The following is a 105,431-nucleotide window of genomic DNA, read 5'->3' as shown; positions in this document are numbered from 1 at the left end:
CGTTCCGATTTTTCATAACCGAGGTGGTCATCCATCTCAGCCTCCATCATCTCTTTCAGGGTACTTCCCAGAAGGTCTTTCAGGGCCTCCTGGATGTCCTCAGCAGTCTGGATGTCATACTCCTCCAACAACTGATGGACAATGTTCCTTTTGCCCTCCGTCATAACTACCTTGTGTACAGGTTGCTTTTCTCTTCTCGCCATAATAATAGGCCTGCTTATGATAATAGATTTTATCATAGAAGACCTACTGCTTGATAGCTATTTACAGAAAAACTTTCATACTCCCCATGGAAATGATCTTCTGGTCGATCTCCGAAATGTCCTTCTGGCGCTTTTTCACCACTTTCGGCTCAAAAGTAGAGTTGCGGTCCTGCGGGACATCGATGTCCATGCTGCCATAGGAGCTGTTGACGCGCTTTGTCTTGTAGCCGTTGCGGTAATCGTCGCTGTCGGAGCGTTCAGACCTCCCATATCCCAGATGATCCTCCATCTCGGCTTCCATCATTTCCTTGATTGTGCCGCCCAGCAGGTCTTTGAGGGCTTCCTGGATGTCATGGGCATCATGGATGTCGTATTCCTCCAGCAGTCCCCGGATGATGTTGCGCTTGCCCTCTGTCATTACTACTTTGTGTACTGGTTGTTTTTCCCTTCTTGCCATAATAATAGGCCTCCTTATGATAATTAGATTTTACCATAGAAGACCTACTACTTTTAGTTATTTACAGAAAAACTTTCATACTCCCTATTTTACAAACGTTACTCAGAAAGGTCGAGTATTCATGCGTTTTCGAAGATTGATGAGGCTAAATACATCCTCCATAATCTCTCTATCCCGTACCTCCAGCATCAACCACTTCTGTCCATTTCCGATTTTTGTGTTTTTGAATACCGTTTGCACATAGTCGGAGCATAGCGGCATAAGAAGCTCTGCCTCTGTAAGCTCATGACTTCCTACAACCACGAGGGCAATAAAATAGCCTTCCATCGGGTAGAGTGTACAAAGAGACTTTCCGCTCTTCTTATACTTAACGTTCCAGCCAGCCTGCATGGAACAGCGACTGTGTTCCATGCAGGGTGTAATCTGGTAGGCGGACTGGATACGCTCATTAAAGTCCGCCCATAACGGGCTACCGATATATTCTGTGACCTGCTCCCACGTTGGCGGTGTTACATTTGAATAGAGCATATTCCAATCCATCCTAATTTCCCTCCTTAGGCTCTACTATCCAACGGCAAAGGCTTGACCCAAATTTCCATGTAGGCCATGTCCTTCACATCTCGGTAATACTTCTCCGCAGAGAAAGGCTCCGTGGCCAAGTTGTGGTGCGGTAGCCATGTACCGAAAAGGTACTTGCTAGCCTGATCCAAAGCGACTGTCACCAAATCTTCAAATTTTTCTGCTTCAATTTTGCAAACGATGTATTCGCCTGCCGGAAGTTCTTTCTTTACGAAGCCGCCTTGCAACTGGCTCGGAACATTTTGGACAAGACCACCCGCAAAATAATTGAAAAGGCCCTGCGCCGAATCTTCCGTATGGGACATTCCCATTTCCACGCTGGTATTGAGATTGGCCCTAATTGAGGCTTTCTCCACATGATACCGTTTCCAAAGCTGCCCCGGCGCGTCTACGCCAGTGCCTTCACCGACCGGAATCTGCTCAGTAATACGAACTGCAGTCTCCAGACCAAGGTAGACTTCCGGGTTCGCCAGCGACTTTCTCTGGATTTCCAAAATGATATCGCCTGCCACCAGCGGGACCCCTTCATCAACCAGGACGTAATTCATGGATACCTCCGGCTTATCAAATGTATTGAGCATTGGTAAATCCCTCCTGTAGTCTTCGGGTGTAATCCCATACGTTTCCTTGAAAGCCCGTGTAAAGTTCGCATGGCTGGAAAAGCCATAGTCCAAGGCAACATCAAGAATTCTCTGTTCGGAGTCACCCCGATTCTCAATCACCTTTGCCAAACGGCGGAGCTTCACATATTCCTGAACCGGTTTATTTACCAGTCGCTTGAACAAGCGCTGGAAATAGAAAGGGGACAGGCCGACGGTATTTGCCAGTTCTTCCGTTGAAATTTCTTCTGTCAAGTGTACCTCGATAAAATCCAAGGATTGTTCAATTGCTTCCCATGCGTGCATTGTAGCACCTCCTATATTTGATGTTCATAGCCATGAGCAAAGTGTTGTTTGGCTCATCCCTATGATGCTCACATCATACCACTTTATTTTCTGCCAGGCTTTTCGCACAATGCCCTTTTAATTAGGTACGACGTTTGAAAACCTTCGACCATGAGTATATTGCGCTCGCCGCACAGGGTCAGGGTCGTTTATCCCAGTTTCAATGCGGGCGCAATGATGGATCGCATTTCTTCCACAGAGATGTTGCGGTCTTGAGCCAGCTTTTCAAAAAATGTCTTATAATCAGGCATCAGTGAACCTCCTTTGCAGTTGCTACCCATGAGTAAACACTTCTGTCTACACAACATTCTTTTTAACAATCATGTCTACACAACACACCCCATTTCTATCCTGTCAACTCAGCTCTCTGTAACTTTTCACGATTGACCAGTTCCCACTGTCTTTTAGAACGCAAGAATCCGAGAGCCGGAACAATTTTTCCAAACTGTCCAAACCCTCGGAAATCCCTTGTTTTCTACACTTTTTCAGTTTTCTATTTCTCTACCCTTGACATCAATACGACACACTCAACATGCATTGTATTTCTCTTGTGGCAGATGAGAAGCATGTAAGGGAACGGCTAATGAAAGATATTTCTGCCGGAATCCGCATGAAAGATGTGATAGGGCGAAGCATTGTGAGAATTCCATTGTATCATATGCTTGATACGGTTAAAATAGATACGAATAGCAAATCCGTTCAGGAGATTGTGAACGAGAAGAAGTTGTAGGAAGCATATGGATTCCATGATGAATCAAAATTGAATGGCAGGCTTATGGGAGTGCTGTGCATGAACATAGAAGGAAGGGATTGGAATGGGAGTTTTTCTGCAATATGCGCTGTTTCCTGGCTGCGGCGAGGCGGCGGCCCGCATGGCGGTGGACGCGCCTGCGAAAAATCCGGCATTTGAAATCCGGCCGGAACGATGCAGGTTCGCGGATACTGGAAAGGGAACACAGGTTTTTCTGGACGGAGATCATATGATTTCTGCAGCGGGGAGGAAGAGGATCATTTCAGCACACAGCCGGATTACTTTGGATACATAGAAGAGGAAGAACGGCGATACTTGGCAGGGCGGCCGGAAATGCTGAGGAAATGGTTCGGGAATCAGGAGATGGATGCGGTTTTGCGTTATCTTGTCCATTGGACTGTCCTGGGAGATAGCGAACCAGTTTGAGGATAAGATGGCTGAGCTTTTGTACCAGTTGGACAAGCCGGAGATTGCATTGCGGGCCTATAGGGCGGGCAGCCATTTTTCCGATGATGGTTTTCTCTATGCCCGGTGCGTGGCTTTGGTCAATGGGCGGGCATATTATCAAAAGATTCTGGATGGCAGGAAGAAATTAAACAAGGATATGGAATTTGAGGCCATTCTTTACGCTCCGGCCAAGGCGTGGGCCAGGAAACACAGGAAGGATTTTGCCGAATATCCCTATCTTCCCCGTGTGAGTTATGAAACGGGAAGCAATCAGGAGTTTTGGAAGAAAGAAAACCTCTGGTCAGAACAGACGCTTCCGCTTGGCTGGCAGATTGTGCTTCCTTCGGGCTGGACGGCTAAGGAAGGGGAGAATGGAGAAACAGTGTGTTTTCCGCCAGAGAGCGCCCTGGCTGTCCGTATCACGCCTTTTCATGCGGATAAAGACGGACAGCCGGCTCCAGCGAAGGTAATGGAGCGGACGTATTTACAGACCATTCCGCCGGAGGCGGTTCCAATCAAGCTGCCGGGCTGCAGCCTGCCCGGATTTCGCATGAAAGCCTTTGAGGCTGCGGAGACGGAGGCTGGTCTGCAGATTTTTCATTTTTATGTGGGCTATTATGGAAAAGGCGAGCTGTTGTCTGTCAATTTTTACGGCAGCGATCAGGAAGAGTGCCGGGAGGCATTCAGCACAGAGTGAGGATTATCAGACAGCCTTACAAGAGATCCGCGCGGGCCGGTCCATAGAACAGCTTACAAAAGCAGAGTAATGACCCAGTGTATGATGGATTTCAGAATATGAGAAGAATGCCCCGGAGCATGGCAGGAGGAAATCCGCCCGTCTCCGGGTTGTGATTAAAACAAGGAACTGATATATTGAGAAACTCAATACCTTTTTCTTTTATCATACCAGAGACACCGTCTCTTTACATTATCCAGAATATCCAGGACACGGGCACAAGAGAGTCCGTATTCCCTTCCAATATCCGCTGCAGATTTTCCGGCTAGATAAGCAGTAACAATGGCAAGATCATGTTTCCCAGTGCAAACTTCTGCAATATCTGGAACAGTTGCATAGGCTTTTAGGCGATTTTCCATCAATTCATTGGAAGGTCGGGACGGCGTGGATCGAGGAAGGCTGGACTCATTCGCATCAACTACTGTCATGATCTGAGAGAGGATGGCCTGCTCCTTATTCAAATTTTCAAGGCGGAAAGCATTAACACGGGCACTTTCCTCTGTCTGAGACAATTTCTTTTGCAATTCCGGAATTTCTTTTAAACGTTCCCTGCATTTTTCAATAATAGCCATCGCTGTCATGGTATTCCTCCCGCATCTGTTTTCTTTCAGTATAAAGCAGATGTCATGAAAAATCCATAGAACCGTTAGGGGATGCTGGATGCGGCAGTAAAAAAGAGGTTCCAGCGCTGCAGGAGGCAGGAGAAATGACAAAGGACGTGTTAGAAAAGGAATTGGCAGGTTTTAGCCGCAACAAGATTGCCGCCAGATGGGGAGAACCTGCAGAGGAATTGTCTGGTATGGATGGCGAAATTTATTCCCTGAACGGTGAGAAGACATTGATTGTATATTATGGCGGAGAGAACAGCTAATTCAAATCCTCTCCTTATTCCGCCAATTCCACAACAAAGGTCAATTGTACGCATGTAATTCTCTCCTATCTGGTCTTCCCAGTATTCAGGTGCCGCCGTCATAAGTGCTACATGGTGTTTCACTCGTTCAGGATCACGAAGGTAAAGTCTGGAACCAAGCTGCGGCGTACAAATGGAAACTGATGGGACTGATCGGATTCCGTATGTTGAGAAATTTCTCGTTGGACATTCGTGCTGGAGTTGTTACTGACATTTCCGAAAGCGGGGCACGCAGACTGATACGGGAAGTGTTGTGCCCGGAATTTAACATTTTCCCACCGGTAGGATTTGATACAGAATTAAAGCACATGGTATTTCACAGGATGCTGGACGAACAGGCCGGAATCCTCAATTTCCTTTCAGAACAGCGAACAGCTGTCATAAACGGAGCTGCAGGAACTGGAAAAACCCTGATAGCCGTGGAAAAGGCACGGCGTCACACCGCGGATGGCCAAAAGGTTCTATTTCTCTGCTTTAGAGCAAAAAGAAACGGCGGCCTTGAAAATCAAAGCCACCGCAAGTTGGTGTAGGCTGATTGAGAACTTCATCTTTCGTACAGCCAGAAAGTATAGACAAAAGAATTAGTAACAATGATAGAACTATCTTCTTCACTATCATTTCCGTCCTTTCCTGCGTACAGCTCTTTTCGCTTTTTTCTTTGCGTTTGTCTGCCTGCGGGACTTCATTTCTTTTTTCCTACCGGACATTGCCAGCAACATCATAGCCCACAGAACCATGATGCCAACCCCGGCGGCGGCCAGCAAAAGGTTAGGGTCTGTGGTTGTTCCAGCATATTCACTCATGTCGAAGCCCACCAAAACCAGTGCCGCCGAAAACGGGTATGTGCTGGCCAGAGCACCGCCTTTGAAAAACATAATGCTATACCCTAGGAAAAATGCCAAGATTGAACCACTCAGGTATGCCCCCCGAATCTGCCCAAAAATCAGGATCAGGGGCATACAAACCAGATAGGTTGTCAAAGCTGCCATCACAACTTGTGTGCCACAGTGGAAAAACACCTCCGCAGTCAACCCGGGCAAACCAACCACCAACCCTGTTATTAGGGTAACACCTGCACTGTAAATTCCCAACAGAACCGCCAGGATACCGATTAGAAGCAGTTTGACACCTAACAGTTTTGGCATGGAAATGGGGATTGTCATGATATTTTTGAGCGTATCATGGGCAGCTTCCCGGTCAATGAGCCAGCCGCCAATCATGACCAGAGAAATAGGGAGGAATATCTGGGTATTGCCCCAGACAACATTTTCTAAAAGGGTTGTAAAATCGAAGTTCGGATTTCGGTATTCCGCCGAAACAATAAGCTGGCTTCCGTATTGAACGAATGGGCAAAGGGCGAGTGCTACAAGCCCCACTAGGAAGATCTGACAGCGACGTAGTTTCAGCAATTCTGATTTCAGTAAATTCCACATAACCACACCCCCTTAAATTTCCTGGCGTCGGTAGACCAACGCAATCAGAGTAAGAAATATAGCGGCTTCCACAAGGATGACACTGAATACCTGGACATTATTCAGAAAATAAGGGCTGATACGTTCCAGCAAATCCGCCAATTCTGTGTTTGGATGGCTTTGGTCATAAAACTGGAATGTCCATCGGAAAGCCAGTGGCCCCGGCAGCAGTGTTCCGGCGTTCAGACCAAAAGATTGTGTCAGAAAAATGTCATTCATGGAAAGAATGTAGTTGATAATGGTATAAAAAAATGTAATCACAACTGACACAATGTAATTTTTATTGAGGAGGATTACCAGCAAAACACAGGGCAATGCACCAACCCACATGATGAGTCCTTCTTCAAGTCCTACTAAAAACAATGTCCAGAAACCCACAGGCTTCCAGCCTTGAAACAGCAGAACTACAAGGTTTACAAATCCGCCAACAGCCATAAATCCAATGGCAAAAAGTAGTAAAACCAACATTTTAGAAAGCACCAATTTCGTTCTGTTAACCGGTACAGTCAAAAGGTTTTTCAGAGTATCATAGTCCAGTTCCTCAAACAGTAGGTTGGAAGCCAGTATAACGAGAAAAGGCATTAAAAGCAGGTAGGCACTGAGTTGGAACAAGCTGGACATGATGCCATTTACGGCATCCACGCTGGCTTCCGCATCTGCTAGAAAAAATGCGTAAGCCAGTGGCATCAAAACCGAAAGCAGTAGGGAAATAAACACCAAGGGTTTTCGCTTTAATTTTGCAAACTCGCATTTAACCAGTTTAAGCAATTCCCTCACCTCCTGTCACACGCTTGAAATAATCTTCAAGGCTTTCTTCGCAGGTATGGGCTTCTGATACCTCCAATCCATTTTCCACAAAAGCAGTCACAATTTTTCCTACAGGCAGATTGAGATTATGCAAACGTAAATTATGGTCGTCCTGTATAGAAAAATGGTTTTCATGGAAATTACGTTCTAAAATTCTTGCTGCTTGTGCAGTATCGGAAAGAGTAAAACGGATATGTTTGCTGCTTTTCTGTTCCAATTCTGCAAGGCTTTCTTCTTCCAGTAACACGCCATGGTCGATAATGCCAATATCATCAGCCAGTAGAGAGATTTCTGAAAGGATATGGCTGGAAATCAAAATTGATTTTCCCCTTGCGTCGCAAAGCTTACGAATAAAAGAGCGTACTTCTGCAATTCCGATAGGGTCCAGCCCATTGATAGGTTCATCTAAAATCAAAAGTTCCGGGTCATGCATAACGGCAAGTGCAATCGCAAGCCGCTGCTTCATACCAAGAGAATATTGAGAAAACAGCTTTTTGTCTTTATAAGGCAGTCCTACCAAATCCAAAGCGTCTTTGATTGCATGACGGTTTGGTACTCCCCGCAAGGTTGCAAATATACGCAGATTTTCCGTAGCAGTCAGGTTAGGATAAAAACCGGGCGACTCAATCAAACTGCCAATACGGGGTAATAATTTCTTTTCATTCCCCTGTAAAGATTTCCTCCATATTTTGACTTCGCCGGAAGTTGGCTTTGTCAATCCAAGCAGCATTTTCATGGTGGTAGTTTTTCCGGCTCCGTTTCTTCCAAGCAGACCATAAATTCTTCCTCTCTGCACATGGATATTTAAGTCAGCGACACTCTTGTGTGAGCCGTATTGTTTTGTAAGATTTTTTGTTTCAATGATATAATTTTTGTCCATATTCAAACCTCCTGTTCTGTAAAGTATTCTATTACGCCAATCTTGCATTAACCTTGCCACAACCTTGCATTAACCTTGCAATTTGAAATGCAGATCCCCGAAATAATTAGGGCTCCCGCCATGAAAGACGGGAGCGCCTTAATCTACCAAGGGAAAAAGTAAAATAAATTCCGTCCTTTTTCCCCGGACGCTTTCTGCTGTTATTGTGCCGTTCATTTTCTCTACAAGCTGATGTACAATAGAAAGCCCCAGTCCACTTCCTTTTTCAGACCGTCCCTTATCGCACTTATAGAGCCGTTCAAAAATACGCTTCAAATCTTCTTTTTCAATCCCTATGCCATTATCAGCTAACAGAATTTGCATATTCCCTCCCTGCTTCGACAGGGCTATTTCTATTTTATCCGCGTGGCTGTGAGCAATCACATTTTGAATAAGATTGTTCAATATCCGCATATAGCCATCTGTATCAAGTTTTACCCGGAATGGTTGTTCGGGAATATCAATGTTGTAATCTATCTGTTTATCCTCAAATATGGGTATCCAGTCAATCAAAATATTTCTTGTCAATTCCGCAGCTTCAACAGTATTTATCTCCATAGCAAACTCATTAGAGTTTAGTTTGAACCAGTCAAAAAGAACATCAATGTATTCTTTCAGATCATGAGCTTTCCGGCGGGCAGTTTCGATATAATCATCCCGGTCTTTGCCTGTAACAATTCCCTTATGTGCAGCATCAAGATACCCTATAAGCGTTGTAAGCGGTGTTCTTACATCATGGGAGAGACTCGTCATAAGCTGTCGGTTTGTTTCCTCTGTCTGCCGAACAACAGAAAGTCTATTTTCATAAGACACAATAATCTCATTTATTTCATAAGCAAGAGGGGCCACCAGCTCATTTGTTGCTAATAAAATGCGCCTATTTCCATTTCCGTTTTTTACATCAGACAAAGCATCCGTTATTTCTGCTATCTGCTTTTTTACACGCCGGCTCATAAAGCAGGAGGTAAGAATAGATAAAAGAGCAGTCATCATTGATAGAAATGCGATAGTTTCCATAAAAAATCAAACCTCCTTGTTAAAGCGATAGCCAATTCCTTTAATCGTTTGGATATACTTCGGACTTCCGGGATTTATTTCTAATTTCTTGCGAAGTCGGCTGATAATCGCCATAATGTTGCTGTCGTCATAGAAATATTCCTCTCCCCACACTTCTTCGTATATCTGCTGTTTTGTCAAAATTTTTCCTTGATTTTTGGCACAGTATAAGAGCAGGTCAAATTCCTTTGGTGGAAGCTCAAAAGTTCCATTTTCCGTTGTGATAGAACGATTTTCAAGATCAATTTCCAGCCCATCAAATGTAAGTTGCTGTGGTGTTCCGTCCTTCTGATTAAAGCGGGTGTAGCGGCGTATAAGGGAAACGATACGGGCTATCAGCTCGTCCATATCAAAAGGTTTTGTCAAATAATCATCAGCTCCCGCCCGCAGGCCTCGCACTTTAGAAGCACTGTCATTTTTGGATGTGAACATTAAAATCGGCAGACTGCTTTCTTTTCTGATTTCTTCCAGTGTTTCAAATCCGTCCATACCAGGCATCATAATATCCAGTATAACAAGTTGATAGTCCTTTTCCTTTAATTTTTGCAATCCTTCTTTCCCGGTATTGCAAAAATCAGCTTCTATATTTTCCGATAGTACACTGCGTTTAATCAAAGCGCAAAGTTCTTTATCGTCATCTATAATCAAAACTTTATTCATGGCGAAACTCCCTTCATTGAATTGTGTAGTAATTCCCACTCAATATCTCTCGTAATGCTATTATAATTCGTTAGCTTGAACAATACAATGAAAAGAAGCCTGAATCTGGCACGGAACATTCTGGTAGAGACACTGGAAACGATGGACCAGACCATAAAAAACAGTGCGGAACGCTTGGAGGCCTATGTAGTTGAGCAGAATGGCCAGCCCAAAGAACTGCTTCTGCCGCTGGGCAGTATCCGATTTAAACGTACCTGCTATACATCAAAAAAGACGGGGAAATCCGTATATCTGCTGGACGAGGTGATTGGCATAGAGGGACATCAAAGAATCACCATGGGGGCTGCGGCAGCCATACTGGAAGAAACATTGGAGAGCAGCTACCGCAAGGGTGGCGAGCATGCCAGTTTGATGGATTCCGTAAGCAAGCAGACGGTGAAAAACCTGGTGCATGATACAGTAATCGAACTGCCGATTCAGGAACGGGAGGAGAAAAAAAGAATCCGGCACCTGCATATCGAAGCAGATGAGGATCATGTTGCAGCCCAGTTTTTGGAAAAGATCTATATTGCAGGAGATGGAGCTGGATTAAAGCAGGCAATCTATCAAAAAGAGCGCAGCCGTGTGAGAAAGCTGTTCCGCCAGATTATCGATGTAACGGAGAAAGTGATATCAGGGGAGCACGGATTGGGTTTGACCCTGACATAAAACCCATCGGGATGGTCTTTGTAAATCTGGTTTTTAAGTTTCTTAAAAGACGGTCCCAGTTTAAGGGAGAGCTGCTCCAAAAGGACTTTACGGAAAGCCAGGCGCAGGAAGCGATAATGAATTAATTAGTGAAAACAGGGAAAAGGAGGCGATGAACAGGGGATAAACCGGTTGCCAAAAGTATGAAAAAGAAATAAAATAGGATCAAATAAGCCAGTCTAAAACACATCGTTGGCAGATTCTGTCTATTTAATTCCTACAGTAAATTTACGCGGCCATCATTTTATATAAAGATTGAATTTTGTATATAATAATGATATAATTATGTACAAAGAGAGGAGGGATACTATGCCACAGATAATGCCGATTACAGATTTAAGAAAAACGAATGAGATTTCAGATATCTGCCATAAAAGTCAGGAACCGATTTTTGTAACAAAAAATGGCTATGGGGATCTTGTAGTTATGAGCATTGAAGCTTATGAGAGGCTGATAACTGATACACAGATTGATGCTGCTATAGCAGAAGCGGAGACTGAAATGGAAGGTGGGGCCATACTTATGGATGCCAGGGAGGCATTGAGCGGATTGAGGAGAAAGTATGCAAAATAAATATGCAATCAAAATGTTTCAGCGTGCCCTGCGGGATTTGGACCGTATTTATCAGTATATTTATGAGCAGATTTCCGGAATATGCCGAAGAGCAGGCTGACCGTTTGGAGGCAGGTATTTTCAGCCTGGAGGAATATCCATACCGCTGTGCGGAGCGTAAGACTGGCAGATATGCAAACCGCGGTTACCGGGAACTGATTGTGGATAGTTATATTATCATATATAAGATTCATGAGAGGAAGAAGGAAGTGGATATTGTTACTGTGCAGCATGGGAAAAGAAATTTGTAGGGCAGGGAAGTGATGTTAGGCCCCAATTATAAATTTTAGTGTCATCTACATCACAATCATCCCGGAGGTTGAAGTTGTGATATAAATGACATTAACCGATAAAAACGAGCTGATTTTTGGCTGTGATTTTGAGAGTAAAAAACGCATAAGTGTAGATGAATCCCCTGGTTTGGGTAGTGAACCGGGGGATTATCTATTTTCTGGAAGACTTTTTATTAGCTTGAATTGGAGATTAGTTTGAGGGGGATGCCGGATACGGATGTGAGAATGGGTCCCAATATTAAGGATTGGCTCAACTGCCGTCTATGGATGAACACATACTTATAGGACAGAGAGAAAAGTACATTTAAACTGCTTTCCGGCCATCCCCCCTAGTGACCCAGTCAATTGTCAGAGGTTTTGCCTATATTATCTGTGGAGGAAAGCCAATTTCTATCAGCAACCGGAGCTTCATCATACTTGGCAAGGCCCGTATTGCCAATATACCGCTTTCTGTGTGGATTATGATGCTTTGTATTATTGTATTTGGCATCATCCTGGCTAGGACTAAATTTGGCAGAAGCGTATATGCCATCGGCGGCAGCATGGATGCGGCTCGGCTTGCGGGTCTGAATTCCAAACGTATTATCACCATCTGCTATATCATGATGGGTATTCTTTGTTCCATCGGCGGAATCATATTTGCGGCACGTATGAATTCCGGCCAGCCGGCGGCTAATGTCAATCTGGAATTCGATGCAATCACGGCGGTTATATTGGGCGGCGTTTCCTTTGTCGGCGGTGTAGGCGACATGGGAGGCACGATTCTAGGCATTATTCTTATTCAGGCTTTCAACACTGGTCTTACAATGGTCAATGTTCCTACATTCTGGCAGTATGTGGCAAAGGGCGGACTGCTCCTCTTTGCACTGACGACAGACTATATCCGTAAACAGAGAAGGGAAAAGGAATTATTGGAAGCTTCCATGAAGAATCTGTAAGGATTATCTGCATCGAATTATCAGGGGGACCTTTAGGTTCCCTGGAGATAAAGGAAATAAAACATAAAAAATGGAAATCAGGAGGATATGAACATGAAAAAAGTATTGGGGTTAGTAATGGTGGCAGCTGTGGCGGCGGCATTGGCCGGATGCAGTGGATTTGATGATGAACCTGCAATCCAAGCGGCAGACACAGCAGTACAGACGGATAACGCAGAAAGCAAGGATGCTTCTGCGAAGGGTGTAATTTACGGTATATATAAAGCAGGTGACCAGACCTGGTTTATTGATGAGGGTGAAGCGGCGAAGAAGGTGGTAGAGGACCGGGGAGATGAGTTCATTTATGTGGATGCAAAAATGAACCCGGAAGAGTATCTGAAAGCAATTGACAATGCGGTTGCCAACCAGGCCAAGGGCATTGTGACCTGTATACCAGATCAGACTATGTCCCAGGTAGTTGTGGATAAATGCAAGGAGGCTGGGATTCCCGTCGTTGCATGTGATGATGCGCTGCAAAATGATATGGGTGACAAGCTGGCGCCATGGGTAGGAATCAATGCATATGTCATCGGTCAGACCAACGGTGACTGGCTGGCAGCTTATGCAAAGGACAGCAATCTGGTGGAGGATGAACAGTGTGGCCTTCTGCTTCTTACTATGGATACGGTATCTTCCTGCGTACCCCGCGCGGAAGGGGAGTATGATAATTTTACAGCCAACTGTCCTGATTTTCCATCGGAACGTATCTTTAGGGCAGATTATGACGGAACCACAGATAAAGGTAACGTGGCAGCAACATCTGTTATCACGGCACATCCGGAGATTAAAAAATGGTTGGTGACCGGCGCCAACGAAGAGGGAACTATAGGCGCGGTCCGTGCGCTGGAAAGTGCCGGCCTGGATGCGGATGCATGTGTAGTAGGCCTGGGGGCGTACATGGCAAAGGACGAGTGGAACGGTAAAGGAGCTGACGGCACCTGTATGAAAGCTGCCACCTACTTCTCCTCTGATTCCGTGGGAAAGGGTTCCGTGGAAGTTTTGTACGAGGTAATTGGAGGAAATGAAGTTCCCCTTGAAACAGCAGTGGATGCAATTGTTGTAACTCCGGAGAATTACAATGAAGTAATGGGAAAAGCAGCAGAATAATAGTGCTGGTTTATATGGTAAAGAAGGAAGCAGTTCGGCAAGGACTGCTTCCTGTGTTATTGGCAGATACGTTCCCGGTATTCCGATGGGGTGCTTCCGGTCACCTTTTTAAATGTGGTACAGAAACTGCTTTCGCTGGTAAATCCGGTTCCAAAGCAGATTTCTTTGATTGTAGAATTGGAGGATTTTAGCAAAAATTTTGCAATATTAACACGAGCGGTAATGACGTATCCGTGGGGCGTGAAGCCGGTTTCCTTCTTGAACAACCGGCTGAAGTAAAAGGTACTTAAAGATGCCTGGGAAGCCAGTTCCTCCAGTGTCAGGGGGTCAGTCAGGTGCTCATTGATATAGGCCACCGTATCCTCGATGATGCTGGCTGAGACATTGACGGAGTGTTCCAAATCACGTCCGATCAGCAACTCAGTAAGGATATTTACAATATAATTGTTTAGCAGCGCCTCCTTGATGGAAAGGTGTTCTTTGAAGCTGCTGTAGATCTTGTGGAGATATTTTTCAAATCGGTAAGTATCATGAAGACCGATGACAGGGATTCCGTTGTCCAGGATTGCTTCAAAATAGTTACGGGCATTGGAACCGTCAAAATGCAGCCATTCGGCATCCCAACCTGTGGTTGTATAGTAGCAGTGCGGTTTATAGCAGTCTAACAGGACAATCTGGTCAGCCTTAGCATGGTATGTCCGTCCTCCACTCTCTATTTCACAGCTTCCTTTCCGCATGTACATAATCAGGAAGCTGTCATAGGAAGACCGTCTGAGACAATATCCGGGAAGATAACGGAAATATCCTGTGCTGATGGGATACAGAAACATGGCAGTGGCCTGCGAACTTGGAGTATAGATGTAATAGTCCGAACCATGGATGACTCCCTGCTCTGTCGATAACATAAAACTCCCTCCCTTACTGGTTCTATTATAAAGCAGGTGAAAATCATAAGTCAAGATATGAGAGCAATTTTTCAAAACTCTATGGCAAATGTATATAATGAAACTCTATAGATAATTGGATATAGTATAGGCAAGAAGTAAAAAACAAAAAATGATGACAATCATGACAGGAGGTATTTGATATGGATGCAGTAAAACTCTGGGAAGAGTCCATTGTGATTCCTACATACGAGGCAGGAGAGGCGGATAAGAACCCCATGTTTTTGGAAAGCCGTGTGTATCAGGGAAGTTCAGGCAAGATTTATCCGTATCCGACCATAGAGAAAATCTATGATGAGAAAAAGGATAAGACATACCGGGCGGTATGGCTGGAAAATGAATACCTGAAGGTGATGGTACTGCCGGAACTGGGAGGGAGAATCCAGAGAGCATATGATAAGACCAACCGGTATGACTTTGTATATTATAATCATGTAATTAAACCAGCCTTAGTAGGGCTTTGCGGACCTTGGATCAGCGGTGGTATCGAGTTCAACTGGCCCCAGCATCATAGGCCAACCACATTTTCACCGGTGGATTATATGCTGATAGAGAATGAGGACGGCTCTAAGACGTGCCGGATCTGTGATGTAGACCAGATGTATGGAACAAAGGGGGAAGCCAGCTTTACCCTGTATCCGGGAAAAGCGTATATTGAAATCCGGGGCCAGTTGTACAATCGGACTGCGACTCCGCAGACATTCCTTTGGTGGGCCAACCCGGCGGTGCCAGTAAACGACCATACCCAGTCTATTTTTCCGCCGGATGTGCATGCGGTCATGGATCACGGCAAGAGGGATGTATCCCGGTTCCCAATTGCTACTGGTGAATATTATAAACATGATTACAGCGCCGGTGTGGATATATCGCGGTATAAGAATATTCCGGTACCTACTTCGTATATGGCGGAGAAGAGCGAGTTTAACTTTGTGGGCGGTTATGATTATCAGAAGCAGGCCGGAATCCTGCATGTTGCGGATCATCACATATCCCCGGGCAAGAAGCAGTGGACATGGGGGTGCGGGGATTTTGGAAAGGCATGGGACAGGAACCTGACAGATGAGGATGGGCCTTACATAGAGCTGATGACTGGTGTATATACTGACAACCAGCCGGATTTCACATGGCTTAAGCCCATGGAAGAGAAAACATTTACCCAGTTTTTTATGCCATACAAGGCAGTAGGTGCAGTGAAGAATGCAACTATCCATGCGGTTATTAACCTGGAGGTGGAAGAAGATGGTATCCGGATTGCTGCGTATGGAACCCAGGAGTATCCACAGGCACGTATCCTTCTGACTTACGGCAATGAGACTCTGCTGGATGAGATAGCAAAATTATCTCCTGTACATACCTTTGAGACTATCATTCACACACCGGTGGAGGATGAGACAAGGCTTAAGCTGCAGGTGATGGATGGCGGGAAGGAACTGGTGTCTTATAGTCCGCTTAAAAACGAGATTCCCAAGCTGCCGGAGCCTGCCCAGGCTTCCAGGGATCCGGAAGAAATCATGACAGTGGAGGAACTGTATTTGACAGGGCAGCATATTGAACAATACCGGCATGCTACCTATCGTCCGGATCCATACTATCAGGAGGCCCTAAAGCGTGACGCGGGAGATATCCGCGCCAACAATGCTTATGGAAGCCTGCTGATGCGCCGGGGCTGTTTTAAAGAGGCGGAGCAATATTTTCGGGAGGCAATCAAGCGGGCAACCTGGAAAAATCCAAATCCCTATAATTCGGAGCCATATTATAACCTGGGTCTGACCCTGCTTTACCAGAACCGGATGGACGATGCATTTGATGCATTCTATAAGGCCACCTGGTCCAATGAGCAGCAGGAGATGAGTTTCTATTATCTGGCCTGTATTGAAGCAAAACGCGGTAATTATGAGAATGCGCTGGAAATGACCGATAAGGGACTGGTGAAAAACGCCCATAATGTGAAGGCCAGGGGACTTCGGGCTTATCTGCTGAGAAAGCTGGGAAAGATGGAGGAAGCAGCCAAAACGATTGCCGGGAATCTTGATGTGGATCCTTTTGATTATGTGTCCAGGATGGAATGGTCCTATGTGGACGAAGGACAGAAAGATAGACTTGTGGAGGAGTTTAATACCCTAACCAGGAATTTTCATGAGAACTATCTAATGACAGCCCGTGACTATGCTGAATTCGGTGCTTATGAGGAGGCGGTTGCAGTCCTGTCCCAATGCAGTGAGGAATGGCCGATGCTGTTTTACTACAAAGCCTGCTATCTTGGGATGATGGGAAAGGATGCGTCACAGACCCTTCTGCAGGCGTCCAAGTGCAGCACGGATTACTGTTTCCCAAATAAACTGGAGGACATTCTGGTTCTTGAATATGCTGTAAAGGAAAATAGTGGTGATGCCAATGCCTGCTATTATCTGGGGAATCTGTACTACGATAAAATGCAGTACGACACAGCTATCGGGTATTGGGAACGTTCTGCTGAGGTAAAACCGGACTTTGCAATCACTTGGAGGAATTTGTCCCTGGCATACTATAATAAGAGACATGAGCCGGATAAAGCCAGACAGGCCATGGAAGAAGCATATAAGCTGAATCCTGGTGATGCCCGGATTTTCCTGGAGCTGGATCAGTTGTATAAGAAGCTGGGTATGCCTGCCGATGAGCGGCTGAAGAACTATGATGCAGCCAGGGAGGTTTTCATGCAGCGTGATGACCTGATGATTGAGTATGCCACCATGTTGAATCTATTGGGACGTTATGGAGATGCGTATGAATTTATCATGGCAAACCGTTTCCATCCATGGGAAGGAGGGGAAGGTAAGGTTACGACCCAGTATACCGTGGCATTGGTAGAACTGGCACGGTCAGCCATGGAACACGGTGAACTTGATAGTGCAGAAGAGCTTCTGAAGAAGGCCCTATACTACCCGGAGAATCTTGGGGAAGGCAAGCTGGAGGGATGCAAGGATAATCATATAAATTATTACTTGGGTATCATAAAGGAACTCCAGGGCAATCAGGCGGCAGCGGATGAATACTTTGAGAAAGCCAGTACGGGTACGGATGAACCCGCCGGAATGATGTATTATAACGACCAGCCCGCAGACATGATCTACTATCAGGGATTAGCCAGGGAAAAACTGAACCGTCCGGTAGAGGCAAAGGCAAGGTTCAACAAGCTGCTGGACTATGGTGAACAGCATATCGTTGATGTTATGCGGGTAAGCTACTTTGCGGTATCCCTTCCGGACTTTCTGATTTTCGATGATGACCTGAATAAACGGAATCGGGCACATTGTTATTATCTGATAGGGCTTGCGAACCTCGGACTGGGGAACATGGACGCGGCTGCAGAGGCCTTCAGCAATGCCATCGAGCTGGAACCAACTCACCAGAATGCAATCCGTTACCTGCATATGACAGAAAAAGCATAGGTTCCCTGTCGTTTCTTCATTTTTTCCAGCAGCTCCTGGAATGAGATTCCGCTTCCGCAGTTTTCTGGGGGGATAACTGACAGAACCTCCGGAGAAAATTTTAATAAACTGGATGATGGGCCATTTTCCGTTAAATGGAGTCTGCCATTGACAAAGACCTGGTAACAGGCCCAATGAACTATAGGCTTTAGTGTCTGTTACTTACAATGAAGCTCAATTACAACGACAATCCGCTTAACCTTTAACAGCCGGACTAATCCGCGTCTTCTTTCAGGCGGCATTTTGAAAACAGCATTTGATGGCAATCGGCATCATGGGTCTGGAGGATTTGGGTTTATAGAAATTTCTTTTCCAACTCATTTCCATAATGTTTAGCCAGCTGAATGAAGTAACGATGAGCTTCATTCAGATGCATGTCTTTTCTGTATGCCACATAGATATTCCAGTTAGGGCGGGAGGACAGGTGAAACCAGGCGCAGTTGGTACTGTACGGACTTACCAGAACCCGTGACTGGGGAAGGATTGTGCAGCAGAATCCGTTGCTTACCAGCTGTATCAGGGCATGGTTCATGGCAGACTCAATCAGAATATGAGGCTGGTACCCTGCTTCCTTGAACAGGGGGTCAATCACCTTGCGCATGGTAGATGAAGCGAAAATCAGGGAGAAGCTGTCCTGCCTGAAAAGACGCAGGTCAATGGTGGACAACGGCTCTCCGGGGGCGGAGGCGTATTTTGCCATTGGATGTTTTTTGGGAATTCCCAGCACCAGATTCTCATTATAGAGTTTAATATATTCCAGGTCTATCTTATCTGAATCAGCCAGCATAATGATTCCAAAGTCCAGATGCCCTCCCAGAAGAAAATTATGCTGGTCAGACACCATTCTCTCTAAAAGATTAAAGGTAACTCCCGGGTATCTGTGGTTAAAATCCGGAAAAACCGAGGTGAAAATATCAATTCCATGTTCATGGGTGAGCCCCAAGGCAATTTCTCCCACCACATTGCCTTTTAAATCTTCCAGCTGCGCATATGTATTTTTCTTGATGCGCAGTATCTCCTTAGCGCTGTCGATATATAATTTTCCGGCCTGTGTTGTTCGCAGATAATGTTTATTCCGGTAGAAGAGCTGCTGACCCAGCTCTTTTTCCAGTTTAATCAGCTGCTGGTTCAGTCCGGACTGCGTAATGAATAATGTTTCTGCTGCCCTTGATATATTCCCGCATTCTGCGATTGCGACTATGTATTCCAACTGCTTCAAATCCATAAAAAATCCCCCTTGTCCAAGCTGTACAAAGATGGATGGAAAATCGCCATCCATTCCCGGTGGTAAGTGTGCAAAATGACAAAGTTATTAGTAGTAAAACTACTTACAAATATAATTATTAGTAACTTTACTTCTTATTATACTACAGATATAATAAAAATACAGCAAGAAAATGCAGTGAATTAAAAAAGATGAACAAAAGGAGAGGGGAAGATGAAAAGTATTAAATGGCTGGATAAGAATTTCGAATTAATGATACTGGCAATTATTCTGGTAATCATGAGTCTGCTGTCATTTACAAATGTAATCATGCGTTACTGTTTCCACCATGCACTCAGCTGGTCGGACGAGGTTTGCTGTTACTGTCTGGCGCTGTCAGCATTTTTCTGTCTCCCATGTGCTGTGCGTATGGGGACAAGTATTAAAGTAGACACATTTGCGGCTATTCTTCCAAAACATGTACAGAGTGTGCTGGAGATTGCCTGCAATGTGGTGATGATTGGATTTCTGGGATGGTTTTTGAAAGGAACAGTGACTATTATCCAGAATGCGGCAAAGATTAAACAGGCCAGCCCGGCGCTGCAGATTCCTTTGTCATATCTCTATGGAATCATGGGATTTGCGGTTGCATTGGCAATATTACGGTATATACAGGCCATTGTTAAATGTATTGTCTGCAGACAGAAAAGCAAGGAGGTAATGGAATAATGGCTATTGGTGTTTTTTTCATCCTGCTGGCAGTCCTGCTGGTCGCCGCCATGCCGGTGGGAGGTGTTTTTGGAATCATGTCCATACTTCCGAGCATCATCAATCCGTCCTTTCCATATGGCGCGGCGGATGTGGCCCGAAGCATGTTTGCCGGTATGAACAGCTTTACGCTGCTGGCAGTTCCCCTGTTTATGGTATCCGGCATGATTATGGCAGAGGGGGGACTGTCGGAACGGCTCTTTAATTTCTTTGCATATTTTATCGGCAATAAGACAGCCGGTTTTCCATGTGCTGTTATCGTTACATGTATGTTTTACGCGGCTATTTCAGGCTCCTCTCCGGCCACTGTATCGGCAGTGGGAGCAATGAGCATCCCGTTTCTTGAAAGCATGGGATATGAGAAAATTTTCGCTGCATCCATTGTGACGGTTGCAGGAGGGCTGGGAGTTATCATTCCTCCAAGCATTTCCTATATTGTTTATTCCGCGGCAGCAAACGCATCGCCCTCTAAACTGTTTACTGCGGGAATCATTCCGGGGATTCTGATCGGATTCAGTTTGATGGTTTACAGTTATTATTACTGCAGGAAGCACGGGGAAGATAAGGAAAAGCTTCTGGCTAATTATAATGAAATACGGCAGAGGGGATTTTGGGCGCTGTTAAAGGATAGCTTTTGAGCGCTTCTGACACCGGTCATTATTTTGGGAACGATTTATTCGGGGATGTGCAGTCCTACGGAATCCGCTGTCATCAGTGTGTTTTACGGATTGTTTGTCTGCATCTGCATCTATAAATCCATAAGTCTGAGGAATCTTGGAAATGTATTCATGTCAGGAGCAAAGACCTATGTAAACATATTGTTTGTAATTGCGGCTGCCACCTCCTTTGCCAGATGTCTTACCATGCTGCGTTACCCCCAGTCCATCAGCCAGTACGTACTTGCGGTATCTGATAATAAAATCGTGATTTTATTAATCATGAACCTGATTATGCTGGTATGCGGCATGATCATTGACAATATCCCCAATATTATGATTTTGACTCCCATACTGGTGCCGATTGCAACGGCTGTCGGGGTTGACCCCATTCATTTCGGCATTATTATGACGTGCAATCTGGCAGTTGGCATGGTGACGCCTCCCATGGGTATCAACCTGTTTGTGGCGTCGGGCATGACAAAGATACCGATGCTGAAATTGGCAAAAGCAACTGTTCCATTCTTAATTGCATTTATAATATCTCTGCTTGTAATAGTATTTGTCCCTCAGATATCCATGTTCCTGCCTGGCCTGGCTGGTTAGGAACAAACACATTTTATAAAAAGGAGAATAGTGATGAGAAAATTAGCAGCAATGGTGGCAGTGTCTATGGTAATATCCCTGTCGGGATGCGGTTTTTCAGGAAGTGATGGAGGAAAAGTAAGCAGTACTTCCGGAGCTTCCCAGACTGAAGCACAGGCAGAAGCACAGGCAGAAGCACAGGCAGAAGCACAGGCAAAAGACGATGGTTCGGCGTCCGGAACTACAGGAGAATTTCCGGAATATCACTGGACAGCAGCCATGTCGGTGGCTGAAAACACTATAAATTACATGATGGTTGAAAAATTTGCTCAGCTCCTGGATGAACGGTCAGGGGGAAGGATTACGGTTGACATTTACCCCGGAGGGCAGCTGGGCAATACAACCGAATTTACGGAAGCAGTTATCGGCGGTTCCATCGATATCGGTACAGGCATGACAACGGACCTTGTTGACTTCATACCATCCTACGCTGTCTTTGACATGCCAAATCTTTTCGCCAATGTGGAACAGATGAGAGCCGTGCTGAGCGGTGGCCTTGTAAGTGCTTTGGATGAATATAATAATCAGGGAGGAATTGAGATGCTGGGCTTTTCCGATGCCGGCTTCAGACAGCTTACCTCCAATAAACCAGTGCATCAGCTGGCCGATTTACAAGGTCAGAAAATTCGTGTCATGACGAATCAGTACCACATTGCGTATTGGAATGCCCTTGGCGCGGCGGCAACTCCTATGCAGTTTACGGAAGTGTTTATGGGACTTCAGCAGGGAACCATTGACGGGGAGGAGAATCCTTATATGAATATCGTGGGCAATAACATGCAGGAGGTCCAGAAATATGTAATTGAGACAAATCATATCGGCCATATTATTACATTTTTCATGAATTATAATTTGTATCAGAGCCTCCCGGAAGATGTAAGAGCTCTTGTGGATGAATGTGCTGAGGAGGCAACGGCCTATGCGAACAGCAAGGCAGATGAGAGTATAGCAGAATATAAGAAAACATGTGAAGACGCCGGATGTGAGATAATTGTCTTGGACGACAAGGTGATGGGAGAGTTAAAAGAAAAAGCATCCGTGGTTTATGACATGGTAAGGGAAAACACGGGTGATGAGCTTGTGGATCAGCTGCTGGCAGCAATCAATGAAGCGAAATAAGGAGTAAACAGGTGGGAACATTATTAATCAGAAGTGGAAAAGTATATAATCCGGCCAGGCATGAATGGAGCTATAAGGATATTGCGGTTAAGGATGGAAGGATTATGGAAGGACTCCCGTCAGGAGACTGTGAGGTGGTGGATGCTTCTGGTTGTATCGTCACAGCAGGACTGATTGATTACCATGTTCATTATTTTAACCATGGTACAGAAAACGGTGTAAATCCGGACGCGGCTTCCTTTCCATGCGGAATCACCACCGTTGTGGACGGAGGAAGCTGCGGCGCTGCCAATTACGAGATGTACCGCAGGAGCGTGATGTCTTTCAGCGATGTGCGTATTCTGAACATGCTCCTTATGGGAAGCGGGGGCCAGACCACGAATCAGTATCCGGAACGCCTGGAGGAACGGTATTTTGACCGTGACAAAATACACACATTGTTCAGGACATACCCGGACAACCTGGTAGGCCTGAAACTGAGACTGTCAGCGGACATCATCGGGGAGAATGAGGCGGAGAAATCCCTGAGAGCTACGGTTGCGGTTGCAGAGGAACTTGGCTGTAATATATGCGTACATATCACGGACCCCGCGATGGATTTGGAGAAGCTTGCAGGGATGCTGCGCAGGAAAGACGTGATATGCCATGTCTATCAGGGAAAGGGCAGAGAAACGATTCTGGATGAAAACGGAGCGGTTCGAAAAGGAATCATGGATGCAAGGGAGAGGGGAGTATTATTTGATGCCAGCAATGGCTGTAATAATTATGACCTGGAGATCTCCCGGAAGGCCGTGAAACAGGGATTTATACCGGACATTATCAGTTCTGACATCAATACCGCTGGTTTTTATCTCCAGCCCCTTCACAGCCTGCCAAGGATAATGAGCAAATATCTGGATATGGGAATGTGCCTGGAAAAGGTGCTGGATGCAGCAACCGTTTGCCCGGCACAGCTGATTGGAAGGGAAGAACTGGCGTCCCTGGACATGGGCAGTACTGCGGATGTGGCCATTCTTAAGCTGGTAGAAAAGGAGGTATGTTACAGCGACCGGAATGGACATACATTTACCGGACATCAGGTCATTGTTCCGCAAATGACCATAAAAGGCGGCAAGGTAATGTATTGCCAGGCTGATTTTACATAAAACAGAAGGAAGTAAAGATGATGCCCAAAATCATTAAAATGGAAGTATATGTCATTACCGCCATTGTTGCATTAGCCAGGGCGGTTGAAAATACGGTCAAGTTCCGCAATCCGTTTCTTTGCCTGTCCAACCAGCGCCGCCTGCGCTTCAATTCCTTTTCCATCGCTTCATGGGTATTACGGAAAATCTTCTGCTGTGAGCAGTCGCCGGAGAGCCGGAAGCCGTAAACACCGTTTTGCAGCATTGCAGCACACGCATTAAGCATTTGTTCAAATATCAAGGGCATTTCAACAGGGGTGTATGGTATGTTACGCAATAGGGGCGATTTGCCCTGCATTTATGCGGTAAATCCTAGGTGATGTGTTAGTACAAATGCTTCCTTATCACTGTAAAACCAAGTGTTTTGTCCTGTCTTTTTTCAGAAAACCATGGATTCTCAGGACGCTATATACTATAATAAACAATCAGAAGGGGAAAACAATAATAGTAACCAACAAAAGGTAACCAACAAAAGGAAACCAGGAGATACCATATGCCAAATATAATTGAGATAACCGATTTTGCCGCTCCGGAGCTTGATGTTTACGCCCGGCTTACAGAGGGGCAGCTGCTGAACCGCCACGAACCGGACAAGGGCATTTTTATAGCGGAAAGTCCCAAGGTCATAGAGCGCGCTCTGGACGCGGGGTGCGTACCCATATCCATGCTGATGGAAATGAAGCATGTGGAAAGCCAGGCCAGGGAAATCATCAGGCGCTGCGGTGATATTCCTGTGTATGCAGCAGAATTTGACGTGCTGACACAGCTGACCGGATTTCATCTTACGCGGGGGATGCTGTGCGCAATGTACCGTCCGCCTATGCCCGGGCCTGAGGAAATCTGTGCAGGCGCGCGGCGGATTGCTGTGCTGGAACATGTCATGAATCCCACCAATGTAGGTGCCATATTCCGTTCCGCTGCAGCCCTGAACATGGATGGAGTCCTGCTGACATCTGCCTGCAGCAATCCTCTGTACCGCCGTGCCATCCGGGTGAGCATGGGGACTGTATTCCAGATACCCTGGACGTTTCTGGACAGCGGATTATCCTGGCCTCAGGAGGGAATTGGACGTTTGCATGAGCTGGGATTTAAGACTGCGGCAATGGCTTTAAATGATGATTCTGTCAGCATTGATGATGCAGGATTGATGTCAGAGGAAAAGCTGGCCATTATCCTGGGCACGGAAGGGGACGGGCTGGCAGCAGGGACCATTGCTGACTGCGATTACACGGTCCGCATTCCCATGTCCCATGGCGTGGATTCCTTAAATGTTGCAGCAGCAAGCGCGGTTGCCTTTTGGCAGCTGGGCCGCAGGTAAATGATACATACATAGTAAAAGGTGAAGAATTGGTTAACTCCCGGAAACCGTCCTGAATGCATTGGAGGATGGAGAGGACGGATACAGGCTGCATCCACCCTTTATAATGTGCTGCTGTCTGTCACTGGAATTGGAAAGGCGGTTAGTTCAGCTGAGGAATGACTTGGGAACTCATGGAAACAGTTTATATGAGAACCGGATGATAAAAATTAATATGAATCAGGGAGGAAAACACGATGAGTAAAACATTAGTAGCATATTTTTCCGCCAGCGGCGTCACTGCTAAGCTGGCAAAGTCATTGGCACAGGTAACAGGTGCTGATTTGCACGAAATACAGCCCGCAGAGCCGTATTCATCCGCTGACCTGGACTGGACAAATAAGAAGAGCCGCAGCAGCGTGGAGATGAATGACCCGTCCTACCGACCGGCCATTGGCAATCAGGTGGCGGATATGGAGCAGTATGATACGGTCTTTGTGGGATTCCCCATCTGGTGGTACGTAGCTCCCACCATCATTAACACATTCCTGGAAAGCTATGACTTCTCAGGCAAGACAGTGATTCCCTTTGCGACTTCCGGCGGCAGCGGCATGGGTGACACGGACCGGGTATTAAAAGGCTGCTGTTCCCGGGATACCCGCTGGAAACAGGGCAGACGGTTCGGCAGTGTGAAGGCCGCTGATCTTAAGTCATGGGTGGACGGCCTTGGATTATAGGAGGAAGCACAAAGATGGCATATTTAGGTGAGGAAATAAAGAAGCTGGGTTTTGGCCTGATGAGGCTGCCGCAAAAAGACGGCGTAATTGACATAGAACAGACGAAACAAATGACAGATTTGTTTCTGGAGGCAGGCTTTACCTATTTTGATACGGCATGGGCCTATGCAGGCAGCGAGGATGCCATCCGCCAGGCATTGGTAGAACGGTATCCCCGCAGCCGGTTCCAGCTGGCGACCAAGAACGCTGCATGGATTAACTGCAGGAGCAGGGAGGAAGCAGCTGCACAGTTTGACACTTCCTTAAAGCAGACAGGAGCCGGATATTTTGATTTTTACCTGCTGCATAACCTGGGAGAGAGCCGAACCCATTTTTTCGATGACTATGATATGTGGGGATTTGTTCAGGAGAAAAAGGCGCAGGGTCTGATTAAGCATGTGGGATTTTCCTTCCACTCAACGCCTGAGGAGCTGGATGAACTGTTGACCAGGCATCCGGAAATGGAATTTGTCCAGCTTCAAATCAATTATGCTGACTGGGATTACCCGGCCGTGCAGTCCGGACGATGCTATGAGGTGGCCAGAAAGCACGGAAAACCAGTGGTAATCATGGAGCCTGTAAAAGGCGGTATGCTGGCCAATCCGCCGGAGTCTGTCCTGAACATTCTGAAGAAGGCAGAACCGGACAGGTCGGCTGCGTCCTGGGCCATCCGTTTTGCGGCCGGTCTGGAAGGCGTTATTACTGTGCTCTCCGGTATGAGCAGCCTGGAGCAGATGGAGGATAATCTTTCCAGCATGAAGGATTTTAACGGCCTGACCCCGGAGGAGCAGAGGACACTGGATGCTGCACAGAGGGAGATTAACCGGATTCCCCTGATTCCATGCACTACCTGCAATTACTGCGCCAAGGTATGTCCCAATAACATTGGCATATCCGGTTCATTTACAGCCATGAATTATCTGACCCTTTATAGGGATAAGGCGGCTGCCGCTCATCAGGAGGACTGGCTGGTTGGAGGGCATGGAAAAAAGAAAGCCGCAGAATGTATCAAATGCGGCAAGTGTGAACAGGTCTGTCCCCAGCATATTGCCATTCGGGAAGAACTGGCAAGGGCGGCGGAGGCACTGTAACTTTTATAGGTCCAACTGTTTCCGGTCCAACTGTTTCCGGGCCGGCCTGCAGGTACATACCTGCTACAGACGGAGCACGCCGATTCCCACCAGACCGGGGCCGGTGTGTACGGCCAGGGAGGCAGTGATGGCTTTTTCCATAATCAGACGTCCTTCCGGGATGCCGGCAATCAGCCGGGGCTTCAGTTCATCGGACGCTTCCTGTCCCTGGCCGTTCAACAGGGCGGTCAGGCAGGGGCGGCCGCCAGCAAAGGAACTGGCTTCCGCCAGCAGTCTGAAGAGTCCCCGCTTTGCGCCGCGTATCTTCGCAGCAGTGTAATATACCCCGTCATCATTGCAGGAGATGATGGGCTTAATGTTTAGGATGCTGCCTGCCGCAGAGGTGACCAGACCGATTCGGCCTCCCTTGCGCAGATAGGTCAGTGTATCCATGTAATAGAATACCTTGGAATCCTTAACTTTTCCGGGAAGCATTTCTTTCAGTTCATCAAAGCTTTTCCCTTCTTCTAACTGCATCCCGGCCCATACAGCCAGGATACCGGCCCCAAAGGATATGTTTCTGGTGTCCAGCACAAAGGAAGTCAGGTCCTTTTCATCCCCCAGAACACTGGCAACCGTATTATATGTACCGCTTAAGCCGCTGGAAATACAGAATGCCAGCACATGAGTATAACCCTCTGCCTTGATTTCTTCAACCATATCTTTCACATCCTGGGGACTGGGTGTTGAAGTGGCGGGAATTTCGCCCGGAAAACGCTGATAAATGGCCTCAGGAAGGATGTCCACGCCGTCAATATAATCCCGTTCCGGATAAATGATATGAAGGGGCATCACCTTCATGTGAAATCTCTGGACTATCTCATGGGATACGTCGCAGCCAGAGTCAATTAGAATAACAGTTTTCATACAACACCTCCATACGTAGTATTAAATACTATATATAAAAGTATCTCATAACACAATGCCTGTGTCAACATGAAATTTGCCTCGCATTGTTCCCGATGCCAATAAAAATAAAGGGGATATGCGGGAGGAATACCACTGCTATTTCAGTCATGTGTATAGATAAAAACAATTTCAGATAAAAGAGTATAAATATAAGCTATTTGTGGTAATTTTCTCAAATGATATAATGTATAGGGTAAATATACATATGATACAGACAGGGGAGAAGAAGATGAAAAAAATATTGGCAATTTTATTGAGCGCATCGCTTGTCATGGCTTCCATGACCGGCTGTTCTTCACAGACAGGAGAAAACCAGGTCCAGTCAGAGACAGAAGGACAGAAGGCCGAATCACAGGCAGCTGTGCCGGATACCCAAACCCAGACAGAAGCAGCGGAGGTAGAAGCGGTAAAAGAGGAGCCCTCTTCGGCTGCGGATGCCGGAACATCAGGGGCAATAAAAATCACGGATGCGGTTGGAAGGGAAGTTGTATTAGATAAGCCGGCGGACAAAATCGTAAGCGGGTATTATATCACCACCTCCATGATGATTGCATTGGGGATTGAGGATAAACTGGTTGGTATCGAGTCAAAGGCAGCATCCAGGCCCATTTATGGATTGGCGGCGCCTGAACTTTTGAATCTACCGGATGTGGGGACTGCGAGGGAATTTAATTTAGAGGGGTGCATATCCCTTGAGCCGGACCTTGTAGTACTTCCAAAGCGTTTGTCTGAACAGGCCGAGACTTTATCCGGCATGGGTATTGCAGCATTAGTGGTCAATCCGGAGGATACGGATTTGCTTTTGCAGACCATTTCCATGATTGGACAGGCAGCAGGGGCAGAAGAACAGGCAGAGAAACTGATTTCATATTATGATACAAAGCTTGAGGAATTAGATAAAATTTCAGGGGAAAAGACGGAAAAGCCATCGGTCTACATTGCAGGAACCAGCAGCGTACTGACAGCGGCTACTCCGGCCATGTACCAGAACAGTGTGATTGAAACAGCAGGAGGTGTAAATGCTGCCAGTGATTTGACCGATAAAGGCTGGGCCAATATATCGTATGAACAGTTGATTGCGTACAATCCTGACATTCTTGTAATCATCCCGGAAGCGGATTTTACAAAAGAAGATGTGATGAAGGATGGGCAGCTGGCTGAAATCAATGCAGTCAAGAACGCGCAGGTGTATGAAATGCCGGAAGACTTCGAGGCATGGGATTCACCGGTTCCTTCCGGCATCCTGGGATGCATGTGGCTTTCCAGTATTATCAATGAGGATAAGTATCCCTTTGATACATTTGCAGGCGAAGCAGCTGATTTTTATAAAGAATTTTATCATACAGACATTGATACGGCATTGATTACAAAGTAAAGGTATACACGATTGAAACAGAAAGAATCACACATTTACCTGGGAGCGGCTGCCGTTACCATAGCTGCATTCCTGATTTCCCTTTATGTTGGAAAATACAATCTGACTTTGAAGGAAATATTTCAAATTTGTACCGGAACTGTCTATGAGGGAATGGCGCGCAATGTGTTCTTCACACTGCGTCTGCCCAGAACAATCATGGCATTGCTGGCAGGATTCGGCCTGAGTATGGCAGGGGCCGTATATCAAAATATTTTTAAAAATCCATTGGCTGCACCTGACTTGATTGGTGTAGCCAATGGTGCTACTGCGGGTGCTGCATTTTCAATTGTATGCCTTCATGGGGGGATGATTCTGGCAGCTGGGAGTTCGTTTGTGGGAGGCATAACAGCGGTGGCTGCCGTGGTTGTCCTGGCTGGATTTGTGAGACAGAGAACATCGGCAACTTATGTGCTGGCAGGCATTGCTGTAAAGGCTGCGGCAGAAGCGTTTGTCATGGCCATGAAATATTTTGCTGACCCGGACAAACAGCTGTCTGCCATTGATTATTGGGCAATGGGAAGCTTTGCAAATATCACAATGGATAAGCTGAGAGTGATTTTTCCTGTTTTCCTGGCGGGCTTCATTGGAATCATTTTGTTAAGATGGCAGATTACGCTGCTGTCCCTGGGAGATGATGAGGCGCGGATGCTTGGGATGAGGGTAAATCTGGTACGGTGTATTGTATTGGGATTTTCTACGCTTCTGGTGGCTTCCACGGTCTGTGTAACAGGAATCATCAGTTTTATTGGGTTGGTGGCCCCGCATATTGCCAGAATGCTGCTTAAGAAAAGCGATTTTGGGACATGCATACTAAGCGGGCTGACAGGCGCGTCAATCATGATGGCTGCGGACTGCTTCGCAAGGAGTATGGCTGGAAGCGAGGTTCCTATCAGCATACTGACATCCGTATGCGGGGTTCCCTTATTGGTATACCTTCTCTGTAAAAGGGGGGACTAGAATGGAAACGGTTCTGTTAGAGATTAAGGATATGTCGGTTTCCTATGGAAAAAGGGAAGTAATCAAGCATTGTGACATAAGCTTGAGAGAAGGAAAACTGACTGCGCTTTTAGGGCTGAACGGGTCCGGTAAGACAACCATGCTAAAGGCATCCTGCGGACTCCTTAGGGGAAGGTCTGCGGTTTGGAGGGTCTGCGGCGAGGATGCTTATAAGATGAATGAAAAGCGAAAAGCTCAGTTAATCAGTTATGTCCCTCAGAAAAACACAATCATCTACAGTATTTCCACAACCGATGTGGTTGCCATGGGTTTCAATCCATATCTGAACTTTTTTTCCACGCCGTCCAAAGGGCAAAAGGAAGAGGCCCGGGGCGTCATCCGGGAATTGGGGCTGGAGGAAAAGGCGGATGCGGACTTTATGTCGCTGAGCGAGGGACAGAAACAGCTGATTATCCTGGCCAGGGCAATGGTACAAAATGCCCCGGTCATGCTTTTTGATGAGCCGGACAGCGCATTGGATTTTTTGAACCACCATCTGATTCTGTCAAAAATAAGGGAACTTATTCACAGGGAAGGAAAATGCGGTTTGATTACACTGCACGACCCTAATTTTGCATTGGAATATTGTGACGAGATTCTGATTCTGAAAAATGGGAGAGTCAGGGATTCATTCATGCCGGGACTTCTGAGCGCCGGGGAGGTGCAGAAGAAGATGTCCCTATTATTCTATAAGATAGAAATATTAGAGCATAATGAGAAATTCGTTCTGGTAAAGTCCATATAGAAAGGGATTGAAATGGAGAAGATTTTAAAAGCGGATTTGACCACTGAAAGAATAGAAGTCCTGGACTATGAGCCAAAGTCGTGGGGCTGTTATGGGCGGGGGCTTGCCCTGGAACTGGTGGCTTCCAGCGTACCCCATTATGCAGGGCGCTATTCGTCGGAAAATGCAATTGCCCTTGTTCCGGGCATACTGACCGGATGTAAGGTTGCCAGCTGCTGCAGGGTTACCATTGCTTCCAAAAGAGGAAAGGGAGAAGGCCTGCAGGTCTGTAATGTTTCAGGGAACCTTCCGCAGAAGATGGCATCCCTGTCAATTGCAGGTCTGTTGATTTGCGGGAAATCCACTGAGAAAAATGCTGTCTTGCATATAAGGGAAGATTCGGCTGAAATAATCCACATGCCGGAATTAGAGGGGAAAGATACAGGAACCATAGTGGAACGCTTAAAGAAACGGTTCGGGGCGGATGCAGCCATACTGGGAGTCGGGAAAACAGCGGACATGCAGCTTTCCCTGAGTACTTTTTTCTGTACCTACCCGGATGGGGATCCGGAATACCACTGTCCCCGAAACGGGTTTGGGGATATTCCGGGAAGCAAGGGGCTCAGGGCAGTGGTGGTTACAGGAAACGGATATTTTGGGCGTGAGTGCCGGGATAGGGACAACTTTTTTAAAACCGGAAAAAGGCTGGCCCGTATCATCCTGGAAAGCGAGGTGTGCGGTCAGGCCCTTCCGGCCTATGGCTCCATCACTTTGCTGGAACTCCTAAAGGATAAAGAAAAGAGGACAGATTTCCTGAAAAGGGACAGTCAGAAGCTTTACGGCAGGATGCAGGAACCTTCCGTAAGGAAATCAGCGGCAGAGAAGCAGAAAGAGGGGCGGAGGGAAGTCAGAAAGACTAACTACTGCTGCGCGCCTATGTGCGTGGTGGGGTGTTTAAACCGGCATATGTCCAATGATGGAGAGGCATATATTTCTCCTGACCAGAGCGAGGTCATGGCGGCTTTAAAAAGAGGCTTTAATATTGATGATATGGCATTTACAAAACAGGTACAGAAAAGAGCCATGGACCTTGGCATAACAGGGACAGAGTTTGTCACTGCCGCTAAGATGTACCTCAGCGCAGAGGGGAAAAGGCAGGACAGAGAGAGTATTCTTGGCTTGTTGGAGGAGATTGACCAGGGAACACTGACCGGAAGGATTGTGGCATCCAGAACAGAAGGCATCTTAAGATTGTACCCGGACAGAGAGGACCTGGTTCCCCTGTTGGACCGGAAGGCAATTGATGATGAAATGCGGTTTGACGTCCGCCTGGAAAAGATAGATGAACGCTACCAGTCGGTACCGGATATAGAGTACCTGTACGACCAGATATTTGTTCTGGAAAATCTGGGATTCTGTATTTTTACTTCGTTTGCATTGTTAAACAACAGGGAGGCAATGGAGTTGATGGCGGAATTATTCACATACAGGACAGGCGTTAAAGCGGACTTTATTCAGCTTATGGAGTATGCCAAAAGCTGCCGGGAAAAAGAAAGAAAATTTGAGGAGGATAACTCTATCCGAAATATGAGTGCAAATATACCTCCCTTTACAAAAGTACTCTATCGCTACTTTGAAAAATAGTGCCGTTACATTGAAAAACGGTCCGGCGGCCCGGACAGCGGTTAACCACTGGATACAATTTACATATTGCCAGCCCCTTGAATAATTGAGTGAAGATTGGAATGAATAACAGGATAAGGTCCCGGCGCTGGAGCAACATCATAGATACCACCAATGGCGCTACGGCCTGCTGCGCTGGTGCACGGGGAGGAGGAGGGAAAGGTTCTTTTTCTCCAGCCGTTCCACCATCCATGCAAAGCGCCTGGCGCGCCCCGCGTCTGTCTTGGCATCATAATAAGCCATGGTATAGGTCTTTTGAACAGACGGAGACATTCCCTGAAAATTCAGATATGCCGGTTCTGTTATTGTCATTATTAACTCAGATTTATTACTGAAATGGAAGAAGGCAGCGCTCTAAAATCACAATGCTGGAGGCGGCGGACAAAAATTCCTGTGTGGTGAGCATGGACTTTTGATGCTGCTTCAGTTCTTCATGGCGGAAATTCCGGCGGTACTCCTTGGGGGAACAGCCATACTGCCGCCTGAAGCCGCTGTTAAAATATTTGGAATCAGAAAAACCGCAGGACATACAGATGGCAGCTTCCCCCACGGCTGGCAGAGACAAAAAGGAAAAGCCATTGAGAAGAGTCACACATTGTCCATCTGTCCCATACAATATACCATAATCATATTTAAAAGGAGGATTTGATATGTGTTGTAATAGATGCTGCTGCAGATGCTGCAGGTGTTGTAGATGCTGTAGAGGGTGTGGCTCCAATCAGAATGACTGGGACAACAACTGGTGGCCGGTATGGGACCCGTGTGCAGGTGAGAGACGGTGGGCTAACCGCGCCGGCTTTAACGACGGATACAGAGTGGGATTTGAAGACGGGAGACGGAACTGGCGTCCCTGCAACAGATAAAACAGGAGGGCGGGTACCGGCGCATTGGCCGGGTCCGCCTTTTTGCGTGGGTCGATGAGAGACGGGTTGAGAGAGCCGGGCCAAGCGCGTGTTTCATTATAAACAGAATGTTTCAAAATAATACCTTTCATATTTTGTCTTTTCCGGGGAACAATAACCATTAGTACGCATTGCTGGGAGGTCATGAAATGGAATCTATATGGTTAAAAGATATACGTGAGAATACGGAACATCCGGCACAGTCAGGTCCCGCGGACACGGGCCGCAAAAGCAGGACAGACCTTCCATCCAGGGCAGAGGTGGCTGTGATAGGCGCGGGAATTGCGGGAATGCTATGCGCCCGCATGCTTGCGGACCAGGGCGCAGATGTGGCGGTTCTGGAGGCCAGGGTGGCAGGCCACGGTCAGACAAAGAATACCACGGCAAAAATCACATCCCAGCACGGCCTTATCTATGACAAATTGGTCAGGACAATGGGGCATGACAGGGCTTTGCTGTATGCAAGGGCTAACCAAAGCGCCATTGAGGAATATGAGAGGATGATTCGGGCCCGGAACATTGACTGCGGCTTTGTCCGTCTTCCTGCCTGTCTCTATTCAAAGGAGGAAAGAGGAAGGATACATCTGGAAAAGGAGTACAGTGCAGCTGTAAGCCTTGGACTTCCGGCTGTCCTGACATCTGACACCAGCCTGCCCTTTCCGGTAACAGAGGCGCTTTTATTTGAAAATCAGGCGCAGTTTCATCCGCTGAAATTTCTTGAGGCTGTCAGGGAGGGAATCCCTGTCTTTGAACACACTGCGGTGCAAAAGGTGGAGGGGCATCGTCTGATTACGGACCGGGGAATCATGGAGGCAGAGAAAATTATTTTTGCCTGCCATTATCCATTTCAGAATGTGCCTGGATTTTATTTTGCCAGGATGCATCAGGAACGCAGCTATGTGCTGGCACTGGAGGCCGTAGGCGGGAAGCAGGTTAATCTGGACGGCATGTATTATGGCGTTGATGAGGATGGACTGTCCTTTCGAAAGGCAGGTCCCTATATTCTGATTGGAGGCGGAGGACACCGCACAGGAGAAGGGTGTGACAGATCTTCCTTTGAATACCTGAGAGGTCAGGCCAGAACCCTGTGGCCGGATTTGAGGATTGTTTCAGAGTGGGCGGCACAGGACTGTATGACGCTGGATGCTGTTCCCTATATCGGAAAATATTCCCGTCTGCGGCCGTACTGGTATATAGCAACCGGTTTCCAGAAATGGGGAATGACCGGTTCCATGGTCTCGGCACTGATTTTAAGGAATCTGGTCATGGGCATAGAGAGCCCGTGGGAACAGGTTTTTTCTCCTCAGAGATGGACATGGAGGGCATCTGCGGGCTCCTTTTTTAAGGAAGGATATCACGCTTTACGCGGTCTTACCGCCTTCGGGACTCCCAGATGTCCGCATATGGGCTGCAGGCTGTCCTGGAACCAGGAGGAACACAGCTGGGACTGTCCATGCCATGGCTCTCGGTTTTCTGAAAATGGCAGTTTGATTGACAATCCTGCCCAGACTGATTTAAAGGCGGATAAGAGATAGATGTCAAAACCGAGAGGAGTTTTCGTGGTACCGGGAAGTCCGGGACTTTTTAGAGGTTTATGTTATAAAAAAAAACTATATATAACACAAAACATATATATCACGTCGATTGGACAAAACAAGCAGGTGTTTTTATAATCAAAGTAACATTACATTATTTATACTGAGACAATACGAAACCGGGAGTGGAAAATAATTATGAAGAGAAGATTTTTAGGCATTGTTTTATGCACTGCTGCATTACTGGCAGCAGGGTGTTCTTCCAATACAGATGCTTCAATGACGGCAGCCGGGTCAAACAGCAGCGCGGCAGCTGGCATGGCAGCGGATACAAGCGCGGATACGACAAAGGACACAGCCGCGGCAAAGGTAGAAACAGGTGAAGAGACAGGGAATCCATCTGCTGTAAAGGCGGACCCGGTTGAGAAGAAAAAGGTCTATGTGTCACCTGACTGGGTACAGAGTGTTTTGGACGGGAACCAGGAGGAGTCAGAGGATTACATGATTCTGGAATGTGCCTGGGGAACCATCCAGGATGCTGGTGCTTATAAGGACGGCCACATCAAGGGCGCCTACCATATGAATACAGATGATATTGAATCGGATGAGTACTGGAATATCCGGACTCCGGAAGAAATAAAGAACCTGATGGCTGAATACGGAATCACGAAAGATACAACTGTTATCTGCTATAGCGATAAGGGTACGAATTCAGCGGATGACCGGGTGGCATTCACCCTTTTATGGGCCGGAGTGGAGAATGTAAAATGTCTGGACGGCGGTTATGAGGCCTGGCTTGAGAGCGGCTACGAGACTGAGAAAACTATCAATACCCCGCAGGCCGCTGACAAGGAGTTCGGCGTGGAAATCCCGGCCCATCCTGAATACATCCTGTCCATTGACCAGGTAAAGGAAAAGCTGGCAGATGACGATAACTTTAAGCTGGTCAGCATCCGCAGCAGGGACGAATTCCTGGGCAAGACAAGCGGATATGGATACATTGACAGGGCAGGCGAACCTGAGGGCGCTGTCTGGGGACATGATACGGATGATGGCTCTTATAATAATGAGGACGGAACCACTGCCGGACTGGATGTATTAAAAGGATATCTGGAGGAATCCGGGGCTTCCCTTGACAACGAGCTGTCCTTTTACTGCGGCACAGGCTGGAGAGCTGCCATCCCGTTCCTCATTTGCTATGAAAATGGAATGACCAACATGACCATGTACGACGGCGGCTGGTACCAGTGGCAGATGGATGATTCCCTTCCGGTACAGGTGGGGGACCCGGCAAAAAGTGACTGCCGGTTTACCACGGTGGGACAGCTGTCCACGGACAAGGCTAAGAAATAAAGAATGATGTAGATAAGCGTTGCGTCTTGATTAAGTCCAACGCTTATTAAATGTAAAAGGGAAAATGGTTATGAAGAAAGCTGCATATATATCTGTGACAATACTGGAAATCCTGTGCCTGGCAGGGGCATGGGCCGTTCAGTATTTTACCCGCAGGAAAATGGGGATGGCACGGTACGTGGTGTATAAAAACCGGGGCTGGGAAGCCAGATATCCCATGGAATTGCTGGCAAATGGGGCTGCGCTTCTGATGGTGGTCCTGACCGTGATGCTTCTTCTCTATTTCCTGAGACAGAGAAGGAACCTGACAAAAACAGTGTGGCTTATGAATGCAGGTATGATAGCGCTGACATCTGCTTATGGGGGATTTACATGGATGAATTCAGCGGATGAGGTTCGGGCTTACTATTTCATCAGTGCGATACTGGGGGGCGTGTCCCTGATTCAGGTTGTGAAGACATGGATTGGAATGTTGGTGTGCAGGCATGGCCGGCAGGGAATGGGATGAAACGCAGGGTAAGGAACAGAGGATGAAGGAAAGCAAAAAGCATAATAAAAAGAATATTAAAAAGCTGGCATCATTCACCGGAATCATCCTGGCGGTATTGGTCTGCAACCATGTATTTGGCTGGTCGGCCTATTTAAGCGGGAAAGGTACGCTTAAGTTCCTGGGACGGATGGCAGAGGAACACATGGCGGCTGCAATTGGCGCCTACATGGTAATCACAGTGATTGGCTGTGTGGTGCTCACACTGCCGGGGGTTACTTTTGCCATCCTGGCAGGCCTGTTGTTTGGTCCGGTGCTGGGAACTGCCTGCTGTACAGTGGCAGCCACCCTGGGGGCCATGGCTGCTTTCCTGACAGGACGTTTTTTCCTGAAGGACAGTATCAAACCTGTGGTTATGAAGAATAAATACCTGAAAAAATGGCTTTTTGACGAGACAGGGAAAAATGAACTGTTTGTGCTGATGATTACAAGGCTGGTTCCGCTGTTTCCCTATAACCTGCAGAATTTCGCATATGGAGTCACGGATATTCCCTTTGGTACCTATTCCATATGTTCCTTCTTCTTCATGCTGCCCGGAACAGCCATGTACACAGTGGGAACAGCGGGCCTGGCTGACAAGGAGAACCGGGTTTTCTATTTTATCATTACAGCTGTGCTGGCGGCTGTTGTCATTGGATTTGGCATGTTCTTTAAGAAAAAGTACGTATTGCAGGAGACTGAGGAAAGGTTGGAAGAGAATGGACGGAATGTTCAGGATGAAGGACAGCGATAAATGCATACACTGCCGCATCTGCCAGAAAAACTGCTCCTTCTTAAGTAAGTACGGCCTTGATGTCGGCGACACGTCAGAACTTAAGAAACTGGCCTATCACTGTTTTCTGTGCGGGACCTGTACCCAGGTTTGCCCGCTGGGAATTGACGGCAGGTCTGTTATCCTGGAAATGCGGAGGGAAAGCGTGGAGGAAAATCACGGGAAATGTCCGGAAAAAGGATATGCCATGCTCCTTGCGGAAAAGCGGAATTATATTTACCGGAACAAACGGCGTCTTGCGGGCAGAAGCATCCTGTTTCCGGGATGTAATTTCCCTTCCTTTTATCCAAAGACCACCAGGAAATTAGTCAGCCTGCTGGAAGAAAAGGAGGATATGGGAGTCCTGTTTGACTGCTGCGGCAAACCGGTGGCAGAACTTGGCCTTCAAAGGGACGAGGACAACATTGTCCGGAGGATAAATGAAAATGTTCGTAAGGCAGGGGCTTCGGAGGCCGTGATGCTTTGTCCCAACTGTTATGATTTCCTGAAGGATAAGCTGGAGGTACGGGTCATCAGTATTTATGAGAAATTATCCCGGCTGGGAATCGGACGGCAGGTGGAAGAAAATGGGGCCCTGTTCCTCCCGTGCCCTGACAGGGAGAGAAGACAGTGGGTGGAATGGCTGTCTCCATTTCTGAAGAATGCGCCTGAAACGGTGCGGGATGTGCAGTGCTGCGGCCTGGGAGGGTGTGCCGGGGGCAAGGAGCCGGACCTGGCTGGAAATATGGCTGGCCGGATTGCAGGACAGGGATATGAACATATTTTTACTTACTGCGCGTCCTGTGCGGGGAACCTCACCCGCAACGGCTGCCAGGGGGTCATGCACCTGCTGCCTGAGATTCTGGAATGTGACGAGCGGCCGGATATCAGGAAGTCAATGGTCAACCGGATGATGACAAAATTCTGGTGATGGTTTGGATAAACGGCCCTGGTGGAGGATGTAATAGAGATATTGGAGAGAATCTTATAGATGAATCGTGCAATCATTATTTTTACAAGGGTTCCGGCTCCCGGACAGACAAAGACCAGGATGATGCCTGTTCTTGGCCCGGAGGAATGCGCCCGCCTTCATACCTGCTTTTTGGAAGACATAAAGAGGGAATGCGGGAACGTGGAAGGGGAGCTTTTTATCTGCTTCACACCGGATGATGGCAGGGAGCTTTTATATCCGGTTTTTGGCAGGGGTGAACATTACATTCCCCAAAGAGGCAGAGGTCTGGGAGAGCGGATGTATCAGGCTGTGCGTGAGGTGCTGGGCCGGGGATATGACTCATGTATACTCATGGGAACCGATGTGCCTGAGGTAAAGGCAGCATATCTGGAGCGTGCATTTGACCTGCTTAAACATCACGATGTGGTTCTGGGACCTACCAGGGACGGGGGATATTATCTGGTGGGCATGAAGAAACCCTGGCGGACTGTGTTTGACATGGAAGAATATGGACATGGCTCCGTGCTTCGCGATACCGTGTTACGGCTTAAGACGGCGGGATGCACGGTTGGATTTACGGAAACCCTGCAGGACATGGATACTTACCGGGACCTTCAGGCATACCGCCGGAGAATGCGGGAGGACAAGGGGCTGCAGAAGACATCCACGGGGCGGTATTTGGCAAAAACCAGCCGCATCTCCATCATTGTCCCTGTCTACAATGAGGAGAAGACCATTTGCCGGATGCAGGACCAGCTGGAACCGTTGAGAGGGAAATGCGAAATCCTGTTTGTGGACGGCGGAAGCAGAGACAGGACATTGGAATTGATTCGTCCATGGGTTAGAGTCATACATTCGGAAAAGGGACGGGCAAAGCAGATGAATACGGGAGCTGTGAAGAGCCATGGCGACATCCTGTTTTTTCTCCACTGCGACAGTGAGCTGCCTCCCCGTCCGCTGGCTGAGATACGCAGGGTGATGAGGGACCACAGTGCAGGATGTTTCGGCATTGCCTTTCATTCGCGGAATTTTTTCATGTTCACCTGCCGTGTGATTTCAAACCACCGGATTAAGGACCGCAAGGTTATGTTTGGGGACCAGGGCATCTTTGTGGACCGCAGTCTGTTCTTCGATGCAGGCATGTTTCCGGAGATTCCTGTGATGGAGGATTACCAGTTTTCGCTGACGCTTAAGGAGCGGGGGGTAAAGCTGGGAATGACAGGACGCCGCATTTATACATCGGATAGGCGTTTTCCAAAAGGAACCCTGCCTAAGCTTAAACTGATGTGGAAAATGAACCGGCTGCGAAAGATGTACCGGGACCAGGTGCCCATTGAAGAGATTGACCGGATGTACAGGGATGTGAGGTGATATGGAATGGAACGGATAGCAGGGTTAAGGGAATATGTAACCTGGAAGCAGTACCGCAGCGCTCTGGGGCTGCCGGATGAGGTGACGGAGGAATACAGTCTGCTGGCCCAGGGGGAGTACAACAGAAATTATTTGTTCACCCATCCTGTCACCGGCAGAAAGCTGGTGCTCCGTGTTAACTGCGGCAGCCAGATGCATTTGAAACATCAGATACAGTATGAATACGATACCTTAAAGCTGCTGCTGCAGTCGGGCAGGACACCGGCCCCCTTCTATGTGGACGGAAGCCTGGAAAAAATTCCTCATGGCATCATGGTGATGGAATTCCTGCCGGGACATGGCATGGATTACAGGACAGAGCTGTCCTTTGGAGCGGAGTGTCTGGCTGATATCCACAGTATCAAGGTGGGGAATGACAGCCATCTGATTCGGCCGGCGGACCCTTTGGAGGCCATTCTGACAGAATGCGAGGAGATGGTCCGGACCTACATGGATTCAGATTTGGGAGACCATGGAACCAAAATGAAGATAAGAGAAATGCTGGACCTGGGGTGGAAACGCCGTCAGGAGGCTGCTGGCTGCAAAGGCTATGAATGCTGCATCAACACAGAGCTTAATTCCACCAATTTCCTAATCAACGGAGAGGGAAAGGGTAACTATCTGGTGGACTGGGAGAAGCCTGTTTACGGGGAGCCTGCACAGGATTTGGGGCATTTCCTTGCGCCTACCACCACATTCTGGAAGACGGATGTGATTCTGGACCGGAAGGAGATGGAAGACTTCATAAATCAGTACATCCAAAAGGTGGACGGCAGATTTGACACAAAGGGGCTGAGGGAGCGTACCCTTGCCTATATTCCCATCACCTGTCTGAGGGGCATTACCTGGTGTGCTATGGCCTGGGTGCAGTACCGGCAGCCGGATAAGCTGCTGTTTAACCAGTCCACGTTTCAAAAGCTGGGGCAGTATCTGGACATGGGATTTCTGGAAGAAATGGACAGGCTGCTGCGGGCATGACGGCCTGGAGCGTGTTTGTCAGATATTGGATTTACGTTGAAAGAAAGGAATTTGAATGGAAAAAAAACAAAGTAAATGGATATGGAAAATCGTGGTGGCTGCATGCATAGCCGCTTCAATTCTGAGCTACATATGCATACCATCCGTGAAAGAAATGATTAATAGAATTGTGACTATGTTTGCTGCCGGGGACTTTACCGTGGTCAGGGAATTTGTAGCTTCCTATGGAAGCTATGCTGCTGCGGTATCCTTTGGTCTGATGGTACTTCAGTCTGTCATGGCGCCTCTTCCGGCCTTCCTCATCACCTTTGCCAATGCAAATCTCTTTGGATGGTGGCAGGGGGCAATCCTGTCCTGGTCCAGTGCCATGGCTGGTGCAGCGCTCTGCTTTTACATAGCCAGAATACTGGGAAGGGATGCAGCGGAAAAGCTGACCAGTAAGTCAGGGCTTAAACAGATTGACCCCTTTTTTGATAAATACGGCAAAAATACAATACTGATTTGCCGGCTTCTGCCGTTCGTGTCCTTTGACATTGTAAGCTATGCGGCAGGGCTTACATCCATGCCCTTCCTGTCATTTTTCATTGCCACGGGTATTGGGCAGCTTCCGGCAACCATCGTGTACTCCTATGTGGGTGGAATGCTGACCGGCGGCGCCAAGTTTTTTGTCACAGGATTAATGATATTATTTGCCTTATCTGCTTTAATTGTCATGATAAGGAAAATATATATAGAAAAACAAGATAATTCAAGGAGGAAGAAATGAAAAAGAAAATCGTAACATTAGGAATCATGATGGCGCTGTCCATGACAGTGGCGGCCGGATGCGGCCAGAAAGCAGTAAATGAAACAACAGCTCAGGCAGCAGCAGAGACTACAGCAGCAGATGCAGCTGCCGCAGATACCACGGCAGCTGATGCAGCAGGTGCTGAGACAACAGCGGCTGCACAGTCAGATGACAGTTATCAGTACGTATCCCCTGCAGATGCAGTGGCGGCAGCAAAAGATAAGAGCGCCCATGTGCTGGATGTAAGGGAATGGGATAACTATGTGAAGGGAAGAGTGGCTGATTCCATTTGGTGCCCTATTTTCCCACTGGAGGATGATTCGCTGGCAGATGCCATGAGCACGTATGCAAAGGAGAACTTAAGCGACGGACAGAAAATCTACATTATCTGCAACAGCGGCAAGAAAGGTGCTGAGAAGACAACCGGAGTGCTTAAGGAGGCTGGTATCGACGGCTCCCTGATTTATACTGTGGAGGGCGGAGCAAAAGCCCTGGGATCTGAGAAAGGCGCCCTTACCACCAACCGCGCAGACGAGAACATTGACTGGAAGACCGTTGCGGCGGCAGATGCCTTAAAGGAAGTTGGAGGAGACAATGTTCAGATTCTGGATGTGCGTGACAATGATACATATGCAGAAGGCCATTTAAAGGGTTCCCTGCAGTGCCCCTTAAAGGAGATTGAGGACCCGGATGCCCAGACTGCCATGTACAAGATGGCAAAAGAGGAGATGGACCCGTCCAAACCAGTATACCTGCTTTGCTACAGCGGCAACAAGTGTGCAAAGACCGGCATTTCTGTTTTGAAGGATGCGGGATTTGATGTTGACAATCTGTTCATTATTGAAAATGGCGCAAAGGATAAGGATATCCAGGCTGCATTTGTGACAGAATAGGATAACCCTTCCGGTGATGTTATTTCCCCCTGCCGTACTGCATAAGATCACGGCAGGGGGAAAAGTGCTAATAGCGAGGATGAGAAAATGAAGAGAAGAATCACAGCAGCGATATTGGCAGCCGTAATGATGCTGTCTCTTGGAGGGTGTTCAGGCACCGGTAGTCAGGGCATGGAAAACATGTCCTTTGATGAGATGAAGGAGGCTGCAAAGGGAACCACGGTCACGTTCTACGGCTGGGGCGGGGATGATAAGCTGAACCAATGGCTGGACGATGTATTTGCGCCTGTCATGAAGGAAAAATATGACATTACAATGGAACGTGTTCCTATGGATATTGACCAGGTTTTGAGCCAGTTAACCGGAGAGATACAGGCGGGCGAGAAGGACGGAAGCATTGACATGATTTGGATTAACGGGGAGAATTTCCAGTCGGCAAAGGAAAACAACATGCTGTACGGACCCTTTACAGACAAGCTTCCTAATTTCAATGATTATGTGGATGGGGACAGCGAGGATGTGACCATGGACTTTGCTTATCCAATTGAGGGGTATGAGGCGCCTTACGGAAAGGCCCAGGTGGTCATGGTGGCGGACCTGGCGGTGACGCCGGATGTGCCTGAGAGCGCCCAGGCACTGATGGAATTCGTGCAGAAATATCCGGGCAAGGTGACGTATCCGGCGCTTCCTGATTTTACAGGCAGCGCATTTGTAAGAAATATCATCTATGAAATCTGCGGCTATGAACAGTTCATGGATATGGAGGCTGACAAGGAGACCGTAAGAGCGGCAGTGGCTCCGGCCATGGAGTACCTAAGGGAGCTGAATCCATACCTTTGGAACCAGGGAGTCACCTTCCCGGATTCATCCACTACTGTGGACAATATGTTCGCGGACGGGGAACTGGTGATGAATATGACGTACGGAGCCTATGACGTGGCCCTGAATATTGAGGACGGCAAATATACGGATACCACGGAAACCTTCCAGTTTGACAAGGGCACCATTGGCAATACCAATTTCATGGCAATTGCAGCCAACTCCGGCAATAAGGCCGGCGCCATGGTGGCAATCAATGAGATGCTGTCACCGGAAATCCAGGCGGACCGCTACGAGAAGCTGAGGGTCATTCCGGTATTGGACAATGAAAAGCTTTCCGATGAACAGAAGGCAGCCTTTGACCGGGTGGACCTGGGTAAGGGAACAATCCCCCAGGATGAGCTCCTCTCCAAGCGCCTTCCTGAGATGCCTGCGCAGCTGGTTCCCATCATTGAGGAAATCTGGGCGGAGGAAGTAGTTGGTAAATAATTAGGAATCCGATGGGAGGAAACTGATGGGAGGAAACTGATGGGAGGAAATGGAATGAGAAGAAAGCTGACACCGTATTTGCTTCTGGTTCCCCAAATCATCCTGTCCCTGTTTTTTATCATAGGATTGGCAACTGGAATCACCCAAAGTCTGGGGGTGATTCCAGCTTTTGGATTAAGGGAACCAACGTTAAAATATTACAGGGAAGTACTGGCCAGGCCGGAAATGCTTAAATCCGTGTTGTACAGCCTCAGGGCGGCATTCTTGTCCGCAGGGATTGCCGCTGCGGCAGGCGTGTGCTTAAGCGCTGTGTGTGTAATGCACAAAAAGACAAAGGGCCCAATGATGCGGGTGATACAGCTTCCCATCATTGTCCCCCATGTGGTGGTGGCCATTTTCATGGTTAATATTTTCTCGCAGAATGGGATGCTGGCCAGGCTTGGTTATGCCCTTGGATTATTGCAGGAACAGCAGCAGTTTCCCATGCTCATTTACGATACAAGGGGAGTTGGGGTCATACTGGCATATTTGTGGAAAGAGATTCCATTCATCATTTATTTTGTCATTGCGCTGATGGCAAATATCAATGAAAAACTGGGTGAGGCGGCCATAAACCTGGGAGCGGACCGGTGGACAGCGTTTTGTAAGGTCACCCTGCCTCTGTGTAAGGATGCGGTAATCAGCGGATTCCTGATTATATTTGTATTTGCACTGGGAGCCTATGAGCTTCCCCTTCTTCTGGGAGCAACCTCCCCTAAGGCTCTTCCGGTGCTGGCATATCAGCAGTATATTCATCCGGATTTAAGAAAACGGCCTTATGCCATGGCACTGAATGGAATCATCATCGTACTCTCCGTGCTCAGCGCCTGGATTTATTATTTCATCATGAGGAAGAACATGAAGGCGTTGATGGAACAGTAAACTGCGAAGCAGAAGGATATGGAGCAAAAGGTTATGAAGAAAAGAAAATCGTTTATTTCAAGTATGATTCTAGCCCTGCTGTGTGCAGCCATCCTGATTCCCGCTGCCAGCCTGGTGATATGGGTATTTACAGAACGATGGGCCTGGCCCGGCTTATTTCCCCAGGTGTTCTCGGACCGGGCTGTCATGGAAATTGTCAGGAGAAAGGGAGAGCTGGCCTCCCTCATGACGTCCAGCATCATGATTTCTTCTGTAGTGGCCCTTTTATCGGCCACTGTTGGGGTATTGACGTCCAGGGCCCTTATCCTGTACCAGTTCCGGGGCAAGGATGTGATTTCCTTTCTTGTAGTCCTTCCGCTGATGGTGCCGACTACTGTGTTTGCCATGGGGATACAGATTACATTTATACGGTTGGGGCTTAATAACACTGTGTCGGGGGTTATCCTGGCACACCTGATTTATTCCCTGCCCTACGCTGTGCGCCTTATCATGGACGGCTCCCAGGCAGTCGGCATTACACTGGAAGAGCAGGCCAGGGTGCTGGGAGCCAGTTCTTTTCAGGCATTCCGAAGGACCACCCTGCCAATGCTGGTCCCGGTGATACTGTCAGCAGTAAGCATGTCCTATATCGTATCCTTCAGTCAGTATTTTCTAACGCTGCTTCTTGGAGGCGGCAGGATAAAGACCTTTGCGATTGTGATGGTTCCCTATTTACAGAGCGGCAACCGGAACATTGCCTGCATTTACAGCATTCTGTTCATGGGCATTACCCTGATGGTATTTGCTGTATTTGAACGGATTGCAGGGCATTGGACAAGACAGATGGTTGGAGGATATTATGAGTCTTAACATAGAAAATCTGACAGTATCACTTCAGAAAAGGGTGATACTGCACGGAATTGACCTGGAAATACAGGAGGGAGAGTTCGTGTCCCTTTTAGGGGAATCCGGCTGCGGAAAGACCACTCTGTTAAAATGCATAGCAGGTCTTTTGGAGCAGGAGAGCGGGGATATACGGATACAGGGAACATCTGTGACGGACCAGCTGCCGGAGAAGCGGGGAACGGTAATCGTGTTCCAGGATTTACGGTTGTTTCCCCACATGACGGTGGAGAAAAATATTTCCTTTCCCATGGAATTAAAAAAGGTGCCGAAAAAGGAACAGAAGGAGCGGGTGGGGGAACTCCTGGGAGCGGTGCAGCTTGCCGGATTTGAGAAGAGAAAGATGAAGGAGATGTCGGGAGGGCAGATGCAGAGAGTGGCATTGGCCAGGGCTTTGGCAGCAAATCCCAGGGTTCTTCTTCTGGACGAACCGTTTTCCGGTCTGGACGAGGGGCTGCGGACGGAGATGGCGCGGCTGGTAAGGAAACTGCATGAGGAATGGAAAATCACCACCATTCTGGTCACCCATGACAAGGCAGAGGCCCTCCGCATGTCTGACCGCATTGCGCTGATGGGCCATGGGAAGGTCCTGCAGTACGGTACTCCTGAGCAGATGTTTTATCAACCGGAGACAAAAACAGTGGCAGAATATTTTGGTAAGGTGAATTATGTTCCCGGACAGGTGATTGGAGGCAGGTTTGCCAGCAATCTGTTTGAGAAAAGGTCGGATTTGCCTGATGGGACCTATGAAGCCATGATACGCCCGTATTCAGTCCAACTGCAAAAGGACGGGGATTTTGAGGTGGAGGAAGTCACCTTTATGGGGGAGATGACAGAAATAAGGGTAAGGGTTCCTGAGAAAATCGTTCCCGGAGGAAGCATTCTGTGCCAGAGGATGGAAGGCATTGGTCTGCAGACAAAATTCCAGGTAGGTATGAAGGTAGGACTTTCCGTGGAAACAGATGGGGTTGTACTGTTCAGACATGGCATGACATGAGAGGAATGTACCGGTAGAGGAATGTAGCGGTAGAGGAATGTACCGGGAGAGACATGTAATGGGAAAACATGCATGAAAGGAAAAAAGATGAAGAAAATCGTATTTGACTGTGACAATACCTTTGGAACAAAAGACTGCGATGTGGATGACGGGCTGGCCCTGATGTATTTGCTGGGAAGCAGGGACGCTGAATTGCTGGGAGTCACTTCTACCTATGGAAATAACAACCTGGATGTGGTACAGGCAGTGAATCTGCGGATGCTGGGAGAGCTGGGACGTCAGGATATTCCCGTAAAAAGAGGCGGGGAGAAGCGGGGAGATTACCAGAGCCAGGCGGCTGACTTCCTGGCGGAAATGGCGGACCGCCATCCGGGGGAATTGTCGGTTCTCGCCACTGGTTCCCTGACAAACCTGAGAGGCGCATATGAGAGGGACCGGCATTTCTTTGAGAAGGTAAAAGAAATTGTCCTGATGGGCGGAATCACAGGTCCCCTTGTATTTGATAAGAAGGTGATGGATGAGCTGAATTTTTCCTGCGACCCGCCGGCATCCTGGACCGTACTTACAAAGGGAAGGAATGTTTCTGTGATAACAGGCAACAATTGCCTGAAAGCTTTATTTACAAAACAGGAATACAGGGAACGGTTCTCAAAAAAGGGAAACAGGGCGGCCGCATATATCATGGAAAAGACAGATTATTGGTTCGGATACAATGAAGAGGATTACGGCATACCCGGTTTCTATAACTGGGATGTGACGGCCGCTGCCTATCTCATGCATCCCGAACTGTTTGCAGATGATGTGAAATGCCTGCGGCTGTCGGAGCAGGATTTGGAGACAGGATATCTGAGGATGGATACAGATGGGGGGCTAAACGGGATTACAGATAGGATGGCAGACAAGACGGCAGGAGAAAGATGTACATGTAATCTGCCGGTCCTTGGGGACGTGAAGGCGTTTAAGGACAATATTTATGAGACATGGCTGAGCGTGCCTGAGATACGGGCCGAAGAAGTATCGAAAAAAGTAAAGTGACATACCTATAGATGAGAAGGGCCGCATTGTCTTGAATGCGGCCCTTTGGCTGAGTGTTCGTCGGAGTTCGTCTGAGTTGGCATGAGCGGGAGATTAAGGACGCACCAGACATTTTGCGGTTGTCATGCGCTCTACAATCTCATACATATTGGTGACGCTTCCCACCTGAAGCTTCTCGCCCAAACCATAGAAGTTAAGGCAGGTTCCGCAGGTAAGAATCTCCACGCCCTGGGATTCCAGGGATTTTAAATCCTCCAGGTTATCGGAACCTTCGCAGGAAAGGCGGGCGCCGCTGTTATACAGAAGCACGGTTTCCGGCAGGGCATCCTGCTGTGTAAGTGCGTAGACAAAACCCTTCATCAGGGCCTTTCCCAATTCCGGGTCTCCGTGTCCCATAAGGTTGGAGGAAAGAACCACTACCATGCCCTTTCTGCGGCTGTCAGGCTGGCAGACAATCGGTTCGTCATCGGAATCCGCTGCTGCATCTGAGCCGGAAGCAGCGTTTGCTCCCTCGCTCACTACGATTTTTACAGCGAATTCATTATCGCTTATTTTTTCGGAAACAGCTGCAAGGCCCTTGCTGGCTGCCATCTTGCTCAGGTTCTGGACAGCTATCTCGTTGTCCACCAAAACCTCAACTGTCTCACCTGGATTACAGGATTCCAATGCTTTCTTAGTGTCAATGACCGGCTTTGGGCACTGCTTTCCGCGTTCATCTAATTTCATGTTTCGTATCCTCCTTAAGCATGTATCTGATTCTTCCTGTTCCCGGAAGTGTGCTTTGAAATTATCATCACATGTCTCTAATTATAGCAGGTTTGGGATGGTATGCAAACGCTTTTGCCCCTTTAGGCGGCTGGCATTTATTTTTTCTATAGATAAGTATTTTCTATATTTTTTATCGATGCACATGACGGTTTGGGGCAGAGCTAACAAGCTTTTCAATGGGAATCTGCTCCGCCTCATGGAAATACTTCAGGATTAATTCCTGAAAATACTGTGTATAGCTGGACAGGTAACGTTCCTTATGATGAATCACGGATATCTGCTGAAGTAGGGGATTCCCCCTGCAGTACAGGGGAAATACATTGATATCCTCAGAGATTTCTCCCTTCTGGTTCAGTATGCTGTTGCGGGTGGCGAAACATGCGGCAAGGCCTTTTAACCCAATGGAAGTACTAATCTGTACATAGGCGCTGGTGGTATAGGTATTAGGGACAAATCCGGCCTCGTCAAAGCATTTTTGTATGTTCTGCCCCATGCGGTTATTGAGAATGCAGAACGGCAGCCTGGAAAAATCTTTTACATCCGCCCCGTTCCGGGCTTTCCGTTTCAAATCTTCTGTCTCATTTCCATAATATTTCCTGAGCAGTGTATCCGTAGCACAAAGGTAAATCTGGTCGGACATCAGAGGCGTTTCTTCAATACTGGGATGCTCGCCTCCTGATATGACGATGGCCAGGTCCAGGTCTCCGTTTAGAATCAGCTGTTCCAATCGCTTGGAATTCATGTCCGTAATGCGGATTTCCACGTTTGGATACCGGGAGGTGAACTCAGGCAGGATGTCAGGCAGGCTGGCGCTCATGCGCAGGGTACTGGCGCCGAACAGGATGAGTCCCCGTTTCTGCTGCTGTATATCTGCCAGAATATCCTGGAGGTTTGCATTCTCGCGGTTCATGGTTTCCGCAAATGCCAGCACATATTCGCCGGCATATGTAAGGGAGAGGGAGGGCTTACGGTTTAACAGCTTCACTCCATAATATTCTTCCAGCCTCATGATGTGGTTGCTGAGGGTCTGCTGGGATATGAACAACCGGCTGGCAGTGCGGGTGATGTGCAAATCCTTGGCAAGCTCAGAGAAATAATACAGACTTAGTGTATCCATGATTTTGACCTCCACAAAAATATTTTGTTAAAAATTTGAAAATACATTGTTTGATTTGTGATTAGCTATATATTACAATAAAATCATCAGGAAAGCAAATGGTTTTAAGTAAAATCACAATAAAAGAGAATATGCTAATCCATAAAAGTGTTGGAAAGGAAGGTAAAAATATGTCAGTAGGGAAACGTATTTATCTAAAAAGGGAGATGCCGGATATGGAGGTGATGAACCAGTTTAAGACCATACCGGCCTCCAACACAGCGGATGTCATGGGCAGGAGCTGCGCCATGAACCCGCGTATCCGTTTGGTCAGCAGTCCAAGGGAACAGATGATGGCAGGGCCTGCCTGCACGGTTAAATGCCGGGCAGGTGACAACCTGGCTCTGCACGCAGCTCTCAGCATGTGCAGCGAGGGGGACGTGATTGTGGTTTCCAATGAGGAGGACAGCACAAGGGCTCTGATTGGAGAGGTCATGATGGCGTATCTCAGATATACAAAGAAGGTGGCAGGCATTGTGCTGGACGGTCCAATCCGCGATATCCACGAGATTGGCAAATGGGATTTCCCTGTTTACTGTACGGGGACCACGCCAGGCGGCCCTTATAAGGAAGGACCGGGCGAGGTCAATGTGCCGGTTGCCTGCGGAGGAATCAGCGTAAATCCGGGCGATATCATCCTGGCAGACCCGGACGGTGTCATTGTCATACCGCGCAAGGATGCAGCGGTGATTCTGGAGGAAGCCAGGAAATTCCAGGCAGCGGACGAGGCCAAGCTGGAAGCTTCCAAAAACGGCACAGCCAAACGCGAATGGGTGGAAAAGACGCTGGAAGCAAAGGGATTTGAAATCATTGACGATGTTTACAGACCATGATAAATCGTAACAGTTTAGAACGTCTTAAAATATAAGCCGCAAATCATTAAAAAAATTCACAGGGAGAGATTAGAAAATGGGATGGAAGATTTTATTGCCGCAGGAAATCATGGATGAAGGAGAGCGGTTATTACTGGATGCAGGACATACCCTGGTTAGGGGACGCGGATTTGAGACAGAGGACGTGCTGGCCGACATGAAGGAGCACCAGCCGGATGCAATGATTGTGCGTATTACGCCAATCACCAGAGAAGTAATCGAGGCCAATGCCAATCTGAAGGTGGTGGTACGCCATGGCGCGGGTTTTGACGCACTGGATGTGAAGGCATGCCATGACAACGGGGTACAGACCCTGTACGCGCCAGTGGCAAACAGTACCTCAGTGGCAGAGACAGCAATGCTCTTGATGCTGGAATGCAGCCGCAATGTGATAGAGCTGAGGAAAACATGGGTCCAGGACTACTATAAGGCAAAGCTTAAGACCAGGAAGACTACCTTAAACGGCAAGACGGTGGGCGTCATTGGATGCGGAAATATCGGAAGCCGTCTGGCAGTTCGTGCCCTTGGCATGGAAATGAACGTTATGGCTTATGACCCTTATAAGAAGGCGGATGAATTTCCTGAGGGAGTTGAGGTGGTCAGGTTCCTGGAACGGATATTTAAGGAAAGCGATTATGTATCCCTGCATGTGCCCAATACGCCGATTACACGGGGGATGGTAAACAGGGAGCGTCTGGAAATGATGAAGCCCACTGCATTCCTGATTAATACGGCGCGGGGCGGCTGTGTTGTGGAGCAGGACCTGTACGAGGCATGTAAGAATAAAACTATTGCAGGAGCAGGACTGGATGCCATCCAGAAGGAACCGGTGGATGCCGCCAATCCGCTTCTGACCCTGGACAATGTAATCATTTACCCCCACATTGGAGGAAATACCGTGGAGGCAGCCCACAGGGCATCTTATTTTGCGGCTATGGGTATACAGGAGGTCTACGAGGGGAAAGCACCTACCTGGCCAATCAATGATATTGATTACGTCACCGCACCTGCCTATACAGATACAAAAAAACCAAACAGGAAAAGTTCCGGCATGTTTGACCTTTAATTTATGGCGGTACGGGGATTCATGTTATAATGGGGCTTAAAATTACAGGCCTTTGGGGCCGCTACCGGCAACACATCCACCGGACTGGCCCTGGTGCGGGCAATAGACCCGGACTCACAGTCAGGGGCAGGGGATACCCATGGCGTCTACTCTGCCATCATGTCCTGGAAGGACATATACGTGGGCCTGACACCTGTGTGACTCATGAATGGAATTGGCCAGACCTTTGGGGTGGGGCTTGCCATGATGATTGGATTTGCCGTGGCCGGATTTGCGTTTTTTAACAGAAGGAAAGGCCGGCAGACATTGCCGGCTGATTGGAACATTTGGAGGAGAAACATATGGAGAAGAAACGGTTTATAAAATTATTCCTGATAGCTGCTGCAACCATTGCTATCTGGAACATACCGGCGCCGGCCGGATTGGAAGTGGAGACATGGCATATTGCGGCGCTGTATCTGGGGCTGCTGCTGGGGCTGGTAATCAAACCATTTTCAGAGCCAATCATTACCCTTATCATCGTTGGCATTGCAGCCATGTTCATGGATACATCCATTCTGTTAAAGGGATACGGGAACAACATGGCATGGTTTATCGCCATGGTTACCATTGTCTGCACTGCTTTTGTAAAGACAGGGCTGGGCAAGCGGATTGCCTATAACCTGCTGCTTAAATCCGGTAACAATACCCTGAGCCTGGGCTATATCATGGTATTCACGGACCTTGTATTAAGTCCTGCAACAGGCTCTAATTCTTCCAGGACAAGCATCATCTATCCCATTTTTCAGAATATCGCAGAGGGCACTGGTTCAAGCGCAGAAAAGTCTCCCAGGAAGCTGGGCGCGTATCTGACCGTACTCATGTATGCAAGCTCCCAGGGAACCTCGGCCCTGTTTTTGACCGGAATGGCCACCAATGCCATAACGGTCTCCCTGATGAGTGAGATGCTGGGAATCACCCTTACCTGGGGAACCTGGTTTCTGGCATCCATTGTACCGGTTGGCCTGTTCCTGCTGCTGGCTCCTTATGTGATTTACAAAAACTATCCGCCGGAACTGAAATCCCTGAATGATATCAAGCCCCTTGCAGAAAAGGGACTAAAGGAGCTGGGCGCTGTTACGGCTGCTGAAAAGAAACTCTTTGTGCTGTTCCTTCTTGCCATTCTGGGCTGGATGTTTGGACCGAAGCTTCCGGTTGTCAACCTGAGCATGCAGGTGGTGGGCTTTGTATTCCTGGCACTGGTGCTGCTTCTGGATGTGCTGGACTGGAACGATGTGATGGCTGCCAAAGGAGCCTGGAGTATTTTCATCTGGTACGGCGCTTTCTATGGTATTGCCTCAGCCCTGTCCTCAGCCGGATTCTACACCTGGCTGGCAGACCAGCTGGGTGTTGTGCTGGACCTTTCCCAGCTGAACGGCATGGTGGTGACTGTGATTCTGGTCCTTGTCAGCCTGGCAGTCCGCTATTTCTTTGTCTCCAACAGTGCATTTGTGGCATCCTTTTATCCGGTCCTGTTCTCACTTGCAGTGAACACAAAGGCAACCCCCATGGTTGTGGGACTGCTGCTTGCGTTTTTCGCCAGCTTTGGAGCCCTTCTGACTCATTATGGAAATGGAGCCGGTCTGATAACCTTTGCATCGGACTATGTGCCACAGAAGGATTTCTGGAGAGTTGGCACCATTATGGTGGCAATGGCCCTTGTTATATTCTTTTTGATTGGCTTGCCTTATTGGAAGCTCATTGGACTTTGGTAAGATACCTGGAGGTGGAGGAATGCTAGATTTATTGATTAAGAACGGACATGTGATTGACCCGGCAAACCAGACAGACCAGGTGGGGAACATAGCAATCTATAACGGGAGAATCACCAGATATGAGGAAGGGGAGCCTGCAAGGCATGTGGTGGATGCCAGGGGAAAATATGTGTTTCCGGGGTTGATTGACGCCCATGCCCATATGTTATGGGAAGGGACGGAAATCGGCATATATCCGGATGTGGCCTATCTGCCAACGGGGGTCACGGCTGCCATAGACTTCTCGGCAGGAGTTGCCAATTATCCCATCTTCCGGTCGGCAGTGATAGCCAGGAGCAGGGTTACCATCAAAAGCTTCCTTCAGGTGTGTTCCGCAGGGCTGACCACCACCAGTTACCATGAATGCATCAATCCCAGGTTTTTCAACCCGGAAAAGATTGACCGGATGTACCATGATAACCAGGACAATATTCTGGGGCTTAAAATCCGGCAGAGTGAGGAACTGGCAGAGGGATTGGGCATTGAGCCGTTGAAGGAAACAGTCCGCATTGCCGAAATGGTGGGCTGTCCGGTGGAAGTGCACTGCACCAATATACCGGTACCCACCAGCGAGGTGCTTAAGGTTCTGCGTCCGGGAGATATCTTTGAGCATGTATATCAGGGCGTGAAGAACACAATTATTGATGAAAACGGCAAATTATATACTAGCGTCAGGGAGGCCAGGAAACGGGGCATCATCTTTGACACGGCAGAGGGAAGGAAGCACGGTGATTATGACGTAATGCTGGCTGCCATGGAGCAGGGTTTTATTGCGGACATGTGCAGTACGGACCTGGTGCTGGGAAGCATGTTCAGAAGACCCATATTTTCACTGCCAAATCTGATGTCCCGGTATATCTGCATGGGAATCCCCATGAACCAGGTGGTCAGCATGGCCACGGAGCGTCCGGCCGGACTGATGAAAATGCAGGGTGAGATTGGATGCCTGTCAGAAGGGTCCAGGGCGGATGTAGCAATCTTCCGGTGGATGGCTTGTAAGCAGACCTATAAGGACTGGAAGGGAACTGCCTTTACCGCAGATAAACTGCTGAAGCCTGAGATGACGGTAAAGGATGGACAAATTATGTATTGTGCCCCGGATTATATTTATGAGGATTGGGCTTAAGCGGGGACTGTGATGAGCGAAAAAAGACAGTCTCTTTTCCTGAGGCTGTCCTTTTGGATATTACATTATAGCATCTCGATGAAAGCAGCCATCCTGGTGTTCAGCTGTCCCACGTCGGCCTGGGAATAGTCTGTCTCCACAACGGTATAGGGAAGTCCTTTTTTCTCCTTCACCAGCTTGCGGACCAGGGAGGTCTCCACATTGTAGGTGTGGCATGCCTGTAGAACCAAATCCACCACGCCGTCCACATGGAAATCGTCAATTAGCCTGTCTAACAGTTCCATACGCCTGGGGTTGGGGGACATGCAGGAACAGCCGATGTTCAGGTACTTCCTGGCCAGGGCGTCATATACGTCGGGGTTATCCTCATCAATGGGGTCTAACGGTTTCATGCCGGAGCAGTTTTCAAAGCAGACCACCACGCCGCCGTTATCCTCAATGGCGCGCACCACCTTGAGGGCGGCACCGCCGGAGGGAGAACCGGTCACAAGGATTCTGGCCCTCTTTCCAATATTCTTTCCCTGGGTGTATTCAGCCTCAATCTTATCCGTGATGGCATTAACTTCCTCTGCCAGTGTATCAATTTTCATCTTAAACCCGGTGCCGTAAACAATGTTGACGATATCCAGTCCCAGGGCAGGGGCCGGATCCTGGGCCATCACATACTGGAGGCGGTTAAGGGCCGCGAGAATCTGGTTTCTGTTATGTATCTGGCGGCGGATGGCATCCTCTGTGATGACAGTGCCGAATTTCTTTTCCAGTACCTCCTTAAAACGTATCAGTTCCTGGCGGTAAAGACCTATTCCGGCCTCTGTCTGGCAGTTTGGCAGCTCAATGACATGGACGGGCTTAAACTCAGCCAGCATCTCATACATTTTCTTTTTGCCGTCGCAGGTTGTCTCGCCTACAATCAGGTCGGAGAAATAAAAGAAGGGACATTTATCCGTCTTGGCAAAGCCGTAGCTGGATTTGATGAGGGGACAGAGGTTTCTGGGCAAATCCTTCTCAGCGTCAGGTATGGTTTCGTCAGTAACAGAGCAGAGTCCCACAACAGAGGCGCCCATGGCATTGGGGATTTCCCTGGGAAGATAGGTACAGAAGACACCGACCACAGGTATGCCTTCCTCCTTTAATTCTTTTATGGCAAGAAATGAATTCTTCCTTGCATCCGCAAATTCTTCAAATATTTCAGGCAGTTCTTTTTTCAGCTCCATGTCAGCTTCGGCTCCTTTTCTTTAGTTTCCCATATCCCAGTACGGCGGCTCCTATGGCTCCGGTATACTGAGAGAGTGGGTGAGTGGTTATATGGGAGGTGTTCATATATTCTCCCAGTACGGACCGCATGACTTCTGACTGTGCCAAGCCTCCTGAAAAGAAAATATCAGGATGTCCTCCTGTCAGACGCTGTGCAAAGATGGCGGTCCTGTGGCAGATGGAGTGGACACATCCAAGTACAATGTCGCCCGGAGGCGTCTCCTGGGCCATCAGTCCTACAATCTCGCTTTCCGCAAAGACAGCGCACATGCTGTTGATGGGTACCGGCCGGCATCCATGGACGAACTCGTCCAGATGTGAGATGTCGCTTCCTACCCGGGCCATAATCATTTCCATGAAACGTCCGGTGCCGGCCGCACACTTGTCGTTCATTAAAAAATCATTTACCTGGCCATGGCTGTCAAGGGTAATGACCTTACAGTCCTGTCCGCCGATATCAATGACTGTATCACAGCCAGGGGCCAGATAGGAGGCGCCTGCGCCGTGGCAGGTGATTTCTGTGATTTTTGCGTCCGCCTCCTTTAAAAGTTCCCGGCCATACCCGGTGCTCACCACGAACCCGGTGTCCTCTGTGTAAAGCTGGTCGTAAATGTCTCTTAGAATCTCGCCCGGACGCATGGAGGTGGGAAGCATGTGGCATCCCACCACATTCATTCCGTCGAACAGGACCCCCTTGGTCATGGTTGAGCCTGAATCAATCCCTAAACTAAACATATAAACTCCACTGTTTTTTCGCTTCTATACCTATTTGAGTATAAATAACTGAGAAAAAATAGTCCAATCGATATTCTGAATGACATTTGATTAGAGATTGAAAAAATATATAGGTGTATCAGGACAGCTTTCTGGGGGAGGTGGACGGAATCGAGTATAAGCTGGTTTCATCGGATTATCTCAGGTTCCGGCCGGAGAGGATCGGCGGATAAAAGGAGGATGTCCCCATCAGGGCGGACACCCTCCTTTTTCAGCCCGTTCAGCTGCTTCCTATACAACCTGATACTTTGCCACGTACACCGGGAACGTATCAGTGCCTTTTATATCCTTGCCTTTTGTGATGGTCACATTCTTATCAGTCACAGCATACTCCGCGCTGGCGCCTGCTTCTATCACCGTATCCTGCATGAGCACACAGTTCTTTACCCTGGCGCCCTTTCCTATCTTGACACCGCGGAACAGGATGCTGTTTTCCACCTCTCCCTCGATGATGCATCCATCGGCAGCCATGATGTTGCTGGCCATTGCTCCGTTGATATACCGGGCCGGATTGTCGTCGCGAATTTTGGTATAGATGGGATTGCCGGCGGAGAAGAGTGCATGCACATTGGCATCGTCCAGCATCTTCATATTCTCGTCAAAATAGCTCTTCATGCTGCTGATTCGCGCCACATATCCGTCGTAGCGGAATGCATGCACGTTCAGCCTTCCTATCTGAGGTGCCAGGATATCGCGCTCAAAGAATACCTGTCCGCGCACATAGGCAGTGTTTATCTGGTCAATCAGGAGCTCCCGGTCAATGATGTAGATGTTCATGGAGAAATTCTGCACTCCCGGTTCCTTGGAGTTCATGTACATCTTGGTAACACGGCCATTGTCAATGGACAGGGTATAGTAGAGGCTTTTTCCGATGTCTCGGTGTCCGGTGAGGTCGCCGGGAAGGGGTTCCTCCCTGTATGCCACGGTAACATCGGCATTACTGTCCATATGGGCCTGAATCAATGCGTTGAAATCAAAGTTTACAGCCAGGTTTGTATCGGCCATGACCACATACTTTTCCTTCTGCTCCTTCAGGAAATCCAGGATACTGGCCAGCGCTTCCACGCGTCCGTTGTAGATGCTCACTGTCTTTTCGGCAAAGGGCGGGACCAGGTTAAGGCCGCCGTTTTTGCGCGTCAGGTCCCATTCACGGCCTGAGCCCAGGTGGTCCATCAGGGAGTGATAATTCCTGCGGACAATCAGGGAAATATTGTCAATTCCGCAGTTCGCCATGCTGGAAAGGATGAAATCCACCAGACGGTAACGGCTGGCAAAAGGAATGGAGGCCATCAGGCGCTCGCTGACCAGGTCGGGAACCAGGGAATCATAGCTGTTGGGAAAAAGGATGCCCAGGGCATTTGCATTGGAATTTACCATTGTTCTTCACCGCCTTTTACATTATTCTTTACCATGGCACTGGGACCAATCTTGGCATTGGGCCCGATTTCAATGCCGGGACCGATGGTGGCCACGCCCTTTTCTCCGTCAGACGGCATGGCTCCAACCACTGCGTTCTCTCCAATTACCACGTTTTCAGCCACAATACAATGTTTTACCACGGCGCCTGATTTGATGGTGGTGCCGCCCATGACAACAGCGTCTTCCACCTGTGCTCCGGCCTCAACCTTTACGCCTGAGAAGAGGATGGAGTGCCTGACCTGTCCGTTTATACGGCATCCGTCGGTAATCATGGAATTCTCTACCAGGGCATTGCCGCTTATCTTGTGTCCGGTCATACCGCTGTTGCGGCTGTAAATCTTCCAGTTTTCATCAAAGAGATTGATGCCGCTGTGCTCCGGGTCCAGGACCTCCATGTTGGCTTCCCAGAGGGAGGAGATGGTCCCTACGTCCTTCCAGTATCCGTTGAAGTGATAAGCATACATCCTGCGTCCGTCGCGCAGCAGGTTGGGAATGATGTTGTTGCCAAAGTCATTCTCAGAGTGCGGGTCAGCCTCATCCTCTATGAGGTACTGTCTGAGGATGTCCCAGTTGAATATGTAGATGCCCATGGAAGCCAGGTTGGACTTTGGATTCTTTGGCTTTTCCTGGAATTCGGTGATGCGGTCATCCCCGTCAGCCACCATGAGTCCGAAACGGGATGCATCCTCCCATGGTACTTCCATGACAGCCACGCTGAATTCGGCTCCTTTTTCCTTGTGGAATTTAAGAAAGTCGCTGTAGTCCTGTTTGCAAATCTGGTCTCCTGAAAGGATGATTACATACTGCGGGTCGTACCGTTCAATAAAGGAGATATTCTGATAGATGGCATTGGCCGTGCCTTTGTACCAGTCTGAACCGGATGCTTTCTGGTAGGGCGGGAGTACATGAACACCGCCGTAAAGACGGTCCAGATCCCAGGGCTGTCCATTGCCGATATACTCGTTCAGGACAAGAGGCTGGTACTGGGTCAGGATGCCCACTGTATCGATTCCGGAATTCACGCAGTTTGAAAGCGGAAAATCGATGATGCGGTATTTACCGCCAAAAGGAACCGCGGGTTTTGCCAGTTTTTGGGTCAGCGCGTAGAGACGGGAACCCTGGCCGCCGGCAAGAAGCATTGCAATCATTTCTTTAGCCATAACATTTCCCCCTGATTGGTGTTGGATATTTATACAGATTGTATCATATATTGGAGGAAAAAGACAGAGATTTATGCAAAATAATTATAAAAATGATGAAAAACGGAAGATAATATAAAAAAGTGCTCAGTCTTTACCCCTCCAGGGTCTTGATATCCATATCCTTTGGAAGCACCAGGCTTAAAAATACGGAAACGGCAAATACAACAGCCACCACATTGGCCGAAAATACGGACCGGACCAATTCAGGGAAGATATCCCAGATCCCAATTTCACTGGCTGTGGTAAAGCCGATGCCCACTGCCAGGGAGAGGGAGACAATGACTATGTTCCTCTGGGAAAAGCCGCATTTGGCAATCATCTGTACGCCGGAGGTAAGGATGGTGCCGAACATCATGATGGTGCATCCGCCAAGCACTGCCTGGGGCAGGGAAGCAAAAAAGTTTCCCACAGGCGGAAGGAGTCCGGCCAGAAGCATACAGGCCGCCCCTGTCATGATAGTGAAACGGTTGACCACCTTTGTCATGGCCACCAGGCCCACGTTCTGGGAGAATGAGGTCACGGGAGGACATCCGAATACAGTGGAGAGGGTGGATGCGTAGCCGTCGCAGGCCAGGGAGCCGGATATTTCCTTTCCCGTGATTTCGCGGTTTAAACCGCCTGAAACCAGGGCCGAGGTGTCGCCTATGGTCTCTGCCGCAGACACCAGGAAGATGATGCAGGCGGAGATGATGGCCCCTGCATGGAACTCAGGCATAAAGGGCAGCAGATGGGGGAAGGAGATGATTCCGCCGGACATAATCAGGCTCAAATCCACTTTCCCGAGGAAGATGGCGATTACATACCCCACAATCAGGCCGGCCAGTACGGACAGCTGTTTTAAGTATCCTTTGGCAAAGATGTTCCACAAAAGACAGGTCAGCAGGGTGATGGTACCCAGAATCAGGTTCTGGGCGGAACCGAAGTCGTCTGCGTATCCGCCGCCAAAGGACCTGGCGCCCACCGTAAAAAGGGAAAATCCGATGGCTGTAACCACAGAGGCAGCCACCACAGGGGTAATGATTCTGCGCCAGTATTTGGCCAGAAGTCCCAGGGTTCCTTCAAAGATACCGCCTATGAGCACGGCTCCCACCACGGCGGGATAACCGTAGTTGGCGGCAATGGTGCTGAGGACTGTGACGAAGGTAAAGCTGACGCCCATGACAACGGGAAGCTTAGAGCCAATCCGCCAGATGGGATACAACTGAATCATGGTGGCGATTCCTGCCACAAACATTGCGTTTTGAAGCAGGATGGCTGTCTGTGCCTGGCTTAGGGCCGGCTGGGCAGCGCCTGCTATGATGGTAATAGGCGCAAGGTTGGAGACGAACATGGCCAGGATGTGCTGGAGGCCGAAGGGGATGGCCTTGGCAATGGGCACCCTGCCTTCCAGTCTGTATATGTTGTTGATGCTGCAATTGGTATTGCTGTTCATGATTTGTTCCCCCTATTTTAATAATAGTTAATCGGTCCCGCTGGTTCTGTGGCTGACCTGGTACACCTCATCCACAATGCGCTCCATGGCGTTGAGGATGTTCTCATAGCCGGTACATCTGCACAGATGCCCGGATATCAGCTTCTTAAGCTCTTCCCGGCTGTATTTTTTTCCGGTTCCCACGATTTCCACCGCGCTCATGATAAGGCCGGGGGTACAGAAACCGCACTGTACGGCTGCCTCCTCGATAAATGCCTTCTGAATGGGTGACAATTCCCCGTTGGGCCCCTTTAAACCTTCCACTGTCATGATGCTTTTTCCCTCGGCCCACAGGGTCATGTAGATACAGCTGTCTATGGCTTCTCCGTTTACCAGTACGGTACAGGCGCCGCATTCCCCGACCTCGCAGCCCTTTTTCACGGATGTAAGCCCCAGACGCTGGCGCAGGGTATCGAGCAGGGATTCCCTTTCATCCACAGCCAGCTCCACTTCCTTACCATTTACTTTCATGTGTACAATCTTAATCATTGACCGCACCTCCTGCTTTTTTTATTGCCTCTGCCAGGGCCCGTTTGGATAATTCTTCAATGAGCTGCAGACGGAATTCTTTTGACGCCCTCCATGAGGAGCGGGGGTTCACTTCTTCCAGGGCAGCCTTGCCAAAAGCCAGGATAGCCGCACTGTCATTGACAGCGTGACCCTTTAAACCATCCTCTGCCCTCCGGCAGCGCAGGGGAGTAGGACCGGCCACGCCGTATCCCAGCCTGACGTCCTCAATCCGTTCCTTATCCCGGCTCAGCTTTACACGCACCGCACAGCCCAGGGTGGCAATCTCCATGGCCTTTCTCTTGCCATACTTGATGTAATGGCCGCTCCAGCCCTCGAAGCTGCTTTTGTGTACCAGGAAACCGGTACAGACCTCGGTCCGTTCACGGACCGTCCGGCCGGGACCTGTATAGAATTCACAGACCGGCACACTGCGTCTGCCCTCCGGGCCCTCTAACAGAACATCTGCCTCCAGGGTCCACATGGTGGAAGCGGAGTCAGCCGAGGTGGCGCCGTTGCAGATATTGCCGCCGATGGTTCCGGTGTTGCGTATCTGGGGTCCGCCCACCATGTCCACAGCGTCCCCCAGCATGGGTATGTATTTCTGGATCAGGGCGTCGTTGGTGATATGGGAAAATGCAGTGCCTGCACCTATCCACAGATCGCCGTCATCAAGGAGGCGGACTCCCTTTAATGCTTCTATATTATGGATGGATACAACGGACCTTCCGGCATCCTTTCCCTCCCTGACACGAATCAGAACGTCTGTGCCGCCGCTTATGATTTCGGCGTCAGGATTTTTTACCAGGGCATTTATGGCGTCAGCCACATCCTTGGCCTCATAAAATGATTTGATATCAAACATAACCTTCTCCTTATATCAGACCTTTTTCTTTGAATTTTTCTATGAGCCGCTGGGCGGTCATGGGAGTCACATCCATGTGGACTCCGGTGGCGTTTAAGATGGCGTTCCGGATAGCGGGGGCCACCGGAATAGCAGGAGGCTCGCCCAGGGATTTGTTTCCGTAAGGGCCGGTTGGGTCCTCCAGCTCGATGAACGCCACGTTTAAGTCCGGCGTATCCATGGCAGTGGGAATCTTGTAATCCAGCAGGTTATTGTTTAAGGGCCTGCCTGTCTTTTCATCTACCAGCAGCTCCTCCGAAAGCCCGTATCCCAGTCCCATGCTCATGCCGCCGTGGACCTGGGCCCGCGCGGTCATAGGATTGATGAGCACTCCTGAGTCATGGACATTGATGATATCCTTCACCGTCACCAGTCCAAGGGGAATGTCCACCTCGATTTCCACAAAGCAGCAGCCGGAGGAAAATGTGTTGTCCTTACACTGGCTGGTGACCTCGGCTGTGATATGTACGGAGCGGTCCAGGGAATAAAAGGCAGTGTCAGCTACCACGGACAGGTCGAAGAGCACCGGATCCCCTCCGCTTACCACGATTTTGCTGTTCTCTATGTCCAGCATATCCGGCGACACCAGTGCCCCTTCCTTAAGTCCCAGAGTCTCCCGGAGCAGGGCAGCTGCTGCCTTTACTTCGTCGGCGTACACGGTTTTGGAGAGGTCGCTTACATCGTGGCTCAGCATGTAGGCGGCGTATTCCAGTATCTTAAGGCGGAATTCCTCACCGCATTTCCTGCAGGCCATGCCGGACACATAGGTCTGGCGGGATGCATAGGCCCCGGTGTCAAAGGGGGTCACGTCCGTGTCCTGGGTGGATACGATGTAGACCTTGTCAAAGGCTATGCCGGTTGCCTGTGAAGCCATCTGGGTGAATACGGTGTCGGCCCCCTGGCCGATTTCCGTAGCGCCCATGCACAGCTGCATGGAGCCGTCCTGGTTGAGTATCATGCGGGCGGAAGCTGTTTCCAGGGAGATGGGGTGCACGCCTGTCTTATAACAAAAGATAGCCATACCCACACCCTTTCGGACCGGACCGGTCTGATTGCGGTAGGCGCTCCACTTCTCGTCCCAGCGGATGTGCCTGCGCCCTTCCTCGATGCATTTCTTCAGACCGTAGGAATGGAAGGTGATGCCGTTGGCCGGGTCCACGAATCCGTCCTCCATGCAGTTTTTCAGCCTGAATTCACAGGGGTCCATGCCAATGGCGTCTGCCAGGTCATCGGTGAGACATTCCGCAAACCATGCTGCCTGGGGAATGCCGTAGGCCCTCATGGCGCCGGCCGTGGGAGAGGAGGTGTATACGGTGAAGCAGTCCACCTCAGTACCCAGCTCATCCCTGTAAAGGTCCTTGAATACATTGCCGCAGTTGGCGCAGATGGCGTGGCCGTGGGATGCGTAGGCGCCGTTGTTGGCATAGGCCTCCAGCTTCCTGGCAAGGATGCGTCCGTCCCTTGTCACCAGGCCCTTACATTTTCCCTTGATGGCGTGGCGGGTGCGGGTGCCGGAGATGGTTTCCTCCCGGCTGATTTCCAGCCTGACAGGCCGTCCTCCGACGGACATGGTCAGGAATGCGTTTAAGGGTTCATAGAGCACGTCCTGCTTGTTGCCGAAGCCGCCTCCGATGTAAGGCTTTATGATGCGCACCCTTCCGATTGGAACTCCCAGGGCCTGTGCCGTACAGCGCCTGACTATGTGGGGAATCTGGGTGGAGGATACCACGGTTATCTTGCCGTTGGTGTCCACATAGGCCCATGAAACTGGCAGCTCTATGTGGCAGTGGGAAATCCTTGGGGTATCGTATTCCTTTTCCAGGGAAATGATTTCCTCCGGTCCGTAACAGGACCCGGCTTTCTTAAGTCCGTCCTCATAGGTGAAATCACTGTCACCCATGGTCATGTGGGAGTGTACGATTACATTGTCCTTCCTGAGATCCGGGTGCAGGGGAGTGGCGTCCTCTGCCATGGCTGCCTCCACTGTAACAATAGGAGTATATTCTCTATATTCCACTTTAATCAGGCGGGCTGCCCTGGCTGCGGCCACCTCATCCTCAGCGATGACAGCCGCTATGTCATCCCCGTACAGACGGACCCTCTGGTTCAGTATTTTCCTGTCACAGATATCCTGATGCTTCTTTTCCACGCTCCATGGATGGCCTGCCGTAGGAAACTGGCAGTCGGGAACATCAAAGCATGTGACAATCTTCACCACACCAGGTACCTGATAGGCCTCTGTCAAGTCAAAGCTTTTGACCAGTCCGTTGGCAATGGCAGAGTGCACGACCTTACCGTGCAGGATGTCTCTTGGTTCCAGGTCCGCGGTGTACTTGGCCTCACCGGTCACCTTCCCGTAAGCATCAACACGTTTTACTTGCTGCCCTACAATATTCATTTTTTGATTTCCTCCTTACTTTTCCTGCCAATTTTAGTGCGAATCTTTACACAAATAGAAAAAAAGAGCTGGCTACATTAAGATATGTAGCCAACTCTTTGCGGTAGTTGGTAGAGACTCTGGGCCAATCCCCAGGATATACATATTGGCAAAAGAAATGTTAAATTGTTATCTTAAAAAGAATTATAGTACCTAAAAAAGTTTTAGTCTACGGCAATAATTGTGAAAATTACGGACACAATATTGTGTAATATACACAAAAATGGTGCCGGGATGATGAAAAAGGTGCATGCTTATATGATTTGGTTTCTGTGGCGTCCTATTGCATTTTCCACCTGTTTTTGTTATATTTAAACCATTGGAAATTTGTCAAAAGAATGTCTGTTTTGGTGAAACCACGATTATATAAGTAGGAAATGAAGATGGTGCCTGGTTCGGCCGCATGATAAGCGGTTTCACCGGCAGATAAACGCCGGTGCAGCATTGTGGAGCCTCTGCGGACCAAGGAGGACAGGCAGGACGAAATGATGGATATATCCGATCCGAATTAATGGAAGGGATGGGGTTACGGTGATTAGGAAACAGATATACAGGGCTGGATGGACCTCAATGGTCCTGCTGGTTTTGACCTCCTGCCGGATGAAGGATACGAAGCAGACATATCCGGAAGGTATCACGCAACAGCAGACTAAGGCTGTCGGTCAGTCTGAAACCCATGAGGAAAAGGGGCTGTCCCGGAAGCCTGCAGCCGGGGATGCCAAAGCAGCAGGGGGTGCCGGACTGGAAGGGCCGGGAACCGCTGTCAGAGCAGTACAAAACCTGGGAGCCTGTAACCGGCTTATAACAGGCAGGTTCTTTAAGGCGGGGGACATACGGTGCGGCCTGTCCTTTGAACTCACCGGAGAAGGCTGGGAATCGGACCGGCTGAAATGTGTTTTTACCCTTCCGGATGAGATGCATGCCAGCTATTATGACAGCATGAGAAGCGCTGAAATCCTGACTGAGAAGGGGAAAAAGGCATATAAGATAACACCGGAGACCATGGAAGAGGTTCCGCGGGTCCCGGCGCTAACATATACCATTAAATTTGCCATGGATGATGTCTCTGACCCTCATATTTCAGTGAAAGGGGAGGGAGGACTGGCCGGCGACTATTATCTGTTTGAGGACAGCCTGACCTTTCCGGATGTATTTTCGCGCTATCTGTCCAGGGCAGATCTCTGCCTGTGGCCCACGGAGGATTTGTGGCTTCTTCGGAATGAAATATATGCAGCCAATGGACGACAGTTTAAATCCGATGTGCTGAGCCGGTATTTCTCGGAAAAAAGATGGTACAGAGGAATCATTGCACCGGATTCCTTTTCAGATTCCATTCTGTCGGATGTGGAATCCGGAAACATTTCCCTTATACAGAAAATGGAAAATGATACGAACAGAGACAAACTGGACGGGCGGAATCAGTATGGGCTGGAGGACCTTCCTCCGGCGCCCTATCTGTCATATCTGGGCAGGTATGATGAAACCGGGCTGAGCGGTGACCTGACTCAGGCCAGGGATATGGGGGCATACTACGCTGTGCCGGGGGAGATATCGGTTCCTGCTTCCATTACCAGGGAGCAGCTTCAGACAGCCATGGAGGGCGGCCAGGTAAGGGTGACTCTGGATGAGCTTACAGGCGAGAGCCGGATGCTGACGCTGAATCCCGGTCAGGAAGATACGCCTTATGGATTCCTGCTTCATGAAGCGGGGGAAGAGCCGGCAGGCCAGGGATACGAGACAGGAATCAGGCTGGATTACAATACGGATGAATACCACCTGTGGCAGACCAGCTGGGATACGGTGATGAAGACGGTCTACAGGGGAGATATCTATATCATGAAGGGAGCTGTCTCTGGTGCAGATAACGGGCTTTTGAGGGCATCACAGTATCAGCGGGAGATTTGCCCCGGTCCGGTGGACCCGGAAACAGGGCAGGTTATTTACAGCCGGGTGACGGGGAACCGGCTCTATTACAATGCCAGGGGGCACTTTACCGCAATCTATTACCTGGGGGATTAATATAAAAGATGCGGTAAAAGGATCCGGTAAAAACAGATTCTTGTGAATAAAATCCGTCCCGGAAGCCCAAAGTTATACTGGAAGCGAGGTTTTGCATATGCAGATAAATGAAGATGAAGCCCGGGATAACCGGATGAGGGAAATCCTGGACTACTACCGCGGGCTGCCGGAGCGTTCTTCACAGGAGGCCATTGTGGAGATGCTGAGGGAACTACAGGACGTCCATGGCTGCATCAGCCCTTATGTGCTGGAGCAGGCAGCAGAGGCTGCCGGGGTACGGGACTCCATGGTACAGGCTATATGTAAGCGGTATCCCAGCTTAAAGACAGCACCCTATAACCATGAGATCATACTCTGCACCGGAAGGAACTGCGCGGCAAAGGGCAGTCTCACAGTCATGGATGAACTGAGAAAGAGACTGGGAGTGGGAAAAAACGGCATATCAGAAGACGAGACCGTGTGCCTTAAGACCAGGAACTGCCTGAAGAACTGCCGAAAGGCGCCCAATGTCATGGTGGACGGACGTATGTGTTCCGGCCTGGACGCAGAGGGCATACTCAGGGAATTAAAACGCCGGTGATGTAAAGTCTGATATGGTTTCCTGCCCTGCTTTTCTTCAGCTCCCGGCCATCTGCGCATTGGATCCTGCCGCTGTCAGTCAGCTGGTCCAGTCTGCGCTGGGACAGGTGCAGTTTACTTTTTAATATGGCATGTACCCGTACGGGAAGCGGGTATGGGTTATCAATCAACAGGACGATGGAGGAGGCTGGGTCAGCAGATGCAGGTGAATCAGCCAGTTGGAAAACCTGGCCTTCTACGTGGTAGGAAGGCAGCTGTATTACGGTACCATTCTGGCGGAGGAAGCCGGTGTCCATGGCGTACTGCATAGCCAGGGAAGGGTCGTTTCCGTGAAAGCGGGAGAGCAGCCCGGTAGGAAGGCTTCCGGGATTTACGCGGGAATAGATGGCTGCGTTCCAGGTGGAGCTGCAGCAGGAGCATTTATAAATCAGCCATATATCCAGGTACTTTCCCTGGGCATTGACCCGGAACTGTCCGGAGCTTATGAATTCCTGTCTGGTATTGCATTTTTTACAGTATCTCACAGGAGCAGGCGGCCTGTCATACTGTATGGTCCATTTGATGTCTTTCATATTGTATTCCTTTCCTGTCTGTCTGGCGGAGCACGGGTTCTGCGGGCAGTAAAGAGTGTAACATCCTGACAGGCGGATACCAACCTAATTCTTGTTTGATAAATAAAGTTGAGACATACAGATGGGATGCAAAAAGCCCGGACAGATGCGGTTGATTCGCATGGGTCCGGGTCTTTTATGCTTATTTGCCTTTCTTTTCCTGGCCTATGATTCGCTGTATGCTTTTAAGTGACAGACAGTATAGGGAGGACAGCTCGTCCGTACTTGCGCCGGACAGATAATCACTGTAAATCTGGTGATTGCGAAGACGAAGCTCCTGTCGGGTGGAGGTCCCCTCACCCCAGCGCTTTTTGTGCCCGGCAGTCTTCGGTATATATATCAGCGCGGCAGAGATAAAACAAATTAAAACAGAACAGGAGATGCAAAATTATGAAGTATTTTTTAGTGGAAGGAAACATAAAAGACGCCGGCAGGATGACGGATGATATCATGAAAGAGCATATGGCCTACACCCAGGCAGCCATGGCTCGGGGGATGATATTCATGTCCGGTCTGAAGGCGGATATGAGCGGCGGCATATCCGTCATGAGGGCAGAGGATGCAGGTGAATTACAGGAATACCTGGACAACGAGCCGTTTTTTGTCCACGGAATACAGGAGTACAGGGTGGTTGAATTTGATGCCCATTATGTAAATAAAGCGCCGGGTGGGTGGCTTGGCAGGAAAGGATGAAACGAACAAAGGCATGTCTGGCCGGCCTTTTGATACTTGCTTCCGGAAAAACTTTATGTCCTCTATACGGCAAACATGTGATCCAAACCGTTTGCCTCCCTTTCCATGATTTTCTCTTGTATAATAACTGTCGTTAATAGGTTTCATTTTAAGCGTTGGCGTGGTTGGTTTCAGAGATTGTTAAACATTTACTTTTTTAGTATGTGGTAGTAATAGTGTTAAGATTGTGTTATAATTGCATTTATATAAAAATACTAAAAAAGGGGAATTATGCGTATGAAAAAGAAACCACTTGCACTATGGATTTTTATTGGATTGGCATTAGGTATTGTGGCAGGTATGTTGTTGATGAGCCGGCCGGACATTGCGGAAATTTACATCAAGCCCTTTGGCACCCTGTTTCTGAACCTGCTGAAATTCATCGTAGTCCCCATTGTCTTGTTCTCCATCATGAACGGTGTTATTTCCATGAAGGATATTAAGAAGGTGGGAAGCATTGGAGGTAAGACAGTCATCTATTATATGTGCACTACCTTTTTTGCGGTTACCCTGGGACTTTTGATAGCGAATCTGTTCAAAAAGGGATTTCCGGTGCTGTCCACCAGCTCCCTGGAGTATACGGCAGCGGAAGCACCCAGTTTTATCCAGACCCTGATTGGCATTTTCCCAAGCAATATCATACAGCCCATGGCCGAGGCATCCATGCTTCAGGTAATCGTGGTAGCTTTGCTCTTTGGCTTTGGCACCATTGTGGCGGGAAAGAAGGGAGAGGTGTTTGGAAACTTTGTGGAGAGCGCCAATGATGTGTCCATCGCGGTTATGTCCTTCATCATCAAGCTGAGCCCTATCGGCGTGTTCTGTCTGATTACGCCTGTGGTGGCTGCCAACGGACCTCAGATACTGGGCAGCCTGGCCTTTGTGCTTCTGGTGGCCTATATTGGGTACATACTCCACGCCTCATTGGTGTATTCGCTGACCGTGAGGTCTCTTGCGGGCATTGGACCGCTTAAGTTTTTCAAGGGCATGGCACCGGCTATGATAATGGCGTTTTCCAGCGCATCCTCTGTAGGCGCCCTTCCTCTTAACCTGGAATGCGCGGAAAAGTTAGGGGCCAGAAAAGAGGTTGCCAGCTTTGTGCTTCCACTGGGAGCTACCATCAATATGGATGGAACCGCCATTTACCAGGGCGTGTGCGCTGTGTTCATCGCTTCCTGTTATGGAATCAACCTGACTCTGCCCCAGCAGATTGTCATTATACTGACAGCTGTTCTGGCTTCCGTGGGCACGGCCGGCGTGCCGGGCTCCGGTATGATTATGCTGGCTATGGTGCTTCAGAGTGTAGGGCTTCCTGTGGAAGGCATTGCCCTTGTGGCTGGTATTGACCGTCTGTTTGACATGGGACGTACCACGGTGAATATTACAGGAGACGCTGCCTGCGCAGTGATTGTTTCCCATCTGGAGAATAAGAGGTTAAAGAAGGCTTAAGCCCGAAGTTCTAACCCATGAGCCCCGGGGTATTGGCAGGAGAATATTGGATAAACATTTGAGAATAATGGTTGACAAGCAGATATTTTCCATATAAACTGACAGAGTGAGGCGAAAATGCCTTTCGGATACAGCAGGAGAGCTGCCGTATTCAGTCATATTACAACAGGGAGCTTGTGGAGCAGGCTGAGAGGAAGTAATCGAACTTCGACCTATTAAACCTGATTTGGATAATGCCAACGTAGGGAAATATGGAGTATGCACTAGCTTGCATGATATGAATGGTCCATTCCTTACCGGTATGGGCCCTTTTGCGTCCTGAAGTATATCTGGCGTGACGTGGGCAAATGAACACGGTTTAATGGATTATGTGTGAAAATTGCTTTTTACCACATGCGGGCTCCGGGCGAAGAGGAGGAAAACATGGATTATACCACACAGATGGACGCAGCCAGGAAAGGAATCCTGACAGAGGAACTGAAAAGGGTGGCGGAAAAGGAATTGTTTGAACCAGCAGAACTGATGCAGCAGGTGGCCGAGGGCAAGGCTGCCATTCCTGCCAACCGGCTGCATACCTGTCTGGAGCCAAATGGAATCGGATCCAGGCTTAAGACGAAAATTAACGTAAACCTTGGCACTTCAAGGGACTGCAAGGACTTGGACATGGAATTACAGAAGGTAAACGATGCTGTGAGGATGGGGGCAGAGTCCATTATGGATCTGAGTTCATGGGGGGATACCCGCACGTTCAGAAGAAAGCTGACCACCCAGTGCCCTGCTATCATAGGCACTGTTCCCATCTACGATGCCGTGGTCTATTACCACAAACCGCTGAAGGAAATTACTTCACAGGAGTGGCTGGATATTGTAAGGATGCATGCAGAGGATGGGGTGGACTTCATGACCATCCATGTGGGAATCAACCGGCAGACAGCGGAGCGCTTCAAGAAGGCGAGGCGCCTTACCAATATTGTTTCCAGGGGAGGCTCCATCATATTTGCCTGGATGGAAATGACGGGAAAGGAAAATCCGTTTTATGAGCATTTTGACGAGATACTGGATATCTGCCAGGCCTATGATGTGACCCTGAGCCTGGGAGACGCCTGCCGTCCGGGATGTATTGAGGATGCATCGGATATATCCCAGATTGAGGAGCTGGTGACGCTGGGCGAGCTGACCAGAAGGGCGTGGAAGAAGAATGTGCAGGTCATCATAGAAGGACCGGGCCACATGCCTTTGGACCAGATTCAGGCCAATATGAAGATACAGCAGACCATATGCCAGGGAGCCCCCTTCTATGTCCTTGGCCCTCTGGTGACAGACATTGCTCCGGGATATGACCATATCACCGCAGCCATAGGCGGAGCCCTGGCCGCTGCCAGCGGAGCGTCCTTTTTGTGCTATGTTACGCCGGCTGAACATCTGAGACTGCCGGACCTGGACGATGTTAAGGAGGGCATCATGGCGTCCAAGATTGCCGCTCATGCAGCTGATATTGCAAAAGGCATAAGAGGGGCGGCACAGTGGGACCGCGAGATGAGTACGGCCCGGAAAAAACTGGATTGGGAGCGTATGTTTGAGCTGTCCATTGACCCGGAAAAAGCCAGGAAATACCGGGAATCAGCCAAACCGGAAAAGGAGGACACCTGTTCCATGTGCGGTAATTTCTGTGCGGTGAAAAACATGAACAGGATATTGGATGGGGAAATTGTGAGTATTTTTGATGAGTGATGGGAGTGGATGGAGGGAGGTTTTCGCCTGATACAGCCCTTTGCCAACAGCATTTTAATAAAACAATGGGAAGGAAAATCCGTGTTTTGGATTTTCCTTCCCATTAACTGTTGTATAGCCGTAAATAGAATTCGGCTTTGTGATTAAATTAATCCTCCAAACTGCAGGAACAGAGGAGCAAATACCAGAGACACAATCGTCATCAGCTTAATAAGAATGTTGATGGAAGGACCTGAGGTATCCTTGAAGGGATCGCCTACGGTATCGCCAACTACAGCAGCCTTGTGAGAATCACTGCCTTTGCCTCCGTGGTTTCCTTCCTCGATGTACTTCTTTGCATTATCCCATGCGCCGCCGGAGTTGGACATGAAGATGGCCATTAATACGCCGGTTACCAGAGCGCCGGTCAGAAGTCCGCCAAGGGCAGAAGGGCCAAGGATGAGGCCGGTTGCCAGAGGCGCCAGCACTGCCATCAGACCTGGCAGGAACATCTCGCGAAGGGCGGCTTTGGTGGAGATGGATACGCAGGAAGCGTAGTCAGGACGGTCAGTTCCCTTGAGAATGCCGGGGTTTTCCCTGAACTGGCGGCGTACCTCCTCAATCATCTGATGGGCGGCCTTGGATACGGATTCCATGGTCATGGCGGAGAAGAGGAAAGTCAGCATTCCGCCGATGAAAAGTCGTGTTCCGAAACCGATGACAAAGAATAACACAGCTACAAAGACGACCAGTATGCGGTACTCGGAAGCCAGGAACGCATTGGCGCCCTCTGCGATTGCGTCGGCAATCTCACGCATCTTGTCAGTGCCTGGATCATCCTTGACGACCTGCTGTCTTAGAATGACGGCAAACAGGAGTCCCAGCAGCCCCACTACTGGGACTAAGAATAACATTTGTTCCATAATACCCTCCTAATTATTGGTTAAGATAAGATCTTCTTAATGGGATTGTAACAGAGTTACTGGGATTTTTCAACAAAAAATATTAGAATACATTAAAATAATTGTGGCAAATCAATAACCGGAAGGAGGTGTATAAGGACATGCAGGCCAATCCGGGGGCGGAAGTATCTGTTTCCGATTCCGCCTATGCGTGGCTGCGTCTCCATGGCAGAGCCGGATATTAACGGAATGCAGAATGTATCCGGAAAAATTACATCATTTACCTGGATTTTGCCATGGTTCATTGGATTGGCTGGTGTTATGCTTGACTGCACAGTATGAATTTGCCCAGAAGGAGGTAAAAGCAGATGCAGATATTCCAGCCAATATGGTATACCATTCCTGAATTCTCAAAAGAGATTCCGGTCTGTGTATACCACAAGGAGAATGAATTGGCTGACAGCAGGGAGAGACAGAAGAAGGAACCTGTACGCAATCTTCATGTGTTGGCCAGGTCCGGCATGGAATGGGACGGAATCAAGAGAGTTATTTTGCGGATATCAGCAGACGACTACTATAAACTATATATCAACGGAATCTTCATCGCCCAGGGACCGGCGCCGTCATACCCGGAACATTATTATTACAATACACTGGACATTACGCCTTTCCTTCATCAGGGAAAGAACATAGTGGCCGTCCATCTCTATTACCAGGGCCTGGTCAACCGGGTTTGGAACAGCGGGGACGGCCGTTTTGGCGTGGCGGCGGAGCTGATTGCGGCGGATGGGATGGCGGAACTGATTGCGGCGGATGGGATGGCGGAGCTGACCGCTGGGGATGAGATGGCGGAACTGACCGCGGCGGATGAGCCGGCGGGAGCGGCCTTCCCGGACTGCGGTCTGCGCTGGAGATACCAAATCTGCCATGCCTACTCAGGAGATGTCATCGGATATGATACACAATTTCTGGAGAATTTTGACAGCCGGAAATGGGATGAGGGATGGAAGCTTCCTGAGTACGAGGACAGGGATTGGCCATACATGGTACAGGCAGAATGGACGGATTACCGGCTTACAAAACAGCCTGTGAAGATGCTGGATATATATGAGATTAAGCCGAGGCAGATAAAGGAAGAGCCAATACCGGCGGAGGAAGAAACCTCGCCGGCAAAGGAAGAACTCCCACCGAACAAAGAAAGGTCCCCACAGTCAAAAGAGAATCCATCCCGTTCATCCTGGTTCGTAGACATGGGACAGGAGATAACCGGGGCCCTGGTAATACGGGCAGCGGGGAAGGCCGGGGACAGGGTCATCATACGGTGTGCGGAGGAGTGCCGGGACGGGGATGTCCGCTATGATATGCGCTGCAACTGCCGTTACGAGGAGATATGGACTCTGGACAACGGCGTAAGCACCCTGGAGCCTTATGATTATAAAGGATTCCGCTACGCCAGAATCATACCGGATACCGGAGTGAGGATCGAGAATATAAAGGGGCTGGTGCGCCATTATCCTATGGACACAGGTCTCTGTACCGTAAAGAGCAGTGACGGAAATTTAGACCGCATATTTGCCATCTGTAAGAATGGGGTAAGGCTGGGCACCCAGGAAGGATACCTGGACTGCCCTACCAGGGAAAAGGGACAGTATCTGGGAGACGCCGTGGTGACGGCCCATTCCCAGGTATGGCTTACGGGAAGCGTGGAGATGCTTCGCAAGTGTATAGGACAGTTTGCCCTTACCAGACACATTTGCCCCGGTCTTATGGCGGTGGCGCCCGGTTCTTTTATGCAGGAAATTGCGGACTTTTCATTGCTGTGGCTGGAACTGCTTCTGATTGACTACCGGTTTACAGGGGATAAGGATTTCCTGCGGTCCCATTACCGGACGGCCGCCGGTGTGATGGGGCATTTCAGAACATATGCCAGGGAGGACGGACTGCTGGTTCGGGCAGGGGATAAGTGGAATCTGGTGGACTGGCCGGAAAATCTGCGGGATGGATATGATTTTGAGCTGAGCCGTCCGGTGGTGGCCTATGGATGTCATAACGTCATAAACGCTCTGTATACCGGGGCGGCGAAGAATCTGACAGAGATAGAAGAAATACTGGGTTTGGCTCACTCCATGGATTGGGAAAAACTGCGGAATTCCTATATAAAGGCATTTTACCGTCCGAAAAAGGGGCTTTTTGCGGACAGTGAGACAAGCAGCCACTGTGCCCTGCACTCCAATGTTTATGCTGCATATTATGGATTAGAGCCCGGGGAAGCCTCCGGCGGGATAGGGGATTTTCTGGTAAAAAAGGGACTGGCCTGCGGTGTGCTGGTAAGTTATTTTTATCTGAAAGCCCTGGCCAGACTTGGCCGGTATGAAGATGTGTTCCGGTCTATTGTGAATGAATCCGAACATGGATGGGTGAATATGCTGAGAGAGGGGGCAGATACCTGCTTTGAGGCATGGGGGAAGGAACAGAAGTGGAACACCAGCCTCTGCCATCCGTGGGCAAGCGCTCCCATCCCTGTGCTGATTGAGGAGATTGCAGGTTTTGTGCCGGACCCCGGCCAGGCGCGGGGCTTTGGGCTGCTTCCCCATATTCCGGCAAAGCTGAGCCATTTCGCGATGAGTGTGCCGTTCAGAGGAAAACGGTATGCGGTCAGGAAGGACAATGGGAAGGAAAGGATAAAATTTTACAGGATAAACGATGATATGTCCATGGAAGAAATCCATCAGGAATGCTAAGATAAATGTGCCGCCGCTAAAAGCGGCAGCACCGGATAATTCAACAGGGTGGGAGGTCCCTGTGCGCTTCTTTTTTATTTCTCACCGCTATTCTTCATGCTCCCCGGCATATGGGACTGCATGAACTCCCTTGGGGAGATTCCTTCCACCTTCTTAAACACCTTGCTGAAATAAAAGGCGCTGTCAAAGCTCAGCCGGTCAGCCACTTCGTATATCTTTACATCCTGGTCCAGCAGCAGGGATTTAGCGCGTGCAATCTTCTTCTGGGTGATATATTCGGAGAAACCAATGGTGCAGGTCTTCTTAAAAAGGGAGCTTAGGTAGTTGGGACTTAAGCCGAATACGGCAGCCACCTCGTTAAGGGAAAGGCGTTCCTCGATATGGTTCTGGATGTACTTCTGGACATTGGTAACCACATGGTCCTTATAGGTCTTTCTCCGGCTCTTTAACACCTGGCACAGGCCGTCCCGAAACTGGGCCAGCCAGCCGTTGATCTGTTCCGCCTGCTGCATTTTATAGATGGACCGGTAGCCGTCTGTGTATCCCGCAAATACCTGGTCCATGGTATCCTCACCGTCCGGGAGAAGGGAGAGGGCCAGGTAGAGGATGTTGCAGGCGCCATCCAGAGCCTGTATGTAGCGCATGGGATGGGAGGCAAAAAGCTCTATGATTTGGGAAATGGCGGCATGGAGCACATCCGTGTCAAATTCCTCAAAGGCCTTGGTCAGGTCTTCCTTGAAAACAGCGATGTTGAAGGCATTCTTAATGGAGTCCTCCGCTATCCCGGCAAAGGATATCACCGGCGTATTGCCGTGCGCCATGGCGGATGCCTGGCGGGCTTCCTGGTAGGACTCATTGATTTTAAGGGGGTCCTCCACCGGAGTTCCCAGGCCCACGGCGAGCTCTACAGAAAAGTAATTGTGGACCATATGGCAGGTATTTTCCCAGGCATCATCCATCACGCCGGAATTTAACTCCTCCTGCCTGTCCAAACAGAAGATGGCGGCAAAATGCTGTTTGTCCAGGGATATGACATGGCAGGAGGCATACTTCGTGAGGATTTCCCGTATCATTTGAAGGCTGCTGGAATAAAGCTTCATCTGCTGGTCCGGGTTCATCTCTCCTGCCTTTTGACTGTGCATCTCCCCATGGGCGGCCAGGAAACAGCGGGCGGAAAAGTCCAGCTTTAAATCCCTGGCCTGAATCTCAAACTGCTCCCTGCTGTCAAACAGGTTGTGGAGGAGCCGCATAAAAAATTTGTCGTTATAATTCTGCAGCAGGGGCCTGCCTTCCCCTTCCTGGCGGTAGGCCTGGCTGGCCCGCAGTTCCTCCAGACGATCCAGAGCCTTTCTCACCGTGTCCTTAAGGCCCTCCGCATCCAACTCCAGTTTAATCAGATAGTCTACGGCCCTGTAGGAAAGAGCCTGCTTGATGAGAGGAAATTCCTCATAGCTGGTAAGGAAAATAAAGAGGGGGATGGGTCCATAGGTATCCCGGCATTTTTTTGCCAGCTCCAGGCCGTTCATAATGGGCATTTTGATGTCCGTGATGACTAATTCCGGAGCATATTCCTCAATCATTTTAAGGGCAGCCTGTCCATTCATGGCAGCGCCGCACACCTCAATGCCAAATTCCTCCCAGTTTATCATGGATTTGATGCCAATCTGCACCAGTGGTTCGTCGTCTGCTATCAGTATTTTAATCATGTCATATCCTCTCCGATATCATATAAGGCAGGGTGATTACCATGGTGGTGTATTCATCCACTACACTTTCTATACGGATTCCGTATTCTGGTCCGAAGCTGTACTTGATCCGTTTATCTACATTATTAATGCCCACCTGTTTAAAGAAATCAGCGCTGGGTGATGCGTCGCCGCTTAATACGCTGCGGATGGTCTCCGGACTCATGCCCACGCCGCCATCCGTAATGGATATGACGAGGGCAGGGCGGGAGCCGGTTACGGCAGCCTTTTCAGCCCGTATAACGATTTTTCCCGCGCATCCCTTTGGCTCGATACCGTGGAACAGGGCATTTTCCACAAGGGGCTGCAGGGTGAAGCGGTGAATCTGGCATTGGTACAGAGCTTCATCTGTTATCTCGTATTCAATGGAAATGCTGCCTCCGTACCTGTATTGCTGGATGAGAAAATAATCTCTGACCAAATCCAGCTCTTCTCTGAGAGAAATTCTCACATCCGTTCCCTTTGATACGTTCTTCATGAGCCGGGCCAGGGCAGTGGTCATTTCCGCGATGCCGGGGGCATTCTGGATGGTGGCCATCCACTTGATGGAGTTCAGGGTGTTGTAGAGAAAATGAGGATTAATCTGGCTTTGGAGGATTCTGTATTCCAGGTCCTTTTTCTGCTTCTCATCCTCCACCTTTCTTTCCATGAGGCTGACCACGTTTTCCGACATCTGGTTAATGCCCCGCCCGATGACTCCCAGCTCGTCCTTCCATTCTATGGACGGATCCCTGGAAAAGTCCCCTTCCGATATAAGGCGGATTTTGTCCCGAATCTGGTTCACGGGCTGGCTGATGGTGCGGTTCAGTATATAGGCCAGCATCAGTCCCATCAGGCCGATGATGATGACAATGGTGCCGATAAGCAGCAGATACATCTGGTTCTGGGCATTGTAGTCCTGCTCCGAGAGTACCAGGGAAATGCTCCAGCCCTGGTCCCACAGGGGACGGGATATCATCCGTCTTGTGGTGTTGTCTGCCATGCGTATTAAACGCACCGTGGTGCTGTTGTTCAGAACATCCTTATTTATTTCCCTGACAGCGGTATAGTCAGGGGAGGCCTCTGTAAACAGACCGTCCTTGTACTGATAGGAATGTGTCCCAATGGTTATGTAAAGGAGACTGTCCGGTTCCAGGGGAAATGCCTTCAGGTAGTCCAGAAAAATGCGGTCGGAAACAGCCAGATAGGTCCAGCCAACGGTTTCCGTATTGTACTGGTTTTTTACAGGACGTGCCATGGGGATACACAGGGAGGAGTCGGAGGTTGGATAGAGACAGTCCTCTAATCCCATCCAGACATACTGGCCGGCAGTGACCAGCTCATGAAAATATGGCAGGTCCTGTACCGTGGACGCGGCTCTGGGAATGGAGGAAGCCGCCTTGTCATTGACCTGGAGGTAATTCATGCAGTTTTCAGGGCTTACAATGGCCCGGATGATATACTGGGAGGAAGAAGTTTTAAAGAATTCTTCTTTCAGCCGGTTATAGGCGTTTAAGGCCATGGAGCGCAGGGGCGCCTTTGCGGATGAGATGGACGGCATCTTAACCTGGTTCTGGAAGCCCTCCAGATACTGGATGATATCCGTGCTGGAAGTGCACCATTTATTGAAGTAGATAATATTATCCATGTCATTGGATACATTGTGGGATACCACCTGAAGGTTATACTCAGCCGACTGAATCTGATTGCGGCGAAGGAAAGACTGAAAGACCACAAAGCAGATGGATACCGTGACCGCTGCAATCAAAAGGGTGATGGCCCCGGTGCAGAGCATGATTTTGCTGCGTATGCTGGATGGCATGATTCGTTTTATCATAGGAATACCTGCCTTTCACCAATACTATAGACAATGGAAAATCATTTGTCAAATAGAATCAAAAAACGTGGCGTACTATTTGAATGTATTGTAAAATATTACTTGTTTATCGTAAAAAAATACAGGTATTATCCGGGTGTTCCTGTAAAATGTCCTTATTTGTGAATAAAAAATGAATCTTTTTTCATAGATATTCCATTCAGGATCCAGAGCCCGGCAGCTATAATATAGGCATAACAAACAAGCTGTATAAAGGCAGGAGGAAGAAGATGAAGAAACGTTTAATCAGTCTTATGATGGCAGCAGTCATGGCAGGTTCCCTGGCAGGCTGCGGAAGGGGAGCAGGAGCAGATACAACAGCCCCAGGCACAGCCTCAGGCGCTGAGTCAGGAACCACGGAAGGTACACAGACAGGTACACAGGCGCAGGATGCCTCGGGACAGTCCACCATCAAATGGGCTATGTGGGACAAGGACCTGACCGCTTACTATAAACCGCTGATTGAGGCATTTGAAAGCGGCAACCCGGACATTAAGGTGGAAATGGTGGACCTGGGAAGTTCTGATTACAACACGGTCCTGACCACGCAGCTTACGGGCAGCGGATCCGGCTTTGACGTGGTGTCCATCAAGGATACCCCCGGATATACCACATTGGTGAACAAGGGAATTCTGGAACCGCTTGATTCCTATATCGAGAAGGCCGGAGTGGACTTAAGCGGATATAAAGGCTTAACCGACCAGATTGCGGTGGACGGTAAATTGTATGAGCTGCCCTTCAAGAGCGATTTCTGGGTGATTTATTATAATAAGGATATATTTGACAAGGCCGGAGTGGAATATCCCACAAATGACATGACCTTTGAGCAGTACGATGAGCTGGCCGGAAGGATTGCCAACACGGAACCGGGACAGGAGGTCTATGGTTCCCACTACCATACATGGAGAAGTACGGTCCAGATGTTTGCGATGCTGGATGGAAAGCACACCATCCTGGATGGGAAATATGATTTCCTGAAACCGTATTATGAAACCATATTAAAGGAGCAGGAGGACGGAATCTGCCAGGATTACGCAACCTTAAAGACATCCAATCTCCATTACTCAGGTGCGTTTTCACAGGGAAACATCGGAATGATGAACATGGGTACATGGTTCATTTCCACCCTGATTGAAAAGGTTGGAAGCGGGGAGTACACAGACTGTGCAAATTGGGCTATTGTGAAGTACCCTCATGCTGAGGGCGTGGAACCAGGTTCCACCGCGGCCCAGATTACATCCCTGGCCATCCCTGCCAGCGCTCCCAACAAGGATGCGGCATGGAAGTTCATGCAGTTCGTATGCGGTGAAGAGGGGGCAAAGGTCCTGGCGTCCACAGGCAATTTCCCTGCCATCATGACCGATGACATTGTAAGTACCGTGGCATCCACCAGCGGATTCCCCACAGATGATGCCAGCAGGGAAGCGCTTCAGACTGCCAATCTCTATCTGGAGATGCCTGTCAATGCCAAGAGTTCTGAGGTGGAAATCGTGCTGAATGAGGCTCATGACAATATCATGACCGGCAACATGACCGTAGACGAAGGTATCGCAGACATGGAACAGAAGGTGGCGGCTGTACTGGGACAGTAGGCCCATATCACATCAGACAGGATTCACCAAGAGGCAGACGGGACATCAACCGTCTGCCTCATTTAAAGAAAGAAGAACATGAGGAATGGAGGAGCGATATGGCCAAGGTAACAACAACCGACCCGTCAGAGGCCGAAAGGAAACTGGCTGTCCTGAGACCGCAGCTGGAAGAACTGGAGCTTAAGGTACAGCGGGAAAAGGATTCGCGGCAAAAGAAAAAGCTGATTAAAAAAATAGAAAAGACAGAGGATAAAATCAGGCAGGCCAAGACAGGAGAGCGGTTCAGCCGCCAGACCAAGAGGAATTTTGTGGCCTATTCCTTCATAGCGCCTAATTTCATAGGCTTTGCGGTATTTACCCTGGGACCTGTTATATTTGCCTTTGTGCTGGCTTTTCTGCAGTGGGACGGGAACAGTCCCATCCAGTTTGCGGGACCTGATAATTTCGCCAAGATGATTGGAAATACGCGTTTTCTGGCATCTCTTAGAAATACAATTATCTATTGCGTGGCCACGGTTCCCCTGACCCTGGCCGTCGCTCTGGGGCTGGCCGTGGTCCTGAACCAGAAAATAAGGGGAAGGAATTTCTTCCGCACCGTGAGCTTTTTCCCCTACGTGGCGTCGCTGGTTGCGGTGGCAGCTGTCTGGAACATGCTGTTTTCCCCGGCAAAAAGCGGCCCTGTGAACATGATTTTATACAACCTGGGCGTTGCCGCCAAATCCCTCCCCAAATGGTCGGCGGGCAAGGACTGGGTCATGTTTACGGTCATCACCTTTTCAGTGTGGAAGAACATGGGCTACTATATGGTCATTTATCTGGCCGGGCTTCAGGGCATCAACGCAGAGCTCTATGAGGCATGCAGCCTGGACGGAGCCAATGTATGGCAGAGGTTTTGCTACATAACCTGGCCGCAGCTTCGGCCCACCACATTTTTCGTGACCATCATACTGACCATCAACTGCTTCAAGGTGTATGACATCGTGTATATGCTGGCAGGAGGCAACACCGGGGTGCTGAACGAATCCGCCATTGTCCTGGTGTACCATATCTACGAAGAGGCGTTCCGCAACTGGAATCTGGGATATGCCAGCGCGGTTGCCATGGTGCTGTTCCTCATCGTTCTGGCCATCACTCTGGTCCAGTTCCGCGGTGAGAAAAAATATGCGAATTAGGGAGGAGAGCCGGAATGAAAGTTCAGAATACAAAATCAAAGATATTTAAGGTGGTTCTCTACATCGTGCTGACAGCCATGGCCCTTATCATGCTGGTGCCCTTTGTGTGGATGCTTTCAGCTTCCTTTAAACTGGATAAGGACGTATTCATCTTTCCCATCCAGTGGATTCCCACCAACCCCAGATGGCAGAATTATCTGGACATCTGGACCAGGATACCCCTGGGGAAATTTGTGCTTAACACTGTGAAGCTGACTCTGATTGTCACCTTCTTACAGCTTCTTACCAGCAGCTTTGCCGCGTATGCCTTTGCCAAGCTGAGCTTTAAGGGAAAGGACCTGCTGTTTATGGCCTACATTGCCACCATCGCGGTGCCGTGGCAGGTATACATGGTTCCCCAGTTCATGATGATGCGTTCCATGGGACTGGCAGATACCCATTTGTCCATCATTTTTCTGCAGGCGTTTTCGGCTTTTGGCGTGTTCATGATGAAGCAGTTTTATGAGGGAATCCCCACGGAACTGTGTGAGGCGGCCAGAATCGACGGTATGAGCGAATACCGCATCTGGAGCAAAATTATGCTGCCGTTGTCGAAACCGGCCCTTTCCACGCTCACCATATTTACCTTTGTAAATACATGGAATGATTTCCTTGGACCGCTCATTTACCTGACAACGGAGTCAAAAAAGACATTGCAGCTGGGACTGCGCATGTTCATCAGCCAGTTTGGTTCTGAGTACGGATTAATCATGGCCGCATCTGTCCTGAGCCTGATTCCTGTGCTGATTGTGTTCCTTTCACTTCAGAAGTATTTTGTGGAAGGCGTGGCAGCCACCGGCGTGAAGGGGTAGACATGATGAAAAAATGGATTGATATGGACAGATTGGCTGATATGCCAGAGATAACGGAAGGAGAGGCCAGGGAGGCGCTCGAAGCGGCAACCGGGCAGGTGCTTCGGGTATTGCCCCAGTTTACAAGCCGGTTCCCCCGGGCCTACAGCGAGAACGGATTTTATCCGCCCGCGGACAATGTGGACTGGACGCCCGGATTCTGGACCGGCGAGATATGGCTGGCATACGAATACACCAGGGACAGCCGTCTGCGCGCTGCCGGTGATATTCAGATGGAAAGCTTCCTGAAGCGAATCAATGAAAAGACGGATGTGGAGACACATGATCTGGGCTTCATGTACTCGCCCTCCTGTGTGGCCGGTTATAAACTGACAGGCAGCAGCGTGGGAAGGGAGGCTGCCGTCAAGGCGGCTGACCAGCTGACCACCCGGTTCCATGAACGGGGGCAGTTCATCCAGGCCTGGGGTCCTTTAAATGCCCCGGACAATTACAGGCTGATAATTGACTGTCTTTTGAACCTGCCCCTTCTTTACTGGGCATGTGAGGAGACAGGGAAGTCCGTATACAGGGATATAGCCCAGGCCCATATCCGCACGGCCCTGGCCAATGTAATCCGCCCGGATTTTTCCACCTGGCACACCTTCTTCTTTAACAGGGAAACAGGGGAGCCGGACCATGGCGCCACCTGCCAGGGCTACAGGGACGGCTCTGCCTGGGCCAGAGGCCAGGCCTGGGGTATCTACGGTACGGCCATTGGATACAGGTATACCAGGGAACCGTCTTACGTCAATCTGTTCAAAGGCGTGACAGATTATTTTTTCAGGCGCCTTCCAAAGGACCTGGTACCGTTCTGGGATTTGGAATTTGGGGATGGGGATGAGGAGCCAAGGGATTCCTCGGCCGCCTCCATTGCGGCCTGCGGTCTCCTGGAGATGGCGCGTTACATGGAGCCGGGCGAGGGGGCCAGATACACTGGTATGGCAAGAAGGCTGATGAAATCCCTGGCCGACAATTATGCCGTGAAGGATTACAGCAAGTCCAACGGCCTTGTGCTCCACAGCACCTACTCCAATCATTCGCCCTACAATACCTGCAATCACTATGGGGTGGATGAGTGCAATCTGTGGGGGGATTATTTCTACATGGAGGCCCTGACCAGGATATGCAGGGACTGGAATCCCTACTGGTAAATCCGGCGCGGCAAGAGAGGTATATGAAATGACTCAGATTGAAATGGCTCAGATTGGAATGACACAGATGACGAAACAGATATTTTTTGACAGAAAACAGGGGACCATGTTCATGGATGACCCGGCTGCCATAGCGGATTACTGCATGAGGGAATGGCCCGGAGAATGCAGCCACATCCTCAGGGTGGCAGACCAGGTGTGCCGGAACTCGTTTCTCTTTGACTTAAAACAGGACCTGGAGAGAACCTGGGTGCCGGTGGAATTTCCGGAGGGAAGGATTGACTGGGGGTATATGCCAGGGGATGACAAGGAATTCATTTTCCAGTTTAACCGTCACAGGTTCTTTATCTGCTTAGGTCAGGCTTACCAGATGACCGGGGACGAGAAGTACGCCGGAACGTTTGTGAACCTGCTTATGGACTGGATCGGCACACAGACGCTGACGCCGGAGACGGAAAATACCACATGGAGAATCCTGGAGGCTGGTTTCAGAGGGGAGTTCTGGGTCAAGGCCATCTGGTATTTTAAGGACAGCCAGGCGCTGACAGACCAGGTAATGGACGCGTTTTATAAGTGCCTGATTCAGCATGCCGAGTACATTATCCGCATGCATTCCCCATACCGCTACATAAGCAACTGGGGTGTCATTGAAAACCATGGTCTCTTTGAAATAGGCGTTGCCATGCCGGATGACGCACTGAGGAAACGGTATGTGGACACTGCCCTTTCCCATCTGGAGATGGAGGCAAGAATTCAGATTATGGGGGACGGGGTACAGTGGGAACAGTCGCCCTCTTACCACAATGAGGTGCTGCACTGCTACGAGGATGTGCTGGTTCTGGCTCAGAGAAACCATATCCATGTGCCGGAGTCCATCCGGTCCGCTGTCAGGAAAATGGCCTATGTCAATCTTGCCTGGAAAAAACCGGACCACAGGCAGTTCCTGATGGGCGACAGCGATGATGCGGATATACGGGACACCATTTCAGCAGCAGCATGGCTGTTTCACGACCCGGTACTGAAATTTGGCGCATCGCCCTGCCTGGAGTATGACATGGCATGGGATCTGGGAATCCGGGCGGCAAAGGAATACCGGGACATGGAAACCGCCATGCCAAAGTTTCAGTCGGCCGCCCTGGAGGACAGCGGAAATTACTACCTCAGGGACGGATGGGGAGAGGAGGGAAACCTGCTTCACTTTCACTGCGGGACCATGGGGGCAGGACACGGACATTCAGACCAGCTCCATGTGGACCTGGTTATAGGCGGGGAGGATGTGCTGACAGACGCAGGCCGGTTTACCTATGTGCCGGGACCGGACCGCTTCGCCTTTAAGGACCCTACGGCCCACAATACCATCACTGTGGACAACCGGTTTTTTACTGTTTGCAGGGATTCCTGGGAGTGCTCCAAGCTCTGCGCTCCCGTGAAGCGGCAGCACCGATTTACGGAACAATACGAGCTGGTACAGGGCGCTCACCTGGGATACATGGACAGGGAAGACGCAGTGGCGGTAAACCGCAGGATTATCCATATCAAACCTGATATCTATATTGTGACGGATGAGCTGTACACAGGGGGAAGCCACGAATACAGACAGTACTGGCATTTCAGTGAAAAAGGCCGGGTTACGCTGCGGGCAGCGGATAAACGCGGGCAGGGCCGGACTGCTGCGGACACGGCGGAAACAGGAGCAGGAACAGGGCCGTCTCTGGAAGCAGAGTTTTGGACCAGTCATACCCGTGCGCTGTTTTCCTTTCTGGGAAGCGGGCTGGAGGCAGAAAAAGGAGCCAGCCGTATTGCCAGGGATTATAACAGGGCCGTGGACAGGGACTGTATCACGGTGAAGGCGGACAGGAAGGGATTTTCCTCCCTTCTGACGGTCATCCAGGGCGGTCCCGGGGATGGCTACAGGCCCTGCGAGGTGGAAAAGGTGCCTGTAAAGTCTGCTCTTAAGGGGATCACATATCCGGATTCCATGGCGGAAGCAGTGAGACTGAAAGGCAATGGACGGGATTATGTGGCTGTAATCTGCCACCAGGAGGTGAATTCCCCTACGGATATGGTGGAGGCAGAGGGCTGTATGGGATTTGGAACCATAATCGTATTTGACCGGACCAGGGAAACATTGGCCGGAACAGTCCTGGATTATTAGATAAGGAGGATATCACCATGTTAAGCGTGAGACAGAATGAAAGCCGCATGGCCGTTGAACTGGGAGGAATATGGAATTTTAAGCTGGACCAGGAGACTTCGGCGGCACAGGCCCCCATGCCTGGAGTCTTAAGAGACGGGGAGCCTGTGGCGGTGCCGGCCAGCTACAATGACCAGAAGGATGTAATGGAATACAGGGACCATTATGGGTGGGCCTATTATCAGAGGACGCTTACCGTGCCCATTCTGCTTAAGGGGCAGAGACTGTGGCTGCGGTTCGGCGCGGTGGCCCACAGTGCCATGGTGTGGCTGGGGGATACCCTGCTCTGTACCCATAAGGGCGGATTTCTGCCCTTTGAGGCAGAGATAACGGATTTGGCAGAGCCTGGAAGCAGCCTGCTTCTCACCGTGGCAGTGGATAACCGGCTGGACCATTCCACCCTGCCTGCCGGAAATGACCCCACAGAGACAGCGTTTTTCGGTTCTGACAATGCGGGCATTCCAAGCGTGGAGCAGGCCAAGCGGGAGCAGAAGCTGCAGAACCGCCCTAACTTTGACTTTTTCAACTATGCAGGCATTTTCAGGCCCGTGTATCTCTATACCACGCCCCTGCAGTTCATTAAAGACATTACTCTGGTGCCTGACCTGGAGGGAAACGTGGAATATGAGATAGAGACAGACGGACAGGGAGATGTGGAAGTTCAGGTCCTTGACCGGGAGGGAAATGTGGCCGCACGGTCCCATGGGCGCAAAGGAACCATGACCATCCGGGAGCCACGCCTGTGGGAACCATGGCCGGGAACACCCTACCTGTATACTGCCCGCGTCACCCTGACAGGGAAAGATGGAGCGGATATGTATGAACAGCACTTTGGCCTGCGTACTGTGGAGGTAAAGGGAAAACAGTTCCTGCTCAACGGAAAGCCTTTTTATTTCAAGGGATTCGGAAAGCATGAGGACTCCTTTTTCCGGGGAAGGGGATTGGACCTCTGTCTGGATGTAAAGGACGTGAACCTGATTCACTGGCTGGGAGCCAATTCCTTCCGCACCAGCCATTACCCATATGCGGAGGAGATGTACGACCTGTGCGACCGGGAAGGAATCGTGATAATTGACGAGACAACTGCGGTGGGACTGAACATGGGCGGAAATGGAAATCCCTATGCCTGCGGCACCAGGGAACACCATGAGCAGGTTATAAAGGACCTGATTAAGAGGGACAAGAACCACCCCTGCGTGGTGATGTGGAGCCTGGGAAATGAGCCGGATCTGGAGCACTATCCCCAGGAGGCATATGACTACTGGCATCCCCTCTATGAGCTGGCCCACAGGGAGGACCCGCAGGACCGTCCTGTGACGCTGGTGTGCTGCCAGAATGACTACACAAAGGATATCACCACCAGGACCATGGACGTGGTATGCCTGAACCGCTACTATGGCTGGTATAACCTGGGCGGCGACCTGGATGCTGCCTGTAATGGATGGAACATGGAACTGGATTTCTGGGCGGAACAGGAAAAGCCTGTTATGCTGACGGAATACGGGGCCGACGCAGTGGCGGGCATCCATCAGATGGTGCCGGGAATGTTCAGTGAGGAATACCAGGACCAGTACTATGAGCGGATTAACTGTGAGAATGATAAACGTCCCTTCTTCATAGGAGAACATATATGGAATTTCGCTGATTTTGTAACGGTACAGGGGCCCATGCGTGTGGGCGGCAACCGCAAGGGAATCTTTACCAGGGAGCGTACTCCCAAGCTGGCAGCCCATGGCCTCAGACGCAGGTGGAATGGGATTCCGAATTTTGGATATAAATAAAAGGAAAGGCTTTCCGAACCTTTGGCAGGGGGAGGAAAGCTTTTTTTGAACATATTGTAGTAAACATTGTACATGAAAGGCTTTTCAAAGTGTCTGCCTTTTGTTATACTAATTTGTAAACAAAATGACAGCGCCGTTCAAGGAGATTGAGATGAAATTAAGAATTAGGAATGTTGCCAAAATAGAAGAAGCGGACCTGGAGTTAAATGGAATCACTATCATTGCGGGTAATAATAATACAGGAAAAAGTACGATTGGCAAGATTGTATTTTCGTTGTTTAATTCATTGGTAAACTTAGAAGAAAAAATCGTAAAGCAGAAACGGGATTTAATATATCAAGTATTGAAGAGAAAAATGGAAGATATATCAATGCAAAGTGATGGGTATTTTGGTTCGGCTTCCAGATTTCATAACCGGATGATACGCTATGCGGAAGAACTTGCCATACTGGATTCGGAGGAAGAACAGCAACAAATCCTCAAAGAATTTGCTGGTATGTTAAAAGATAAAAAAACAAACGAAGATGAAACTTTAGAGGACATTAATGGTGAAATTGACAGGATCAGACATTTGCCGATAGAGAGATTGACAAAATCGGTAGTGTCAGCTTATTTCAATCGTATTTTTTATTCGGAGATAAATAATATTTATCAGCCATCAGCCAGTGCTGCGATTGATGCGGTAATTGGCAATAAGACTATTTCGATTATATTTTCAAATAACAATTGTACTGAGTTGCGGCAGCAAGTGAATATATTGAACGAGGCAGTCTATCTGGATAATCCTTTTGTACTGGATTCTTTGAATACTATTCAGATTAGAACGGATGAAACGGAAAGGAATACAATTAAAAAACTGCAAAGAAAGTCTGATGTGGTTGAGGATATTGTACAGCTGGAGCTGATTGAAGATAAAGTACAGGAGGTACTGCAGAAAATCAACCAGATATCATCGGGAACCCTTTTAATGGATGAGAGCCATTCCTATTATTATAAGGAGCGTGAAATTGGTGAGAGGTTGAATATAAATAACCTGTCCACAGGGTTGAAATCGTTTGTAATAATAAAAACCTTATTGGAAAATGGAAGCCTGAAACAGAAGGATGTACTTATTTTAGATGAGCCGGAAATTCATTTACATCCGGATTGGCAGCTTCGTTATGCGGAGATTATCGTACTTTTGCAGAAAGTATTTGAGCTTACCATAATACTTACAACCCATAGTCCGCATTTTGTGGAGGCATTGCAGTATTATGCTGAGAAGTATGAAAGGGACGATAAGTGTACCTACTATTTGTCTGAAATATCTGAATCGGGGTGTAGATTTAAGAATGTGACAGAGGACCCAACCGAGATGCTTTCTCAACTAGTAGACGCCAGTATTGCACTTGATAAATTGAAATTTCAGATGGAAGATACAAAGGATGAGTAAATTTGATGATTTTATGAAACTCATGAATCAATATATGTCATATCATGGGTTTTCATTAGAAATATGTTCGGATATGCGGTTAACATCATATAGCGGCGAGAGTAAGGTTTCGTTGGTTGACAGTGACATCTGGGTAATGGATATGGATATCTTTGCAAAAAAGGCATACCGGAAAATAATTTTACCGGATTCTTTGAGTGAAGCTGATTCAATCAATACGGCTGACGCGCCGGGCGGCACTAATGCGTGTCTGAAAATTGCTTTTCGTCAGTTTTCTCCAATACAGAAAGAGGATTTACATGAACCAGGAGCTGATTCAAAGCCTAAGCGTCATTACGGAAGAAGAACAGAAGATACTGGCAGGCAGTGCGGATATTGACAGAACCCTGTATATGGACCGCGAGGACATGGTCATTGACAGCGATAAGCTACTGGAGGCCGGACAGCTTATTACCATCCGGCCCCATACCCGTTTTGTGCATTTTCCGGAGCACACCCACAACTATGTGGAGGTAATCTACATGTGCAGGGGGGAGACCACCCATGTGGTGGACGGCAGGGAGCTGAAGCTTAAGGAAGGGGAGCTGCTGTTTTTAAACCAGCACGCGGTCCAGGAAATCCAGCCTGCCGGGCAGGATGACATTGCGGTGAACTTCATTATTCTTCCTGAATTCTTTGACACGGCCTTCCGCATGATGGGGGAGGAGGAGAACCTGCTGCGGGATTTTATCGTGGGATGTCTCTGCGATGATACCAGGTATGGACGCTATCTTCATTTCCAGATAGCGGATGTGCTGCCGGTCCAGAACCTGGTGGAGAACCTGGTGTGGTCCCTTATGCATGAGCGGGAGGGAATGCAGGCCATGAACCAGACCACCATGGGCCTGCTGCTGCGGCATCTCATGCATTATACGGGACGGATCCGGGTAAACCGCGACAACGAACAATCCTTTGAGCAGCAGCTCACCCTACAGGTGCTGCGCTACATAGACGAGCATTACCGGGAGGGCAGCCTGACAGAGCTGGCAGCCCTGATGGGATATGACGTATACTGGCTCAGCCGGGCCATAAACCGCCTGCTGGGCCGCAATTACAAGGAATTGCTGCAGATTAAGCGGCTGAACCAGGCCGCGTTTCTCTTGCACAATACGCGTATGCCGGTGGCGGATGTGAGCTTTGCTGTGGGGTATGACAATACCAGCTACTTTTACAGGATATTCAGGACCTATTACGGTATGTCGCCCAGGGAGTACAGGAAGACCGGATAGAATGTCCCGGGCATGGAATACCCCTCAGTTTCAAATTGTGTTTATGTACAAATAAGGACGCATTTTTTCATAAATGCCGTTCTTATTTTTTTGCTTTATCTGTTATATCATGGAAGCAATGAGTCACTGCACTAAGCTCGTAAAAGACCTCGCTAAGTGCCAGTGACATGTATCGCACGTAAGCGTCTAAAAGACAGACGCCAAGTGCTCATAACGAGGAGGTAGGACAGTGAACCGTTATTATCTTGCAGTGGATATAGGGGCGTCCAGCGGCCGCCATATCCTGGGGTGGATGGAGAATGGAAGGATGAACCTTCGGGAAATCTACCGTTTTTCCAATGGAATGGAAATGGTGGACGGGACTCTGTGCTGGAATCTCAATGGGCTTTTTGAGGAAATCAAGGCCGGAATGAGAGAATGTAAAAAACTGGGCATCAACCCGGAGAGCATGGGCATCGACACCTGGGCCGTGGACTTTGTACTTCTGGATAAACAGGGACATGTGCTGGGCAAGACGGCCGGCTACAGGGACAGGCGTACCGAGGGAATGGATTTAAAGGTATATGAACGGATTTCCAGGGAGGAACTGTACCGGAGGACCGGTATCCAGAAACAGATTTTTAACACGGTTTACCAGCTGATGGCTGTAAAGGAAAAACAGCCCGATATCCTTTCCCAGGCGGAAAGCTTCCTCATGGTACCGGATTACTTAAACTTCCTGCTGACCGGGGTAAAGAAACAGGAGTACACCAATGCCACCACCACTCAGCTGGTCAATCCCTCTGAACGTACCTGGGACAGGGAACTGATTGAGACTCTGGGATATCCGCAGAAGCTTTTTGGCGGGCTGTCCATGCCGGGAACCGTGGTGGGAAGGCTCAGTGAGGATGTGAAGAAAGAGACAGGACTGGATTGCCGGGTGGTGCTTCCGGCCACCCACGACACTGGTTCCGCCGTGGCGGCCGTACCGTCCAACCGCGACCATGTGCTCTATATCAGCTCCGGCACATGGTCTCTGATGGGGACAGAGCTTAAGGACGCTGAATGCCGGGAGATGAGCATGGAGGCCAACTTTACCAACGAGGGCGGATATGAGTACAGGTACCGTTTCCTTAAGAACATCATGGGGCTGTGGATGATTCAGTCCGTGAAAAAGGAGTGGAAGGAATCAGGGGAGGATTACTCCTTTGGCGAGATATGCGAGAGGGCTTCCCACGAAACCATTTCCTCCATCGTGGACTGCAATGACAGCCGTTTTCTGGCTCCTGAGAGCATGTGCGGCGCGGTGAAGGCATACTGTGAGGAGAGCGGACAGCAGGTTCCTGAGACTAAGTGGGAGATGGCGGCTGTGATTTACAACAGCCTGGCGGACTGCTACCGCATCTGCTGCCAGGAAATCGAGGCCCTTACAGGCGTGCGCTATGACTGCATCCATATCGTGGGAGGCGGAGCCAATGCAGACTACTTAAACCGCCTGACGGCAAAGGCCACAGGAAAGACCGTATACGCGGGGCCCACGGAAGCCACGGCCATCGGCAACCTGGCGGCGCAGATGATAGAGGGGAAGGAGTTTAAGAGCCTTAAGGAGGCCAGGGACAGTATTTTCCGCTCATTTGAAATCAAGACCTATGAACCTTCTGAGAAGGTTTGCTAAATGGTAACAGCCCAGACTGTTACGCTGAAGGATTTGACGAAGGGAGAGAAACGTATGGTAAGGAAGGGATTTAAGATGTTCCTCAATCCGGGTATGGCAGAGGAATATGAGAAGCGCCACAATGAGCTGTGGCCTGAGATGAAAGAGATGATACACCAGTACGGCGGACATAATTACAGCATTTTTCTGGACAGGGAAACCAATGTGCTCTATGGGTATCTGGAGGTGGAGGACGAGGAGCTCTGGGCCAAATCAGCAGATACGCCCATAAACCGCAGATGGTGGGACTATATGGCTGACATCATGGAAACCCATGCAGACAACAGTCCGATATGCGTGGATTTTGTACCGGTGTTTCATTTGGATTAACAGTTGACCGATATTTGAGTAAGATTTGATAATGAAAAGGAGAGAACTATGAATATACAGGAAAGATATGAATCAGCAAAAGAAATTTACGCCGGATTAGGGGTTGACGTGGACGCTGCAGTGGAGCGGCTTAAGAACATCCCTGTCTCCATGCATTGCTGGCAGGGGGATGACGTTATGGGATTTGAGGGCGCGGACAGTCTGTCAGGCGGCATCCAGGCAACGGGCAACTATCCGGGAAAGGCCAGGAATCCCCAGGAGCTTATGGCGGATATTGACAAGGCGCTCAGCCTGATTCCGGGCAAGCACAGAATCAACCTTCATGCCAGCTACGCCATTTTCCCGGATGGGGAAAAAGTGGACCGCGACTCACTGGAGCCAAAGCATTTTGCAAAGTGGGTGGAATATGCCAAGGAGAGAGGCCTGGGACTGGATTTTAACCCAACCATGTTCTCCCATCCAAAGGCTGAGAATGCCACACTGTCCAGTGAGGACCCTGAAATCAGAAAATTTTGGATTAACCACTGCAAGGCTTGTGTGCGCATTACCCAGTACTTTGCCCAGGAGCTGGGAAGTCCCTGCTCCATGAATATCTGGATTCCCGACGGCTTCAAGGATATTCCGGCCGACCGCATGAGTCCCAGGGCCAGGCTTAAGGATTCCCTGGACCAGATTCTGGCCATGGATTACGACAAGAGCAAGGTGCTTATCGCAGTGGAATCCAAGGTGTTCGGCATTGGCATGGAGAGCTGTACCGTGGGATCCCATGAGTTTTATATGAACTATGCGGCAGCCAGGGGAATCATGTGCCTGCTGGACAGCGGCCATTTCCACCCCACGGAAATGATATCCGATAAGATATCCTCCATGCTGCTGTTTTCAGACAAGGTTGCCCTCCATGTAAGCCGTCCCGTGCGCTGGGACAGCGACCATGTGGTGCTCTTTGACGACGAGACAAGGGAGATTGCCAAGGAAATCGTCAGGAATGACCCGGACAGGGTGCTTCTGGCCCTGGACTTCTTTGACGCCAGCATCAACCGAATCTGCGCATGGGTGGTGGGCATGAGAAACATGCAGAAGGCCCTTTTATACGCCCTGCTGATGCCAAATGAGAAGCTTGCAAAGCTTCAGGAGGAGCGCAGGTTTACGGAGCTTATGATGGAGCAGGAAGAGCTTAAAACATATCCATTTGGGGACGTATGGGATTATTTCTGCCAGATAAACCAGGTTCCGGTGAAGGAGCAGTGGTTTAAGGAAGCCGAAGCCTACGAGAAGGAAGTGCTCTTAAAGCGCGGATAATACGGTTCAAGGAGCCGGAGGCGGTTAATCCCTGTAACATAAATTCAGAAGAATGAATCTTAGCAAAAGAAAGAGAGTGAGGATTAGAAAATGAAGGTATTGGACACAGCCTTTGCAAAAGGCTTCATACGTGTATGTGATGATGGTTTTAACCAGAACTGGCATGAGAGGAACGGCGGCAACTTAAGCTACCGCATCAAACCGGAGGAAGTGGCGTCCGTGAAGGAGGAGCTTTCTTATGACGGGAAGTGGCAGCCCATCGGCACTCGTATTCCTGCCCTGTCAGGGGAATATTTCATGGTGTCGGGAAGCGGCAGGTTTATGCGCAACATGATTCTGGAACCGGAGACCAACTGCTGCATCATAGAAGTGGACCAGGCAGGGGAGAACTACCGCATCTGCTGGGGACTTGTAAAGGGCGGAAGGCCCACCAGCGAGCTGCCCACCCATCTGATGAACCATGAGGTGAAGATGAAGGCAACAGAGGGAAGATACAGGGTGATTTACCATGCCCATCCGGCCAACATCATTGCGCTGACCTTTGTCCTGCCGCTGACAGACGAGGTGTTTACCAGGGAACTGTGGGAAATGGCCACGGAATGCCCGGTGGTATTCCCGGCCGGCGTAGGCGTGGTGGGTTGGATGGTGCCGGGCGGCCGTGACATTGCCGTGGCCACCAGCAGGCTGATGGAAGAGTACGACGCAGCTGTATGGGCCCACCACGGCCTGTTCTGCGCGGGCGAGGACTTTGATCTGACCTTTGGCCTGATGCATACCATTGAGAAGTCGGCGGAAATCCTGGTAAAGGTGCTGAGCATCCGTCCGGACAAGCTCCAGACCATCACACCACAGGATTTCAGAAATCTGGCAGTGGATTTCCATGTGAACCTGCCTGAGAAATTCCTGTACGAGAAATAGGCGGAATAAAGAAGATTAATCTAGTCAAACAAAAGCACAGCAGCAATTCAGCGTGAATCACGTATGAAAAGGAGAGAGAACATGAAATTTTGCAGGAAAACAATCGGTATCGCGGCAGCGCTTTTAAGCATAGCCGTAATATGTGTGACCTTTTTCCAGGTGACAAGTGCAAAGGCCAGCGACAAGCTGGTAATCAGACTGGCCCACAACCAGGCGGCCGGCTCCGAGATAGCGGATTCCATTGCCCTGATATCAGATATCACGGCAGAGGATGCATCCATGAACATGGAGGTACAGATTTATCCCAGCGGCGTCCTTGGGACAGAAAAGGATATCATCGAGATGGTGAAGGCGGGAATCCTGGACATGGCCAAGGTCAGCTCCAACACCCTGGGGCAGTTTAAAGAAGAGTACTCCATATTTGCCGTACCATATCTTTTTAACGGACAGCAGCATTATTACGATGCCATGCAGAAATCAGAGAAGGTTAAAGAGCTGTTTATGTCCACGGAGGAGGATGGCTACATAGCCATAGGCTACTATGCCAATGGCGCCAGGAACTTCTATCTGAAGGAAGACAGGCCCTGCGTGGAACCGTCTGCATTAAAGGGAAAGAAGATACGTTCCATGCCCAACACCACCTCCATGGATATGATTGAGGCCATGGGAGGAACCCCGGTGCCCATGGCGGCGGGAGAGACATACGCTTCACTGCAGCAGGGAATCGTGGACGGCGCGGAGAATACGGAGCTGGCCCTTACCGTGGACGGACATCAGGATTTGGTGAAATCCTATACATATACGGAGCACCAGTACTCCCCGGACATCTACATCATCAGCACCAAGACCTGGAACCGTATGACGAAGCAGCAGCAGGACTACCTGGTAAAGGGATTTGAAAAGACCAACGAGAGCTTCAAGCAGCTCTACAACGGAATGATGGACCAGGCCATGGAAGAGGCCGAATCCAACGGTGTGCACGTTTACAGAGACATAGACAAGACTGCGTTTATACAGGCGGTTCAGCCCATCCATAACAAATTCTGTGCAAAGGGCGAGAGTTATAAGGCACTGTATGACGATATCCAGAAGTATGCAGAGTAAAAGGGGGAAAGCAAGATGATGAAAATATTGAACCGTTTCCTGGAAACCGTGCTGGCCATTTTGGTGGCGCTTATGGTAGTGGGGTGCTTCTGGCAGGTAATCACCCGCTTCCTGCTGCACAATCCCAGCAAATATACGGAAGAACTGTTAAGATACATGCTCATATGGCTTACCATGCTGGGGGTGCCCTATGCCTACGGCAAGGAGAGCCACCTGTCCATTAACCTGATTACCAGGACATTTAAGCCAAAGAACCTGACCAGTACAAAAATAGGAATCGAATTTCTGGTCCTGTTCATCAGCGTCTTTGTGATGATAGCGGGAGGCGTCATGGTGACCATTAACTCGGCCGGACAGATATCACCGGCCATGGAGCTGCCCATGCAGGTATATTACATCTGCGTACCCATAAGCGGCGTTCTGATGTTGTTATACTGCCTGCAGCGTCTCATCATGTTCACAAAGGAATTAAAGGAGGAAAAATAGTATGGAAATTCAGGCAGCCATTGTTCTGGTCCTGGTATTCTTTCTCATGCTGGCCATGAGCGTACCGGTATCATTCAGTATCATTTCAGCGTCACTGCTGACCATCATCATGTTTCTGACACCCGGGTTTGGAATGTTTGTTTCTGCCCAGAAGATTGTCAGCGGCATCGACAACTTTACACTTTTGGCCGTGCCCTTCTTCGTTCTGGCAGGACTGCTCATGAGCAGCGGCGGCATAGCAAAACGGCTGATTAACCTGGCCATGCTTTTTCTGGGCAAGGTTCCCGGCTCCCTGGCCATGACCAACATAGCAGGCAATGCCATGTTTGGTTCCATATCCGGCTCAGGAATAGCGGCGGCAACAGCCATCGGAGGCGTCATGCTTCCGCTGGAGGAGGAGCAGGGATACGACAAGGGCTTTTCAGCAGCCGTGAACATAGCCACCGCGCCTGTAGGCCAGCTGATTCCCCCCACTGCCTCCTTTATCGTGTATTCAGCTGCCAGCGGCGGTGTCTCTGTTGCGGCCCTTCTCATGGCGGGCTGGGTGCCGGGACTTTTGTGGGCAGCCCTTTGCATGGCGGTGGCCTGCGTCTACGGCGCAAGGCACGGATATGTGATGAAGCGGGAAAAGCTGACCGCGTCCATCATTGCAAAGACCATATGGGAGGCCATTCCCAGCCTGTTCCTCATCGTCATCATCATTGGCGGCATCCTTTCCGGCTATTTCACACCCACCGAGGCATCGGGCGTGGCAGTTGTGTACGCCTTCCTTTTGTCGGTATTTGTTTATAAGAGTATTCAGATTAAGGATATCCCCAAGATACTGGTGGACACAGCGGTTATGACTACCATCGTCATGCTGATTATCGGAGCGTCCTCTGTGCTGTCCTTTGTCCTGTCCTTCACAGGACTGCCACAGGCCATCAGCAGCCTGCTTTTAGGAATCTCCGATAACCGGATTGTCATACTGTTAATCATCAATATAACGCTGCTGATTGTGGGAACCTTTATGGACATGGCCCCGGCCCTGCTCATATTCACGCCTATTTTCCTTCCCATTGTAAAGAGCCTGGGAATGGACCCCATCCAGTTTGGCGTCATGATTGTCATGAACCTGTCCATCGGCACCATCACACCTCCGGTGGGAAATGTACTATTTGTGGGCTGCAGCGTTGCCAGGCTGCAGGTGGAGGACGTGATGAGGAAGCTGCTTCCGTTCTTTGCAGCGATTGTTGCGGCATTGATGTTCATAACCTTTGTGCCCGGATTCAGCATGTGGCTCCCCGGTGTCCTGGGATTGTTAAAATAGGGAGGATAGGGAATCAGAATGAGGAGTGTAAAAATGAGGACGGCAGATAGAAAGAAAGTGCAGGATAAGCTGGACCTTGTCATTGAAAAGCTCATGAATCTGGGCGGACCGGAGAACGGGGAGGAGCTGGCTGAGGGCGGTGAGGCCATTGGCTTTTTCAAACGGGATTTTGGAATCCGGGAATGGGACTGGCCCCAGGGCGTGGGACTGTACGGCCTGTTAAGAATCATGCAGGCCCGGAAAAACGAGGATTATAAGGAGTTCCTGTACCAGTGGTTCAAGGACAATATAAGGGAAGGGCTTCCCTCAAAAAACATCAATACCACCACGCCCCTTCTCACCCTGGCAGAGCTTAACGAGTATTATCACGACCAGGAATTTGAAGCGCTGTGCCTGAAATGGGCGGACTGGCTCATGAACTGCCTGCCCAGGACCAGGGAAAGGGGATTCCAGCATGTGACCAGCGCCAACGGGGACCGTCAGGGAGTGCGGCTCAATGAAAATGAGATGTGGATTGACACCATTTTCATGACAGTGCTCTTTCTCAACCGGATGGGGCAGAAATACCAAAACCAGGCATGGATTGACGAGTCCATCCACCAGGTGCTGATGCACATTAAGTATCTGTGCGACAAGGAGACAGGACTGTTCTGCCATGGATGGACCTTCAATGAAAGGAATAATTTCGGCGGTATCTACTGGTGCAGGGGAAACAGCTGGTTTACCTTAGGAATACTGGATTATATCGACATGTTCAAGGGTACCATGAATGCCGGTGTAAAGGAGTTTGTGGTGGATACATATAAGGCCCAGGTGGAGGCCCTTAAGGGACTTCAGGGCAAAAGCGGCCTGTGGCACACGGTGCTGACCGACGGGGACAGCTATGAGGAAGTGTCAGGCAGCGCCGCCATCACCGCGGGAATTCTCAAGGGAATCCGCTGCGGAATCCTGGACGATTCCTATCTGCCCTGCGCCTGGAAGGCAGTGGAAGCCATTCTGGACAACATTGACAGGGACGGCACTGTGCTCAATGTGTCCGGCGGCACCGGCATGGGTTATGACGCGGACCACTATAGGAATATATTGATTGCCCCCATGGCTTACGGGCAGTCGCTGACCATACTGGCGCTGGCAGAGGCTTTGCTGTATCTGGACTGATATTTGCCTGCGGCGTGAGCGGGAAGATGGCTCCCGCAGCCGGATTGCGGGATAAGCTGATTTTTATGGCGCAGGAAAGTACAGTTTACAAGAGACTACACAGGGTAACGGTCTGACGGGAGCGGTTGCGCCCGTCAGATTTTCCATGTAATGTTCAAGCTGTCGCTTGTGGCGGCGATGGTAGTAATCATCAAATCCACTACCCGCCGTTTGTCGTCAAAGGATACGCTGTCCCATGTATCGAGGTAACCGGAAATCTGGCTGACCTGTTCCGGGCTGATGGCTTCCACCGTCAGTTCGGCTATCTGCTTCACAAGTTCCTGCTTGCACCCGTCCAGTTCCGCTATCCTCACATTCACATAGGAGAGCAGGACATTGTTTGCGCCCGTCAGACTGTCCACCAGCTTTTCAATCTCGCTGTCCACATGGAGAAGTTCCACTTGCAGGGCGGCGATTTTCGGGTTGGCCTTTGCCGCTTTCTTCCTGCCCGTCAGCGTCTTGTGCTTTTCCAGCTTCTTCACCATCTGCTGATAGACCACCGCTTCCAGTTCGGAGGTGATGATTTTCCCACAGCCCGGACAGCTTTTATTGTCCAGCCGTTTCGTACAGCGGAGATATTGTTTTCTGGACGGATTGAAGATACTCATAAGCGCATAGCCGCAGTTCCCGCACTTGATTTTTCCCGCCAGCCATGTGTGGGTGGCTTTCCGGGCGGACTGGATTTTCATGTTGTTCATCAGCTTCTTGCGGCACGCCAGCCATGTTTCAGACGGGACAATGCCCTCATGGGGAGCCAGCACCAGCATTTGGTCTTTCAAGTCGTTTTTCTTGCTGGCCTTTACATCCCGCCCATGATACAGATAACACCCGTTCATTCCCGTAAAGTCGGCGGCGTCATTGACAATGGCCGTCCCCTGACTTTTGAAAAACTTGTACACATCTAAGTCCGCTTGCACATAAACGGGATTGCGTAGCATCTGCGCCAGCGTGGGGCGTATCAGTTCTTTGCCGTAGAACAAAATCCCCTGTTCCGCAAAATACCGGGTAACGTCCCCGTAGGAGGTTATGGGCTGGGCGTACATCTCAAATATCAGCCGGATATTGGCCGCTTCGTCCGGGTTTACTACCAGCTTCTTTGTGTTGATACCGTCCATTTTGATAGGCTCGGTATGGAAGCCGTAAGGGGCTTTCCCGCCCATTTTGAAGCCCCGCTGACTGCGGGAATAGTAAGCGTCCGTCACCCGCTTCTGTATCGTTTCCCGTTCAAGTTGGGCGAACACGATACAGATGTTCAGCATAGCCCGCCCCATCGGAGTAGAGGTATCAAACTTTTCCGTAGAGGACACAAACTCCACATTGTACTGCTGGAACAGTTCCATCATATTGGCAAAATCCAGAATGGAACGGCTGATACGGTCAAGTTTGTAAACAATGACTTTTGCAATCAAGCCCCGCTTAATATCCCGCACCAGTTCCTGAAACTTCGGGCGGTCTGTGTTCTTGCCGCTGTACCCTTTGTCTGTGTATTCCTTGCAGTTCCCGCCTTTCAATTCATATTTGCAAAACTCAATCTGGCTTTCAATGGAAATGCTGTCCTTTTTGTCTACCGATTGTCTTGCATAGATCGCGTCTATTCTATTGTTCATGTTGTCGCTCCTTTTCTTGAAAAAGAAACGGAGCTGCTGACACTTATATTATACCGCCAGCAGCCCCGCAAATCAACGATGGCTTCGGAAAACCTTACGCCCTGGCTTCCTCATTCTGCCGTCTGTCGGCATACTTGCGGAACACCTCATAAAGCTGCTGTTCCAGTTCCCGGCGTTTGGCCGCTTCCTGCTCCGGCGTGAACACCGGGGAGAGATTTTTCAGCGTGATCTCCTTTCCCTGAAAAGTTACGACCTCTGTTTCCTTTTTGTATCTGATACTTATAAAATCACCTTTCCTTTCCATAATGCCGACCCCGTTTTAGTTCCGCCAGCACCTCCGGCGGAATACGGTCAACCAGCCTTTGCATATTTTCCAGTTCGCTTTCCAGCTTCGCCCGTTCCATGCGGTCTTTGATTTTGCCGCTTTCACTGGCCTTTGCCCTTGCTTCCAGCTTTTGATTTTCGTCCAAAAGGTCTTTTATCGTGACCTTGTACTTTTTCAGTTGCCCGGAGAAGTTCTCCATCTGTGGAAACCATTTTTTCAGCAGGGAGAGGGCTTCCTCTTTTTTCTTCCCGGCGTTCAGCGGGTTAATGCCGTCAAGGGCGGTTTCAATGGCTCTGGCCTGTTTGGAGAGGGAAACCGCCTGTTTGAAAAGCCGGGTGGGGATATGCTTCCGGCCTGTCTTGCTGGCACTCTCCCCACGCTCCAAATCCGGGTATTTCTCTACCATGTAGGCGTGAAAATCGTCCTACCATTTCGTCAAATTCGCCCGGTTGCCTATGATTTCTTTGGCGCACAGGCGGTTGTCCTTTGTCAACGGAACAAAGGTCAAATGCAGGTGCGGCGTTTTCTCGTCCATGTGTACCACCGCCGACACGATATTTTCCCGGCCTACCCGCCCGATTAAAAACTCTGCCGCCCTCTGGAAAAACGCCTGTATCTCCTTTGGGGATTTCTTCTTGAAAAACCCCGGGCTGGCGGTTATCAGCGTATCGACAAACCGGGTGCTGTCCTTGCGGGTGCGGCACCCGGCTTGTTCGATACGGCTCTGAATGAAGTGGTAATAGCGTCCCTCCGGCTTGACAATATGGAAGTTGTATTTGCTCCGGCTGGTGTCAATATCAGGATTGCTGGCGTACTGTTCTTTCTGTCTTTCGTGATGGGCTTCCAGCGGCCTTGCCGGGTTGCCCTTGTGCTTCTCAAACCGCAAAATTGCGTGTTGTGACATTCTGCTCCTTTCCCCATTCCATTCCTTTCCGGCGGGTTTTCCACAGGGAAAATCCCGCCGAAACTATCTCTGATAGGATTGGAATGGAATAGATATAAATAAAATATTTTTAATCTCTGTATTTCTATATACCGTCCGGTTTCCGTACTTCAAGAGGATTGATTATCGTACTTGTCGGGTACGGTTTTCAGCCCTCCCGCGTTCCAAAACCGGATTTCTTGAAGTCGGTGTTTGAAACCGCTTCATAGGATTTTGGGTAAATACAGTTGGGTTTTCCACAGCCCTGTTTCTTAATGTGAATCAACTCCGCATACTGTAACTCCCGCAGGGTGTTGACGGCTTTCTGCCGTCCACAGTGGAGCAATTCCACCAGCTCACAGATGGGATAGTACAGGTAAATGCGCCCGTACTCGTCCGCCCACCCGTTCTTGCGGGATAACTCCGCCCGCCGCAGGATAAAGGCGTACAATAGCTTTGCTTCGTTGGACAAGGGCTGGAATGTAGGTGCTTCAAAGAGGAAATTCGGGAGCCGGGTGAAGCTGAACGCCTTTTCCGGCTGATGAATGTAAATCGTGTTTGTCATAGCGTGTTTTGTGGACGGTTAGAAGCCCGTTTTCCGGGGAAGATGATACTTGATACCACCCGCCCCGGTTTGGGGCTTGCGAAGCCTTGTAAATCAAGGCTTTTTTCCTGTCTAACTGTCCACAGCAGACCTCCTTTTCCGTTCACTTTCTGTTTTCTGCCGCCTGTGAACTCTGGCGGCGCAGTCGGGGCAGTATTTAGCCCGGTTGGATTTGGGGACGAACACGCCGCCGCAGACCGCACAGCGTTTCAAGTCCCTGTCCCGGTAAATCTCCGCTTCCAGCGTTCCGGCAAGCGGCAAGACCGCCCACCGAAACCATTTACAGCAGACAGAGAAAGAAATCATCTGCGGGCAAGTGCAGGTGTCCCCATCGTCAAGGACAATGCAGCTGCCGTCCTCACAGTTACAGCACTCCCGCCGTATTAAGGCGTTGGCTTGCTTGCGCTGTGCTGGTGTCATGCGGTAGGGAGTGCCGTCCGGCTTGCGCTCTAACGGCGGTAGGCGTTTATATGGATTTTCTATCATGCGTCCCTCCGTCTGTTCTCCGTTGCCGTTCTCCACGAAAGGATTTCCGGCGTTGGCACGCTCCCCACAGCTTCGGGGCATTGTGGCCCGAAGCGACTTCTGGACACTTTGTCCAGAAGTCGGCTCCCTGCGTGCTTCCCCCACCGGATATTCCTTTTCGGACGGTCATTCTGTTTTCAAGGTACTGTCCATTGATGAACTATCTCAAGTCTACACTTTTTTGACCGCCTATGCCGTATGTCCGAAAGGTAGGAAATCCGCCCGAAAAACTCTCTATTTCCACGCTCTCGGAATTGTGGTAAAATGGAAGAAACAGAACGATAAATTGAAATTGAACAAAATCGCTACGCGATGGCCTGCCAAGGCTGTGGCGCAGTTTTTACGTTCCTCTAAATAAAAAGCAGTGGAAAAATCTTCCGCAATACGGTATTGTTAAGTTACCACACAAAACAACCAAATACGGAAACCTCCACTGCCTATGAATACAATAGCATTTTTTGGTGTCTTCCGCAAGCGGAATTATGATGCCAATGCCCCTCCTGACAGGCAGCTGCCACGATCAACGCTGCTTATTTCAGGAGGTTTTATTATGTACGATGATATTTTTGAATCTATCCGCTATGAAGCGGAAAAACGGAACCTGCGGGAAAGTACCATAAACTTGTACTGTGCCAATGTCAATTACTTTCTCCGCTGTATTGGGAAAACCGCCTCTGAGCTTACACTTGACGATGCGGAAAGTTTCCTCTCTGCCAAACGTTTGGAAGGCAGGTCTCCCGAAACTCACAACCACTATCGGTCAGCAATTAAGTTCTTCTACAAAAAAGTGCTCTGGATCCTTTGGGATGATGACATAGTTCCTGCCATGAAAAGGGAACGGAACCTTCCCGCCGTCCTGAGCCGTAATGAGATAAACGCGATCATTGAGGCCACCCAAAACCTGAAGCATAAAGCTATCATTGCGACGATGTACTCTTCCGGATTACGCGTCTCAGAGGCTGTCCATCTCCATTACGATGACATTTCCCGTACCAACATGACCATCCATGTCCGTGAAACCAAAGGCAGGATCGACAGGTATACCATCCTCTCCCGGAAGAATCTTGACCTTCTTACCGAGTATTGGTACAAATGCGGCCGGCCCAGGGGGATACTTTTCCCAAGCTCCTGGACTGGTGGATACCTGGATATAACCAGTGTGAACCAGTTCTTTAAAAAAAGCGCCAGGCTTGCCGGTATTACCCGCCGTGTCTCTTCCCATGCGTGCCGACACAGTTTTGCCAGCCACCTGTTTGAAAGCGGGACCGATATCAAATATATCCAGTCCCTTCTCGGGCATGTGGATCCCCGCTCTACCGATGTCTACCTCCATGTAAGCAACAAGACCCTCCTCGGCATCCGCAGCCCGTTCGATGGTCCGCAAGGCGGTGAGGAATGAACACTGACTGCACAATCCAGGATGTTTTTAACCGTTTTTATCCTTCCTATGCATCTTCCCATGATGTTTCCCCTGCCCAGAGAAAGGCGGCTTACCACATCATGAACTGCAAGACCGGTGCTTTTGGCGTAAATGTGAGCGTCTGTGAGGATTGCGGCTGTATTTCCATCCACTATAATTCCTGCCGTGACAGATGCTGCCCTATGTGTCAGGAATTCCCGAAAGAAAAATGGGTTGACGCGCGCAGGGAGGATCTGCTGGACGCGCCATATTTCCATATGGTATTCACTGTGCCGGAAAATCTGAACCCTGTTATCTACAGCAATCAGAAACTTTTATATACAGCGCTTTACCATGCCGCGTCCGATACCCTGCGTGAACTTGCGGCTGACCCGAAATACCTTGGCGCTGACATCGGCTATATCTGCATTCTGCATACCTGGGGGAGCGCCATGAACTTCCATCCCCATATCCATGCCATTGTTCTGGGAGGCGGGCTGGATGCAGGAAATCACTGGAAAGGCAGCGGGGAGGACTTCTTCCTTCCGGTCAGGGTGGTCTCCCGGCTGTTCCGCGGAAAATATCTTGCTGAACTGAAACAGCTATGGAAAGATGGAAAACTCGAATTCCACGGTACGGCAGAGCCTTACAGGAACCATTATGCCTTACAGGAATTATTGGATACCTGTTACAAAAAAGAATGGATACCCTACTGTAAGAAGCCGTTCCATGGCGCGGAATCCGTCATCAGGTACCTTGGAAGGTACACACACCGGATTGCCATCAGCAATTATCGTATCAAATGCATGACGGATTCTATGGTCACATTTACTGCAAAAGATTATAAAAACCAGGGCCAGTGGGAGGAGATTACGGTTTCCGGTGAGGAGTTTATCCGCAGATTTCTGATGCATGTCCCGCCAAAGCGTTTTGTCCGGATACGCCACTATGGCCTGCTGTCATCCCGGAACAAGAATAAGAAGATCACCTTGTGCCGGAATCTCCTCGGCTGTAGAAAGTATATCGCAAGGCTGAAAGATTTGGATGCCCCTGCCATGATCCGGCTGCTTTACAATAAGGATATCTGCAGGTGTTCTTCCTGCGGCGGAAGGATCATTCCTTTACCGGCAGGGCAGCCTTGTACAATGCCAGAACCGCATCTTCTATGTTAAAAAAGGCAACTGAATATTTTTTAAGCTTCCTTTGGAGGCTTATTTCTGATGCCATAAACATGACACCGGACGCCGAATCTGGCTGCCATGCATCCATATGCAGTATACTTCGCTAAAAGGCTGGG

The 105,431-nt window shown here is 49.4% G+C and carries 95 protein-coding genes, 9 pseudogenes and 2 riboswitches; of the genes and pseudogenes, 67 read left to right on the top strand and 37 right to left on the bottom strand.

Annotation, left to right across the window (positions count from 1 at the left end):
• From G614_RS0107535 to G614_RS0107520, 4 genes and pseudogenes are all read right to left on the bottom strand, one after another.
• Nucleotides 1-164, bottom strand: a 164-nt coding sequence (locus G614_RS0107535) for a transposase (RefSeq protein ID WP_242828024.1), incomplete at its 3' end; no start/stop codon positions are given.
• Between the two features lie 124 nt (nucleotides 165-288).
• Nucleotides 289-660 (bottom strand): annotated as a pseudogene (locus tag G614_RS0107530) (transposase); the annotation flags it as partial.
• Nucleotides 661-762: 102 nt separating this feature from the next.
• Nucleotides 763-1,200, bottom strand: a complete 438-nt coding sequence (locus tag G614_RS0107525) for a DUF3788 domain-containing protein (protein ID WP_027641477.1) — start codon at nucleotides 1,198-1,200, stop codon at nucleotides 763-765.
• Between the two features lie 14 nt (nucleotides 1,201-1,214).
• On the bottom strand, nucleotides 1,215-2,144 hold the full coding sequence (locus G614_RS0107520) for an AraC family transcriptional regulator (RefSeq protein ID WP_027641476.1): 930 nt from the start codon (nucleotides 2,142-2,144) through the stop codon (nucleotides 1,215-1,217).
• A gap of 854 nt (nucleotides 2,145-2,998) precedes the next feature.
• Here G614_RS0107520 and G614_RS0107505 point away from each other — a divergent pair.
• Nucleotides 2,999-3,229, top strand: coding sequence for a hypothetical protein (locus G614_RS0107505; protein WP_027641475.1), 231 nt, complete (start codon nucleotides 2,999-3,001; stop codon nucleotides 3,227-3,229).
• A gap of 72 nt (nucleotides 3,230-3,301) precedes the next feature.
• A complete protein-coding gene (locus tag G614_RS29265) occupies nucleotides 3,302-4,078 on the top strand; it encodes a DUF4240 domain-containing protein (RefSeq protein ID WP_049948054.1) in 777 nt (258 codons plus the stop codon).
• A gap of 185 nt (nucleotides 4,079-4,263) precedes the next feature.
• Here G614_RS29265 and G614_RS0107495 read toward each other — a convergent pair whose 3' ends face one another.
• The gene (locus G614_RS0107495) at nucleotides 4,264-4,698 is read right to left on the bottom strand and encodes a hypothetical protein (RefSeq protein WP_027641474.1); all 435 of its coding nucleotides are present in this window, start codon (nucleotides 4,696-4,698) and stop codon (nucleotides 4,264-4,266) included.
• 125 nt (nucleotides 4,699-4,823) lie between these two features.
• On the opposite strand from G614_RS0107495, the gene G614_RS31155 reads away from it, so the two are divergent.
• Both G614_RS31155 and G614_RS0107485 read left to right on the top strand, forming a co-directional pair.
• Nucleotides 4,824-4,988, top strand: coding sequence for a hypothetical protein (locus G614_RS31155; RefSeq protein WP_155245030.1), 165 nt, complete (start codon nucleotides 4,824-4,826; stop codon nucleotides 4,986-4,988).
• 104 nt (nucleotides 4,989-5,092) lie between these two features.
• Entirely contained in the window at nucleotides 5,093-5,557 is a 465-nt protein-coding gene (locus G614_RS0107485; RefSeq protein ID WP_027641473.1) for a DEAD/DEAH box helicase family protein, read from the top strand.
• A gap of 84 nt (nucleotides 5,558-5,641) precedes the next feature.
• Here the strand turns inward: G614_RS0107485 and G614_RS0107480 are convergent, their stop codons facing one another.
• The 5 genes from G614_RS0107480 to G614_RS0107460 form a co-directional block, all read right to left on the bottom strand.
• Nucleotides 5,642-6,460 carry an ABC transporter permease gene (locus G614_RS0107480; RefSeq protein ID WP_027641472.1) on the bottom strand — a complete coding sequence of 273 codons (819 nt, stop codon included), beginning with the start codon at nucleotides 6,458-6,460 and terminating at the stop codon, nucleotides 5,642-5,644.
• 12 nt (nucleotides 6,461-6,472) lie between these two features.
• A complete protein-coding gene (locus G614_RS0107475; protein WP_242828023.1) occupies nucleotides 6,473-7,276 on the bottom strand; it encodes an ABC transporter permease in 804 nt (267 codons plus the stop codon).
• Nucleotides 7,260-8,186: an ABC transporter ATP-binding protein gene (locus G614_RS0107470; protein WP_027641470.1), complete on the bottom strand. Its 927-nt coding sequence runs from the start codon at nucleotides 8,184-8,186 to the stop codon at nucleotides 7,260-7,262. Before G614_RS0107470 ends, G614_RS0107475 begins: the two co-directional genes overlap by 17 nt.
• Before the next feature lie 138 nt (nucleotides 8,187-8,324).
• Nucleotides 8,325-9,242 carry a sensor histidine kinase gene (locus G614_RS0107465; protein WP_027641469.1) on the bottom strand — a complete coding sequence of 306 codons (918 nt, stop codon included), beginning with the start codon at nucleotides 9,240-9,242 and terminating at the stop codon, nucleotides 8,325-8,327.
• Between the two features lie 6 nt (nucleotides 9,243-9,248).
• Complete coding sequence (locus G614_RS0107460; RefSeq protein WP_027641468.1) at nucleotides 9,249-9,941, bottom strand: response regulator transcription factor; 693 nt, start codon at nucleotides 9,939-9,941, stop codon at nucleotides 9,249-9,251.
• Nucleotides 9,942-10,028: 87 nt separating this feature from the next.
• Here G614_RS0107460 and G614_RS0107455 point away from each other — a divergent pair, with 87 nt between their 5' ends.
• A complete protein-coding gene (locus G614_RS0107455; protein WP_027641467.1) occupies nucleotides 10,029-10,649 on the top strand; it encodes a UPF0236 family transposase-like protein in 621 nt (206 codons plus the stop codon).
• On the opposite strand, the pseudogene G614_RS34990 reads toward G614_RS0107455, so the two are convergent.
• Nucleotides 10,592-10,765 (bottom strand): annotated as a pseudogene (locus tag G614_RS34990) (IS91 family transposase); the annotation flags it as partial. The gene G614_RS0107455 and the pseudogene G614_RS34990 sit on opposite strands and share 58 nt — an antisense overlap.
• 232 nt (nucleotides 10,766-10,997) lie before the next feature.
• Between G614_RS34990 and G614_RS0107450 the strand changes: the two are divergent.
• The 4 genes from G614_RS0107450 to G614_RS0107435 all read left to right on the top strand — a co-directional run bounded on the left by G614_RS0107450 (nucleotide 10,998) and on the right by G614_RS0107435 (nucleotide 13,677).
• Nucleotides 10,998-11,261: a type II toxin-antitoxin system prevent-host-death family antitoxin gene (locus G614_RS0107450; RefSeq protein WP_027641466.1), complete on the top strand. Its 264-nt coding sequence runs from the start codon at nucleotides 10,998-11,000 to the stop codon at nucleotides 11,259-11,261.
• Nucleotides 11,262-11,323: 62 nt separating this feature from the next.
• Nucleotides 11,324-11,551, top strand: coding sequence for a type II toxin-antitoxin system RelE/ParE family toxin (locus G614_RS0107445; protein ID WP_080664490.1), 228 nt, complete (start codon nucleotides 11,324-11,326; stop codon nucleotides 11,549-11,551).
• Between the two features lie 374 nt (nucleotides 11,552-11,925).
• Nucleotides 11,926-12,531 (top strand): ABC transporter permease, encoded by a 606-nt coding sequence (locus tag G614_RS26995; protein ID WP_242828022.1) that lies wholly within the window; start codon nucleotides 11,926-11,928, stop codon nucleotides 12,529-12,531.
• 93 nt (nucleotides 12,532-12,624) lie between these two features.
• Nucleotides 12,625-13,677: an arabinose ABC transporter substrate-binding protein gene (locus G614_RS0107435; protein ID WP_027641464.1), complete on the top strand. Its 1,053-nt coding sequence runs from the start codon at nucleotides 12,625-12,627 to the stop codon at nucleotides 13,675-13,677.
• Nucleotides 13,678-13,733: 56 nt separating this feature from the next.
• Here the strand turns inward: G614_RS0107435 and G614_RS0107430 are convergent, their stop codons facing one another.
• A complete protein-coding gene (locus tag G614_RS0107430) occupies nucleotides 13,734-14,582 on the bottom strand; it encodes an AraC family transcriptional regulator (RefSeq protein WP_027641463.1) in 849 nt (282 codons plus the stop codon).
• Between the two features lie 182 nt (nucleotides 14,583-14,764).
• Between G614_RS0107430 and G614_RS0107425 the strand changes: the two genes are divergently transcribed.
• Nucleotides 14,765-18,049: a DUF5107 domain-containing protein gene (locus G614_RS0107425; RefSeq protein WP_027641462.1), complete on the top strand. Its 3,285-nt coding sequence runs from the start codon at nucleotides 14,765-14,767 to the stop codon at nucleotides 18,047-18,049.
• Between the two features lie 334 nt (nucleotides 18,050-18,383).
• On the opposite strand, the gene G614_RS0107420 is transcribed toward G614_RS0107425, so the two are convergent.
• On the bottom strand, nucleotides 18,384-19,313 hold the full coding sequence (locus G614_RS0107420; RefSeq protein ID WP_027641461.1) for a LysR family transcriptional regulator: 930 nt from the start codon (nucleotides 19,311-19,313) through the stop codon (nucleotides 18,384-18,386).
• A gap of 213 nt (nucleotides 19,314-19,526) precedes the next feature.
• On the opposite strand from G614_RS0107420, the gene G614_RS29255 reads away from it, so the two are divergent.
• The 8 genes and pseudogenes from G614_RS29255 to G614_RS0107370 all read left to right on the top strand — a co-directional run bounded on the left by G614_RS29255 (nucleotide 19,527) and on the right by G614_RS0107370 (nucleotide 26,828).
• Nucleotides 19,527-20,021 (top strand): TRAP transporter small permease, encoded by a 495-nt coding sequence (locus tag G614_RS29255; RefSeq protein ID WP_044917476.1) that lies wholly within the window; start codon nucleotides 19,527-19,529, stop codon nucleotides 20,019-20,021.
• Nucleotides 20,021-21,322: pseudogene (locus tag G614_RS34310) on the top strand (TRAP transporter large permease). The gene G614_RS29255 and the pseudogene G614_RS34310 overlap by 1 nt, the downstream one beginning before the upstream one ends.
• Before the next feature lie 33 nt (nucleotides 21,323-21,355).
• Nucleotides 21,356-22,480, top strand: coding sequence for a TRAP transporter substrate-binding protein (locus G614_RS0107400; protein WP_027641459.1), 1,125 nt, complete (start codon nucleotides 21,356-21,358; stop codon nucleotides 22,478-22,480).
• An 11-nt stretch (nucleotides 22,481-22,491) separates the two neighbouring features.
• Nucleotides 22,492-23,625 (top strand): metallo-dependent hydrolase, encoded by a 1,134-nt coding sequence (locus G614_RS0107395; RefSeq protein WP_027641458.1) that lies wholly within the window; start codon nucleotides 22,492-22,494, stop codon nucleotides 23,623-23,625.
• Between the two features lie 17 nt (nucleotides 23,626-23,642).
• Complete coding sequence (locus G614_RS0107390; RefSeq protein ID WP_155245029.1) at nucleotides 23,643-23,852, top strand: hypothetical protein; 210 nt, start codon at nucleotides 23,643-23,645, stop codon at nucleotides 23,850-23,852.
• A gap of 305 nt (nucleotides 23,853-24,157) precedes the next feature.
• Entirely contained in the window at nucleotides 24,158-24,982 is an 825-nt protein-coding gene (locus G614_RS0107385) for a TrmH family RNA methyltransferase (RefSeq protein ID WP_022202697.1), read from the top strand.
• A gap of 236 nt (nucleotides 24,983-25,218) precedes the next feature.
• Nucleotides 25,219-25,698, top strand: a complete 480-nt coding sequence (locus G614_RS0107375; RefSeq protein ID WP_027641456.1) for a flavodoxin — start codon at nucleotides 25,219-25,221, stop codon at nucleotides 25,696-25,698.
• 14 nt (nucleotides 25,699-25,712) lie between these two features.
• Complete coding sequence (locus G614_RS0107370) at nucleotides 25,713-26,828, top strand: aldo/keto reductase (RefSeq protein WP_022200650.1); 1,116 nt, start codon at nucleotides 25,713-25,715, stop codon at nucleotides 26,826-26,828.
• Between the two features lie 63 nt (nucleotides 26,829-26,891).
• On the opposite strand, the gene G614_RS0107365 is transcribed toward G614_RS0107370, so the two are convergent.
• A complete protein-coding gene (locus tag G614_RS0107365) occupies nucleotides 26,892-27,734 on the bottom strand; it encodes a DegV family protein (protein ID WP_027641455.1) in 843 nt (280 codons plus the stop codon).
• Between the two features lie 271 nt (nucleotides 27,735-28,005).
• Between G614_RS0107365 and G614_RS0107360 the strand changes: the two genes are divergently transcribed.
• The 4 genes from G614_RS0107360 to G614_RS0107345 are packed head-to-tail and all read left to right on the top strand — an operon-like array spanning nucleotide 28,006 to nucleotide 32,557.
• Nucleotides 28,006-29,151 carry an ABC transporter substrate-binding protein gene (locus G614_RS0107360; RefSeq protein ID WP_027641454.1) on the top strand — a complete coding sequence of 382 codons (1,146 nt, stop codon included), beginning with the start codon at nucleotides 28,006-28,008 and terminating at the stop codon, nucleotides 29,149-29,151.
• A 12-nt stretch (nucleotides 29,152-29,163) separates the two neighbouring features.
• Nucleotides 29,164-30,150 carry a FecCD family ABC transporter permease gene (locus tag G614_RS0107355; protein WP_027641453.1) on the top strand — a complete coding sequence of 329 codons (987 nt, stop codon included), beginning with the start codon at nucleotides 29,164-29,166 and terminating at the stop codon, nucleotides 30,148-30,150.
• Nucleotide 30,151: 1 nt separating this feature from the next.
• Nucleotides 30,152-30,934 carry an ABC transporter ATP-binding protein gene (locus G614_RS0107350; RefSeq protein ID WP_027641452.1) on the top strand — a complete coding sequence of 261 codons (783 nt, stop codon included), beginning with the start codon at nucleotides 30,152-30,154 and terminating at the stop codon, nucleotides 30,932-30,934.
• Nucleotides 30,935-30,946: 12 nt separating this feature from the next.
• Nucleotides 30,947-32,557: an aldehyde ferredoxin oxidoreductase N-terminal domain-containing protein gene (locus G614_RS0107345; protein ID WP_027641451.1), complete on the top strand. Its 1,611-nt coding sequence runs from the start codon at nucleotides 30,947-30,949 to the stop codon at nucleotides 32,555-32,557.
• Between the two features lie 159 nt (nucleotides 32,558-32,716).
• On the opposite strand, the pseudogene G614_RS0107340 reads toward G614_RS0107345, so the two are convergent.
• Nucleotides 32,717-32,896 (bottom strand): annotated as a pseudogene (locus tag G614_RS0107340) (YdeI/OmpD-associated family protein); the annotation flags it as partial.
• Nucleotides 32,897-32,924: 28 nt separating this feature from the next.
• The gene (locus G614_RS0107335) at nucleotides 32,925-33,188 is read right to left on the bottom strand and encodes an AraC family transcriptional regulator (protein ID WP_242828021.1); all 264 of its coding nucleotides are present in this window, start codon (nucleotides 33,186-33,188) and stop codon (nucleotides 32,925-32,927) included.
• 459 nt (nucleotides 33,189-33,647) lie between these two features.
• Between G614_RS0107335 and G614_RS0107325 the strand changes: the two genes are divergently transcribed.
• The 14 genes from G614_RS0107325 to G614_RS0107260 all read left to right on the top strand — a co-directional run bounded on the left by G614_RS0107325 (nucleotide 33,648) and on the right by G614_RS0107260 (nucleotide 47,847).
• Nucleotides 33,648-35,033 carry an FAD-dependent oxidoreductase gene (locus tag G614_RS0107325; RefSeq protein ID WP_027641448.1) on the top strand — a complete coding sequence of 462 codons (1,386 nt, stop codon included), beginning with the start codon at nucleotides 33,648-33,650 and terminating at the stop codon, nucleotides 35,031-35,033.
• Nucleotides 35,034-35,231: 198 nt separating this feature from the next.
• The gene (locus G614_RS0107320) at nucleotides 35,232-36,386 is read left to right on the top strand and encodes a sulfurtransferase (protein WP_027641447.1); all 1,155 of its coding nucleotides are present in this window, start codon (nucleotides 35,232-35,234) and stop codon (nucleotides 36,384-36,386) included.
• Between the two features lie 70 nt (nucleotides 36,387-36,456).
• Nucleotides 36,457-36,894, top strand: coding sequence for a hypothetical protein (locus G614_RS0107315; protein ID WP_027641446.1), 438 nt, complete (start codon nucleotides 36,457-36,459; stop codon nucleotides 36,892-36,894).
• A gap of 22 nt (nucleotides 36,895-36,916) precedes the next feature.
• Entirely contained in the window at nucleotides 36,917-37,666 is a 750-nt protein-coding gene (locus G614_RS0107310) for a TVP38/TMEM64 family protein (protein WP_027641445.1), read from the top strand.
• Nucleotides 37,632-38,615 (top strand): (Fe-S)-binding protein, encoded by a 984-nt coding sequence (locus tag G614_RS0107305; RefSeq protein WP_027641444.1) that lies wholly within the window; start codon nucleotides 37,632-37,634, stop codon nucleotides 38,613-38,615. The genes G614_RS0107310 and G614_RS0107305 overlap by 35 nt, the downstream gene beginning before the upstream one ends.
• Nucleotides 38,616-38,675: 60 nt before the next feature.
• Nucleotides 38,676-40,007: a TIGR04283 family arsenosugar biosynthesis glycosyltransferase gene (locus tag G614_RS0107300; protein WP_027641443.1), complete on the top strand. Its 1,332-nt coding sequence runs from the start codon at nucleotides 38,676-38,678 to the stop codon at nucleotides 40,005-40,007.
• Between the two features lie 6 nt (nucleotides 40,008-40,013).
• The gene (locus G614_RS0107295) at nucleotides 40,014-41,024 is read left to right on the top strand and encodes an aminoglycoside phosphotransferase family protein (RefSeq protein ID WP_027641442.1); all 1,011 of its coding nucleotides are present in this window, start codon (nucleotides 40,014-40,016) and stop codon (nucleotides 41,022-41,024) included.
• Between the two features lie 55 nt (nucleotides 41,025-41,079).
• Nucleotides 41,080-41,790: a TVP38/TMEM64 family protein gene (locus G614_RS0107290; RefSeq protein WP_027641441.1), complete on the top strand. Its 711-nt coding sequence runs from the start codon at nucleotides 41,080-41,082 to the stop codon at nucleotides 41,788-41,790.
• Entirely contained in the window at nucleotides 41,787-42,704 is a 918-nt protein-coding gene (locus G614_RS0107285) for a rhodanese-like domain-containing protein (RefSeq protein ID WP_027641440.1), read from the top strand. The genes G614_RS0107290 and G614_RS0107285 overlap by 4 nt, the downstream gene beginning before the upstream one ends.
• 87 nt (nucleotides 42,705-42,791) lie before the next feature.
• Complete coding sequence (locus G614_RS0107280) at nucleotides 42,792-44,012, top strand: ABC transporter substrate-binding protein (RefSeq protein WP_027641439.1); 1,221 nt, start codon at nucleotides 42,792-42,794, stop codon at nucleotides 44,010-44,012.
• A 54-nt stretch (nucleotides 44,013-44,066) separates the two neighbouring features.
• Nucleotides 44,067-44,933, top strand: coding sequence for an ABC transporter permease (locus G614_RS0107275; protein WP_027641438.1), 867 nt, complete (start codon nucleotides 44,067-44,069; stop codon nucleotides 44,931-44,933).
• An 18-nt stretch (nucleotides 44,934-44,951) separates the two neighbouring features.
• The gene (locus G614_RS0107270; RefSeq protein WP_027641437.1) at nucleotides 44,952-45,782 is read left to right on the top strand and encodes an ABC transporter permease; all 831 of its coding nucleotides are present in this window, start codon (nucleotides 44,952-44,954) and stop codon (nucleotides 45,780-45,782) included.
• Complete coding sequence (locus G614_RS0107265; protein ID WP_027641436.1) at nucleotides 45,772-46,812, top strand: ABC transporter ATP-binding protein; 1,041 nt, start codon at nucleotides 45,772-45,774, stop codon at nucleotides 46,810-46,812. The genes G614_RS0107270 and G614_RS0107265 overlap by 11 nt, the downstream gene beginning before the upstream one ends.
• An 87-nt stretch (nucleotides 46,813-46,899) precedes the next feature.
• A complete protein-coding gene (locus G614_RS0107260) occupies nucleotides 46,900-47,847 on the top strand; it encodes a nucleoside hydrolase (RefSeq protein ID WP_027641435.1) in 948 nt (315 codons plus the stop codon).
• A gap of 93 nt (nucleotides 47,848-47,940) precedes the next feature.
• On the opposite strand, the gene yedF is transcribed toward G614_RS0107260, so the two are convergent.
• On the bottom strand, nucleotides 47,941-48,573 hold the full coding sequence (yedF, locus tag G614_RS0107255) for a sulfurtransferase-like selenium metabolism protein YedF (protein ID WP_027641434.1): 633 nt from the start codon (nucleotides 48,571-48,573) through the stop codon (nucleotides 47,941-47,943).
• A gap of 172 nt (nucleotides 48,574-48,745) precedes the next feature.
• Nucleotides 48,746-49,732 (bottom strand): LysR family transcriptional regulator, encoded by a 987-nt coding sequence (locus G614_RS0107250; protein ID WP_027641433.1) that lies wholly within the window; start codon nucleotides 49,730-49,732, stop codon nucleotides 48,746-48,748.
• 170 nt (nucleotides 49,733-49,902) lie between these two features.
• Here G614_RS0107250 and G614_RS0107245 point away from each other — a divergent pair, with 170 nt between their 5' ends.
• The 4 genes from G614_RS0107245 to G614_RS0107225 all read left to right on the top strand — a co-directional run bounded on the left by G614_RS0107245 (nucleotide 49,903) and on the right by G614_RS0107225 (nucleotide 54,628).
• The gene (locus G614_RS0107245; RefSeq protein ID WP_027641432.1) at nucleotides 49,903-50,604 is read left to right on the top strand and encodes an RraA family protein; all 702 of its coding nucleotides are present in this window, start codon (nucleotides 49,903-49,905) and stop codon (nucleotides 50,602-50,604) included.
• 76 nt (nucleotides 50,605-50,680) lie between these two features.
• Entirely contained in the window at nucleotides 50,681-51,709 is a 1,029-nt protein-coding gene (locus G614_RS0107240) for a hydroxyacid dehydrogenase (RefSeq protein ID WP_027641431.1), read from the top strand.
• A 341-nt stretch (nucleotides 51,710-52,050) separates the two neighbouring features.
• Entirely contained in the window at nucleotides 52,051-53,463 is a 1,413-nt protein-coding gene (locus G614_RS0107230; protein ID WP_027641429.1) for a DASS family sodium-coupled anion symporter, read from the top strand.
• Nucleotides 53,464-53,482: 19 nt separating this feature from the next.
• Nucleotides 53,483-54,628 (top strand): amidohydrolase family protein, encoded by a 1,146-nt coding sequence (locus G614_RS0107225; protein WP_027641428.1) that lies wholly within the window; start codon nucleotides 53,483-53,485, stop codon nucleotides 54,626-54,628.
• A gap of 65 nt (nucleotides 54,629-54,693) precedes the next feature.
• Here G614_RS0107225 and G614_RS0107220 read toward each other — a convergent pair whose 3' ends face one another.
• Nucleotides 54,694-55,842 carry a double-cubane-cluster-containing anaerobic reductase gene (locus G614_RS0107220; RefSeq protein ID WP_027641427.1) on the bottom strand — a complete coding sequence of 383 codons (1,149 nt, stop codon included), beginning with the start codon at nucleotides 55,840-55,842 and terminating at the stop codon, nucleotides 54,694-54,696.
• 1 nt (nucleotide 55,843) lies between these two features.
• Entirely contained in the window at nucleotides 55,844-56,617 is a 774-nt protein-coding gene (locus G614_RS0107215; RefSeq protein ID WP_027641426.1) for an acyl-CoA dehydratase activase, read from the bottom strand.
• A 116-nt stretch (nucleotides 56,618-56,733) separates the two neighbouring features.
• Between G614_RS0107215 and G614_RS34305 the strand changes: the two are divergent.
• A pseudogene (locus tag G614_RS34305) lies at nucleotides 56,734-56,829 on the top strand (metallophosphoesterase); the annotation flags it as partial.
• A 58-nt stretch (nucleotides 56,830-56,887) separates the two neighbouring features.
• Here the strand turns inward: G614_RS34305 and glgD are convergent.
• The 6 genes from glgD to xdhA form a co-directional block, all read right to left on the bottom strand.
• Nucleotides 56,888-58,033, bottom strand: coding sequence for a glucose-1-phosphate adenylyltransferase subunit GlgD (gene glgD / locus G614_RS0107205; RefSeq protein WP_027641425.1), 1,146 nt, complete (start codon nucleotides 58,031-58,033; stop codon nucleotides 56,888-56,890).
• Nucleotides 58,027-59,235 (bottom strand): glucose-1-phosphate adenylyltransferase, encoded by a 1,209-nt coding sequence (locus G614_RS0107200; protein ID WP_027641424.1) that lies wholly within the window; start codon nucleotides 59,233-59,235, stop codon nucleotides 58,027-58,029. The genes glgD and G614_RS0107200 overlap by 7 nt, the downstream gene beginning before the upstream one ends.
• Nucleotides 59,236-59,368: 133 nt before the next feature.
• Nucleotides 59,369-60,709: a uracil-xanthine permease family protein gene (locus G614_RS0107195; protein WP_027641423.1), complete on the bottom strand. Its 1,341-nt coding sequence runs from the start codon at nucleotides 60,707-60,709 to the stop codon at nucleotides 59,369-59,371.
• 27 nt (nucleotides 60,710-60,736) lie between these two features.
• Nucleotides 60,737-61,237, bottom strand: a complete 501-nt coding sequence (gene xdhC / locus G614_RS0107190; RefSeq protein ID WP_027641422.1) for a xanthine dehydrogenase subunit XdhC — start codon at nucleotides 61,235-61,237, stop codon at nucleotides 60,737-60,739.
• Nucleotides 61,230-62,120, bottom strand: a complete 891-nt coding sequence (xdhB, locus tag G614_RS0107185) for a xanthine dehydrogenase subunit XdhB (RefSeq protein ID WP_027641421.1) — start codon at nucleotides 62,118-62,120, stop codon at nucleotides 61,230-61,232. Before xdhB ends, xdhC begins: the two co-directional genes overlap by 8 nt.
• Before the next feature lie 10 nt (nucleotides 62,121-62,130).
• Nucleotides 62,131-64,557, bottom strand: a complete 2,427-nt coding sequence (xdhA, locus tag G614_RS0107180; RefSeq protein WP_027641420.1) for a xanthine dehydrogenase subunit XdhA — start codon at nucleotides 64,555-64,557, stop codon at nucleotides 62,131-62,133.
• Between the two features lie 67 nt (nucleotides 64,558-64,624).
• Nucleotides 64,625-64,721, bottom strand: a riboswitch (purine riboswitch).
• 445 nt (nucleotides 64,722-65,166) lie between these two features.
• On the opposite strand from xdhA, the gene G614_RS0107175 reads away from it, so the two are divergent.
• Both G614_RS0107175 and G614_RS0107170 read left to right on the top strand, forming a co-directional pair.
• Nucleotides 65,167-66,615: a DUF4454 domain-containing protein gene (locus G614_RS0107175; protein ID WP_027641419.1), complete on the top strand. Its 1,449-nt coding sequence runs from the start codon at nucleotides 65,167-65,169 to the stop codon at nucleotides 66,613-66,615.
• A 97-nt stretch (nucleotides 66,616-66,712) separates the two neighbouring features.
• Nucleotides 66,713-67,195, top strand: coding sequence for an NAD(P)H-dependent oxidoreductase subunit E (locus G614_RS0107170; protein ID WP_027641418.1), 483 nt, complete (start codon nucleotides 66,713-66,715; stop codon nucleotides 67,193-67,195).
• Here the strand turns inward: G614_RS0107170 and G614_RS0107165 are convergent.
• Nucleotides 67,173-67,766 carry a DUF1062 domain-containing protein gene (locus G614_RS0107165; protein WP_027641417.1) on the bottom strand — a complete coding sequence of 198 codons (594 nt, stop codon included), beginning with the start codon at nucleotides 67,764-67,766 and terminating at the stop codon, nucleotides 67,173-67,175. The two genes, G614_RS0107170 and G614_RS0107165, sit on opposite strands and share 23 nt — an antisense overlap.
• Nucleotides 67,767-67,947: 181 nt before the next feature.
• The gene (locus tag G614_RS34300; RefSeq protein WP_080664488.1) at nucleotides 67,948-68,187 is read right to left on the bottom strand and encodes a CD3324 family protein; all 240 of its coding nucleotides are present in this window, start codon (nucleotides 68,185-68,187) and stop codon (nucleotides 67,948-67,950) included.
• Between the two features lie 8 nt (nucleotides 68,188-68,195).
• Between G614_RS34300 and G614_RS0107155 the strand changes: the two genes are divergently transcribed.
• The 3 genes from G614_RS0107155 to thiC all read left to right on the top strand — a co-directional run bounded on the left by G614_RS0107155 (nucleotide 68,196) and on the right by thiC (nucleotide 71,714).
• Entirely contained in the window at nucleotides 68,196-68,498 is a 303-nt protein-coding gene (locus G614_RS0107155) for a YciI family protein (RefSeq protein ID WP_027641416.1), read from the top strand.
• 276 nt (nucleotides 68,499-68,774) lie between these two features.
• The gene (locus tag G614_RS0107150) at nucleotides 68,775-69,983 is read left to right on the top strand and encodes a dicarboxylate/amino acid:cation symporter (protein ID WP_027641415.1); all 1,209 of its coding nucleotides are present in this window, start codon (nucleotides 68,775-68,777) and stop codon (nucleotides 69,981-69,983) included.
• A gap of 156 nt (nucleotides 69,984-70,139) precedes the next feature.
• Nucleotides 70,140-70,249: riboswitch (TPP riboswitch) on the top strand.
• Between the two features lie 157 nt (nucleotides 70,250-70,406).
• Nucleotides 70,407-71,714: a phosphomethylpyrimidine synthase ThiC gene (thiC, locus tag G614_RS0107145; protein WP_027641414.1), complete on the top strand. Its 1,308-nt coding sequence runs from the start codon at nucleotides 70,407-70,409 to the stop codon at nucleotides 71,712-71,714.
• 143 nt (nucleotides 71,715-71,857) lie between these two features.
• Here thiC and G614_RS0107140 read toward each other — a convergent pair.
• A pseudogene (locus G614_RS0107140) lies at nucleotides 71,858-72,394 on the bottom strand (sodium/proton-translocating pyrophosphatase); the annotation flags it as partial.
• 21 nt (nucleotides 72,395-72,415) lie between these two features.
• A pseudogene (locus tag G614_RS34985) lies at nucleotides 72,416-72,607 on the bottom strand (sodium/proton-translocating pyrophosphatase); the annotation flags it as partial.
• Nucleotides 72,608-72,729: 122 nt separating this feature from the next.
• On the opposite strand from G614_RS34985, the pseudogene G614_RS34295 reads away from it, so the two are divergent.
• Nucleotides 72,730-72,831 (top strand): annotated as a pseudogene (locus tag G614_RS34295) (pyridoxamine 5'-phosphate oxidase); the annotation flags it as partial.
• 132 nt (nucleotides 72,832-72,963) lie between these two features.
• Entirely contained in the window at nucleotides 72,964-75,336 is a 2,373-nt protein-coding gene (locus tag G614_RS0107130; RefSeq protein ID WP_027641412.1) for a family 78 glycoside hydrolase catalytic domain, read from the top strand.
• 74 nt (nucleotides 75,337-75,410) lie between these two features.
• Here the strand turns inward: G614_RS0107130 and G614_RS0107125 are convergent, their stop codons facing one another.
• Complete coding sequence (locus G614_RS0107125; RefSeq protein ID WP_027641411.1) at nucleotides 75,411-77,042, bottom strand: response regulator; 1,632 nt, start codon at nucleotides 77,040-77,042, stop codon at nucleotides 75,411-75,413.
• 1 nt (nucleotide 77,043) lies between these two features.
• Nucleotides 77,044-78,897: a sensor histidine kinase gene (locus G614_RS0107120; RefSeq protein WP_027641410.1), complete on the bottom strand. Its 1,854-nt coding sequence runs from the start codon at nucleotides 78,895-78,897 to the stop codon at nucleotides 77,044-77,046.
• Nucleotides 78,898-79,166: 269 nt separating this feature from the next.
• Here G614_RS0107120 and G614_RS0107115 point away from each other — a divergent pair, with 269 nt between their 5' ends.
• The 17 genes from G614_RS0107115 (at nucleotide 79,167) to G614_RS0107040 (ending at nucleotide 98,713) form a co-directional block, all read left to right on the top strand.
• Complete coding sequence (locus G614_RS0107115; protein WP_027641409.1) at nucleotides 79,167-80,528, top strand: ABC transporter substrate-binding protein; 1,362 nt, start codon at nucleotides 79,167-79,169, stop codon at nucleotides 80,526-80,528.
• Nucleotides 80,529-80,626: 98 nt separating this feature from the next.
• Nucleotides 80,627-81,700 (top strand): carbohydrate ABC transporter permease, encoded by a 1,074-nt coding sequence (locus tag G614_RS0107110; protein ID WP_027641408.1) that lies wholly within the window; start codon nucleotides 80,627-80,629, stop codon nucleotides 81,698-81,700.
• Nucleotides 81,701-81,714: 14 nt separating this feature from the next.
• Nucleotides 81,715-82,551, top strand: coding sequence for a carbohydrate ABC transporter permease (locus tag G614_RS0107105; protein ID WP_027641407.1), 837 nt, complete (start codon nucleotides 81,715-81,717; stop codon nucleotides 82,549-82,551).
• A gap of 5 nt (nucleotides 82,552-82,556) precedes the next feature.
• A complete protein-coding gene (locus G614_RS0107100; protein ID WP_044917481.1) occupies nucleotides 82,557-83,741 on the top strand; it encodes a glycoside hydrolase family 88 protein in 1,185 nt (394 codons plus the stop codon).
• Nucleotides 83,742-83,769: 28 nt separating this feature from the next.
• Nucleotides 83,770-85,896 (top strand): alginate lyase family protein, encoded by a 2,127-nt coding sequence (locus tag G614_RS0107095; protein ID WP_242828019.1) that lies wholly within the window; start codon nucleotides 83,770-83,772, stop codon nucleotides 85,894-85,896.
• 17 nt (nucleotides 85,897-85,913) lie between these two features.
• Complete coding sequence (gene uidA / locus G614_RS0107090; protein ID WP_027641404.1) at nucleotides 85,914-87,716, top strand: beta-glucuronidase; 1,803 nt, start codon at nucleotides 85,914-85,916, stop codon at nucleotides 87,714-87,716.
• A gap of 151 nt (nucleotides 87,717-87,867) precedes the next feature.
• Nucleotides 87,868-89,148: an AAA family ATPase gene (locus tag G614_RS0107085; protein ID WP_027641403.1), complete on the top strand. Its 1,281-nt coding sequence runs from the start codon at nucleotides 87,868-87,870 to the stop codon at nucleotides 89,146-89,148.
• Entirely contained in the window at nucleotides 89,141-89,527 is a 387-nt protein-coding gene (locus G614_RS32525; RefSeq protein ID WP_242828018.1) for a hypothetical protein, read from the top strand. The genes G614_RS0107085 and G614_RS32525 overlap by 8 nt, the downstream gene beginning before the upstream one ends.
• The gene (locus tag G614_RS0107080; protein WP_027641402.1) at nucleotides 89,448-90,416 is read left to right on the top strand and encodes an AraC family transcriptional regulator; all 969 of its coding nucleotides are present in this window, start codon (nucleotides 89,448-89,450) and stop codon (nucleotides 90,414-90,416) included. The genes G614_RS32525 and G614_RS0107080 overlap by 80 nt, the downstream gene beginning before the upstream one ends.
• A gap of 229 nt (nucleotides 90,417-90,645) precedes the next feature.
• Nucleotides 90,646-92,070 carry a rhamnulokinase gene (rhaB, locus tag G614_RS0107075; RefSeq protein ID WP_027641401.1) on the top strand — a complete coding sequence of 475 codons (1,425 nt, stop codon included), beginning with the start codon at nucleotides 90,646-90,648 and terminating at the stop codon, nucleotides 92,068-92,070.
• A complete protein-coding gene (gene rhaM, locus G614_RS0107070) occupies nucleotides 92,071-92,439 on the top strand; it encodes an L-rhamnose mutarotase (protein ID WP_027641400.1) in 369 nt (122 codons plus the stop codon). It begins immediately after the preceding gene.
• 48 nt (nucleotides 92,440-92,487) lie between these two features.
• Nucleotides 92,488-93,738, top strand: a complete 1,251-nt coding sequence (locus tag G614_RS0107065; protein ID WP_027641399.1) for an L-rhamnose isomerase — start codon at nucleotides 92,488-92,490, stop codon at nucleotides 93,736-93,738.
• Between the two features lie 90 nt (nucleotides 93,739-93,828).
• The gene (gene rhaD, locus G614_RS0107060; RefSeq protein WP_027641398.1) at nucleotides 93,829-94,656 is read left to right on the top strand and encodes a rhamnulose-1-phosphate aldolase; all 828 of its coding nucleotides are present in this window, start codon (nucleotides 93,829-93,831) and stop codon (nucleotides 94,654-94,656) included.
• Between the two features lie 81 nt (nucleotides 94,657-94,737).
• Nucleotides 94,738-95,760 (top strand): TRAP transporter substrate-binding protein DctP, encoded by a 1,023-nt coding sequence (gene dctP, locus G614_RS0107055; RefSeq protein ID WP_027641397.1) that lies wholly within the window; start codon nucleotides 94,738-94,740, stop codon nucleotides 95,758-95,760.
• 15 nt (nucleotides 95,761-95,775) lie between these two features.
• Nucleotides 95,776-96,246 carry a TRAP transporter small permease gene (locus G614_RS0107050; protein ID WP_027641396.1) on the top strand — a complete coding sequence of 157 codons (471 nt, stop codon included), beginning with the start codon at nucleotides 95,776-95,778 and terminating at the stop codon, nucleotides 96,244-96,246.
• A 1-nt stretch (nucleotide 96,247) separates the two neighbouring features.
• On the top strand, nucleotides 96,248-97,555 hold the full coding sequence (locus G614_RS0107045) for a TRAP transporter large permease (protein WP_027641395.1): 1,308 nt from the start codon (nucleotides 96,248-96,250) through the stop codon (nucleotides 97,553-97,555).
• 18 nt (nucleotides 97,556-97,573) lie between these two features.
• On the top strand, nucleotides 97,574-98,713 hold the full coding sequence (locus G614_RS0107040; protein ID WP_027641394.1) for a glycoside hydrolase family 88/105 protein: 1,140 nt from the start codon (nucleotides 97,574-97,576) through the stop codon (nucleotides 98,711-98,713).
• 134 nt (nucleotides 98,714-98,847) lie between these two features.
• On the opposite strand, the gene G614_RS0107035 is transcribed toward G614_RS0107040, so the two are convergent.
• The 5 genes and pseudogenes from G614_RS0107035 to G614_RS0107015 form a co-directional block, all read right to left on the bottom strand.
• Nucleotides 98,848-100,359: a recombinase family protein gene (locus G614_RS0107035; RefSeq protein ID WP_027641393.1), complete on the bottom strand. Its 1,512-nt coding sequence runs from the start codon at nucleotides 100,357-100,359 to the stop codon at nucleotides 98,848-98,850.
• Between the two features lie 94 nt (nucleotides 100,360-100,453).
• Nucleotides 100,454-100,663: a hypothetical protein gene (locus G614_RS0107030; protein ID WP_027641392.1), complete on the bottom strand. Its 210-nt coding sequence runs from the start codon at nucleotides 100,661-100,663 to the stop codon at nucleotides 100,454-100,456.
• A pseudogene (gene mobV / locus G614_RS26975) lies at nucleotides 100,647-101,588 on the bottom strand (MobV family relaxase). Before mobV ends, G614_RS0107030 begins: the two are co-directional and overlap by 17 nt.
• A gap of 187 nt (nucleotides 101,589-101,775) precedes the next feature.
• Nucleotides 101,776-102,171, bottom strand: coding sequence for a replication initiator protein A (locus G614_RS0107020; protein WP_027641391.1), 396 nt, complete (start codon nucleotides 102,169-102,171; stop codon nucleotides 101,776-101,778).
• A 111-nt stretch (nucleotides 102,172-102,282) separates the two neighbouring features.
• Nucleotides 102,283-102,696 carry a cysteine-rich VLP domain-containing protein gene (locus G614_RS0107015; protein ID WP_027641390.1) on the bottom strand — a complete coding sequence of 138 codons (414 nt, stop codon included), beginning with the start codon at nucleotides 102,694-102,696 and terminating at the stop codon, nucleotides 102,283-102,285.
• A gap of 589 nt (nucleotides 102,697-103,285) precedes the next feature.
• Between G614_RS0107015 and G614_RS0107010 the strand changes: the two genes are divergently transcribed.
• Nucleotides 103,286-104,134, top strand: coding sequence for a tyrosine-type recombinase/integrase (locus G614_RS0107010; RefSeq protein ID WP_027641389.1), 849 nt, complete (start codon nucleotides 103,286-103,288; stop codon nucleotides 104,132-104,134).
• On the top strand, nucleotides 104,131-105,306 hold the full coding sequence (locus G614_RS0107005; RefSeq protein WP_027641388.1) for an IS91 family transposase: 1,176 nt from the start codon (nucleotides 104,131-104,133) through the stop codon (nucleotides 105,304-105,306). The genes G614_RS0107010 and G614_RS0107005 overlap by 4 nt, the downstream gene beginning before the upstream one ends.
• The last annotated feature ends 125 nt before the right edge of the window (nucleotides 105,307-105,431 follow it).

Origin of the sequence: [Clostridium] clostridioforme AGR2157 (genome assembly GCF_000424325.1) — a bacterium.
Classification (GTDB): domain Bacteria; phylum Bacillota; class Clostridia; order Lachnospirales; family Lachnospiraceae; genus Enterocloster; species Enterocloster clostridioformis_A.
This window is presented reverse-complemented; position numbering and strand designations above follow the sequence as displayed.

Bases quoted from the DNA above. Each gene is read 5' to 3' on its own strand.
- G614_RS0107245 (WP_027641432.1), top strand. From the start codon at position 49,903: ATGTCAGTAGGGAAACGTATTTATCTAAAAAGGGAGATGCCGGATATG.
- G614_RS0107480 (WP_027641472.1), bottom strand. From the start codon at position 6,460: ATGTGGAATTTACTGAAATCAGAATTGCTGAAACTACGTCGCTGTCAG.
- G614_RS0107225 (WP_027641428.1), top strand. From the start codon at position 53,483: ATGCTAGATTTATTGATTAAGAACGGACATGTGATTGACCCGGCAAAC.
- G614_RS0107365 (WP_027641455.1), bottom strand. From the start codon at position 27,734: ATGAAAACTGTTATTCTAATTGACTCTGGCTGCGACGTATCCCATGAG.
- G614_RS0107085 (WP_027641403.1), top strand. From the start codon at position 87,868: ATGAAATTAAGAATTAGGAATGTTGCCAAAATAGAAGAAGCGGACCTG.
- G614_RS0107045 (WP_027641395.1), top strand. From the start codon at position 96,248: ATGGAAATTCAGGCAGCCATTGTTCTGGTCCTGGTATTCTTTCTCATG.
- G614_RS0107420 (WP_027641461.1), bottom strand. From the start codon at position 19,313: ATGGATTTGAAGCAGTTGGAATACATAGTCGCAATCGCAGAATGCGGG.
- G614_RS0107270 (WP_027641437.1), top strand. From the start codon at position 44,952: ATGGAGCAAAAGGTTATGAAGAAAAGAAAATCGTTTATTTCAAGTATG.
- G614_RS0107080 (WP_027641402.1), top strand. From the start codon at position 89,448: ATGAACCAGGAGCTGATTCAAAGCCTAAGCGTCATTACGGAAGAAGAA.
- G614_RS0107325 (WP_027641448.1), top strand. From the start codon at position 33,648: ATGGAATCTATATGGTTAAAAGATATACGTGAGAATACGGAACATCCG.
- xdhB (WP_027641421.1), bottom strand. From the start codon at position 62,120: ATGTTTGATATCAAATCATTTTATGAGGCCAAGGATGTGGCTGACGCC.
- G614_RS0107165 (WP_027641417.1), bottom strand. From the start codon at position 67,766: ATGAAAGACATCAAATGGACCATACAGTATGACAGGCCGCCTGCTCCT.
- G614_RS32525 (WP_242828018.1), top strand. From the start codon at position 89,141: ATGAGTAAATTTGATGATTTTATGAAACTCATGAATCAATATATGTCA.
- G614_RS0107400 (WP_027641459.1), top strand. From the start codon at position 21,356: ATGAGAAAATTAGCAGCAATGGTGGCAGTGTCTATGGTAATATCCCTG.
- G614_RS0107370 (WP_022200650.1), top strand. From the start codon at position 25,713: ATGGCATATTTAGGTGAGGAAATAAAGAAGCTGGGTTTTGGCCTGATG.
- G614_RS0107170 (WP_027641418.1), top strand. From the start codon at position 66,713: ATGCAGATAAATGAAGATGAAGCCCGGGATAACCGGATGAGGGAAATC.
- G614_RS0107465 (WP_027641469.1), bottom strand. From the start codon at position 9,242: ATGGAAACTATCGCATTTCTATCAATGATGACTGCTCTTTTATCTATT.
- G614_RS31155 (WP_155245030.1), top strand. From the start codon at position 4,824: ATGACAAAGGACGTGTTAGAAAAGGAATTGGCAGGTTTTAGCCGCAAC.
- G614_RS0107020 (WP_027641391.1), bottom strand. From the start codon at position 102,171: ATGACAAACACGATTTACATTCATCAGCCGGAAAAGGCGTTCAGCTTC.
- G614_RS0107100 (WP_044917481.1), top strand. From the start codon at position 82,557: ATGAAAAAATGGATTGATATGGACAGATTGGCTGATATGCCAGAGATA.
- G614_RS0107240 (WP_027641431.1), top strand. From the start codon at position 50,681: ATGGGATGGAAGATTTTATTGCCGCAGGAAATCATGGATGAAGGAGAG.
- G614_RS0107130 (WP_027641412.1), top strand. From the start codon at position 72,964: ATGCAGATATTCCAGCCAATATGGTATACCATTCCTGAATTCTCAAAA.
- G614_RS0107460 (WP_027641468.1), bottom strand. From the start codon at position 9,941: ATGAATAAAGTTTTGATTATAGATGACGATAAAGAACTTTGCGCTTTG.
- G614_RS0107360 (WP_027641454.1), top strand. From the start codon at position 28,006: ATGAAAAAAATATTGGCAATTTTATTGAGCGCATCGCTTGTCATGGCT.
- G614_RS0107290 (WP_027641441.1), top strand. From the start codon at position 41,080: ATGGAAAAAAAACAAAGTAAATGGATATGGAAAATCGTGGTGGCTGCA.
- G614_RS0107265 (WP_027641436.1), top strand. From the start codon at position 45,772: ATGAGTCTTAACATAGAAAATCTGACAGTATCACTTCAGAAAAGGGTG.
- G614_RS0107150 (WP_027641415.1), top strand. From the start codon at position 68,775: ATGAAAAAGAAACCACTTGCACTATGGATTTTTATTGGATTGGCATTA.
- G614_RS0107010 (WP_027641389.1), top strand. From the start codon at position 103,286: ATGTACGATGATATTTTTGAATCTATCCGCTATGAAGCGGAAAAACGG.
- G614_RS0107385 (WP_022202697.1), top strand. From the start codon at position 24,158: ATGCCAAATATAATTGAGATAACCGATTTTGCCGCTCCGGAGCTTGAT.
- G614_RS0107120 (WP_027641410.1), bottom strand. From the start codon at position 78,897: ATGATAAAACGAATCATGCCATCCAGCATACGCAGCAAAATCATGCTC.
- xdhA (WP_027641420.1), bottom strand. From the start codon at position 64,557: ATGAATATTGTAGGGCAGCAAGTAAAACGTGTTGATGCTTACGGGAAG.
- G614_RS0107375 (WP_027641456.1), top strand. From the start codon at position 25,219: ATGAGTAAAACATTAGTAGCATATTTTTCCGCCAGCGGCGTCACTGCT.
- G614_RS0107310 (WP_027641445.1), top strand. From the start codon at position 36,917: ATGAAGGAAAGCAAAAAGCATAATAAAAAGAATATTAAAAAGCTGGCA.
- G614_RS0107215 (WP_027641426.1), bottom strand. From the start codon at position 56,617: ATGTTTAGTTTAGGGATTGATTCAGGCTCAACCATGACCAAGGGGGTC.
- G614_RS0107040 (WP_027641394.1), top strand. From the start codon at position 97,574: ATGAGGAGTGTAAAAATGAGGACGGCAGATAGAAAGAAAGTGCAGGAT.
- G614_RS29265 (WP_049948054.1), top strand. From the start codon at position 3,302: ATGCGGTTTTGCGTTATCTTGTCCATTGGACTGTCCTGGGAGATAGCG.
- G614_RS0107350 (WP_027641452.1), top strand. From the start codon at position 30,152: ATGGAAACGGTTCTGTTAGAGATTAAGGATATGTCGGTTTCCTATGGA.
- xdhC (WP_027641422.1), bottom strand. From the start codon at position 61,237: ATGATTAAGATTGTACACATGAAAGTAAATGGTAAGGAAGTGGAGCTG.
- G614_RS0107450 (WP_027641466.1), top strand. From the start codon at position 10,998: ATGCCACAGATAATGCCGATTACAGATTTAAGAAAAACGAATGAGATT.
- G614_RS0107425 (WP_027641462.1), top strand. From the start codon at position 14,765: ATGGATGCAGTAAAACTCTGGGAAGAGTCCATTGTGATTCCTACATAC.
- G614_RS0107445 (WP_080664490.1), top strand. From the start codon at position 11,324: ATGAGCAGATTTCCGGAATATGCCGAAGAGCAGGCTGACCGTTTGGAG.
- G614_RS0107030 (WP_027641392.1), bottom strand. From the start codon at position 100,663: ATGGAAAGGAAAGGTGATTTTATAAGTATCAGATACAAAAAGGAAACA.
- G614_RS0107470 (WP_027641470.1), bottom strand. From the start codon at position 8,186: ATGGACAAAAATTATATCATTGAAACAAAAAATCTTACAAAACAATAC.
- G614_RS0107430 (WP_027641463.1), bottom strand. From the start codon at position 14,582: ATGTTATCGACAGAGCAGGGAGTCATCCATGGTTCGGACTATTACATC.
- G614_RS0107105 (WP_027641407.1), top strand. From the start codon at position 81,715: ATGAAAGTTCAGAATACAAAATCAAAGATATTTAAGGTGGTTCTCTAC.
- rhaM (WP_027641400.1), top strand. From the start codon at position 92,071: ATGGTAACAGCCCAGACTGTTACGCTGAAGGATTTGACGAAGGGAGAG.
- G614_RS0107285 (WP_027641440.1), top strand. From the start codon at position 41,787: ATGAAAAAGAAAATCGTAACATTAGGAATCATGATGGCGCTGTCCATG.
- G614_RS0107200 (WP_027641424.1), bottom strand. From the start codon at position 59,235: ATGGCTAAAGAAATGATTGCAATGCTTCTTGCCGGCGGCCAGGGTTCC.
- G614_RS0107315 (WP_027641446.1), top strand. From the start codon at position 36,457: ATGAAGAAAGCTGCATATATATCTGTGACAATACTGGAAATCCTGTGC.
- G614_RS0107455 (WP_027641467.1), top strand. From the start codon at position 10,029: ATGAAAAGAAGCCTGAATCTGGCACGGAACATTCTGGTAGAGACACTG.
- G614_RS0107345 (WP_027641451.1), top strand. From the start codon at position 30,947: ATGGAGAAGATTTTAAAAGCGGATTTGACCACTGAAAGAATAGAAGTC.
- G614_RS0107015 (WP_027641390.1), bottom strand. From the start codon at position 102,696: ATGATAGAAAATCCATATAAACGCCTACCGCCGTTAGAGCGCAAGCCG.
- G614_RS0107155 (WP_027641416.1), top strand. From the start codon at position 68,196: ATGAAGTATTTTTTAGTGGAAGGAAACATAAAAGACGCCGGCAGGATG.
- G614_RS0107115 (WP_027641409.1), top strand. From the start codon at position 79,167: ATGAAGAAACGTTTAATCAGTCTTATGATGGCAGCAGTCATGGCAGGT.
- G614_RS0107525 (WP_027641477.1), bottom strand. From the start codon at position 1,200: ATGGATTGGAATATGCTCTATTCAAATGTAACACCGCCAACGTGGGAG.
- G614_RS0107230 (WP_027641429.1), top strand. From the start codon at position 52,051: ATGGAGAAGAAACGGTTTATAAAATTATTCCTGATAGCTGCTGCAACC.
- G614_RS29255 (WP_044917476.1), top strand. From the start codon at position 19,527: ATGAAAAGTATTAAATGGCTGGATAAGAATTTCGAATTAATGATACTG.
- yedF (WP_027641434.1), bottom strand. From the start codon at position 48,573: ATGAAATTAGATGAACGCGGAAAGCAGTGCCCAAAGCCGGTCATTGAC.
- G614_RS0107095 (WP_242828019.1), top strand. From the start codon at position 83,770: ATGACTCAGATTGAAATGGCTCAGATTGGAATGACACAGATGACGAAA.
- G614_RS0107505 (WP_027641475.1), top strand. From the start codon at position 2,999: ATGGGAGTTTTTCTGCAATATGCGCTGTTTCCTGGCTGCGGCGAGGCG.
- G614_RS0107125 (WP_027641411.1), bottom strand. From the start codon at position 77,042: ATGATTAAAATACTGATAGCAGACGACGAACCACTGGTGCAGATTGGC.
- G614_RS0107220 (WP_027641427.1), bottom strand. From the start codon at position 55,842: ATGGAGCTGAAAAAAGAACTGCCTGAAATATTTGAAGAATTTGCGGAT.
- uidA (WP_027641404.1), top strand. From the start codon at position 85,914: ATGTTAAGCGTGAGACAGAATGAAAGCCGCATGGCCGTTGAACTGGGA.
- G614_RS0107260 (WP_027641435.1), top strand. From the start codon at position 46,900: ATGAAGAAAATCGTATTTGACTGTGACAATACCTTTGGAACAAAAGAC.
- G614_RS0107320 (WP_027641447.1), top strand. From the start codon at position 35,232: ATGAAGAGAAGATTTTTAGGCATTGTTTTATGCACTGCTGCATTACTG.
- dctP (WP_027641397.1), top strand. From the start codon at position 94,738: ATGAAATTTTGCAGGAAAACAATCGGTATCGCGGCAGCGCTTTTAAGC.
- G614_RS0107275 (WP_027641438.1), top strand. From the start codon at position 44,067: ATGAGAAGAAAGCTGACACCGTATTTGCTTCTGGTTCCCCAAATCATC.
- glgD (WP_027641425.1), bottom strand. From the start codon at position 58,033: ATGGTAAATTCCAATGCAAATGCCCTGGGCATCCTTTTTCCCAACAGC.
- G614_RS0107300 (WP_027641443.1), top strand. From the start codon at position 38,676: ATGAATCGTGCAATCATTATTTTTACAAGGGTTCCGGCTCCCGGACAG.
- G614_RS0107250 (WP_027641433.1), bottom strand. From the start codon at position 49,732: ATGGATACACTAAGTCTGTATTATTTCTCTGAGCTTGCCAAGGATTTG.
- G614_RS0107050 (WP_027641396.1), top strand. From the start codon at position 95,776: ATGATGAAAATATTGAACCGTTTCCTGGAAACCGTGCTGGCCATTTTG.
- G614_RS0107280 (WP_027641439.1), top strand. From the start codon at position 42,792: ATGAAGAGAAGAATCACAGCAGCGATATTGGCAGCCGTAATGATGCTG.
- thiC (WP_027641414.1), top strand. From the start codon at position 70,407: ATGGATTATACCACACAGATGGACGCAGCCAGGAAAGGAATCCTGACA.
- G614_RS0107390 (WP_155245029.1), top strand. From the start codon at position 23,643: ATGATGCCCAAAATCATTAAAATGGAAGTATATGTCATTACCGCCATT.
- G614_RS0107520 (WP_027641476.1), bottom strand. From the start codon at position 2,144: ATGCACGCATGGGAAGCAATTGAACAATCCTTGGATTTTATCGAGGTA.
- G614_RS0107175 (WP_027641419.1), top strand. From the start codon at position 65,167: ATGGTCCTGCTGGTTTTGACCTCCTGCCGGATGAAGGATACGAAGCAG.
- G614_RS0107495 (WP_027641474.1), bottom strand. From the start codon at position 4,698: ATGACAGCGATGGCTATTATTGAAAAATGCAGGGAACGTTTAAAAGAA.
- G614_RS0107305 (WP_027641444.1), top strand. From the start codon at position 37,632: ATGGACGGAATGTTCAGGATGAAGGACAGCGATAAATGCATACACTGC.
- G614_RS0107035 (WP_027641393.1), bottom strand. From the start codon at position 100,359: ATGAACAATAGAATAGACGCGATCTATGCAAGACAATCGGTAGACAAA.
- G614_RS0107195 (WP_027641423.1), bottom strand. From the start codon at position 60,709: ATGAACAGCAATACCAATTGCAGCATCAACAACATATACAGACTGGAA.
- G614_RS0107005 (WP_027641388.1), top strand. From the start codon at position 104,131: ATGAACACTGACTGCACAATCCAGGATGTTTTTAACCGTTTTTATCCT.
- G614_RS0107435 (WP_027641464.1), top strand. From the start codon at position 12,625: ATGAAAAAAGTATTGGGGTTAGTAATGGTGGCAGCTGTGGCGGCGGCA.
- G614_RS0107110 (WP_027641408.1), top strand. From the start codon at position 80,627: ATGGCCAAGGTAACAACAACCGACCCGTCAGAGGCCGAAAGGAAACTG.
- rhaD (WP_027641398.1), top strand. From the start codon at position 93,829: ATGAAGGTATTGGACACAGCCTTTGCAAAAGGCTTCATACGTGTATGT.
- G614_RS0107295 (WP_027641442.1), top strand. From the start codon at position 40,014: ATGGAACGGATAGCAGGGTTAAGGGAATATGTAACCTGGAAGCAGTAC.
- G614_RS0107065 (WP_027641399.1), top strand. From the start codon at position 92,488: ATGAATATACAGGAAAGATATGAATCAGCAAAAGAAATTTACGCCGGA.